This window comes from Niabella yanshanensis (assembly GCF_034424215.1).
In the GTDB taxonomy this organism is placed as follows: Bacteria; Bacteroidota; Bacteroidia; order Chitinophagales; family Chitinophagaceae; genus Niabella; species Niabella yanshanensis.
Window position 1 is genome coordinate 230685 of record NZ_CP139960.1, and the last position, 115343, is coordinate 346027.

At 43.3% G+C, this 115343-nt stretch carries 67 protein-coding genes and 1 pseudogene (1 of these 68 only partly in view); 55 read left to right on the plus strand and 13 right to left on the minus strand.

Annotation, left to right across the window (positions count from 1 at the left end; genetic code table 11):
* Positions 1 to 802 precede the first annotated feature (802 nt).
* The 10 genes from U0035_RS00840 to U0035_RS00885 all read left to right on the plus strand — a co-directional run bounded on the left by U0035_RS00840 (position 803) and on the right by U0035_RS00885 (position 12765).
* Entirely contained in the window at positions 803 to 1639 is an 837-nt protein-coding gene (locus U0035_RS00840) for a hypothetical protein (RefSeq protein WP_114791418.1), read from the plus strand.
* Positions 1640 to 1661: 22 nt separating this feature from the next.
* Positions 1662 to 2051, plus strand: a complete 390-nt coding sequence (locus tag U0035_RS00845) for a hypothetical protein (RefSeq protein ID WP_114791419.1) — start codon at positions 1662 to 1664, stop codon at positions 2049 to 2051.
* Positions 2052 to 2073: 22 nt separating this feature from the next.
* Positions 2074 to 2949, plus strand: coding sequence for a hypothetical protein (locus U0035_RS00850; RefSeq protein WP_114791420.1), 876 nt, complete (start codon positions 2074 to 2076; stop codon positions 2947 to 2949).
* A 5-nt stretch (positions 2950 to 2954) separates the two neighbouring features.
* Complete coding sequence (locus U0035_RS00855; protein WP_114791421.1) at positions 2955 to 3629, plus strand: response regulator transcription factor; 675 nt, start codon at positions 2955 to 2957, stop codon at positions 3627 to 3629.
* A gap of 11 nt (positions 3630 to 3640) precedes the next feature.
* Positions 3641 to 4969 (plus strand): sensor histidine kinase, encoded by a 1329-nt coding sequence (locus U0035_RS00860; protein ID WP_114791422.1) that lies wholly within the window; start codon positions 3641 to 3643, stop codon positions 4967 to 4969.
* A gap of 524 nt (positions 4970 to 5493) precedes the next feature.
* Positions 5494 to 6534, plus strand: a complete 1041-nt coding sequence (locus U0035_RS00865; RefSeq protein ID WP_114791423.1) for a hypothetical protein — start codon at positions 5494 to 5496, stop codon at positions 6532 to 6534.
* A 424-nt stretch (positions 6535 to 6958) separates the two neighbouring features.
* A complete protein-coding gene (locus U0035_RS00870) occupies positions 6959 to 7327 on the plus strand; it encodes a hypothetical protein (protein ID WP_114791424.1) in 369 nt (122 codons plus the stop codon).
* Between the two features lie 125 nt (positions 7328 to 7452).
* Positions 7453 to 9792 (plus strand): TonB-dependent receptor, encoded by a 2340-nt coding sequence (locus U0035_RS00875; protein ID WP_114791425.1) that lies wholly within the window; start codon positions 7453 to 7455, stop codon positions 9790 to 9792.
* The gene (locus tag U0035_RS00880) at positions 9792 to 11207 is read left to right on the plus strand and encodes a YHS domain-containing protein (RefSeq protein ID WP_114791426.1); all 1416 of its coding nucleotides are present in this window, start codon (positions 9792 to 9794) and stop codon (positions 11205 to 11207) included. Before U0035_RS00875 ends, U0035_RS00880 begins: the two co-directional genes overlap by 1 nt.
* A gap of 715 nt (positions 11208 to 11922) precedes the next feature.
* Positions 11923 to 12765 carry a sensor histidine kinase gene (locus U0035_RS00885; protein WP_162817907.1) on the plus strand — a complete coding sequence of 281 codons (843 nt, stop codon included), beginning with the start codon at positions 11923 to 11925 and terminating at the stop codon, positions 12763 to 12765.
* 803 nt (positions 12766 to 13568) lie between these two features.
* Here U0035_RS00885 and U0035_RS00890 read toward each other — a convergent pair.
* The 5 genes from U0035_RS00890 to U0035_RS00910 form a co-directional block, all read right to left on the minus strand.
* On the minus strand, positions 13569 to 15467 hold the full coding sequence (locus U0035_RS00890; RefSeq protein WP_114791428.1) for a heparinase II/III domain-containing protein: 1899 nt from the start codon (positions 15465 to 15467) through the stop codon (positions 13569 to 13571).
* 52 nt (positions 15468 to 15519) lie between these two features.
* The gene (locus U0035_RS00895; RefSeq protein ID WP_162817908.1) at positions 15520 to 17046 is read right to left on the minus strand and encodes a family 43 glycosylhydrolase; all 1527 of its coding nucleotides are present in this window, start codon (positions 17044 to 17046) and stop codon (positions 15520 to 15522) included.
* Between the two features lie 25 nt (positions 17047 to 17071).
* Positions 17072 to 18790 (minus strand): RagB/SusD family nutrient uptake outer membrane protein, encoded by a 1719-nt coding sequence (locus U0035_RS00900; RefSeq protein ID WP_114791430.1) that lies wholly within the window; start codon positions 18788 to 18790, stop codon positions 17072 to 17074.
* Positions 18791 to 18908: 118 nt separating this feature from the next.
* A complete protein-coding gene (locus U0035_RS00905) occupies positions 18909 to 22001 on the minus strand; it encodes a SusC/RagA family TonB-linked outer membrane protein (protein WP_327138713.1) in 3093 nt (1030 codons plus the stop codon).
* 154 nt (positions 22002 to 22155) lie between these two features.
* Positions 22156 to 23742 carry a hypothetical protein gene (locus U0035_RS00910; RefSeq protein ID WP_114791432.1) on the minus strand — a complete coding sequence of 529 codons (1587 nt, stop codon included), beginning with the start codon at positions 23740 to 23742 and terminating at the stop codon, positions 22156 to 22158.
* Between the two features lie 372 nt (positions 23743 to 24114).
* Between U0035_RS00910 and U0035_RS00915 the strand changes: the two genes are divergently transcribed.
* Entirely contained in the window at positions 24115 to 25302 is a 1188-nt protein-coding gene (locus U0035_RS00915; RefSeq protein WP_114791433.1) for a glycoside hydrolase family 88 protein, read from the plus strand.
* Positions 25303 to 25500: 198 nt separating this feature from the next.
* On the plus strand, positions 25501 to 29610 hold the full coding sequence (locus U0035_RS00920) for a two-component regulator propeller domain-containing protein (protein ID WP_114791482.1): 4110 nt from the start codon (positions 25501 to 25503) through the stop codon (positions 29608 to 29610).
* A gap of 408 nt (positions 29611 to 30018) precedes the next feature.
* On the opposite strand, the gene U0035_RS00925 is transcribed toward U0035_RS00920, so the two are convergent.
* Positions 30019 to 31038, minus strand: coding sequence for a LacI family DNA-binding transcriptional regulator (locus U0035_RS00925; protein WP_114791434.1), 1020 nt, complete (start codon positions 31036 to 31038; stop codon positions 30019 to 30021).
* A 182-nt stretch (positions 31039 to 31220) separates the two neighbouring features.
* On the opposite strand from U0035_RS00925, the gene U0035_RS00930 reads away from it, so the two are divergent.
* The 3 genes from U0035_RS00930 (at position 31221) to xylA (ending at position 34600) form a co-directional block, all read left to right on the plus strand.
* Positions 31221 to 32072: a transketolase gene (locus tag U0035_RS00930; RefSeq protein WP_114791435.1), complete on the plus strand. Its 852-nt coding sequence runs from the start codon at positions 31221 to 31223 to the stop codon at positions 32070 to 32072.
* Positions 32073 to 32105: 33 nt separating this feature from the next.
* On the plus strand, positions 32106 to 33059 hold the full coding sequence (locus U0035_RS00935) for a transketolase family protein (protein ID WP_114791436.1): 954 nt from the start codon (positions 32106 to 32108) through the stop codon (positions 33057 to 33059).
* A 212-nt stretch (positions 33060 to 33271) separates the two neighbouring features.
* Entirely contained in the window at positions 33272 to 34600 is a 1329-nt protein-coding gene (gene xylA, locus U0035_RS00940) for a xylose isomerase (protein ID WP_327138714.1), read from the plus strand.
* 106 nt (positions 34601 to 34706) lie between these two features.
* Here xylA and U0035_RS00945 read toward each other — a convergent pair whose 3' ends face one another.
* The 7 genes from U0035_RS00945 to U0035_RS00975 form a co-directional block, all read right to left on the minus strand.
* Complete coding sequence (locus tag U0035_RS00945) at positions 34707 to 36641, minus strand: sialate O-acetylesterase (protein ID WP_114792639.1); 1935 nt, start codon at positions 36639 to 36641, stop codon at positions 34707 to 34709.
* Positions 36642 to 36728: 87 nt separating this feature from the next.
* A complete protein-coding gene (locus U0035_RS00950; protein ID WP_114792640.1) occupies positions 36729 to 37781 on the minus strand; it encodes a glycoside hydrolase family 43 protein in 1053 nt (350 codons plus the stop codon).
* Positions 37782 to 37859: 78 nt separating this feature from the next.
* Entirely contained in the window at positions 37860 to 39311 is a 1452-nt protein-coding gene (locus U0035_RS00955) for an MFS transporter (protein ID WP_114792641.1), read from the minus strand.
* Between the two features lie 57 nt (positions 39312 to 39368).
* Positions 39369 to 40496, minus strand: a complete 1128-nt coding sequence (locus U0035_RS00960) for an endo-1,4-beta-xylanase (protein ID WP_211316525.1) — start codon at positions 40494 to 40496, stop codon at positions 39369 to 39371.
* 20 nt (positions 40497 to 40516) lie between these two features.
* Positions 40517 to 43108: a glycosyl hydrolase 115 family protein gene (locus U0035_RS00965; RefSeq protein WP_114792642.1), complete on the minus strand. Its 2592-nt coding sequence runs from the start codon at positions 43106 to 43108 to the stop codon at positions 40517 to 40519.
* An 85-nt stretch (positions 43109 to 43193) separates the two neighbouring features.
* Positions 43194 to 45410, minus strand: coding sequence for an alpha-glucuronidase family glycosyl hydrolase (locus U0035_RS00970; protein ID WP_114792643.1), 2217 nt, complete (start codon positions 45408 to 45410; stop codon positions 43194 to 43196).
* A 6-nt stretch (positions 45411 to 45416) separates the two neighbouring features.
* Positions 45417 to 46472 (minus strand): LacI family DNA-binding transcriptional regulator, encoded by a 1056-nt coding sequence (locus U0035_RS00975; RefSeq protein WP_114792644.1) that lies wholly within the window; start codon positions 46470 to 46472, stop codon positions 45417 to 45419.
* 326 nt (positions 46473 to 46798) lie between these two features.
* Here U0035_RS00975 and U0035_RS00980 point away from each other — a divergent pair, with 326 nt between their 5' ends.
* From U0035_RS00980 to U0035_RS01175, 40 genes and pseudogenes are all read left to right on the plus strand, one after another.
* The gene (locus U0035_RS00980) at positions 46799 to 49999 is read left to right on the plus strand and encodes a SusC/RagA family TonB-linked outer membrane protein (RefSeq protein ID WP_114792645.1); all 3201 of its coding nucleotides are present in this window, start codon (positions 46799 to 46801) and stop codon (positions 49997 to 49999) included.
* Between the two features lie 11 nt (positions 50000 to 50010).
* Positions 50011 to 51831: a RagB/SusD family nutrient uptake outer membrane protein gene (locus U0035_RS00985; protein ID WP_114792646.1), complete on the plus strand. Its 1821-nt coding sequence runs from the start codon at positions 50011 to 50013 to the stop codon at positions 51829 to 51831.
* A 626-nt stretch (positions 51832 to 52457) separates the two neighbouring features.
* Complete coding sequence (locus tag U0035_RS00990; protein WP_114792647.1) at positions 52458 to 55607, plus strand: SusC/RagA family TonB-linked outer membrane protein; 3150 nt, start codon at positions 52458 to 52460, stop codon at positions 55605 to 55607.
* 12 nt (positions 55608 to 55619) lie between these two features.
* Positions 55620 to 57515 carry a RagB/SusD family nutrient uptake outer membrane protein gene (locus U0035_RS00995; RefSeq protein ID WP_114792648.1) on the plus strand — a complete coding sequence of 632 codons (1896 nt, stop codon included), beginning with the start codon at positions 55620 to 55622 and terminating at the stop codon, positions 57513 to 57515.
* An 8-nt stretch (positions 57516 to 57523) separates the two neighbouring features.
* Complete coding sequence (locus U0035_RS01000; RefSeq protein WP_327138715.1) at positions 57524 to 60391, plus strand: SusC/RagA family TonB-linked outer membrane protein; 2868 nt, start codon at positions 57524 to 57526, stop codon at positions 60389 to 60391.
* 93 nt (positions 60392 to 60484) lie between these two features.
* On the plus strand, positions 60485 to 62272 hold the full coding sequence (locus U0035_RS01005; protein ID WP_114792650.1) for a RagB/SusD family nutrient uptake outer membrane protein: 1788 nt from the start codon (positions 60485 to 60487) through the stop codon (positions 62270 to 62272).
* Between the two features lie 31 nt (positions 62273 to 62303).
* A complete protein-coding gene (locus U0035_RS01010) occupies positions 62304 to 63284 on the plus strand; it encodes a DUF5627 domain-containing protein (protein WP_211316527.1) in 981 nt (326 codons plus the stop codon).
* Positions 63285 to 63296: 12 nt separating this feature from the next.
* A complete protein-coding gene (locus U0035_RS01015) occupies positions 63297 to 64985 on the plus strand; it encodes an endo-1,4-beta-xylanase (protein WP_114792651.1) in 1689 nt (562 codons plus the stop codon).
* Positions 64986 to 65226: 241 nt separating this feature from the next.
* Positions 65227 to 65844, plus strand: a complete 618-nt coding sequence (locus U0035_RS01020; RefSeq protein ID WP_162817987.1) for a hypothetical protein — start codon at positions 65227 to 65229, stop codon at positions 65842 to 65844.
* Between the two features lie 32 nt (positions 65845 to 65876).
* Positions 65877 to 68615, plus strand: a complete 2739-nt coding sequence (locus tag U0035_RS01025) for a TonB-dependent receptor (RefSeq protein ID WP_211316528.1) — start codon at positions 65877 to 65879, stop codon at positions 68613 to 68615.
* A 42-nt stretch (positions 68616 to 68657) separates the two neighbouring features.
* Positions 68658 to 69836: a DUF4249 domain-containing protein gene (locus U0035_RS01030; RefSeq protein WP_114792653.1), complete on the plus strand. Its 1179-nt coding sequence runs from the start codon at positions 68658 to 68660 to the stop codon at positions 69834 to 69836.
* Positions 69837 to 70072: 236 nt separating this feature from the next.
* The gene (locus U0035_RS01035) at positions 70073 to 72226 is read left to right on the plus strand and encodes a hypothetical protein (RefSeq protein ID WP_162817988.1); all 2154 of its coding nucleotides are present in this window, start codon (positions 70073 to 70075) and stop codon (positions 72224 to 72226) included.
* 331 nt (positions 72227 to 72557) lie between these two features.
* A complete protein-coding gene (locus U0035_RS01040) occupies positions 72558 to 74294 on the plus strand; it encodes a glycoside hydrolase (RefSeq protein ID WP_114792655.1) in 1737 nt (578 codons plus the stop codon).
* Positions 74295 to 74321: 27 nt separating this feature from the next.
* Complete coding sequence (locus U0035_RS01045; RefSeq protein WP_114792656.1) at positions 74322 to 75242, plus strand: alpha/beta hydrolase; 921 nt, start codon at positions 74322 to 74324, stop codon at positions 75240 to 75242.
* 47 nt (positions 75243 to 75289) lie between these two features.
* A complete protein-coding gene (locus U0035_RS01050) occupies positions 75290 to 76453 on the plus strand; it encodes an alpha/beta hydrolase-fold protein (protein ID WP_114792657.1) in 1164 nt (387 codons plus the stop codon).
* 15 nt (positions 76454 to 76468) lie between these two features.
* The gene (locus U0035_RS01055) at positions 76469 to 77578 is read left to right on the plus strand and encodes an alpha/beta hydrolase-fold protein (RefSeq protein WP_114792658.1); all 1110 of its coding nucleotides are present in this window, start codon (positions 76469 to 76471) and stop codon (positions 77576 to 77578) included.
* 45 nt (positions 77579 to 77623) lie between these two features.
* A complete protein-coding gene (locus U0035_RS01060) occupies positions 77624 to 78805 on the plus strand; it encodes an alpha/beta hydrolase (RefSeq protein ID WP_245957817.1) in 1182 nt (393 codons plus the stop codon).
* Between the two features lie 71 nt (positions 78806 to 78876).
* Positions 78877 to 79716: a sialate O-acetylesterase gene (locus U0035_RS01065; RefSeq protein ID WP_114792753.1), complete on the plus strand. Its 840-nt coding sequence runs from the start codon at positions 78877 to 78879 to the stop codon at positions 79714 to 79716.
* 15 nt (positions 79717 to 79731) lie between these two features.
* The gene (locus U0035_RS01070; RefSeq protein WP_114792660.1) at positions 79732 to 80979 is read left to right on the plus strand and encodes an SGNH/GDSL hydrolase family protein; all 1248 of its coding nucleotides are present in this window, start codon (positions 79732 to 79734) and stop codon (positions 80977 to 80979) included.
* A 23-nt stretch (positions 80980 to 81002) separates the two neighbouring features.
* Positions 81003 to 82265: a family 8 glycosyl hydrolase gene (locus U0035_RS01075; RefSeq protein ID WP_114792661.1), complete on the plus strand. Its 1263-nt coding sequence runs from the start codon at positions 81003 to 81005 to the stop codon at positions 82263 to 82265.
* Positions 82266 to 82302: 37 nt separating this feature from the next.
* Positions 82303 to 84093, plus strand: coding sequence for a glycoside hydrolase family 43 protein (locus tag U0035_RS01080; RefSeq protein ID WP_211316529.1), 1791 nt, complete (start codon positions 82303 to 82305; stop codon positions 84091 to 84093).
* Positions 84094 to 84206: 113 nt separating this feature from the next.
* A complete protein-coding gene (locus tag U0035_RS01085) occupies positions 84207 to 86147 on the plus strand; it encodes a glycoside hydrolase family 97 protein (RefSeq protein ID WP_114792662.1) in 1941 nt (646 codons plus the stop codon).
* A 37-nt stretch (positions 86148 to 86184) separates the two neighbouring features.
* On the plus strand, positions 86185 to 88656 hold the full coding sequence (locus U0035_RS01090; RefSeq protein ID WP_211316530.1) for a glycoside hydrolase family 95 protein: 2472 nt from the start codon (positions 86185 to 86187) through the stop codon (positions 88654 to 88656).
* 167 nt (positions 88657 to 88823) lie between these two features.
* Positions 88824 to 89825, plus strand: a complete 1002-nt coding sequence (locus tag U0035_RS01095) for a Gfo/Idh/MocA family protein (protein ID WP_114792663.1) — start codon at positions 88824 to 88826, stop codon at positions 89823 to 89825.
* Positions 89826 to 89884: 59 nt separating this feature from the next.
* On the plus strand, positions 89885 to 91603 hold the full coding sequence (locus tag U0035_RS01100) for an IlvD/Edd family dehydratase (protein WP_114792664.1): 1719 nt from the start codon (positions 89885 to 89887) through the stop codon (positions 91601 to 91603).
* A 32-nt stretch (positions 91604 to 91635) separates the two neighbouring features.
* Positions 91636 to 92466: a fumarylacetoacetate hydrolase family protein gene (locus U0035_RS01105; RefSeq protein ID WP_114792665.1), complete on the plus strand. Its 831-nt coding sequence runs from the start codon at positions 91636 to 91638 to the stop codon at positions 92464 to 92466.
* Between the two features lie 15 nt (positions 92467 to 92481).
* Positions 92482 to 93648: an endo-1,4-beta-xylanase gene (locus tag U0035_RS01110; protein ID WP_211316531.1), complete on the plus strand. Its 1167-nt coding sequence runs from the start codon at positions 92482 to 92484 to the stop codon at positions 93646 to 93648.
* A 28-nt stretch (positions 93649 to 93676) separates the two neighbouring features.
* Positions 93677 to 94990, plus strand: a pseudogene (locus U0035_RS01115) (gluconate:H+ symporter).
* 131 nt (positions 94991 to 95121) lie between these two features.
* Entirely contained in the window at positions 95122 to 96504 is a 1383-nt protein-coding gene (locus U0035_RS01120) for an endo-1,4-beta-xylanase (protein ID WP_114792666.1), read from the plus strand.
* A 318-nt stretch (positions 96505 to 96822) separates the two neighbouring features.
* Complete coding sequence (locus tag U0035_RS01125) at positions 96823 to 97776, plus strand: glycoside hydrolase family 43 protein (RefSeq protein WP_114792667.1); 954 nt, start codon at positions 96823 to 96825, stop codon at positions 97774 to 97776.
* 43 nt (positions 97777 to 97819) lie between these two features.
* Positions 97820 to 100255 carry a glycoside hydrolase family 127 protein gene (locus U0035_RS01130; RefSeq protein WP_211316533.1) on the plus strand — a complete coding sequence of 812 codons (2436 nt, stop codon included), beginning with the start codon at positions 97820 to 97822 and terminating at the stop codon, positions 100253 to 100255.
* Between the two features lie 107 nt (positions 100256 to 100362).
* Positions 100363 to 101940 (plus strand): glycoside hydrolase family 43 protein, encoded by a 1578-nt coding sequence (locus tag U0035_RS01135; protein ID WP_114792668.1) that lies wholly within the window; start codon positions 100363 to 100365, stop codon positions 101938 to 101940.
* Between the two features lie 20 nt (positions 101941 to 101960).
* Positions 101961 to 103304, plus strand: coding sequence for a family 43 glycosylhydrolase (locus U0035_RS01140; protein WP_245957818.1), 1344 nt, complete (start codon positions 101961 to 101963; stop codon positions 103302 to 103304).
* A 43-nt stretch (positions 103305 to 103347) separates the two neighbouring features.
* Positions 103348 to 105930 carry a glycosyl hydrolase 115 family protein gene (locus U0035_RS01145; protein WP_114792669.1) on the plus strand — a complete coding sequence of 861 codons (2583 nt, stop codon included), beginning with the start codon at positions 103348 to 103350 and terminating at the stop codon, positions 105928 to 105930.
* Positions 105931 to 105934: 4 nt separating this feature from the next.
* Entirely contained in the window at positions 105935 to 107068 is a 1134-nt protein-coding gene (locus tag U0035_RS01150) for a glycoside hydrolase family 43 protein (RefSeq protein ID WP_162817989.1), read from the plus strand.
* Positions 107069 to 107122: 54 nt separating this feature from the next.
* Positions 107123 to 107614: a hypothetical protein gene (locus U0035_RS01155; RefSeq protein WP_114792671.1), complete on the plus strand. Its 492-nt coding sequence runs from the start codon at positions 107123 to 107125 to the stop codon at positions 107612 to 107614.
* 202 nt (positions 107615 to 107816) lie between these two features.
* Positions 107817 to 110261, plus strand: coding sequence for a glycoside hydrolase family 31 protein (locus U0035_RS01160; RefSeq protein ID WP_114792672.1), 2445 nt, complete (start codon positions 107817 to 107819; stop codon positions 110259 to 110261).
* 43 nt (positions 110262 to 110304) lie between these two features.
* Positions 110305 to 111672 carry a glycoside hydrolase family 43 protein gene (locus tag U0035_RS01165; RefSeq protein WP_114792673.1) on the plus strand — a complete coding sequence of 456 codons (1368 nt, stop codon included), beginning with the start codon at positions 110305 to 110307 and terminating at the stop codon, positions 111670 to 111672.
* Positions 111673 to 111713: 41 nt separating this feature from the next.
* Positions 111714 to 113756: an NPCBM/NEW2 domain-containing protein gene (locus U0035_RS01170; protein ID WP_114792759.1), complete on the plus strand. Its 2043-nt coding sequence runs from the start codon at positions 111714 to 111716 to the stop codon at positions 113754 to 113756.
* 79 nt (positions 113757 to 113835) lie between these two features.
* Positions 113836 to 115343, plus strand: partial view of an NPCBM/NEW2 domain-containing protein gene (locus tag U0035_RS01175; protein WP_114792674.1) — the 5' portion only. It continues 286 nt past the right edge of the window; 1508 of the gene's 1794 nt are visible here — the first part of the coding sequence; its start codon is at positions 113836 to 113838; its stop codon lies beyond the right edge, outside the window.

Below are 115343 nucleotides of genomic sequence, written 5' to 3' on the forward strand. Positions count from 1 at the left end.
TGGAGAGATGCTCCATCATTTGAATTTTGACAAATACCCTGCCAGTAAGACCTAAAAAAAACTAAAGAATGACTGCGTAAGTGTATAAACCGTTTAGACTGACGTCAATTGCCCGCTAAGCAGAAATTAATAACCTCTGCAATACATTGGAGTGCTATTGTTTTAGTAAGCTATTCTCATTTGCCTTTTCATCTTTCTTTTCCGGATGGTATTATTGTTCATTATAAATCCTATTGCACGCAGTGCGTTCGTGATTGGTTAAGCGCTCACAACATGATTGATATTCGTAATAGCAATGAATAAAAAGAAAATTAAGATTTAAGTGTTTTTCATAGGTTAGCAACGCCCGGTTCTTTCCAGGGCTGGTCTTTAATTTATCTGTTTTTAAAAATAGGAACGTTTGTTAAGCTACATACAGTTATTATCAGATTTTACCCATTGGGCTACGTTGCTTCAAAAGGTTTATTAAAGCTTCATTATTATATGCGAATACTTTTTTCATTGCTGTTATGCTGCATGTTAGACATCTTAGAAAGTATAATCATGATTCCGGTGATCAGATAAATAAACAGCAAGCCGGTGTAAAAACTTATCATCGTACGTAAGGCTACATATCCGGTCCCTGTCTGGTTTTTTTCAGCGCTCTGTACTATTCGTTCGTTATTGGCTCCGGCAAGCCATTTTGATTGATCTGCCGCCTTTAGTCATTACGCCTTGTTGTCGTACCATCTGTACATTTTCATGTTCGCTTCATGTTGGGCTGATAGGTTTGTTGAAATTATTCATCCTACAAAAAAAGTTTATGAAAGCAACTATTTTATGTATAGCATTTGGACTGGCATCAACAACGATTTTTGCCCAGCAGGCCGGTGGAAAGGCAATAGCCGGTTCTTCATCAGCCATTAAAACAAAAAAAGCTGATGTTAAAGGTAACGGCAGCGCAAGGGTTGCAATAAGTACCGATGCTCCGGGTAAAACCGTAAATGAAACTAAAGAAGTTACCCAAAAGGCAAACAAGGCAACAGGATCCGGGTCTGTAAACAACCAGGGAAATGAGAATGGCAGCGATAAAAATGTATTATCTGCCGGGAATGATAATAAGGTAATGGTAGAAAGTTCCGAGGGTAAATCTACTATTACAGGAAATGGAGAAGCTACAATAAGTGCTGATCATGTCGAAAAAACAGGAAAGACGATCGCAGAACTTGCCCAAGACACGAAAGATGCGGCTGAAGGGGCTGTAAACGAAGCCGGTAATAAAGCTAAAGTTATAGCAAGCAATACTAATGCTTCTGTCTCGCTTGAAGCCATATCATCATCAGGTGTTGCTGTCAAGAAGGATAATAATGCATTATCTGCTAAGAATAACATCGATGTAACGATGGAAAAGGAAATTAAAGGTGAAAATATAGTGAAGGCCGAACAAAAGCTTGAAAATACAGCCATTGAAGGGCTTCACAAAGCCGAAAAGACTATAAAATCAGGTTCAGCCAATGCGCAGTCACACATAAAAAACACTACAGATCCTGTTTCAAAAAGCGCAGTAGCTGCTAAATCCGGCGTCCAAACAATGCTGAAAAGCAAACCCATAAAAGCTGCGGTTAATACAAAGACAATAACCGGCCTACAAATAAGATAGCCATTTGAACGCTAAAAAAATAATGAAAAAGAAGATCGCGTCTACGCTCTTGATCACCGCATTCTTCACGATCCGTACCCTTACAGGATGGGGCAGCGTACCTACCTCGCTGTCCCATCCTGTTATATCAAAACAGTTTGGGCTGTCATCAGGGGAGTATTGCCTGACGGATACCGTGCCCCCAAAAAAGGCAGAGCAGCAGGCCAAGGATATAAAAGACGAGAGCTTAACACAGAAATCTTCTGCTAAAGGTCCTGTAAATAACGCCATTGTAACTGTGCAAGAGGAAATAAAGACGATAAGGGAAGTCCCAAAATCAAAAAAGAAAATAAAACCGGTAAAGATAGACGTTGTTCCTCTACCGCAAAATATTATAAAACCTAAGATCATCATAAAGAAGATTAAAATATAACCCTTAAAAACTATTCGGGCTTATGAAGCAATTTTATTTATCTCTTATAGCATTCTTTACCTGGGTCATAGGAATGGCACAATCGGGAGGAGACAGCACCCGGCTTCCTTTAACTGACAGCATCCAGGCTAAAAAGTCTACATTTACGATTGGCGCCGTGTACGCCAATGATGCCAGTTATTACGGACAGAGATCCGATGAAAGATTGCCTTATGTTGCCCTTGCCGCGGCATACCACCACCGTTCAGGGTTTTATTTGACTGGGATGGGATACAGGCTGTTGAATGATTCAGCCCGGCTGGCATCAGCGTATAGTCTTGGTGCGGGATTTTCTTTTCCGCTTGGCAAATCATTCACTGCTGATCTCAGCTACGACTATAGCATTTACCCCAAATTTTCTCCTTTCCTTCAGGCCGCCAATCCCCATAGCGTCAATCTCACCATAGCGCGTGAGAGCGTTGTGGACCTGTCTATTTCAGGGGACTATGCGTTCGGCAAGACCAACGACTTTTTCATCACTCCACAAATCAGCAGGGATATCGACCTTTTCAATATCGGGAGAAATGATTTGGTCTCATTCAATCCTTCGCTGGATATGACGGCGGGTACCCAGCACTTTTATGAATACTACCAGGAAGAAAAGGGTATCCGCGACAGCATTCTTGGCATATTGATGCCGCCTGTCCTCGGAGGCTCTCCTTCGGAACAGAACCCAACAATAAAGACAACCAACCGTTTTGAAATTTTATCTTATAACCTTAAACTACCGGTTTCGTATAACCGAAATCACCTGAAGTTGGAAGTTTCGGGACAGTTTTCACTGTTGAGTAAACAGGCACAGAGCCAGCCGGGAAAAGTGAACTCATTTTTTAGTGCAGCATTTTACTATCAATTTTAAATATTATGAGAGCACTGATTGTTGAAGACGAACGTGGCATGGCGTTGGAAATGGAGGACTTTCTCAATAAGTCTGGATACTCTTGCGAGCTGGCCTTTACCGCCAAACAGGCGCGGATAATGATGGAGGATTCGACATTCGATTTTATTTTACTTGATCTTGGATTGCCTGATAAGGATGGACTGGCAGTGCTGGAAGAAGCCAAGCTCAACTGTCCTGAAGCATCGTATATTATCATAACAGCCAGGGGCAAAGTGGAAGACAGGATAAACGGATTGAACCTGGGTGCAGATGATTACTTATCAAAGCCATTTTCGTTGCTCGAATTGCAATCGCGCATGCAGGCCATTACCCGCAGGAAATCAGGCTTGAAAGAATCCCGGATTGAATTAGGCGATTTTACCTTGCTGCTCAATCAGCGTACAGCGAAATGGGGGGAGCAGGAAATAGATCTCTCCAGGAAAGAATTTGATCTTTTAAGTTATATGGCGCTTCATAAAAACCGGCCACTTACCCGCTTTCAATTGAGTGAACATATATGGGGTAATCTTTCAGATGATGACTATGACTCCAATTTTATAGATGTTCACATTAAAAATATCCGTAAAAAAATGAGCAGCTATGGGGAAACAGAATGGCTGCAAACCATACGTGGTGTAGGGTATAAAATTAAATTATAAACTGCCGTTGCGTGAAACTGATTACAAAACTTACGTTGTTTACCACTATTTCAAAGGCAGTAATTGTATTGCTGTTTGTATGGTTGCTACCTTCAATGGTGGAAGGGGTTGCTTCTGACTACACTAATTATCTGTTAAAGCAACAGGAAAAAAAAGTATTTGTTACTATTCAAGAAAATGGGATTGATTATTACCTGGAGGGAGATTCCTCCTATGGCAGCTATACGATGCTGAAGGAAGAATACATTTCGCTGGAACAGAATAATCATTTGACCATGCCAGACACCCTGCTGACATCAAAGCGAATGATAGAAGGAGATACTTTAACCTACCGGCTGCTGGTTCGGAACTTTGAGTACGACGGCAAATCCTATATATTGGAAATCGGGAAAGCGCTCGCATCTATCAACCAATACGATAAGCCCTTACAAAGAATAGCCTTATCGGTGCTATTGATACTGGTCCTATTAACACTAATTACGGATTTAGGATTTACGCATGTAGTGTTACGACCTTTGAAACGTATTATACGCAGTAAGTTGTATTCACCAAAATTTCCGTACAATGAAAAGCTGGAGCCGGTTGCTACATCCACTTCAGATTTTAGCTACCTTGATGAAGCGTTGATCAACCTGATGCACCGGATCACAGCCGACTTTGAAAGAGAGCGGGCATTTACTTCAAACGCCTCTCATGAACTGATGACTCCGATGGGAATCCTCCAGAATAAAATGGAAAACATTATGCTTTCTACGGAGGATCGGGATGTATTAGAAAAGGTATCAGTGATGATGAAAACGCTCGGCAGGTTAAAAAAGATAGTGAATTCCCTGTTGCTGATTTCGCGGATTGAGAACAATCAATATGCCAGGCAGGATACAATTGCGCTTGCTCCGATGATTTCGGAAATGATGAAAGAGTTGGAACCGCTTATGGAGGAAAAAGGAATAAGGTACACTACTTATATTCCTAATGATATCATCGTAAAATCGGCTAGCAAGGATTTGCTTTTTCAACTATTGTATAATCTGCTTACCAATGCCATCCGGTATAACAGAACCGGAGGGAGCATTGAAATTAGCGGCAACTATTCTCCCGAAGAAAAATATGTGATAATAATTAGGGATACAGGAATCGGAATTGAGGCAGGGGAATTACCCTACATATTTGATCGGTTTAAAAAAACATCTTCATCCTGTTCCAGCAGCAATGGGCTTGGCCTTTCTATCGTAAAAAGTATTGCTGATTTTCATGGCATTGAAATAAAAGTTTCATCGGTGAGGCATCACGGAAGCAGCTTCTTTGTTGGCTTCCCTCAGATGATGGTGAACCTGCAGTGACGGGGATCGAAATGACTGAGATTAAAAAAAGTGTGGAAAATACTTCCCCAAATCCGGACCCGATATTTTGGATATTCTAACTTATTTTCTTATTTGTTAAACATTATGTAATCATAAATAGAGGCAGAGTTCAAATAAGTGAGCAAAAGCCTCCGCTGGCAAATTATTATCGCTCTATCCAATCCCTAACTTGCTTCGCTCTTTCCGGCTAATTAAAGGCTTCCGGGATTCAGGTTAAACGAATGGCTCAAAATGCAGACAAGCTTTAAAGTTACCAACATTTACCGATTGGCGCCAAAGAACCGCAGCGAATCTACTGGTTGTTGCACTTCAACCCGTACTGTACAGAATGCATTCGTGATTGGTAAGCTCTTATAAAATAATTGATATCGTAATAGCGATAAATAGAAAGAAATTAAGATTTAAGTGTTTTTTATAGGTTAACAACGGCCGGTTCTTTTTAGAGCTGACCTTTTCAAAAAATGAAAATTATCATTAATTTAGCGTAAACTAAAACAACTGAAATGAACCCTCTAAAAGCCGCCGGTATACTGTTATTGTGCTTACTGCTTTCCCCGTCATTCGGTTTTTCTCAAATCGTTAACAGCAATCAAAACATTGTCGCAGAATTTTATGACGCCAGAATAAATAATATTGAGATTAATGGCGCTAAGGCAGCAGGGCAGGTTCGTTTGGCCAGGCTTCCCTCTTGGCCATACCAGTTTTTAAATTGCAGGGAAGAGAAGATTTCAGCAAAAAAGAATAACGCATTGTTTTTTAGCCTGGGCTTGACAAATACAAACAATGAAATGTTTAACGTAAATAAGTTTAACTTCAAAAGGAACAATGGAGTTTCGACTGGTATTACGTTCCAGCATTCTTTTAGTGAGGTGTATTTGGGCTGTGACTCGGTCAATCAAAACCCACACCATTTGAAGTCTTTTCTTGTATCTTTAGATTACAGATTTGATAAATTTTATGGGTATGATCCAGGATCCCAAAAGGAAACTATTAAAACCCCACATGTAATGGGGTTACGGGCCTCTTATAGTCTTTACTATTTTAATTATCGAAGTAGAGCGAAAGTGAAATATACATTCATCCCAACACTATCCGGAAGATTCAACTTCAAAGATTATAATTCTACAAAACTTTTAAACTATTTGAAGAATGAGAATACCACAAATGATGGTAATGTGGTATTTACAAATAGTACCAAATTTGATGGTAAGTATGGTGTTGTCGATAATAGTATTACCACTGGGAATTTGTCATTATCGCTCCCATTGGTATTCGCAAAATTTTCTGAATCTCTACCATCTTTTGCACCTACTCCGTACATCACCTACACCGTATATGAAGGGGATAAACCAAAAGTTAATGGCGGAATTGCTTTTGGTTTTTTATCTAAAGCACTCGTTGATCCGGAAACTCAAATAACCGATGGTAGTTATTTTAAAAAGTTTGTAGTTTCTTCGAGCGTTTCAGTTGGCGTAGATTGGAACTATCAGAATGGTGCGGGAAGTCGTCCTAATTATTTTGTTGCTGGAAGTATAAAATTGTAGGCATTTTAAACCGGTATTTTTAATCGTTCATTTGTAAACTACCAATTAGTTTTTTTAATATTTTATATATAGCCCTCAAGTAATTGAGGGCTCGACTGAACGCTTTAAGAATAAGGTGTTTCAGATTCCAATAAAGCAGTAATGTATCAAACCGTTGATTATCCAAATGGCTAACATGAACCCAAGACTAAGCCAAAAGAAACTATACCGTAAAAAATGAATACCAATGCTACATGCGGAGTTTGAAAATATGCTTAATTCGAATATAAACCCTTTTATTTGCTGATTGCGTATTTAAGTTGTCAAATAATCTTTTTATTTTGATGTCAGCAATTAACAAAAATGGTTGATAAGAGGACCTTACATTTCAGACTTTGCAGGATGGGGCCATTGATATTAAACTATTACCTACCTTCGCGGCACTTTGCAAAAGATCGTTGCAGCAATATTAATTTTAGCCTTCCTTGGACAAAGCTTCAACCAGTACTGGTATTTTCTTGATTACCTGGTTGAAAAAAAGGAATATATTGCCCGATGCGAAAATAAAGCCCGTCCACAGATGCATTGTAATGGGCAATGCCAACTGATGAAGAAAATAAGGGCGCAACAGGACAAAGAGCAGGGGCGCCCACCTGAGTTAAAGTTGGCTGGCAAATCTGAAATTATTCCACCTGTTAATGAATCGTTGTTGCCGCCTGTTGGTGAGCATTTAGACAGGCAGCCTCTCCCTACCTGCACCATGACCTTACCAAAAGGTCAGCCCTCTTTGCTGTTTCGCCCGCCTGTCATTTGATGATTTTCTTTATTTGTTTTGGCTTGACTTTAGATAGTCAGTGAATTGATCTCTAGAAGCAATATAATAGTCTTATTATATCCTTGTCTTAATAGGTCGCAATCTCTTACATTTTAATCATTTAAATGAAATTTCTTGCACTTTGTGTGGGGATGCTATATATCGGCATGCTGCATGCACAGACGGCTATCCGGGGTAAAATAACCGATCAGCAAACAGGTGAAGCGCTTTCCGGAGCGACAGTAAAAGCAGGAACGCTGGTGACTATGACTTCAGCGGATGGAACTTTTACCATAGAACTTCAACAAGGAGTGGCCTATCTAACGGCTTCTTTTACGGGCTATGAAACAATGCGTGTTCCATTATCGTCCCAACAACCCTATCTTTTAATATCATTGGCAAGCAATAATGTGAATTTAAGCACTGTTTCTGTTACAGGTTATCAAACTAACCGGAAACTTTTAGAAACTGCAGGCTCAATTGGCATCTTAAATGCCGCTTCACTTCAACGCGGCGATAATATGGATATTATGGCTGCATTGAATACCATTCCTGGCGTAAAAATGGAAGCCTATACAGCAGGAAATTACAGGATTTCAATAAGGGGAAGTTTAATTAATAATCCATGGGGAATCAGGAATCTGCGTGTTTACTGGAACGATATACCGTTGTCATCTCCGGATGGTACGGCGCAAAAAAGCATCGACTTCGACCCGGCTATAATTGGCTCTGTAGAGATATTGAAGGGGCCATCAGGAAGTATGTTTGGCGCGGGAAATGGAGGAGTGCTCCTTATCAAAAACTCAAAAGCTGCGATAGGGCAAAATACATTGGAGGCTGGCTATACTGCCGGATCCTATGGGTTTAACCGCCTTGAGACAGCTTACAAAGTTGCGGACAGCAGTTTTAATATATCGGCCAACATCATCCGGCAACGTTATGATGGTTACCGTGAAAATAATTGGGGGAACAAGGATGTTGTAAATATCTTCTCAGAATACAGTCCTGGTAAAAACAGGAAGATCAGTTTTTTTGTTACACATGCCGGGGGTAGTCTGGGTATTGCGGGAGGATTGACCCAGGGCCAGATGGATTTGATGCCCAGACAGGCTGTCATATATAATAAGGAGAACAAAATTTCTGTGAAGAAATACGATGCTACATCGGTTGGCGCTTCGCAGACCTATGAATTCAACGACAGGTTTTTCAATACAACAAGTATATACGGTAATTTTCAAACCTACGATCATCCTTTTGGGTCAGGTATCTATTATAATGGTTATTTGAAGGAAAGCTTATCAGGTTATGGTGCTAGAACAAAGTTCCGGTATGCTGCCGACCTGGGCAATATTAAAAGCCGGTTTAGCGTGGGAGCGGAATACCAGTACCAGCACCAGTTGGGGAATACTTTCGCTGTTATTAATGATGTGCCCCGAACATGGCCCGAACCGGGAGCGTTGCGCCAAAATGATATTGTCGTATCGAAATCGAATTCCTTGTTTGCGCAGGCAGAGCTGGACCTGCCTTTGGGTATATTCTTCACTGCAGGTGCCAGTTTCAACCGTTTATCATACGATATCCTGGATCTTTTTAAAGATTCGATGCATGTAAATTACTCCGGATTATTAAAGTTTCCGGACCGGATTTCTCCCAGGGTTGGACTTGTAAAGAAAATCACTCAAACTGTGGCGGTACATGCCAGTATGAGCTACGGTTACTCTCCGCCGCCTGTGTCTCAAATCAATAACTATGACGGAACACTAAACATCGACATCAAACCGGAGGATGGTCGTAATTATGAGCTCGGACTGAGAGGAGGATTATTTAAAAACCGTTTCAATTTCGATATAAGCGGTTATCAAATGCATCTGAAAAATGCGATCGTTCCGGTAGCAAGACCTAATGGTACCACAGCCTATAGAAATGCAGGCGCCACTAACCAAAAAGGAATAGAGGCGTTACTATCTTATGTGGCTATCAGTAACTCTGAAAAACACTTGTCATTTTTGAAAATTTGGGCAAGTTATAGTTATAATGACTACAGATTTACAGATTATAAAACCCAATCCTTTGATTGGGCGTCTTCCTCGGTAATAACTTTAGATAACTCGGGCAAACAGGTAACAGGTGTGGTGCCGCACAGTTTGTCTGCGGGAGTTGACATGGATACGAATTGGGGTTTCTTTAGTAATCTTGTTTATTATTATTACGAAAAGATCCCGCTAAATGATGCCAATACCTACTTTTCAAATCCTTATTCTTTACTGAATGGAAAGCTTGGATACCGCAGGGCAATCGGACCCCTGGGTTGCGAAATCTTTGCAGGAATAAATAATGCATTTAACGCACAATATTCGTCATTGATACTCTATAATGCAGATGCCAACGGTATCCCGCCGCAGTTTTTTAATCCCTCACCGGGTATTAACTATTATTCAGGTTTAAAACTTAAATATAATTTCTAATGAAGCTGTATATTTTTTTGATTGTTATGGTGTTTCTGTTATCCTGTGGTACTGAAAACAACAAAGGCAATACATCACAACAGGCCCTGTCGATTTCCGACTCTTTAAATCTAGCGGGATGTGTTAGCCTGACAAGTGACGAGAACAACCATCTTGTGATCAGTTGGACTGAAACAGAAACAGAAAGTAAAAAGAAGCATTTTTACATGGCTACTTTTGATGAATTGACCAAAGCTTTTTTAACCAGGGTGTCTATACCGGTTGAGCAGAACGTGGCCTTGCACGAAGAAGGCATGCCGAAAATTGCTATTAAAGGGGATGGTACTATTATTGCTGTTTACGAAACCTCCACGCCCAGTGAGAAAAATAAGTTTGCAGGAGACGTTAGGTATATTGTATCAATGGACAAAGGGAAGACCTGGACGCTTCCCCGGTATCTGCACCAGGATACAGTCGCCGGGAAGAGTCATTCTTTCGCAACGATAACAAGGTTGGGGGATGGGGAAATAGGCGCTTGCTGGCTGGATGCATCCTTAAGTAAAATTAGTAAAGGGAGGCCAGTGAAGTTTGCAAAAACAAGTGCTGCAAATGCCTTTGGGAATGAACAGCTCGTTGATTCGGTTGCCTGTGAATGTTGTCGGATAGCCATTGGAGGTCATCCTGACGGCAGGCTGGCAATAGCTTTTCGGGATATTATTAATGATTCGATACGGGACTTATCTATAATAACTTCAAACGATAACGGAAAAAACTTTAGCGGAGCAATACCATTTAGTAATGATGGATGGGTAATCGATGGTTGTCCTCATAATGGTCCGTCTGTTTCAATAGGCGAAAAAAATATTTATGTTACCTGGTTTACCGGTGGAACTCAGAAAGGAGTGTATTATGGAAAATTAGGGGATCAAATGCAGTTATCATATAAACGGCTGATGAGTGCGCAAGGTAGATTCATACAATTATGCCAGTTGCCGGATGATAGCTCTGTTGTTACTTTCAACGAAGCCCGCGTTGAAGGTGACCTCCATTATAACAGAATCATGTTACATAAAATGACAAAGGGAAAAGCGTATAGCTTTGAAATAGATGGCCGAAGGTCTCTGGCCACTTATCCTGTTGTAAAAGCGCTATCTGCTGATAAAGTTATGGTAGCCTGGAGCCAGGACGATAAGATCTATTACCAGGTAGTAGATGTGAGTGCAATTAAGCAGCCGGTTCCGGATGTTCAGCCAGCTGCAGGCGTTATCCTTTCAAATCCGGCAACTATCAAGACTTCGAATCCAACCGATCCTGTATGTGGAATGACTATCGGAGGCCACGCTTCGCTTACGGCAACATACCAGGCAAAAGTGATGGGCTTTTGCTCAGATATCTGCAGGGATAAATTTATCAAAGATCCGGCTGCCTTTGATTGAATACACCTATTTGGTTGACGAAGGAGAAGGCGCTTAATTCAGATTTCTATAGTTGAACTTGAGGTGATCAAAAAGGGTAATTGGGTTGCTATACAGTTGTCTGTTGCCAATTCAAAACCATTTGCAAGACCTCCATCGAACCAACCAACTGCCCGGAATAAGAGAGATTTTTACAAACAGGTTACCGCACGGCAGCCGGTAACGAGGCATTTCAAACTCCTTCAACTGATGATCAACGAATGGCTATCCAGCTGCCAGGGTCGTGTCCTGGGATTTAATATTTGAGCATTTCCCGTTCCTGGCAAAAAGAACAAGTGAGCTGAGATTATTTTTCGATCAATTTGCTGAATTCATGGAGTGGAACAGGGCGTTCATCGAAAATTGAGTTAAAACAAGCATATTGATGAATACTTTGCATCACATCCGGATGTGGAATGTTACTCTAAGTTCTGGCAAACACCCCGGAAATTCGGCACCGAGGCAGCCTTTAAGCCAGGAGCCCGGTGCAGTCTTTTTAACCATTTAAAGATATAGCGATGAATAGTGTCATTAGAGCGTCGAAAAAGGTGATAAGGAGATTATCCCGGCCATTAAATGATGATCCATAATATAAATATTGATTTACAACTTGTAAAGCCCCACTTAAGCCCAATCTCTAAACTTGAAATCATCTTTAGCTATGATAATACTTAGCCTGATTTCCTCTTTGCTAATTTTGTTGACAGTATATGTTACCAGCCTTCGCCGCAAACTCAAACAGGCGTGTCAAAAGATCCGGTGCCTGGAAACAACGGATCTGGAAAAGGATAAATTTTTTACGGTGATGGCCCACGACCTTAATGGCTTTGTCAACACAGGTCATGCGGCGCTCCAGCTTTATAGGTCAGGGGTTTTACCGGATAAAGATGCAGGGTTTGTTCTTGATAGCATTGAGGAGAAATTTCATACGGCCTCAGTGACACTTCAAAGCCTTTTAAATTGGGGTAAATTACTTTTCAGAGGCGCTTCTATCAGCAAGTGTACCTTTGATATGACTGCTGTAATAAATGCTGAGCTGGACCTGGCAAAGGCAGCTATGAGAACTAAGGATATATACGTGATCAACGAACTTGAGTTCAGGCAATACGTATATGCCGATCCGGAGCAGTGCAAATTCATCATCCGCAATCTTATTAATAACGCGCTGAAGTTCACGCGTAATAATGGTATCATTACAATTGGGATATCTGAAAACGTGCGCCCTGGCTTTGTAGTGATCGCTGTAAAGGATAGTGGTATAGGAATGTCTCCTGGGAAATTAGAGAAAGTTTTTTTTCCTTTTGGAGAAAGTACAGAAGGCACAGCCAGGGAAAAGGGAAACGGCGTCGGACTCATGTTATGCCGTGAATACGCACGGCGGAACGGCGGCGATCTGTGGGCGGAAAGCCAGAATGAAATAGGGACGACTTTTTACTTAGCTGTAAAAAGCCGGACAGATCATTTGACCAATCAGCAGTCCGGTGTTAAAGATCGTACTTGCCATAGCCCCGTTGCGCAATATCATGAGCAGTTTGGTTAGTGTGCTGTACGACTTTCGCTTATTAACCTGGATTAATACAAAATTTGCCTTACTTCGAATAGCTTTAAAACGCCGGGTGCGATTACCAATGATACCGGTTATTGAATCATATTGCCACCCTTAATACAGGATATATATTTAAGATCTTGAAACAGTTTAGCCTTTTATTAAATGAGGGTTCACTATACATGGCTCGTTCAATTGAGGAGGCTCCGGATCCGGTTGTATTGAACAGGAGCTTTTATGCTACCTGAATGCGGGTGCCCGGTTCGCCCCGAAGTTTAATCTCAATCTTTATGCTGATCCATGTTATGGCTATAAAGCCTGAACCCATTAAAGAGTAATAGCTATACATGCCATCATGGTAACCATCCAGAAAATAATTCAACTTCCTTCGCTCCAACTAACTGCCAGCTAATTAAATACACGGGAGCAACGCCCGGAGATAACTATGCGTATCCGCACAGCGGAGGGATATACAGCAGGATGGAAGCAGGACGGAAGAATATTTCCTGATAGAAAACCACTGCCCGATCTGTGCTTCGGCAACAGATCGGCAGGATGATATCACCTATTCTTTCAGAAGGACGGCGCTCCACCTACCGGATAAAGAAGCAAACTTAAGTATGGGGTCAAAGACCAGATAATAACCTTTGGGTTTTATTAATTGGTCTCTCTCTGCTATAACCCGGAAAGGTTACCAGTAGAAAATTAAAACCGGAATCGGGAAGGGGCTATCCCGGCTCGAACTATAAAGTTTCTCAACTTCGAATAACGGATTTTAGCGTTTTACGCTCTTGGCATTATTTATCAGCCATTTTAAGAACAACAGAAAACTTAGCCTTTTTATTTGCCTGGATTTTCGCATCGAACCCCAGCATTATAGTGCCTTTATTAGGTTGGTTATAATTTCCATAATTATAGTTGCCAAACTCGCAACGGTAAGCTTCAGGATTTTCTGAAGGCCTTACTACCAGTTTGAAGGGCTCACTTCCATGAAACGTTAACAGCATTGTTTTACCTTGCTGCGAAAGCCGGATAGTTGTGTCACCTACAATTTCGGCGACTGCAGGGGTAACCATATTCCATCGTATATCTACGGGCGACGCCCCCGCTTCAATAAGGTCGTCTACCTGCAAATAGCGATCTCTTACTATCACGGCCTTTCTGGTGGCAGACCTGACTTCATTATGCAGGTTAAGTACCTGCGTGAGGTCCACAGTAGCCCCCAACTCTTTATCTTTCTCAAAAGTCTCTATGATATTGGCCCGGCCCTTTACGTTATGCCTTTGATTATTGATGCTGATGGTATTGTGATTAAGATTGTTGTACCGGAAGATATCCCAACGTTGGGAACTTTGCTCCATATTCCAGAGGTCTACACCTTTAGACTCAAGCGTGATATAGCTTTGCAAACCAAAATCCATGGCCCATCTCAGTCCGGCCTCGTCATACACAAAACTGCCCTGGTCCATATGGGCATGCCCATCTGCCGCGCTGCCGCCTTTAATGCCGAGATATTTACTTTGGTTATCCTGCCATTGGGTACGCACTATCGTTACGGGTGTGATGCCATGACCTATAAATATCTTTTTAACCGGCTTCAAAGATTTTGACAGGTCCATATTTTTTGAAAAAATCATTGCAAGAGGGAGTATCCGGTCATCATCTGTACCCTGTTGGGTATATCGTCCTTTTTTTATCAGTTCCTTTTCGTTGTAGATTAAGGAAGGATCTTTTAGCTGGTCAGCAAACCAGAACATAGCGGGAGAAGGCGCAATGGCTCTGCCGCAATCATAGTAGTTGTAATAAAAGCCGGACGGTCCCTGGGCAAAAAGCATATAATAGGCAGACTGCATAAAACCGGGTGCCTTTGACAGATTATGATCAGATCCCAGAGCTGTTTGCAATGCGGCTGACAGCATTACCTGGAAACTGGTACCGTAGTTCCAGTAACCCGGTCCTTCGGGATAATTGCCATCAGGAGCAAAGGCCTTTAAAGGCAGCAGGTTGGATTTTAACGATCTTTCAATGATAGCTACTGCTGCTTCTTTTTCCTCATCCAGTATCGCCAATGCCCCATATACAAGGCCAGCATTACAAACCGAGTTCCAGTTGCTATGTGCTTCCAAAAACCAGGCATCCGATTTATAGTAAGAAGCCTTGAATGCTTTTTCCAATATAGCTGCCCGCACGTTTTTTTTAGTGCTTTCTTTCAGCTGATCGTATAACCAGTCATAAGCAATTGCCACTCCCATACACATTTCACCAACATCCAGGAAATGCGAGGGGTTCCAGCTTTCAAATTTGCATAAAGCATTTAATTCGGTCTCCGCCCTCTTCGCATATTTACTCTCTCCTGTCATACGGAAACTATAAGAAAGGTAAAATAAGCGGGTGAGCGCCTTTCTTGAAACGGCCAGCAACCGCTTTCCTTCTTTTTGAAATACCAATGGAGGCTCAGTAATTGATTGGTCTGAAATTTTTAGTATGTAATCATCTACTTTCTTTAATTCAGCACTTTTTCGAATCGATGCTTTTATTTGCTGCTCCTCGCCCTGCTTTAACAATAGCCTTGGATGAGCGGCTATATTTTCATAGTTGAACGCCTGGCCGTTGGCCGAAAGGTACAGCGCAATGCAACTTAACAGCATAAAGCTACATCTGGTTCGAATGTATATTTTATATAATAGAGTAGTCATCAGTTTTTTTGAATTTTAATGGCCTTATAATACAATAAATAATAGAAAGCTGCTAATCAAAAACCGGGGCAAGCGTTCTTAACGATGGAGTGCCGCCGGTGATAAACGGCCAGCCACCGGCATCCCAGTGAAGTTGATCCAGCATCAGTACACGTCCCGAAGCATCAGTGGTTTTAATGCCATGGTAGAGTAACCAGTCACTGCCTTTTTTGTCCTGTACAATCTGTGAACAATGCCCGTTGCCAACAAAAGAAGCATTTTTATTGATGACTAAGGTATAACCATTTGACATCATTGTTTTACCATTTTTATCTACATACGGCCCTGCGAGATTGGCCGAGCGCCCGACTACCAGCTGATAGGTACTGTTCAGGCCTGCACAGCAGGAACCAATGGAAGCAAACATATAGTAATGGTTAGCTTTTTTATAGATGTAAACTCCTTCAAAATAGGTACCGGCTACCTGCTGTTTTGTAGCTCCCGGTTTAATTGAAAGCCCATCGTCGCTCATTTCTATCATATAGATGCCCCTGAAACTTCCCCAGAACAAGTACTTTTTCCCGTTGTCTTCTATGAAATAGGGATCAATAGAATTTTGCACATCAATTTCATTACTTCTAAACAGCTTGCCCTTGTCTGTAAAGGGTCCGCCCGGCTGATCGGCCGTAGCAACACCTATACCACAGGTCCACTCACCGCCCCATACAGACATAGAATAATACAATACATACTTACCGTTGATGTAATGAATGCTAGGCGCCCACAATCCGCCATTGGGTTCGAAATCCGGGCGGGTGGCATCGGTAAAAGCAGTGCCTGCTTGGGTCCATTCGAAAAGATTTTGAGAACGCATTACAGGTATATTGCGGGTATCCTCAGTTGCGTAAAGGTAAAACCATCCGTCAGCAGATCTAATAACTGTCGGATCGGGAAGACTTCTGCTGACGACCGGGTTGCTGTATTGAATATTGATATAGCTGAATGGCACATTGTCCGACGTTTTTTGCCGTACAGCTACCTGGATGTCTCCATCTTTTTGGCCGGCATATTCAGGAACTATTAATTGTATTTTTTGTCCTGTTACAGCTATAACAGTAGCAGCTTTGCCACTAAAGTTTATGGCAACATCAGACTTTTTATCGCCAAATCCTGATCCGGTAATTTCAATAGTATCGCCTGCAGCAGCTTTTACGGGATAAGCTTTAATTTTTGGATGTGGATAGTCAATGGTAAAAAGAAATCGGTTCGATGGCTGATCGCCCAGCTTAACCCTGATTTTTACCAGTTCACTTTCTGCAGGTGCGGGCACTATTACTTTTACCTGGTTATCTGCTGCCGTCACTACGGCAGCGTCCTGATTGTCGAATGAAACGGCCAGCTGACCGGTACTGGTGCCAAAATTATTACCGGTAATAGTGATCGTATCGCCCGGCACGGCAATAGCAGGTTGCACCAGCCGTATTTGCGGTCTTCCGGGTACACCATTGTCAATGCTTTTATCCTTCTTGTCTTTCGAGCAATGACCAAGCGTTACAATAGTTGCAATGCCCAGGAGGCATCGGCTGATATATTTCTTCATTAGGATCATTTTTTAGTGATAAGGTTTACCATCCCGACCGTTGTTTTAAACTCGGATTAATAGCAACTTCCTGCAAAGGATAGGGCAGTAAAAGATGCCTTGCTTTGTTGAATGTCAGGCCCGGGGTTAAATAGGCTTGATGAAACTGGTTCGATGCTGTAAAGGATGGGAAATTTATGATGGAAGCGTTGGTTTCATCAAGCTTTTCTTTGATCAGGTTCCATCGTATCAGATCTTGTTTTCTCAGGCCTTCAAAACAAAGTTCCCTCAAACGTTCATCCACCAGTTCGTTAAAGAAATCTTCATGAGCCAGACTCTCAGTGTAAGGCGTCAGGCCGGCCCGCTCCCTTACTTTGTTCAGGCTGTTCAGTGCTCCGGCGTCAGCGTTCGCTGTACCAAACCTGCCGCCAATACTGGCTTCAGCATGCATCAGCAATATGTCGGCGTATCGCAGAATAGGGAAGTTAGTGCCGGTGTAGTTAGCATCAGTGGCAGAAGAGGTTCCGCTGTTGAGGATGGTATAAGGAGCGCCAGCCTGGGGTGTTTTGCTTTTGAGCTCGGCCAGGTTAGTGGGTTCCCACCGTCTGTACTTGCCAATGCCATATTCCTGGTCTAGTGGACTGTTTAAAATGTATCGCATGGTGAATAAACCGGTTGAAGAACTATAATTGTTCTTATAACCTGCAATGCTCCAATCTCTCCGCCTGTCCTCGGGTGAATATTTAAGATATACCGGGAGGGCTGCATTTACGTTTGCAAATCCCCTGGGGATACCGGGCGTGCCCACAAATTCCACCCCGTTGATATTGCCCATTCTTCCATGCACTGTTATGCCGGATGTTATCAGGTTGCCAAAGGATATCTCAAACAAAGACTCTCTGGTGTCGTATTTTTCCTGTATATATTTAAGAAAATGATTTCGGTAGCTCGCTGTATCAGTTGAAAACGGAACGATACCATGCCAACCGTCATTAATCACGATCTCGCATTGTTCTTTGGCTTTTACAAAATATTGCGCCGGATTGTCAAAAAAGCATTCGGCCTCATTGGCTGATAAATAGGGTTGAAATCCGCCCATCCTCAGGTATAATCGTGCCAGCAATCCGTGAGCCGCCATTTTATTAGGTTCACCTGCAACATACCTGCTTTCTTTGGAATGTGACAGATGGGCTGCTGCAAACAGCCAATCTTTTTCCACCTGTTTGTAAACATCCAGTACCGGTGATGGAGGAAAATTATTATCTTTTTGAGAAGAACTGGGTATGAGACGAAGGGGGACAGGGCCAAACCAATTGGCAAGCGTGAAGTAAGAAAAGCCTCTCATAAAGCGCGCTTTGGCTAAAATGAGATTATATTCTTCTTCTGAAAACAGCTCGGCTTTAAGGTTCTTCTCCAGTTGATTGGCCAGGTGAATGCAACTGTAAAATTGAAGCCAGGTGTTTTTTATTTCATCGCTTGACGAAGTGTATTCATATTTGGCCGCCGCCCAGGTTGCACCCGGATCGTTGGTATACGTCTCGTCAGTACCCGCCTCCAGCATTACATTAAAGCGGTAGCCATACAACGCTTCTTTTGACAGCTGGCTGTATATACCCGATAGTGCCAGGTTTGCCTGGTAGGTAGTGGTATAAAAAGTTTCGTCTGTCCATGAATGTTCAGGCTTTACATCAAGCATTTTATGGCAGCCGCAGGCAACGCATATAAATAAAACCAAGGGCGGCAGAAAAATAGCTGTATGTTTCATTCGTATATCTTTTATTTTTTTAGTGAGGTTGTATGGAATGTTCTCTCATTATTTATGTTGAAAAGTGAAGACGCCATTTCATCAGTAATTTTGTAGCGTCATTTGCGTATAAGTATTGTTAAAAAGTGATGTCAATACCGCCCGAAATTGTTCTGGATTGCGGATACGCCGAATAATCAAGCCTTGGAGTAAGCGCGCCAAACCTGCCTACCGATACATCGGGGTCGTAACCTGTGTAACGGGTCCAGGTATGCAGGTTCTGGGCCGACAAGGTGATCCTGCAGTTTTTAAGGTGAAGCTTTCTGAGCAGGTGAGCGGGTAAGCTATAGCCCAGCACCAGGGTTTTGAGCTTAATATAGGAGCCGTCATCTACATGCCTGGAATCGATGCGATAGCCATAGGGCCGGATCAGGTTAATATCGTCGTACCGCATTCCTTCAATATCGGTATCGGTATTAGTGGGTGTCCATATATCCGTTAATGATTTCAAGCCGTTACGCCCCGCATTATAAATACTGCCAAACTCTGCTTTGTTACCATTAAGGATATCAAAATCGGATGCCCATTGAAAGAGAAACTGAAGATCGAAGGCTTTATACCTGAATGTATTGAAAAACCCACCTATATGTTTGGGATTTGGATTTCCTATTACTGTACGGTCGTCCGAATTGATAATACCATCTCCGTTAAGATCTTTAAACCTGACCATGCCCGGGCGCATATTGGTTTGGTAGGAGGGAATGCCTTCCCTGAGCTGGTAGCTGGTGCCCGATTGGGTAAAATCATCTACCTGGTAAATGCCGTCAAACTGCAAGCCATAGATCATTCCCACAGGTTGTCCTACCTGGGTAATATATTGATACTCGGTTTGTGTGAACTGGAGGTCCCATTGCGGATCTGTAAGTATACGGCTTTGCCCGGTATTTAAATGAATCGTTTTAGTACGGTTAAAAGAAACATTTATACGGGATATCCAGGTAAAATCTTTTTTCCTGACCAGCTGCCCGTCAAATGTAAGTTCCAGCCCCCGGTTGGATACTTCACCGATATTTTGCTGTACAGCGCCGAAGCCCGTGCTCAGTGCCATGTCGGCATTTAGCAAAAGATCTTTGGTGTTTTTTTGATAAACGTCTGCCGTTACATTAAAACGTTTTAAGATTTCAAGATCTAAACCAATATTGGTTTGGGCGGTGGTTTCCCAACGCAGATCGGGTACTGCCATATTGCTTTGATATGCACCGGGGGAGTAGCCCTGGTTTTCTCCCAGTATATACCCGCTTGAAGTACTGATGGCATAAAGATTAAAGGCCGAAAAGTCACCGATACCATTGTTTCCTGTTAAACCCCAGCCTCCGCGCAGCTTTAAATCGGTAATCATATCCGCCTGTTGAAGAAACTTTTCCTCAGATAATTTCCAGGCCAGCGAAAAAGAAGGAAAATAACCCCAGCGGTTCTCATTTCTGAATTTGGACGAACCATCTGTTCTGAAATTAATGGTAGCCAGGTAGCGGTTACCATACGCGTAGTTTAACCTTCCGAAATAAGATAGCAGCGTGTTTTTTGAAGCAAACGACCCTGCAATAGTAGGTGTAGTAGCTATACCCAGATTATGGATTCCGAATTCATCGGTAGGCAGGTTGGTATTTCTTAAAGTAGATGATTTAGAGGTGTTGACCTGTGCTTCCAGGCCGACCAGTGCGGTATAGGCATGTTCGTCTTTCTGATCTTTAAATCTAAGCGTGTTAGATGTGGAAAGAATATTGTTTCTATTGGTGGAAATAGACCCGTTGATTCCCCGGTCTGTGCGTTCTGCATCATAGGTTCCCTGTTTATAAAACATAGTATTTTCCCTGATGTTAGTACGGTAGTTACCCATAAGACTAAGGTCGAATTTGCGCAGGAACTTATAATTAAGCCCCAACGCGCCCGAAAGGATATCATCCGTACGTGTTTGCTCTGTCTGGCGCAAAGAAATCACCGGGTTGACAAGATAAGGGTCATTTGCAGCTAATAGGCTTTCTTCGTCGTCAATGGGCTTAAGGGGTTGAACGGGCCTGAAAGATACCGCATCTCTTATTACACTGGCTCTTGTTAACCCGGCTACCTGGAGACCGTCATAATTAAGGTGGCTGTAGTCCGCCTGGCCGTTTACTTCCAGGTTAGGAGCTATTTTATGCGTAAACTTGATGCGGTTATTTATTTTTCGAAAGGAGGAAGTGATTACGGTACCTTGCTGGTTTAGATAATTTCCGCTATATAACAGTGTAGTGTTTTTATTCCCGGTTCGCAGCGAAATTGTATGGTTATTGGCTAAAGCAGTTTGAAATATTTCGTCCTGCCAGTTGGTGCCCGCAACATTTTTGTAAAGTTCAGGATCTATCCACGAGGCGATAAACTGGTTCACGTTTACACCCGGCACATAACTGTCGTTAGCATAAGCAACGGCTTGCTGATATTTTACATATTCATAAGGTGTCATCACATCCAGCCGGTTAGGAATGGTTTGCAACCAGCCGGACGTAGTAAAATTAATGTCTGTTTTTCCGTCGGTACGCCCGCTGATTGTCGTAATCAGGATAACGCCATTGGCGCCCCTTGAGCCATAAATGGCAGTGGCTGAGGCATCTTTTAGGATGTCAAAACTTTTTATATCGCGGGTATTAATGCTCGAAACATTAAAATCGGGTAGTGGAATGCCATCTACCACGAACAGCGGGGCATTGCTCCCGGTAATTGAATTGCCACCCCTGATCACTATATTGAGATCGTCGCCGGGCGTTCCGTCGTTTGATGTAACGTCTACACCGGCAATACGACCAGCCAGGGCCTGATCAAAATTAGCAGTAGGAGCATCTGTAAGTTCTTTTGGGTTTACAGAACCTACGGCTCCGGTTAGGTCCTTCTTCTTTACGGCATCGTACCCTATAATCACCACCTCGTCCAGGTCGCCGCCGGCGGCCTTTAATGCAACATTAATTACCGACTCATTTTTTATTGCCTTTTCTGCCACTTCGAATCCGGTGTGAGAAAACAAAAGCACCTGACTGGTGTTAATATTGTCAATCATATAATGACCGTCATGGTCAGTTACAGTCCCTCTTACAGTACCTTTGATGGTTACATTTACGCCAGGGACAGGTTTGCCTTCGGTATCTGAAACTTTACCGCTTATATTTTTTTGAGCAATGGCCGGAACTGTAACCATTATCATGAAAAAAAGGATTAATTGAATTTGTTTCATGCTTTTAATTTGATCTTAATAATCTTGAGATGTTTTGATATAGCACAGCTTTCGGGAATGGTCCGCTAGCCTGGCCCGTATGGTAGAGTTAAATAAGGGCTGATACTGTCCTGTGTTATCAGTTCTACGGCTCTACTGCCCTGTAATTAAAATCAGACAGGAAGTAAATACCGCCTCTTCCCGGAGCTGCGGTATTATTTCTCAGTTCGCCTTCAAAATAAGATGCTACTTTAAAAGCAACCGTAAATGTTGGAGACAGCTGGTTGGTTGAGATATTATAAGTGCATTTCACCCATTTACCATAAAAAGTTCCCAGGGCCGGCCTTTTTTTATGGTCCGGATCGGCTCCTTTCTGGTCGCCGGGATAAGGGGTACCGGTGAATTGCGGTCCCCAGGGGGCGCCGGTCGAAACAGAGCTGCTATTTACTCCTTCAGATCGTTGACATACGATATCATCATTTACGCGGGTCCAGGTGCCATTGAGCCAGTTACCCTCGGCATCCTGTATGCTACCGCCGGCGTAATCAGTAGAAATATAGACCTCGAGATCCGTAGGAGTACGTCCATCGGACATATAAGTCTGGAAGGCCGGCATATAATAATAATTAAATGATAATTGATAGCCATATTGAAATGGCGTTAAATCCTGGGGAGTGGTAACCATCCAGGATGTTGTTGGCCTGGTTACATTCGATGAATTGTGGGTTTGTGTTTCCAGTACAGTTTGAGTAGTGTTTTCCTTAGGTCTTTCGTTTGGAGCCACCAGCGCTCTGCCATTACTATTGTCTACTTCTCCCCACATATCGTCACCGTTACCAGCCTGTATCACCTGTACTGAAAAGCCTTCGCCTCCGGTGGGGAAGGACCCGGTGGTTTTTAGTGTAGGGTAAAAGAAATAAATAGTTTCAACCGGCATTATTTCCGGTTTGTCGGTAATGATAGTGGTAATCTTATTTTCAAATAAAACCGCCTCACCGCTTATATTGCTTACCACTTTTATAGAGGGCCTTAATGTATCATATTTTGAATAGGCGTACCCCGGTGCAATGGATATGGAACCTGTTTTGTTGTCTATCCTTAGCTTGTCAGCCCCGGTTGCAAGCTCAAACGAAACGTCGGGGTTGGCATTAGGCATAATGGGTGCAGTGGTTTTACTGCTGCTATTACCATATACCAGATTTTGGTTTTTGGGCGAATATACAAGGGTGGCTGGTAACAAGGGCGCAACATGCAAATGAAAGCCCTTGTCAAAAACAGTCGCATATTCCATTCCGTTATGCTGGGTAGATACTTTAATTATAAAGTAATAATCTCCTGCGGTGAATTTATGTCCTGTTGCAATGGTGATAACGCCGTTGGATGCCGAATTAACTACCGGGATGGCTTTAATAGAAGTGCCATTTTCGTCCGTCAATCCTTCGCTGATGTTAACACTGCTATGTATACTTTCGCCGATACTAACATATTCTAAAAAAGATGCATCTAATAAATTTCCGGCGCTGTCTTTAACTCCTTCAATTTCAAAAACTGGCAACAAGCCTCCCGTTTCAATAGTGGGGGCAAATGTCACTACGGCCTTTCCTTCACGGGCATCGGCAATTTGTATATACCTTAAATTGGCCGGAGCTTTAATTGCCTGGGGTCCGGCAGACTTTCGGCATGACAGCAACATTAGCAGACAAAACAGCAGTAAAAGGTTGTTTCTTTCCATATATCAATCGTTTAAAAAATCGAAGCCGTAAAATGTTTTGGACTCTTACAGGCATTATGCGGAGCAAATATATACATCCATCCATCGGTCAGGCATGGGGTAAGTGTCCGAAAAGAGGGGGTTTTTGATCATTGGGCGCAAATAGATGCAAAAAAAACGATTAGCCGGCTTTTCAGCTCCGGACTTCGTCATTTTACACCCCCCTTTCAGGCATTTAGTCCACCCTGCTGCAGTGGTAAATAATATAACTTGCCGGGCAAACAGAGGGACAAATTGCTGATACGATACTTGCTGTATTCCTGCTTACTTTTTTTATAATCCCGTATGAAACATATTGTAATAATTAATATTCGATTGACAACTATAAATACTATGCAAAAAATCAAGAAGACTATCCATTTTATTTTGATTGCTATGCTGATGATGGCAGGTGGATGTCAACCAGCAGGTGTAAGCGAAATACGCTTAAAAGAGGCTGAAAAACAATTACGCGGTTTGCGGGATGCGGCTGCAACGGTCAATAAAAACCCGAGAACCACTGAAAAAGGCGAGATTCGCTGGATAACTTCTTCATATGACTGGACAGAGGGCTTCTGGCCGGGGACCTGCTGGATGCTTTTTGAAGACACAAAGGATCCCAGGTGGAAAGAAGCAGCCATCCGTGCCCAGGAGCTGTTTAAGGCACATAAGGATCTCACAACTGATCATGATCTGGGTTTTATCTTTAATAATTCTTATGGTAAAGCTTTCCGGGTTACGGAAGAAGAAGCTTATAAAGAGGTTTTGATGGATGCTGCACATGCCCTGGCTACCCGCTTTAACAGTAATGTAGGTTGTATACAGAGCTGGGACGTAGACGGAGGCTGGCAGAGTGAAAGAGGTTGGAAATTCCCGGTCATTATCGACAATTTAATGAATCTCGAAATGTTGTTTGAAGCATCGGTTATAAGTGGGGATGACCGGTATAAAAGTATAGCTGTTACACACGCCAATACGACAATGCGAAATCATTACCGGCCCGATGGTAGTTCCTACCACGTAGTGGATTACAACCCCGTGAGTGGCGAAATTAACGCAAGAGTAACAGCACAGGGCTTTGCTGATGAAAGCGCGTGGGCAAGAGGTCAGGCCTGGGGATTGTATGCCTATACCATGTGCTATCGCTACACCAGTGACAGGAAGTACCTTGATTTTGCGGAGAAAATAGCACATTTTATTCTTAACCATCCTAACTACCCCAAGGATGGGATTCCTTACTGGGACTTTAATGCTCCTGATATACCTAACGAAAAAAGAGACGCTTCGGCAGCTGCTATCATCGCTTCGGCCCTGGTGGAATTGAGCAGCTATACAGGCAACAAATATCTGAAAGATGCGCAGCATATAATGAATGGTTTATCGTCCGACTCGTTTCGTGCCCTGCACGGACAGAATCATAATTTTTTGCTGATGCATAGCGTGGGTAGCATTCCTCACGGGAATGAAATTGATGTGCCTTTAAATTACGCCGATTACTATTATATTGAGGCACTGATACGGCTAAAAAGCAAAGGCCTGTAATCATAAATATAATTATTCACCGACAGGTGCAAAATTCAAGGGTTATTATGTATGTTGTGGCCACTTCAAAAAAACAGTGTTGGGCTCCTAATAGCTGTTGTTTATTTTTGAATATTTTTTTTGAGATGCCTGCCAGGCTTTAAGCCGTTGTTCTTAAAGAACGCGATGAACCGGGGCGATACAAGTTCAAGAGTAGTAATGAGGCTTCAATTTATCTTTATTCTTTTGTTTTTTTGCTGCTTCATATCAACGGCACAACAGGGCGAGGCTTTGCCGGGAGATCTGAAGTTTAAGCATTTTACATCAGCCAACGGGTTATCCCAACGATCTGTTATGGCGATTGTACAGGATAAAACAGGGTATTTATGGTTTGGAACAAGAGACGGACTGAATAAGTTTGATGGTCAGAAGTTTATTGTATACCGGCATATGGCAACAGATGATGCCAGCCTGAGTAACAATAATGTGCATTCTATTTATGAAGATGATTATGGCAACTTATGGATAGGTACACAAGCAGGGCTTAACCGGTACAATCCACGCACTGATAACTTTACAAGGTTCCGGCTCCCTAAGCAAGGACGGGGTGGTCCTGACGCTATTGTTCGGAGTATAATACAGGTTAATCGAGACTTGCTATGGGCGGCCACGGATGATGGTATTATACAGATTCATATCAAAAGCAACCGGGTAGAACAGATCATCAAGCCTGACGGTTCCAATGATCTCAGCAATAAAAGCACGCGTTATTTTTTGAAAACAAAGGATGGCGCTGTATGGATCTGCAATACTCAATTTATCGATGTTTATAACCTGGCTAAAAAAACATTCAGTCGTATACCCTACCCGCGTAAGAGCAGTAACAATATTCATTTCAATGACCTCCCCACTTTATATATCGATAGAAAAAATACCATATGGTTAGGATACGAGCAGGGGTTGGCTGTTTATAACCCTCAAACCGGAAGCTTTAGCGATTTCGAATTCAATAGCAAAATAGCTGTATCGTCAGCTGTTCGCAGTATTTGTGAAGATCTTACCGGCAATTTGTGGATCGGCAGCTACGCCGGTCTGTACATCCTGGATGCCGCACATAGTAAGATCAGTCATATTGTTCACGATGAAAACAACGCCACCAGTCTTAGCCAAAATTCCATCTATAAGATCATCCGTGATTCCAGGGGCGATATGTGGCTCGGAACCTGGGCCGATGGACTTAATTATTATAATAAAGATATCGGAACCTTCAAAAGCATTTCTTTTGGTAATGCACCTAATAAGCTTAACTATAAAGTTGTAAGCGGAATAGCAGAAGACCTGCAGGGGAATTTGTGGATAGGCACAGAAGGCGGAGGACTGAATGTGTATGATAAAAATTCGCTGCGGTTCAGCTATTTCAAACATGAGCCTGATAACCCTCACAGTCTGGCTGCCAATAATGTGAAGTCAGTTATTGCTGCCGGCAACGGCCATATCTGGCTGGGTATGCATGATGGGGGAGTTAATGTACTTGACCCGTCTCAACAACCATTCCGGTTTAAAAAAATTGACTTTAGCGCTCCCGGTGCCATTCCCCTGAAAGGATATAAGGTTTTGACTTTATTGGAGGACAGGAACGAAAATATATGGATTGGCACTTTAACCGGAGGCCTGTGTTTTTATAATACCAGGAAGCAGGAGTTAACCAAAACAGATAATGATATCCGAACCGTTATGAGCATAGCCCAAACGGCAGATCCCGAGGTGCTGGCCATTGGCGGAGATAACGGGCTTGAAACGATCAACATCCGTACAAAAAAAAGAGTAAAAATACCCCTGGAGCAGATTGTTAAGCGCAATACACCATTATATGTAAACTGCGTTTTTATTGATGCTTTTAATATATACTGGATAGGTACAGAAGGTAATGGTGTTTTCATGTATGATCCCGAAAAAAATGAAGCAAAGGTTTATGGTACGGGCGAAGGACTTCCCAACGATATTGTATACGGTATATTAGCCGACGAAACGGGCAATATCTGGGTAAGCACTAATAATGGTATCAGTCGCCTCGAAATTTCCTCCGGAAAGATCAAAAACTTCAGCCAGCAGGACGGGCTTCAGGGCAATGAGTTTAATTATGGCTCTTTCTTCAGGTCACGCAGCGGGGAACTTTATTTTGGAGGGATTAACGGGCTCACGTATTTTAATCCTGCCGCAATTAAAAAAAATAATTTTGTGCCTGTGATTGATATTGCTAACCTCGAAGTAAACAATATGCCCTACCTGCGAATAACGGATGCGATTCCGGAAGTTAGCCTTCGTTACAATCAGAATAATTTCAGTATTGAATTCACTGCCCTGAATTACATGTATCCTGAAAAAAGCGAATTTGCTTACAAGCTGGAAGGCATGGATCGGGACTGGATATATGTAAAAAATGAAAGAAGGGCAGTGTATACCAATATTCCCGCGGGCCATTACATTTTTAAAGTAAAAGGCGCTAACAGCGATGGGATATGGAACGAGGAAGGAGATGAGCTTGCAATAAAAGTACAACCTGCACCATGGCAAACCTGGTGGGCTTATGCTATATATACAGCAATTCTTTTAGCCGTTGCTTTATACATCAGGAAGTTAATTGTGTTACGCGTGAGGGAGAAAAGAGAAACGGAACGCATCGAACAAAGGAACCGGATGAAATTGAGTCTCTTTAGCGATATTTCGCATGATTTCCGTACACCGCTGACACTTATTGTCGGACCTTTGAAAGAGATGTTGGATAAGAACGAAGGTGATGCGCACATTAAGCAGCAGCATGCTATCATGTACAGAAATGCCGGCATGCTCCTGCAATTGATCAATGAAGTACTTGATTTTACAAAAATGGAATCAAACGCACAGAAGCTGGAAGCATCGCAGGCTAATCTGGTTCATTTTATGCAAGACATCAAAATGTCATTCGATGCGCTTGCGGCTACCAGAAATATAGGCTTTGACCTAATTGTTGAAAACGATATTCCCGGGATTTGGTTTGATCAGGTTTTAATAAGAAAGGTTCTTTTTAACCTGCTGGCAAATGCTTTCAAATTTACAAATGCCGGCAAAAGCATTACTATTAAGATTAGCTCCACCGGCAACCAGCAGGCAGCTTTTAAAAACTATGTAGCTATCGACGTGATTAACTTTGGTAATGTTCTGTCTGCTGATCAGATGGCAAGGATATTCGACCCGTTTTATCAATTAGATCATAAAAACAAATACCAGGGATCGGGACTTGGATTATCGTTAGTAAAAAAACTGGTTGAACTTCATAAAGGTGCGGTTACCGTTAAAAGCTCTGCCGAGCAGGGCACTTGCTTCACGGTATTTTTGAGGCAGGGGTATCAACACTTCTCAAAAAATGAGCGAGCCGGCAGGCTAAATTACAGCCTGGACGACCTAATGGTGGATGCAATTGCCGGGGATTATAAGGCACTGAATGATGAACCGGGCATACGAACGGAAGGCGCTATTGCAGTTCAGGACCGGCCCCTATTATTGATTGTGGAAGATAATGCCGATGTGCTGCAATTCATTCGACAAATATTTATTGACTCCTGCAATGTTTTAACTGCCGGCAATGGCGACGAAGCACTTTTGCTGGCAGCAAAATACCCGGTTGATCTTATAATAAGTGATGTTGAAATGCCGGTGATGAATGGGTTCGAGTTATGTAATGCCATTAAAGGTAATTTAATCACCAGCCATATTTTTGTCATTTTGCTCACGGCCAAAACTTCACCTGATCACCAGCAAAAAGGATATTCGATTGGTGCAGATAGCTATATTACCAAACCTTTCGATGCCAATATATTACGTATACATGTGGCCAACCTTTTAAAAACACGGGCCAACCTGGCTCTTAAATTTAAAAAAGACGCCATTTTAGAGCCTGGGAAATTAAATCTTAGCTCCCCTGATGAAATTTTCCTGGAGAAAGCTATTGCTTTGGTTGAAGAAAATATAGAGAACCCGGAGTTTAATGCCAATATGTTCGTAGCCAAAATGTATATGAGCAGAACCGTGCTATATACCAAGCTGAAGGCATTAACCGGGCAAAATATATCTACGTTCATTCGTACCGTCCGGTTGAAAAAAGCAGCGCAATTTATACTGTACTCTAATAAAACCATTTCCCAGATTGCTTTTGATGCAGGCTTCAATGATTTAAAATATTTTCGTGAAAGCTTTAAGGAGCTGTTCAATCTAACTCCGTCTGAATACAAAAAGCAAAAATCGCCTGACAGGTCAGCTAGTGATGAGAATAAACCGAATACAGAGTCTTAGAATATTTTTAAATATATAATCGTGCCGGTGTAGGATTATAATTTTTAAGACCCGACCGGGCAAAATATGCTGAGGCAAATAGGCCTGGAATAAGCATTATTTCGATAAATTTTTAGATAAATGCCTTTGGGTATTTGTTGTTAATATCTATTCATTGGTACCGGCCCCATATATCTTGAGCAAAAACTACAATGGGGTGAATGCATCGGGCGGCAAACGGTTATAGCCATCGTTTTTAAAATAAAACAGGCCAAAGAGTAAAAATTCCCTGGCCTTGCGATTGCGTAAAAGCGATTGAAATTTTTGCAATCAACGATTGAAAAGCAAAAATACAAAAATATGCAATCGATTGTATTTTTATTTTGTTTTTATTGTTATTTTGAATGATTAACCGGCATACATTGGAAGTTAAATAGATCTTATTGAGGACCGCCTGATAATAAGCTCAGAACGGATGATTATCCTGAGTGTTTTTTTAGTGTCTGGATATAGAAGTTGCTGAATCAGATTTTGGGCAGCGATTAAGCCGATGTCATACCCTGAATAGCTTACGGTAGATAGCTTCGGTTCTACTATTTCAGCGACGGGGTCATTGTTGAACCCAACGAAAGCGATGTCTTCCGGTATTCTTATACCAGCACTTTTCAGGGCAATCATGCAGGCTACAGCGCCGTTATCGTTAGCTGCAACTATACCGTCAGGACGCTTTTTCATAGCTATTATTTGTTCAGCTGCGTTTAGCCCCGACTGATGATCTAATGTATTGAAAAGAAGATTTCTGTCGGTAACTTTCTTTCCGTACTTCAACATCGCCTGCTTAAATCCTTCATATCGCTCCTTGTAGATGTGGAAGTTTGTATTTGCCGTCATATGTACCAGGTACTGGCATCCCTGTAAAATAAGGTGTTCTGTAGCTTTAAATGAAGCCGATACATTATCAATGGTAATTGCTGGATATTCGTAACTATCCGGAACACGGTCAAAAAAGATGACCGGTATATCCTTATCAAAAAAGTTTTTGAAGTGGTTTACGTCGGGGCTGTTAAAGCAAAGCGATACAATAAGGCCATCTACCCTGTTCTGGAACATCGTCTTTACATTGATAATCTCTTTACTGTGCAGTTCGTCAGATTGTGTTATGATTATATTATAACCATGTTGATTTGCAATCTTCTCAATTCCCGATATGGCTGAAGACATAAAATGACTTGCCAAACGGGGAAGTATGACGCCGATGATATGTGTTTTATTAGACCGCAGGCTCCTGGCAAACGGGTTACCCTGGTATCCCATTGCATCGGCAGCTTCAGCAACTTTTTTTATTGTTCTGGAATTGACCCGTGGGTCGTTTTTCAGCGCCCGGCTTACAGTAGCGGGAGACAGGCCGAGCAGGTCTGCAATATCGTAAATCGTAATTGCCTTGTTCATGCAAGTAAAGTAAAAAAAATGTCGCCGGCAATATAGGGCTCAATCGGAAGAATAGAAAGATTTCTTAGCAAAATAAATGCAACCGATTTCATTTTTGATTATTTATACATATTTTTGTCCGTAGCAATACTGCTTTAGTCAAATCCTGGTCGGATCTATTAAATTTTTTAACCAATTTTCAAATGAGTAGAGAACTTTCAATTGCCGGGTTAGAAGATCTGGCAACCCAGGTAAGGCGTGATATTGTACGCATGGTTCATGGCTGTCAGTCTGGCCATCCGGGCGGATCGCTGGGGTGCACAGACTTTTTGGTAGCCCTTTATTTTAAAATAATGAATCACGATACATCTTTCAGTATGGAGGGCGTAAATGAAGATTTATTCTTTCTGTCCAACGGGCATATATCGCCGCTATTATACGCAGTGCTCGCCCGTAGCGGTTATTTTGATCCTGCAGAGCTCAGCACATTCAGAAAGATTAATTCAAGGTTGCAGGGACATCCCACTACGCATGAAGGATTGCCTGGTATACGAATGTCGTCCGGTTCATTAGGTCAGGGTCTTTCAGTGGCCATAGGAGCTGCGATTACAAAAAAAAGAAGAAATGAAACCAGCCTGGTTTTTTCATTACATGGGGATGGTGAGCTGCAGGAGGGCCAGATCTGGGAGGCGGCTCTTTTTGCTCCTGCCAAAAAGATAGATAACCTGGTGGTTACCATTGATGTGAACGGACAGCAAATAGATGGTTCTACCAACGATGTATTGTCGCTGGGCGATTTAAGGGCCAAATGGATGGCCTTTGGATGGGAGGTAATTGAGCTGGAGGGAAATAATATGAAGGAAATAGTAGAAGCACTAACCTTTGCAAAGAGCAGGACTTTCAGGGGTAAGCCTATTGTTATTTTAATGCATACAAATATGGGACATGGCGTAAGCTTTATGACGGGGTCACATAAATGGCATGGCATTGCGCCCAACGATGAGCAGCTTAACATGGCGCTGTCTGAACTTTCCTCAACCCTGTCAGACTATTAAGATCCTACTACCCAATAATTTAAATAGCTTATAATGACTAAATATACATTTACAGAAAAGAAAGATACCCGGTCTGGTTTTGGCGCCGGTTTAGTGGAAGCAGCTAGAAGAAATGATAAAGTGGTGGCGCTTTGTGCCGACCTGATTGGTTCTCTTAAAATGGAGGCCTTTATTAAAGAATTCCCCGGAAGATTTACACAGGTGGGAATTGCAGAAGCCAATATGATGGGTATTGCAGCCGGTATGTCTATTGGAGGTGAAATACCTTTTACCGGAACCTTTGCCAATTTTTCCACAGGCAGGGTTTATGACCAGATCAGGCAAAGTATTGCCTACAGTGGGAAGAATGTAAAAATATGCGCTTCACACGCCGGGCTCACATTGGGAGAAGACGGTGCTACGCACCAGATCCTCGAAGATATAGGCATGATGAAAATGTTACCCGGAATGACTGTGATTAATCCTTGTGATTATAATCAGACGAAGGCTGCAACAATAGCTATTGCTGATTTTCAAGGGCCTGTTTACCTTAGGTTTGGCCGCCCGGTAGTACCGATCTTCACAGGGGAAGATCAGGTTTTTGAAATAGGTAAAGCGTGGATGGTAAACGAAGGGGCAGATGTAAGCATATTTGCTACCGGGCATTTGGTTTGGGAAGCCATACAAGCCGCTGAACAACTAGAGGAAATGGGTATTAAAGCCGAGGTGGTGAACATCCATACTATCAAACCTTTGGATGAATTGGCGGTTCTTAAATCTGTTGCTAAAACCAGGTGCGTGGTTAGTGCGGAAGAGCACAACAGGATTGGCGGTTTGGGAGATAGCATTGCTCAATTACTGATCAAACAGGATCCTGTTCCACAGGAGTTTGTAGCTACCGACGATACTTTTGGAGAAAGCGGCAAACCTGCGGAGCTGATGGAAAAATATGGCCTCAATGCTGCCAGTATTGTAAAGGCCGCTCAAAGAGCGATGCAGCGTAAATAATAGTTGATAAAATAGGAGAATTGAATAGATTAAGGTCTAAGCCCTTTAATCTATTTTTTAAAACTTTTCGGTCTGTGCATCTTTATTACGGCTAAAGGCAAATTTGTGCAACAGGGAAGTAAAGTTAACTTATGGAGATAGGAACGGCCTGGCCTTTTTGATAAAACGATTTTGCTATTCAATATTTAGAACTTAAAATATAAATTTCAATTATGAGCGTATTATTAGGCGATCAGGAGTACTTTAAAGGTATTCCCCAAATACAATATGAGGGTCTGGAAAGCGATAACCCATTAGCTTTCCGGTGGTATGACGCCAACAGGGTAGTGGCGGGAAAAACATTAAAAGAGCATTTTCGTTTTGCCTGTGCCTACTGGCATTCGTTCTGCAATGATGGTAACGATCCTTTTGGCCCGGGAACCCATGTGTTTGGATGGAACAGCAAAGCTGATGCGGTAGCAAGGGCGAAAGACAAGATGGATGCTGCTTTTGAGTTTATCACTAAAATGAACCTGCCGTTTTATTGTTTTCATGATATAGACCTGGTGGATTATGGAACGGATGTAAACGAGAATGATAAAAGATTACAGGCTGTAGTAGATTATGCCAAACAGAAGCAGGCCGATAGTGGTGTAAAATTATTATGGGGTACTGCCAACGTATTCTCTAATCCGCGTTATATGAACGGGGCTTCTACCAATCCTGATTTTCAGGTTTTGTCGCATGCAGCTGCCCAGGTAAAAGCGGCCATTGATGCCACTATAGAACTGGGTGGGGACGGTTATGTTTTCTGGGGTGGAAGAGAAGGCTATATGACCTTGCTCAATACCGATATGAAAAGGGAGAAGGAGCATTTTGCGCGTTTCCTGCATACAGCCAAAGATTATGCACGTAAAAATGGTTTTAAAGGAACTTTCCTGATCGAGCCGAAACCCATGGAGCCTACCAAGCACCAGTACGATTATGATTGCGAAACCGTAATCGGCTTCTTGCGCCAGTGGGACTTATTAGGCGATTTTAAGATCAATATAGAAGTAAATCATGCCACCCTTGCAGGACATACGTTCCAGCACGAGCTGCAGGTGTCAGCTGATGCAGGTGTATTGGGATCTTTGGATGCCAACCGGGGGGATTACCAGAATGGCTGGGATACCGATCAGTTTCCCAACAATTTAAATGAATTAACGGAAGCGATGTTGATCTTCCTGGAAGCAGGCGGTTTGCAGGGTGGCGGAATTAATTTTGATGCGAAGATCCGTCGCGCGTCAACGGATCCTGCTGATTTGTTCTATGCGCATATTGGCGGTATGGATACATTTGCCAGGGCCTTGATCACGGCCGATAAGATCCTGTCCAATTCTGATTACCGTAAATTAAAGCAGGAGCGTTATGCTTCCTTTGATGGGGGTAAAGGAAAGGCTTTCGAGCAGGGTCAATTAACATTAGAAGATCTTCGTGCTTACGCTATTGAAACGGGTGAGCCTGCTGTAACAAGTGGCAAACAGGAGTACCTGGAGAATATTATTAACCGGTTTATATAGTTTTTTTAGTCCATAGTCCATGGATAATAGACCATGGGCTATGGACTTCATAATAGAACACCAACCACGTGGTGCAAACGTGGCTATATTGTCAACCTGGGCATGTTTAGTCTGCATCCGTTCTAAACGGAGCAGCAGGCAGTCCCTCCTTATTAAATAGGTTAGGGTTTACAGGGTTATCGGCCCAGGCATAACGAACATATTTGGGGTCGGTAATTTCTTCTGACGAAACTATAATACGATTTCCATCGATAACTGCTTTCGCCCAAACAAATTTCTTATCGGCTCCTGCAATGGCAAATTCTGAAACGGGTTCTCCATCATGGGTAATAAGCCCGCCACCTGTATTAGAGAAGGTAAGCATTATTTTATTGCCGTCCTTTACGGATGATTGCAGGGTCGGTCCAGTATATACAATATCTTTTTTATAAGCCATCTTTTCTGCTGCCAGCGCCAGTCTTTCCCCCACTTCTTTTTTACGATCAGGATGAATATCGTTCCACTCTCCCAAATCAATAGTTACTGCCATGGCAGTATTGGGAACTGTTAATGATCTCGCCTGAGCTTCGCGAAACATCGCCCAACCCGATTCTCCCGGCACATAACTGTAATCCATAAAACCGGGTAGCTGCACAAACAGGAAAGGAGCGTCCGGTAGTTGCCATTGATTACGCCAGTCTTTAATCATTGCAGGTTGTATTTGGGCATACTCTTGCGGTTTGCCTGTATTACTTTCTCCCTGGTACCACGCGAACCCTTTAACAGAGAAAGGGATGACAGGCGCCAACATTGCGTTGAAGATAGCGGCAGGCTGGCTGTTGGCAACAATGCTTCCGCCACTGCCACCCCTGCCACGAAGGGGTGTGAAAACCTGGCCTACCTTATATTTCCAGTAACCGGTTAGTTCAACGGTATCGTTACCTGCTATTAACTGGTAAGGTTTATCTGGTACGAAACCTCCTTTGCCGCCGTTATTAGTTACCCGAACTACCAGAACATTTTTTCCCTCCCTGAGCAAGCCACCGGCAACAGGATAACGTCGTTGGGGGTACATATAGGATGTGGCGCCTATTCTGACCCCATTCAGGTAGCATTCGTCTGCGTCAACAATTCTACCTAAAAACATTTTTGCAGGCTTGCCGGTCATAGAAGCAGGTATGTCCAGTTCCTTGCGAAACCATATTATACCATCCAGGTTTTTAACACCCTGGTCTTCCCAATATCCGGGGACAGCCATGTTGCGCCAACCTTTGGGCTGATAGGATAGATCGTACCATTTTTCGTCCTGCCCTTTATCTGTCGGCCGTTTAGCCAACAAGCCTCCGTTATTGTTACCCGGCTTTCTTCGTAAATTATTTAGATAGACCGTATCCTTATTTTTGGTTATGATGCTAAGCTGTCCGGGAAAATTAGCAAAGCCTTTTTCACTGGTCCATGCCTCAATAGGAGTGCCACCCCAGGTAGCATTAATAATTCCAACAGGTACATTGTGAGACGCGGCGATCTTCTCAGCAAAGAAATAAGCTACTGCAGAGAAATCCATAACATTGGCAGGGTTAACATCCTTCCAGGAACCACCCGGTAAATCTGCCTGGGGTTGCACCATACTGGTTACGTTAGGTATTTTAAATTGCCTGATATTGGGATTGCCGGCCGTCAAAATTTCATTAGCGTAAATAATATCATGTTGGCGCATCATATGCTCCATATTCGATTGTCCTGAAAATAGCCATACTTCGCCCACCAGGATATGATTCAGTATAATTTTATTTTTGCCGGATATTTCCATCCTGTAAGGTCCTCCCGAGGGGGTAGATGCCAGCTGTATAGTCCACTTTCCTGAATGATCGGTAGTTGCCCGGTAGGTTTTATGATTGAATCGAACGGTAACTTTTTCCCGGGTTGATGCCCATCCCCAAATGTTTATCTTCGTATTACGCTGTAAAACCATGCTATCCCTGATGATGCGGGGAAGCTTCACCTGGGATAGGATTGGGACAGATATCAATAAGAATAAGCCGCCTAACAAAAATCTAAACATCTAACTGTTATTTGAATAAGTTTTTCAAACCCCGGCACCCCGGGCAGGTAAAATAGTGCCACCAAAGAAATTACCGATTACCTGTTTCTATACCAAAATTTTTAAATCCTGGTAAGGATCTAAGGTTTTGATGTAACCATTTTCGTCGTGTTCAATTTTGGCAACTTTAATGCTGCGCAAATGGGTAACTCCCTTGCTTAAACTGCTGTCGTGATAGAAGAGATACCACTCGCTTTTATATTCGGCAATTGAATGATGGGAAGTCCATCCTACTACGGGATTTAATATCCGTCCTGCATAGGTGAACGGTCCGTAGGGATTGTCGCCAATGGCATAACAAATGTAATGGGTATCACCAGTAGAGTAGGAGAAGTAATATTTCCCCTGGTATTTGTGTAGCCAGGATGCCTCGAAAAAACGCCGGTCATTATCGCCCTGCAATAAGGGGTTGCCGGCCTCATCCACTATTAGAACATCCTTAGCGGGCTCTGCAAATTCGAGCAGATCATCTGTAAGCCGGGCCACTTTGGCGCATAACGCAGGCTCGTTATGAGCAGGCAAATGTGCAAACGGGCTTTCGGGTTCTGCATCATTAAAGCTGCCGGTACGCCAGCGCTGTAGCTGTCCGCCCCAGATGCCGCCAAAATACATATAGTAGTTTCCATCATCGTCCTTATATACTGCGGGATCAATCGAAAAGCTATCTTTAATAGCCTGGGGCTTTGGTATAAAAGGGCCTGTTGGCGTGTCGGAAATAGCTACGCCTATTTTAAAAATGCGGTCATATCCTTTTGCCGGAAAGAACAGGTAATACCTGCCATCTTTTTCCTGGGCGTCGGGCGCCCACATTTGCTTTTCAGCCCAGGGCACATCATTGACATGAAGGGCAACCCCGTTGTCTACGGCATCGGCATCAGGATGATCCATCGATATCACATGGTAATCTTCCATGGCAAAGTGGCTTCCCAGGTCATCAAAAGCATCTCCCGCATTTACATCATGTGAAGGGTAAATATAGATCTTCCCGTTAAATACATGAGCAGAGGGATCGGCTGTATAAATATGAGAAACCAAAGGACTTGAAACAGCTTTCCTATTGAGTTCGTCAAAGTTGATATGTTGTATACTTTCTTCAGGCATAGTGATGAGTAATGAGTGATGAGTAGTGAATGGTGAATAGTTAATAGGGAATAGAGAGATCTTAAGCTATAACAGATGTCAGGGAATATTTCTTTTGGCTTTCAGGTCGGTCTCTATCTGAATTTCCATTTTTTTGTTGATGGAGTAAAAAAGCAATAAGCCGCAGGCCAGCAAAAATGGGACAGCAGGAAATACGCTTACCAGCATTTTAGCACCGGTTGCAACGGTTTCAGGTTGCGTTACTACCTGTGTTGCATCGCTGGATATATAGCCATAACGGCCGATTATAGAAGCTACCAAAGCGCTGCCTACACTTAAGCCAACTTTTAAGCCAACCATCATAGCCGAGAAAATAATAGCCGTAGCCCTGCGGTTATTTTTCCATTCAGAATAGTCGGCAACATCGGCAATCATAGCCCATAAAAGAGGGGTGCTGATGCCATAAAAAAAGCCATGCAGTATTTGTGATAAAAACATAATGCCCACTGATTGTGGCGGATAAAACACAAATAGCAGCACAAACAAGGTAGAAATGAATAGGGATATAAGAAATACATCTCGCTTACCATATTGGTCGGCCAGCTTTTTTGAAAATGTAATACCAATGATCATCATGATAATACCTCCGGCATTGAAAAGACCAAAGCCTGCTGATTTTGGATCTTCTCCGAAGAAATTCATACCTATTGAACTAAAGAAGCCGGTAACAGGAGCTATAAAGCGCTTCAGGCTATCTCCATCCACATAGTTATTGAAATAATATACATAAGAGCCGCCCTTCATAGCCAGGGTGATAAATATAAATGTAGTAACAAGCAGCATAATAACCCATGGGCGGTTTCCTGCCAGGTCTTTCAGGTCGCTTTTCAACGTTGACTCCTGTTCGGCGGTAGGTATCACCCGTTCTTTAGTGGTGAAAAAAGTGATCAGCAGCATTATTGTTCCAATAATCGCCAGCCAGGTCATTACCGCTTCGATTCCGGCCGCTTTATCCCCTTGCCCAACTGACAGAATAATAGGGAGCATAAAAACCTGTACAAAAAACTGTGCAAACATTACGGCAACAAAACGATAAGCAGAAAGACTGTTCCTGTCTTTCATATCACCTGTGATGACACCACTTAAGGCTGCGTAAGGCAGGTTGTTGGCGGCATATAAAAGTAATAGCAGGGAGTAGGTTACCGCTGCATACATCATCTTCCCTTTGTAAGAGAAGTCAGGGGTGCTAAAAGCCAGCAGGGCACAAATGCCAAGCGGGATAGCCGTAAATAAAATCCATGGACGGAATTTGCCCCATTTGGAACGTGTTCTGTCCGCAACAGCACCTATTAAAGGATTGAAGCCAAAGCCGGCTATTAAACCTACTACCAGCGTGATGAGCGATGCATCCTCAGGCCTAAGTCCGTATATGTCTGTATAAAAGAAAGCAAGGTAAGTTACTAAAGTCTGGAAGACAAGATTTGCTGCCAAATCTCCCAAACTATAGCCTATCTTCTCTATTACCGACAACTTCGCAGCATCCGATCTCATAAGATTAAAATTTGAATGTTGATAATGAAAGTCAGATTATATCAGTTCTTTAATGGATTACTTTTTGCCTTTAAGTGCAATCACACTATAAAAAGCCGGTTTGGGCATGCCCTGGCGATCGAATAACAACGGGTAGTTGGTACGTCCTCTTATCGGCCAGCCATTTAACCAGCTTTGTCCGTCATGTACTCCCCACATGGTAACACGGGAAATCTGATCGCGATACTTTAGAAACAGCTTAAACAGGTTTTCGTAGTCGTCAGCTAATTGCTTTTGTATGGAATCAGGTAATCCGTTTACATAAGGATTGGATTTTTCATCGGATTGCATACGCTGGCTGACTTCAGCCCCCGAGAAATTTCTTGGCAATACTTCTATGTCCAGTTCGGTAAAAGCTACTTTTACACCCAGCGCTGCATATTGCTGAATGCTTTCTTCTATTTCTTTAAAAGGCACTCTCCCCACATGCCAGTGCCCCTGTATACCTACGCCGTCGATTTTCACACCGGCAGCCTTCACTTTTTTGATGATTTCTATACAGCCCGCCCGTTTTTTAGGCTGTTCATTATTGTAATCGTTATAGTAAAGATCACTATGAGGATCTGCTGCTGCAGTGAGGCGAAATGCATCAACAATATAGTTGTCCCCCAATTTATTAAGATAGGGGGATTTCCGCAAAGTTCCGTCTTCATTTAAGGCTTCATTAACCACATCCCAGGATTGTACTTTACCTGCATATCGGCTGGCTACTGTTTTGATATGATCGTTAAAAAACTTTCTGAGCGAGTCGGCACTTTGTATACGACGTGTGAAGGCAGGCATCTGGCTGTGCCAGATAAGTGTGTGTGCGTTAATGGCAATATTGTTTTTCCTGCCATATTCGATCAGTGCATCAGCCTGGTTAAAATTATATTCTCCCCACGAAGGACGTAATTCTTCAGCCTTCATGAGATTTTCGGGTGTAGCTGCATTGAACTGTTCGGGGACCAGCCTGGCAGCTATCGGGTCGCGCTCCTGTACCTGCGGCCAGCTTAACGCCGTACCTATTAAAAAATCTTTCCTGAAAATTTCTTTCAAAGAGGGAATACTACTGCCTGTTGCATTTTTTGAAGAACTGCAACTGCCTGACATTAAAACAGCGCACGCACCTGCGACTACATATGCGGCTGATTTTCTAAAATACATGCTCATTTTTTTTATTAAAGTTATTTTTTAAGGAGCGTTTCCTGGGGACCTAAATAGCTAGGTTTAAGGCCTCCCATGTTCATAATTATCTTTTGAATGACCACGCCCGGATCCTGCGTATAAATGCGGATGATTTGCTTGCCGGGGTTGGCTAATCTGTGTTTTGTAATTTTCGTGTTGATATTGTTAGTGACCCATTGTGACCAGGCTCTTGAATCAACCGCTTCAGGGTTGATGGATACAGGCTGGGGCGTATCGTCATTTACCTGTATCGCATATTGTAGTCCCGTTTTAGTATTTTTAAAGTTAAGCGAGGGTGAAAGTAAAACCTGAACCTCAACATCATCTTTACCCGAAGTGTAAACTTCATACTCCAGATAGGGGGCTTGGGTAATCCCGGTTAAATTGGCCTTTGAAAGGTCCGGAAATAATGTAACAGCATCGCCTTCCCTGGCAATACCAGCAATAGGTTTCCATTTTGAATTTCCTATATCCTTTTTACGCGTGTAATGGGCGGCATTGATGGCAACATAACCGTCTTTCTCATAAAACAAATTGCCTTTAGCTGTTGCCGGAATAAGGGAAACGGAAGTCTTGGATGCCTGTGTGAAAGATGCTGGCTCTGCCGAAACCGGGTTTTCCACATAGCTTACCTGTGGCATTTTTTGCACGCGTGGTTCCGACCAGGAAGTATATCCAATTCGCTTCTGAGCCATCATATGGTTCCATTTGCCGTCATTTAACTGGTGATATTCCGCATTAATTAATGAATCCTGAATATACAGCTCCTTTACCTCGTTGGCATACCGGTTGGCGAGTGAATTGTTTTGTTTTGCATAATACTGGTTCCATGCCAGGGCAATGTACATGTTTTGCAGATTACCATAAGCTTTTACGGGATGCAAGACCAATTCATAGAATGCATCTTTATGCGTAGCCGGCATTTTTTCATTCAGCGCCTGGGCTTCTTTCAGCAGGCTATTCCACTCGTTGGCGATCCGGTTGGCCTCATCATAATTTTCGATACTATAGGTTTTGGCTTCTAACAGCTCCGGCTTTCTTCTGGATGCATATACGGCATATTTCTTCATGATCTTGCCAATTTGTGTTGCCCAGGTATTGCCAAATTGTTTACCCGCCCACTGTGTGTAATAGTTGTCAATATTGCCGGCATTCCATTTTTTAACATCCCATGCAAATTCTAAAAAGAAGGAGGTAGGCAACTCCATTGGCTTCAGGTCTCCCACATTTACGATCCAGATTTTGTCTACACCATGATCATAAGCGAGGTTCATTTGTTCCCATACTCTGGCAATATTATTGGTATTGAGCCAGCGGTAACTTCTGGGCCCTCCTACATAATCGAAGTGGTAATATATGCCATATCCTCCGCTTCTTTTAGCTGCATTAACTGCAGGCAACCGCCGTATATTTCCCCAATTATCGTCGCACAATAACAAGGTTACATCGTCGGGTACTTTCATACCCATATCGTAGTATTCCTGAACTTCTTTATAAAGCGCCCACATTTGCGGTGTTTCCTTCGCAGGCTTACCGCTTACTTTTTCAATAATGTTTCTCTGGTCCTTTATAATGCCTTCCAGTTGTTCGTAGTTGGCTTTCATGCTACCCATATCATGCATGGCCTCGTCGCCGTCGCCTCTCATGCCGATGGTTACCATATTGTCAAAGTATTGATTACGCCGGAAACCATCTTCCCAGAATCTCTGCAAGCCCTCTTTATTAGTATGATAGTTCCATGCAGCATTACCATATTCTTTTCTGTGGCTGCCCCATTCCTTTTGGGCTCTCATCATGGGCTCGTGATGGGAGGTACCCATTACAATACCATATTCGTCGGCAAGCCTTGGATTTTCCTTATCATCTTCATTAAAAGCTTTTCCCCACATGGCCGGCCATAAATAATTTCCTTTTAAGCGTAGTATCAGCTCAAAAAGGTGCTCATACATTTTGCTGTTAATCCCTCCAAATTTTTCTCTTGCCCATCCGCCAAAAGCTGGTTCTTCATCGTTAATAAAAATGCCGCGATACTTTACCGAAGGAGATGGGTAATGGTATAAGCCATTGATGAAATATGCGGCCGGTTTCTTTTTTACAGGCACATCTGCCCACCAGTACCAGGGAGACACCCCCAGTTGCTCCGAAAGTTCAAATATGCCATAAGCTGTTCCTCTCCGGTCGCTTCCAACTATAACCAGCGCGCTTTCCACGCCGGCAACGGGCTTAATCACTGTTTGTAAGCTGAACGCCTCCCATTGGCCCCGTATGTTACCGATATTAATTTTCTTTTTGTTAGCCAGGTTTTTAATGGTTGCTGAACCCGGGAGTGATCCTATTATAATAACCCGTTTTTCAGATAATGAGCTAATAATGTCAGGTTTTTGACCGGTGATAGCCTCAATATCTTTTTGCAGCAATGCCGCTGCTTTATGCACCAATTTGTCATCGGCCGGATCCACATATATGGAAGTGGCTTTTGAAGTGCTGACAACAGGAAAGCCGGCTCCGTTATTCTTTTCGGAGATAAAATGCTGTGCCTTTATTACAAGGCATAAAATAATTGCAATGATCGTTAAAAAACTTCTTTTCATGTTTTATTTTTTCCTCTATTGAAGCGGTGTCAAAGCAGTATGTATTTGTAGTTTTTTTGAATGATTCAATGGCTTTAGCTGTTTTTTATAAATTTCCACCGATGCCGGGCGCTAAAGGAAATTTTAATGATTGGTAATAGCTGAGATCTTTATAGGGTTCCTCAAAGCCAGGTGGAAAGGGCATTTTAGAAAAAGTCTGGAAGTAGAGCAGGCAAGCATTGCGCCACCATACAGCTTCCTGTTCCTGTATACCTAACAGCATCCTGACATGTTGAAATCTTTCCTTATCTACCAGATTATCCAAGCCATCCCATGTTTGTTGCATCCATCTAACAGTATCCACGCCTGATTGGTACCGGTAGCATAGCTCATTCCAAAGTGTGCTCCCGGTATTGATCTTATAATTCCAGGGAACATGGTGAAACCATAACAGGTACCGGTAATCACAGGTATTCATATCGCTCCATTGTTGCCGTACCTCAGGCGCATACTGGGCCAGGGCATCGCTTCCTGTTTTGGTCCGGTCGAAACCGATTCCAACCGAATCCGCTTTATGATAATAAACGGGGTTCCAGTCCGCCCGACCTGCGTTTTTCACCCATGGAGCCGGCCCGTAATGGTGGCTGGTCCCCATGATATGATTAAGTCCGAGAGGTGTCATGTAATTTATAACCGCTTCTCTCGAAGCTGACATGATCCTTTTCACCGGGTTGATAAAAGCGTCGTTGTTATTGAATGTTTGCCGGATCCATTCTTCTGCTATTGTTTCTGGAGATAAGTCATAATTCCAGGCTAATCTTCCGAACGCATACCAGTTAGCTTGTCCGAAAAGATGGCCGGTCCAGTTTCTGTCATTACCTATATTGGCTACACCCGCAATACCGCTTACGGTATGCCCGTCAATGGTTCCGTCAATAACTCTTGCAACTGTTGATCCTTTACCTTTTGAGTAAGTATCAGCATCAAGGCATTCTTTGAACATCGGAGCAAGGTAAGCCAGGGTGGTGGACTGGCCTACATATTCCTGAGTGATCTGAAATTCCATCATCAGCGGCGTTTGAGGCATAGCACCAAAAAGAGGTGAAAAAGGTTCTCTTGGCTGAAAATCAATCGGCCCGTTTTTTACCTGCAGCAGCACATTCTTTTTAAATTGGCCGTCGAGTGGTTTAAATTCGGCATAAGCCTGTTTGAAGCGATCGCCGGAGGCAATGGTTTGTGTATGCTCACCCCCGGATCCTTCTGTAAAATGTTCGCCCTCTTTCTGAACACGCACGTCATATACGAAAGCACGCCACATGACGATGCCTCCGTATGGCTCCAATGCTCCGGCAAACATGTTGGCCCCGTCAGCATGTGTTTTACCATAACCCTGGGGACCGGGCTGACCTTCAGAATTGGCTTTTACCAGGAAGCCGCCGAAATCGGGGATCAGGCTGTAGATTTCCCGGCATTTATTTTTCCACCAGTTAATTACTTCTTGGTTCAACGGATCGGCCGTTTTTATCCCCCCCAGTTCAATAGGTGCACTGAATTTTGCGGTCAGGTATACTTTGATCCCGTAGGGTCTGAATGCATCTGCCAGGGCTTTTACCTTTACAAGATACTCCTGAGTGAGCACCTGCGAGTTAGCGTTAACATTAGTAAGCACGGTGCCGTTGATACCAATAGAGGCATTGGCCCGGGCATAGTCAATATAGCGTTGGTCGATATAGCCGGGCAGTGTATGCCAGTTCCATATAGAAATTCCGGCGTAACCTCTTTCCACGCTACGGTTCAGGTTATCCCAGTGGTTAAGAACCCTGTTCTTAATTTTGGGAACGTTGATGATGGATAAATTATTGATGGGCTGATGGGTCTGGATTAACCTGATGAAAGCAAATACACCATACAGTACGCCTATATCTTTGTTGGCGGCGATAACAGTGGTGGTCATATTGTTGATCCTGCGGCTCTGTATGACAAAACCTTCGTCCCCCAGGCTGAAATTACCGGAAGAGAGCATTGTTTTTATTTCGGCGGAGCTTTCGGGTGTCCCCAGCAAAATAGCATTGTGGGCAGCAATATTCAATGGAGATATTTTTTTATCCAGCATACGCTCCAACGCCAGGCGGAGCTCACTTTCAGCGATCTTCAATGTAGCCGACTGACTTTTAACTACTATGCCGGAAATGGCCTCATTATATTGCCTGACTAACCGGGGGGCACTCACTTTTTGATATTCCAGCCATAGTTTATAGCCATCATTACCTTTTACGATAATGCATGAAAAAAGAACAAAAAGAATAAAAATGATTTTCTTCATAAATATTTATACGGCTGTAGAGGATTTAGCTTTTTGATCTGTTTTTTGCGAGGATTGGCGTACTACTAATTTAGAGCTGATGATCACTGTATTAATTTGGTTGATATTGCTGATTCCTTTCAAATGGTTGATGATAGACCTGGCTGCAACTTCACCCATCTCGATACCGGGGTAATTGATCGTGGTGAGGGTAGGGGCTATTAAGTGGGATATAGCGTCATTATTGAATCCTACCACTGCAATGTCTTTGGGTACTTTTATCTTATACTCTGTAAGCATTTTCATAAAAGCGGCAGCAACAAAATCGTTGGTAATAAAAGCGCCGTCCGGTAACGGCTTTGTTTTAATCAGCTGCTTTGCCGAATGAATACCCGCATTTTCGCTCAGGTCATTGATGATCACCAGCCGCTCATCCAGTTGTATATGGTGGTCGAATAATGCATCTTTATAGCCCCGATACCTGTCAGCGTAAACATTCCTGGTAAGACTGGATGTGACGTGGGCAATTCTTTTACATCCCTGGTCAATAAGATGTTTGGTGGCCTCGTAGCCACATTTATAGTTGTCAATTATGACCACCGTATAATCATTATTTTTCTCCACCCTGTCAAAGAAGATGATAGGAATACCCCTGTCGGTAAATTGTTTGAAATGATCGAGGTTTTTTGTTTCGAATGCAAGAGATGCAATGAGGCCATCAACTCGTTTGTGAAAAAGGTTCCGGGCATTTGCAACTTCTTTATCATAACTCTCTGATGAATGTGCTATAATAAGATCGTATCCTTCCCGGGCTGTTATTCTTTCTACGCCCGAAAGCACAGCGTTAATAAAATTACTCTTGAGCTCGTGAATCATGAAACCGATTGTTTTGGTTTCTTTGGTACGGAGGTTGCGGGCGAACAGATTCGTTTGATAACCCAGCTCCGTAGCCAGGTCGGTAATTTTTTTTCTGGTTTTTTTATGTACCGCCGGATCGTCCTTTAAGGCACGGCTTACGGTTGCTACAGAGACATTTAGCTCTTTGGCAAGGTCATACATGGTAATATCTTTACCCTTATACATATGGCAATAAATATGTGATGAAGTAAAGATATTGAAAAAATAATTGCAATCGGTTGCTTTATTTGTTTTTTATATCTTAATTTAGATATCGAATTGTACTTCTCAAACAAAATTTGTTTTGAAAATACGGATGGAACTGGGCTGAAATAGCTGATAAATCTGGTATTTACGTATAATCTGTGCTTGTTTATAAAGAATTACTATTGGGTATAATCGTCTGAATGCTTGCTGTATTGATGTAAATGAACCTGTACAAATACCCCGGTTTTCTTCAATTTGATATCTAATAATGCAATCGATTTATTTCACCTTTAAACACTATAACTATGCAAAGCTTGCTATTAAAAGTTACTTCGGTTTTTTTGCGGTGTACCGGGAGACACCATAAACCCCATAAGGTTCCGGCGATCTTGTTTTTATCACTCGTATGTTCAGTTACTTATGCCCAAACCATTCGGGTAACCGGCCGGGTGGTGAATGAAACAGGCGGCTCTATAGTAAATGCCTCTGTTACTGCAAAAGGCACAACCGCCGGCACTACCACTGCCGAAAACGGGCGATTTGAGTTATCAGTGGCTGCCAATGCTACATTGGTCGTTTCATCAGTAGGCTACCGGACCGCTGAAATTGCAGTGAATAACCAGACCGAACTAGCAGTTACTTTGACTGCGGAAACAGCAAATCTGGACAATGTAGTTGTTATAGGATATGGATCGGCCCGCAAAAAGGATGTAACGGGCGCCATAGTATCTGTATCCGGCGAAACGCTCAGAGAGGTTCCTGCGCCCAATATGCTTAACCAGCTAAAAGGCCGTGCTGCCGGCGTTTCTATCGTTAATAACGGATCGACGCCTGGCTCACAGGGCCAGATCCGCATCAGGGGAAATCGCTCTCTTACTACCAGCTCAGGGCAGGCGGATGCGCTGGATGGACCCCTGGTAGTAGTGGATGGTATTCCGTTTGGCGGGTTGAACGATATCAACCCCGATGATATTGCTAATATGGAAATTTTGAAAGACGCTTCTGCTACCGCAATTTTTGGCTCCAGGGGTGCCGGAGGTGTCATATTAATTACCACCAAGCGGGGGAGAACAGGTAAGCCGGTGCTTAGCTATGACGGTTACTATGGCATAACAAAAATTATGAGTAAGTACGACGTAATGAACGGACCGGAGTATGCTCAGTTTAAAGCCGATGCGGCAAAATATAACAGAACCAATCCGGGAACATCAGGGTATTTGCTGACCCAGAAAGAACAGGCCGCACTGGACGCAGGAATATCTACCGATTGGCAGGATCTGATTTACAAAACCGGTTTCATGACGAATCATCAACTGGGCTTGCAGGGTGGAATAGAAAATACCCAGTATTCGTTAGGATTAGGATATTTTAACGAAACAGGCATCATTCCCAACCAGGACTTCCAGCGATTCAATATAAGGGCAACCATAGATCAAAAATTAGGAAAACATGTGAAAATTGGTTTGAATACACTTAACACCTTATCCTATCAGAACAACCCTGGAGGTGGCGGTGTTCCGGGTGGCCTGGTGAGATTAACGCCTCTGGCCCCGGTTTATAACAATGACGGTTCCCTGAACATCAATCCTGCTGATGGCTCTATCGATGCCGCCCAGGTGAACCCCATGACCATTATAACGAAGGAGGATGCTATCCTGGCCCGTACCAGAACACTGAGAACCTTTAATAGCCTGTATGCTGAAGTTAATATCCTTCCGGGCCTGAAGTACCGGTTTAATGCAGGGCTTAATTTTAGCCAGACGAATTACAACGGGTATTCCGGACCGCTTACTTATTTTAATGTAGCAACAATACAGTCGTCCTCAACTGCCGAAATATCCAATACAGAATACTGGGACGTTAATTTTCAAAACCTGATCTATTATGATAAGGTGATCGCCTCAAAGCACCGGATCAATTTTACAGGTCTTTATGAGGTGACAAAAAATCACTCCCTGGGCAGCAGGTTTACGGTAACCGGTGTTCCCGCCGATTATATTAAGACCTCGAATTTTTCACTGGCCGCAGGGCAGCCATTGGCTAATTCCGATTTCGGTAATTCGTTTGTTGAAACGGGACTTCTGTCTTATATGGGTCGGTTGAACTATGGATTTGATGACCGTTATCTTTTAACCTTGACGCTGAGAAGAGATGGCTCCTCTACATTGTCTCCGGGCAATAAGTGGTTTAATTATCCTGCTATTGGCCTGGGATGGAATATTATGGAGGAAGGATTTATGGAAGGAGCAAAAAAAGTGTCTAACCTGAAACTGAGAGGAGGCTGGGGTATTTCCGGTAACAGGAATGTGGGCGCTTATGCAACGCTGGGCGCATTGACGGCAGGTTATTACAACTTCGGAACAGGAACTGCAGGGCAGCAACTGGGGTATACCGTTACAGCGCTTCCCGCTCCTAATCTGGGTTGGCAGTCCACCGCTCAATTTGATATAGGACTTGAATTTGGTCTTTTCGATAACCGCGTCAGTGGTTCAGTAGACTATTATCATCAAAAAACAAAAGACATACTGCTGTCGGTTCCTTTGCCACCCAGTAACGGAGCCGGCTCTACATTAAAGAACCTGGGAAAAACGGAAGGTAAGGGCGTAGAAGCTTCGGTAAGCTTAGATATATTTAGAAGAGAACATGGTTTTAACTGGAGCACCGATTTAATTTATTTCTTCAACAGGGAAAAAATCGTTGAATTAACCACCCCCCAGGAGAAAGAGAATATAGCTGCTGGTTGGTTTGTTGGCCATCCGCTGACAGTGATCTATGATTATAAAAAGACAGGTATATGGCAATTAGGCGATGTAGATAACGGAAGTCTTGCCAGGCAAACCAGCCCGGTACAGTTTCCGGGGCAGATAAGAGTTGAGGATGTGGACGGCAATGGTATTATTGATCCGAAAGACAGGCAGATCCTGGGTAATTTCCAGCCAAAGTGGGAAGGCGGGATCACGAACCGGTTTAGCTATGGCAATTTCGATGCATCTGTTATCATGTACGCGAGGATGGGCATGAAAGTGCTGGTGCCCTATCTTACCGGTAACTCTACCGGTTCGGGCGGTTACGCATTTTTCAACCAAAGCCGGGTGAACCAGGTAAAGGTAGACTACTGGACTGACGATAACCCCACTAATGCCTTTCCTGCACCGGATGCAGGCAGCGCCGTGCAATGGTTTGGCTCAACATTAGGATATTATGACGGTTCATTTATTAAATGCCGTGGTATCAATGTAGGTTATAGTTTTTCTAATAGTCTTGTTAAAAAAATAGGGATCAATAGTGCAAGGGTTTATTTGAATGCTACCAATCCCTTTATCATTTATTCGCCATTGGTAAGATCGGGGCTGGCTATAGATCCGGAAGGAAACGGGTATGCAGGAACCGGTACATTGAATCCGCAGGGTGCCGGTGAACGCGGAACGCCCGAACGGCAAATCGCGGTGAACCTCAACAATCCTCCGGTACGGCAATTTACCCTCGGAGTTAATCTTAAATTTTAAATCTACTACAAATGAAAACGAAATATACCATCATCATTTTATTGGGAGTTTATTGGGTATTTACGGCAGGATGTAAGAAAGTACTGGAAGAGAATCCCGAGTCGATAGTAGTTCCGGGTTACTTTAATAGTCCGGCGGGGGTACTGGGCGGTATCGCCGGTGTTTACAATGATATTCGCTCGCAATGGGGAACCGAAGGGTTTACGAACGAAATGCAGGCCGGAACGGATGAGTTCATCCGGGGTGAAAGCGCAGGCGGAGCAACAGTATTTGATTATAATGGCTTAAATGGCAGCAACTTTGGGGCTGCCTGGGCTATTGCATTTCAGGATATTAATACTATTAATGGTGTTTTACAGTATGCTGAAACAGTTTCACTGAATGAAGATCTCCGGAAACATTATATAGCCCAGGCTAAGTTTTTGCGTGCGTTCTGGTACTTCTATCTGGTACAAACTTTTGGCGACGTACCCCTACATACGGAGTTTATTACAGAGCCTTCCCAGGCAGCATCGCGACAGCCTGTAGCACAGGTATATGAACTGATTCTGAAAGATCTTACTGAAGCGGCAGCTGATTTACCGAATAAGCCAACTGCGCCTTTTTTAGGTAAAGCTGCAACCAAACCGGTAGCTCAGTTCTTATTGGCAAAAGCCTATCTGACAAGGGGATGGCTAACCAACAACCAGGCAGATTTTACACAGGCTTCCACTATTTGTGACAACATTATTGCTGCAAAAGCTGATCATGGGCTTGATTTGTGGGAGGATTTTGGTGATGCTTTTGTACCTGCCAACGACTATGGCAAGGAAACCATGTTTGTCAGTGATCATGTGCTCGACCCCAAGTATGGTTATTATATTGTAGGAGCCGGTGCCAGTGGCGGAGCCGCACAAAATTTGTCTCCCTGGTTCACCAACTGGAATTATCCTAATAACAGCGGTATTAATTCATACGCAAATACGTCCAATGGCAGATTGGTGAATAATGGAACATCAGGAATGATCAGAGACTCCTACTATGGGCGTCCCTATGTAAGAATGCGTCCTAACAGCGCTATATGGACGAGCGGCGCCAATTCGGGTAAAAATTACTTTTTAGATCAGGCTTTTGTACGCAGGGATGTGGATTCCCGTTATAGCAACAGCTTTTACTCTGTATATATATCGAATACCGCGATTACCAACAATGCCAGTGCTGCTAACAATGCCCGGGGTATTACTTATACGACACAGCCTGGCGTTGATACAGCTGTTTGGCTGCCGGATTTCGACGTGCCCGGGGCTCCGCAGTTTGTGGGTTCCAGGCCATTCAAGGGGATCGTGGTGCCGCCAAAATTCTGGCACACAGGTATTTTTCCTGCTCTTAAAAAATTCATGGATCCAAGCCGGGGAGCTAATTTCAATGACCCGTCTACAAGGCCCTGTGTTTTATACAGGTTTTCCGATGTGTACCTGACAGGAGCTGAAGCCTATTTTAAAGCAGGCAACACGCTTAAAGCAGCTGAGCTGATTAATGTGGTTCGCAAAAGAGCCGCTTTCCGCAAGTCTAATAGTGCGTCTCAGAATACTGCTGCTGCCAATGCCATGACGATTTCGGCAACCGACGTAACATTGGATTTTATACTGGACGAAAGAAGCCGCGAGTTCTTCGGAGAGTGGCAGCGTTGGCATGACCTGGTGCGCACCCGCTCGCTGGTAAGACGGGTACAGGCCTGGAACCCCGAGGCGGCTCCTTATATCAAGGACTTTCACCAGTTAAGACCCATACCCCAGGCCCAGATAGACCGTGTTACCGAGGGGCCTCCCTTCCCCCAGAATCCTAATTACTAGTGATACTGATATAAAGCCGCCCTGCCCGGGCGGCTTTTTTTTGCCCACCCATAGCCGGATTATGCAAACGATTTAAAGCATTATTGAAAAAAGGGCTCAAGGTTCGCCTTCTGAATGGCATCAACAAGCTGTAAAATATTAATTCTTGCAGTAAAATGCAATCGGTTTTATGTAATAGCTGTTAAAACGATTTTGCATATTTTAATCATAAGTTACTTTTAATCAATTTTATATGAATGTATGGTTGAAGAATATTTTTTAAATAATAAAAAACAATAAAAAAAATTACAATCGATTGTATTTTTTGTTAAAATGTCTTAACTTAGCGGTATAATTGTTTTAATGACATTTATAGTAACGGTTGTTTTAGCTAAATATGGCTGCTTATCGAATGCGAAAGATGGTATCCTCGTATTACTGCCTTAATACTAAAATCAATAGTTGTTGTTCATTAGATTTTTGAATTCTAACGGGCTTTGGGCTCATCGTATAAATCCTTAATGATAAATCATGATTAAGTACAAAACTTTAAATGACAGGGTGATTTGGGAGGTATTTTCACCCGTGTAATTCTATTGCTAAAGTATTGCCATTGATAAAACGAATGTTTCAAACATAAATATGATATGAAAAAATACAGTTCCAGTTGGTTTCAAATCAAAAATGATTTAACCTCTGTTTATTTCCAGAAAAGACTTCTTATAACTGCTCTTGTGATATTATTAAATACTGTGTTTGCGCTCGCTCAAACCAGTATAAAAGTTACAGGTAAAGTTCTTGATCAGAAAGGGGAACCTATGATTGGGGCAAGCATTACGCAACAGGGCGGTAGTATATCCACTTCAAGCGACAAGAACGGTTCATTTACGCTTAATGTAAAAAATACCGATTCTGATTTAATTGTTACGTCGGTAGGTTATACAACAAAAAATGTATCCATTAAAAATACTCAAACAAATATTGTGGTTAGGCTGGAGTTGAATGACCCTCAGGCTTTAGAGGATATTGTGGTAGTTGGATATGGTAAACAAAAAAAGGAAAGTGTTCTGGGCGCTGTTTCTCAAATTACCAGTGAGGTTTTGGAACGAGCGGGAGGTGTTACTAATTTAGGTATGGCCCTTACGGGTACATTGCCTGGCTTGGTAACCACAGCGTCTTCAGGTATGCCAGGTGAAGAGTCACCCCAAATAGTAATACGTGGGCAAACCTCCTGGAATAGCAGCGCTCCTTTGGTACTAATAGATGGGATAGAGCGTGATATGAATGCAATTGATATTTCTTCAGTTGAAAGCATCAGCGTTTTAAAAGATGCTTCCGCTACAGCTGTATTTGGTGTAAAGGGTGCAAACGGAGTTATATTAATCACTACGAAACAAGGTAAGGCAGGGAAAGCCAATATTCGCATCAGGTCGAATATGACCATGAAGGTTGCCTCAAAATTGCCGGAGAAATTTGATTCTTACGACGCTTTGCTTATACGCAATCAGGTTATCAGAAATGAACTGCTCTATAATGCTAATGCCTGGGGTGGATACAAGCCTCTGGAAATAATCGACAAATACAGAAACCCGTTAAATACAGACGAATGGGACAAATATCCTAATGTAGACTGGGTGAAGGAGCTGTTCAAAAGCCATGCAATGGCATACAATACCAGTGCTAATGTTTCAGGGGGCACCAATTTTGTTACCTACTTTGCCGGTGTTGATTTTGTAACGGAAGGTGATTTGTTTAAAGTAGTTGGCAATAACCGGGGATACCAGGCAGGATATAGTTATAACCGTATCAATGCACGTAGTAATCTGGATTTTAATCTTACAAAAACTACTAAATTAACCACTCGTTTGTTTGGTTCTAACGGGGCACGTAAGTTCCCCCGGACAGCTTCCGATCCTTGGCGTTCAGCCTATCGCACATCACCTGATGCCATGCGACCCATATATTCTAACGGTATTTGGGGCTATTACGATCCGCGCAATTTCGATGTACCTAATACTGTATATGAACTATCAACTTCGGGTACCAGTAAAACGACATCCAACCAGCTCACCACAGATTTTGTGCTGCAGCAGGATTTAAAAATGCTTACGAATGGTCTTTCTCTAAGGCTTAACTATTCGGTGGACAACACCTTTCAGGAAACCAACAGAGGAGTGGATGATGCAAATAATCCGGCCCAGCGTATTTGGTATAATCCTGATACGGACGTTTTCGAAGTTATCCTTCAAACAAAACCTGTAGACGGATGGGAATTGCCTTTGAATAAAGTAACATGGGCTCTTAATGAAGGAAGTGTCAATTCAGGCGCTACCTACAGGCGTTTGAACTATGCAGCTCAATTAAATTATGCGCGTAAGTTTGGCAAACATGATGTAACCGGTACCGGTGTTTTCATGAGGGAAAGGTTCGTTACCGGTAGCGCATGGAATACTTTTAGGGAAGACTGGGTGTTCCGTGCCACCTACGGATACGATAACCGCTATTTGTTAGATGCCAATGGTGCATACAATGGTTCAGAAAAATTCGGACCTGGTTACCGGTTTGACTTTTTCCCTTCGGTTGCACTTGGCTGGAATATCAGCAACGAAAAATTTATGAAGAGTGCGACCTTCATCAATTTTTTGAAGCTTAGAGGTTCCTGGGGTTTGATTGGTGATGACAGGGCTGGGGAAAGGTGGCTTTATCAAAGTATAATTAATTCGGGAGGTAATGCATTAATGGGCACTCCTCCCGCTAATACACCGTACTCATTCTTTTCATATGGCAGATTTGGAAATCCAGATATGGCCTGGGAGAATGCTGAAAAAAGAAACATAGGTCTGGAATATAGCGTTTGGAACAGAAAAATATCAGGTAGTGTGGATTTTTTCAATGAGGATAGAACGGATATTATTAATACCACCCCTCTTGTGCCTTCTTACTTCGGAGCTTCTCTGCCTCCACTCAATTGGGGTAGGGTAAAATCCAGCGGATATGAATTCGAACTTAGGTTTAACCACAGCTTTGTAAATGGAATCAGGGTATGGGCTAATACCAATTATACCCATGCTATGAACAAGGTTATTATTCGAAATGATACTGAGTTAGAACCAACTTATCAAAAAGACGCCGGGTATCCAATAGGCCAGGTAAGGTCACATTTAGATTACGGATACTTACGAAGTTGGGATGATATTTATGGAAGCACTGCGAAACTCAGTCCCTCTACGCAGAATAAACTGCCCGGAGATTTTAATATTATCGATTATAATGCTGATGGCATTATTGATGATAACGATGTGGTTCCTTATGGATATACAGGTACGCCTCAGAACACTTACAATGCTACGATAGGTGCTGAGTGGAAAGGGCTTAGCTTCTTTGTGCAGTTTTATGGTGTTAACAATGTTACCCGCTATGTAGAGTTCCCTTCTTTGCATAACGCGTCTAACATAGTTTATGTAGAAGGTGATTACTGGAACAAAAACACAGGAGCCGGGACACCACTGCCCCGCTGGTCAGTTCTGGGCTCAACAGGGGGAAATGGTACGCGTTACCAGTACGATGGTTCTTACATACGATTGAAGAATGCTGAGCTGGGTTATACTTTTAGCGGAAACGTTATAAATAAAATGGGTATGAGGTCCTGCAAGCTATTTTTAAACGGGAACAATTTGCTTCTATGGACGAAAATGCCTGACGACCGGGAATCCAATTTTGCTACCGGGGGCAACTCAAGTAACGGTGCTTACCCTACTATGAGGCGTTTTAACCTGGGTATTGATATAAATTTTTAAAAGTACTGGAATATGAAAAAAGAATTCAGAAAAATAGTATTGTCGTTTTTGATATTTGCAGCGCTGGTTTGGGCACTAACCTCCTGCGAAAAGTATCTCGACCGTCCGGGACCAGCAGTAATACCGGAAGAGGAAATGTTTAAAAATTTCCGAAACTTTCAGGGCTTTGTTGAGGAACTCTACAACTGTATTCCAAACATGTCAAGCCATGACTATCACAATAGCTGGAACTACGGCGAGGATGAATACTGGGAGTATGGAATTACTTACCCTTTTGCTTTTAAAATAGACCAGGGTGATTATTGGGCTTGGACCTACGAAGGTACGGGATGGTTTTTACCCGACAGGGGTGGTGCCGGAAGTCAAAACCGTAACGATAAGAAAAAATTATGGGGACACTCCTGGTATGGCATCCGCAAAATAAATTCAGGTTTGGTTAACCTCGACAAACTGGTAGGGGCTACAACAGAAGAGAAAAACCTTTTAGCGGGCCAACTCTACTTCTTCAGGGGATGGTTTCATTTCATGCTCATGCAGTACTGGGGAGGTTTGCCTTACATTTCTACCGAGTTGCCTATTAATGAACCTCCAAGACTACCACGTCTGAGTTACCAGGCTACGGCAGATAGCGTAGCAAAGGATTTTGAGAGAGCCGCCGATCTGCTGCCTGTAAATTGGGATGAAACTACCGTAGGCAAGCAAACATTGGGCAACAACAATATCCGTATTAACAAAGTGATGGCATTAGCCTACCTGGGTAAGAACCTGCTTTGGGCGGGTAGCCCTCTGATGAACAGGGAATCTGGTGGAGGCGCCACCTATAGCACCGACTATTGCAAACGGGCTTCAGACGCTTTTGCTCAGGCTTTGCAGATTGTTGAGTCCACAGGACGGTATAAACTGGCAGAGTTTTCTCAGTACAGAGAATTATTTTATACCTGGAGGCAAAGCAGCAAAGTGCCAGGTTTACAGGAGGCCATCTTTTATGAGAACCTTACTGCTAACAATGTAGGCTCTTTCCGCTGGAATCAGGTAAATGACTATAGACCCAATGCTATCAATAATTCAGGCGTAAAGGTATATCCAACCGCCAATTACGTTAGTTACTATGGTATGGCTAACGGAATGCCGATAAAAGATCCCGCAGTAGCCGATCCCGAGTCGGGTTATGATCCTACGCATCCGTGGAGAAATAGAGATCCGCGCTTTTATAACGATATCATTTACGACGGAGTACAATGTGTTAAAAATGCTTCTGCTGTAGGGAATAATTTGAAACGCCAGTACGCCAGCCTGTACACCGGCGGTTATTATAGAACAGACAGTAAACCCAAGGAAGCGATAACCGGATTTTTGAACAAAAAATTCACCGATCAATATATGAATGATTGGGATGGTTATAAAGATGATAACTCTTTGGTATTAAGTTTTATGCGCCTGGCTGATGTGTATTTGATGTATGCCGAAGCTACAGCCAACGGGTATGGTAGCCCTCAAAGCAGCGCTCCGGGTTACAGTCTCTCTGCTGTAGAAGCAATAAATAAAATACGTTTGAGAGCGGGGGTTGGAGAAGTAAATGCCAAATTTTTAGGCTCCACATCTGAGTTTATGAATGAGCTGAGACGTGAAAGAGCGGTAGAATTGGCTTTTGAAGGACATCGGTTTGTTGATCTCAGAAGATGGTTGCTGCTAACGCAACGCCCTTACACATATAAAAAACGGGTGGAATTCGACCGTGTAACGCCTGAGAATCAAATTTATGCCGATCCTAAAAACGCAGAAGTGAGGAATTACCGGGAGACGGTAATTATTGAAAGACAGTTACAGGACAGACACTACTGGTTTCCGTTCACGAGAGACGATGTGAATCAGTATGAAGATTTTAAACAAAATCCAGGTTGGAATTAAAAAAAGAAATGATGAAAAATAACATAAAACTGTATTGTCTTTTTTTCACGGCTTGGCTTGCGGGAGCATCAAATGCAAACGCGCAGGATTTGGAAATACTCGACAGTACAAAATTGAGGCAGGAAGACAGTCTTGTTAACGTAGCTTTTGGAAAGGTAGCCCCAAAAGATCTGTTGGGAGGCGTATCCTCCGTAAATATTTCTAAGTTGCTGGAAAAAAGCTATGGAACCTATAGTTTGGAAAACCTGCAAAGTTTTGTTGGAGGCTACACCGGAAGCGTGTGGGGGCAGAATGCCTTGGTAATTATAGACGGTGTGCCTCGCAGGGCGGAGGATGTGCGGATGGTGGAAGTGGAATCTGTATCTGTGCTTAAAGGAGCAAGTGCAGTTGCATTATATGGTAGTAATGCTGCTAAAGGTGTAATATTAATTACCACCAGGCGTGGTGAGCAACGACCCCTTACAATTGATGTACGTGCCAATACAGGTGTTAACGTACCTAAAAGATATGCAGAGTATTTGAATGCCGCAGAATACATGACTTTGTATAACGAAGCTTCAAGAAATGATGGGGTAACACAGATATATTCTCCAGAACTGATCTATAATACAGCGTCAGGTTCGAATCCTTACCGGTATCCCGATTTGAAATTTTTCACTTCTGATTATCTGAAAAAGGGGTTTTCGAGGTCAGATATTACTACTGAAATTCATGGCGGTAACGAGCGCACCCGCTACTACAGCAACATTGGTCTTTCTCATAACGGCAGCATTTTGAATTATGGCGATGCCAGGAACAACAATGATGTAGTCTTGAACATAAGAGGTAACGTAGATATGACATTAACCAAATGGCTTTCTGCATATACCAATGCAGTGGCAGGCCTTAGCAATAACTACACGGCACGTGGCGATTTTTGGGGGGCAGCCGCGTCTATGTGGCCCAACAGGATGTCTCCTTTTATTCCTATTGATCAGTTAGATCCAACTAATCCTGATTTACAAACCATAGTACAAAACAGTAAGCATATTATTGATGGAAAGTACCTTTTAGGTGGTATTTCTACCAATACTACCAATGCTTTTTCCGATATGCTTCGGGCTGGTTATATCAAGTATAGAAATAGAACCTTTATGTTTGACGTGGGCACAAAAGCGGATTTGGGGTCGTTAATGAAGGGGTTAAGTTTCCAGGCTAGTTATAATATGGATTATACTTATCTCTATAACGAAGCGTACAGGCTCGATTACGCCACTTTTGCGCCTACATGGTCTGATATCGACGGCCAGCCTGCCATGATTACCGGACTCAGCCAATTTGGACTGGACGGGAACCAGACGAATGAATACATTGGTGAAAATACGTATACAGCAACTATGTCTGCCAGAGGGCAGTTTGACTATCAACGCTCTTTTGCCGGCGGACATAATGTTATGGGTAAGTTACTTGCGTGGGGGTACCAGGCACGTGTGGCAAGAGATGAAGGGCATGAGGGTAGTGTGTATCACCCAACCAGAAACACGAATTTGGGTTTCCAGGCAGCCTATAATTTCAAGCAGAAATATTATTTCGATTTTTCTGCCGCCGCAGTTCATTCTGCCAAGCTGCCTCCGGGAAAAAGAGATGCGATTTCGCCAACAGTTACCCTGGGATGGCGTGTGAGTGATGAAAACTTTTTTAAAAATGATGTGGTGACGAATCTGAAGCTATTTGCATCCTACGGTTCTTTGAAACAAGATATAGATATTAGCGATTATTATTTGTACCAGGGATATTTTAATCCCAAAGGTTGGTATGGAGATTGGCCGGTAGGTGCAGGAACCTGGCGTACGATTATAAGCCGCGGTAGCAATTTCGACCTCACTTACATTGAGAGAAAGGAGTTTAGAGCAGGTTTTGAAGCTTCATTTTTCGGTAATGTTGTCAATTTAGAAGCCAACTATTTCCAGCAAAATACCAACGGCCTGCTGAGTCAAACATCTTCTTTATTTCCCTCCTATTTCTCCGGCGGGAACAGCTTTTCCCTGCTTCCCTGGGTAAACTACAATAATGAGCAACGTAAGGGGCTTGATTTTTCGGTAAATATGAACAAGAAGTTTGGAGAAGTTAGCACTTCCTTGGGATTGGCCGGTATGTTCTTTAATTCAGAAGTATTGAAAAGAGACGAGGTATACAACAACGATTATTTGTATCGTGCAGGAAGACCTCTCGACGCTTCTTTTGCGCTGATTGCAGAAGGTATTTTCCAGAACCAGGAAGAGATCGACAATCATGCGAGACAAACTTTCAGTGCCTACAAGCCAGGAGATATTAAATATAAAGATGTAAACGGCGATGGTATAATAGATAACAACGATCAGGTGCAACTGGGGAAAGCCGGTTGGGGTGCCAATCCTTTTACTTTTGGTGTAAACCTTACAGTTAATTGGAAACGATTTACATTGTTTGCACTGGGATCGGGTAATACAGGCGCCGTCGCATATAAAAGCGGAAGTTATTTTTGGGTAAATGGTGCAACCAAATATTCTGATGTTGTATTAGGCCGTACAATTATCGATAAAAACGCAAATGGTAGTTGGGAAGTTGTAAAGCAAGGGTCCTACCCGGCGCTGACAACAACGGGCAACAGCAATAATTTTAGAAATTCAACTTATTGGATGTATAAAACAGATCGCTTCAATCTTACCCGTGTGCAGCTTACCTACGATTTAGATCAGAGATTGTTTAAAAACTCATCATTTCTGCATGCTTTGAAAATATACGTTCAGGGTGATAACCTCCTGGTTTTGGCTAAGGAGCGTGCATTGATGGAAACCAATTTTGGCGGCGGGCCACAGTATAGGTTCTATAACCTGGGAGTTAAAGCAACTTTTTAATAGGTAAAATAAATGGAAATGGAGTAAAATGAACCTTTTTCTTTTCATAATGAACGGAATTGTGTGAATTTTCAAACAATAAAAATTTAACAGATGAAATCTAAAATATTAATAGCCGGCTTTATCGCGTTTTCGGCTTTGACAGGCTGTGAGAAATTGCTTGATCCCGATACTGAAAACCTCCCCGGAATTGAGGCTATGTATCAGGATACCGAGTATGCAAGAGGGCTGATTTTAAGTGCTTACCTCGCTGTTCCGGGCTACTATGATAATAGTGAATACGCAACAGACGATGCCGTTACGAACGATCGAAATAACAACTTTTTACAGTTGGCTACCGGCTCTTGGACTTCCGCCAACAATCCGTTCAATGTATGGAACAGTGCATATAGCTCCATCGAGTACCTGAATCTGTTTTTGCAGAACTCGCAGAAAGTTACCTGGTCTATATTGGATCCTGTTCTTTCTGAGTTTTATAACATGAAATTCAGGGGTGAGGCTTATGGTCTGCGTGCGATGTATATGTATTATTTGCTGAGAAATCACGGTGGATATACAGCTGATGGGCAACTGGCGGGAGTACCTATTTTAACGGAATTTGTAGATGCTAATTCTAGTTTTAACACGCCGCGTTCCAGCTTCGAAGATTGTATAGCTCAAATTTATAAGGACTTGGACAGCGCCGAAGCTTATTTACCCGTCGAGTATGGAGCGATAGCTGCCGGAGGTACTATTCCGGCACGTTTCAGTGCTATACTTGACAAGGCGCCCGAAAGTAAGCGTAGAGAGATATATAATTATGTGATGGGAGATAGGCAAAGATCTTTATTTAATGGACTTATTTCCAGGTCTTTCAGAGCCAGGACTGCGCTTTTAGCGGCTAGTCCAGCGTTTTTAAACGGTGCAAGTAATAGCTGGCATACAGCAGCCGATGCAGCAGCCGTAATCATAGATCATAAGGGTGGAGTGGGTTCGCTACCTGCTACCGGGGGTACCTATTATGCTAATGATGCGGAATTAAGTAGTGTATCGAACGGGGTGCTCCCTCCGGAGTATATTTGGAGTAAAAATCTACAAACGAATACTAGCGATCAGGAGGCCCTGTACTTTCCTCCTTCTCTCTTTGGGTCTGGTAGAATGAATCCTACCCAAAACCTGGTAGACGCCTTTCCTATGCTTAATGGCTATCCCATTGATAATAGCAGTAGCGGCTACGATGCCGGTAGTCCCTATACCAATAGGGATCCTCGTTTAGCAAGATATATTGTTTATGACGGAAGTGCCATGGGGATCAACAATACCGTTATTCGCACAGGTAGTGGCTCAGGAACCGATGATGGTTTATTGCGTCGCGAAACGTCTACCCGCACAGGCTATTATATGAAGAAGAGATTACGAATGGATGTCAATCCGAATCCTGCATCTACAGTAGGTAAAAACCACCTGGAGCCTCGTATTCGCTATACAGAAATGTATCTTAACTATGCTGAGGCGGCGAACGAAGCCTGGGGGCCAACAGGAACAAGTAGTCACGCTTATTCTGCTTACGACGTCATTAAAGCCATTCGCAGGAGAGCAGGGATAGGACTTCAAAATGGAGACGCTTATCTGGAGGAATGTGCGTCTGATAAAAATAAGATGCGCGAATTGATCCGAAATGAGCGTCGTATTGAATTAAGCTTTGAAAGCTTCCGGTTTTGGGATTTGCGTCGCTGGAAATTAAATCTAAACCAGACGGCTCGTGGGTTAGATGTAGACGGTTCTTCGTTTACTCCCATTGAGGTGGAACGCAGAAGCTATCAGGATTACATGTACTATGGACCGTTACCTCTTTCAGAAGTACTTAAATATAGCAATCTGAAACAAAATGCCGGCTGGTAGTTTTTTGCTTAAAACTTTTAAAAAACAGAAGATGAAAACAAAAAGAATATATCTGTACATGATGGCAACCATGGCTACATTAGTACTTGCATGTAATAAAAATGCTGATACCGACTGGCCGGACTTTGATTATACATCTGTGTATTTTTCTTATCAGGCGGTTGGTCGCACGATTACGTTTGGTAAAGAGGAACTCATTGATAATGCTTTAGACAACGAACGTAAGGTGGAAATTAAAGCAGCTCTGGGTGGCACCCGCGACAACAAAGCAAACGTATCTATAGGTTATGCGGTAGATGAGTCGCTTTTACAAAATAAGTATTTCGACGATGCTTACGGTGGCGGAAAAATGGTATTGCTGCCCTCAACGCATTACAATTTCCTTTCTGACCAAATGAAGATTCCCGCTGGAAGTATTTTAAACGGAGTTCAGGTTCAGTTCACCGATGCTTTTTTTGCAGACCCTGACGCTATAAAAAGCCATTACGTGATACCGTTGAAAATGGTTTCAGTTCAGAATGCAGACTCAATTTTGTCGAATAAAAACTATGTACTGTATGGGGTGAAGTTTGTGAACAAATGGCATGGAAACTACTTGCGCCGCGGAAAGGACAATGTTACCTATGCTGATGCAAGTACTGCTACAGTGGTACGACATGCACAGTATCGCAAAGATGATGAGTTGAGAAAGCTCTCAACGGTTTCCCTTCAGGCAATTAATTTCCCGATAACTTATAAAGACAAAACGGGAACCAATGTGCAGTGTACCTTACGCCTTACGTTCGATAATTCTGGCAATTGTACTGTTACTTCTGCAACCGCAGGTGTTACCGCAAGCGGATCGGGTTCTTTTAAAGAAAATGGCGAAACGATGGATGGCAAACAGAAGGATGGACTGTATCTTAATTATCAGGTGTCAGCGCCCGGCATCAACAGTGTTACAACGCTCGACACGCTTATTATCCGGGATCGTGCGGTGTCAGCTGAATTCCAACCTGCAGTTACAAAATAAAAAAGTATTGAAATGAGAAAAATAATTACCAATTACTCCGGAGCAGCTTTTTCAGCAATAATGCTTTTCATAGCAGCAGGATGTGCAAAATTCTCCGACCGGGAATTTGCAGTGGATAAGCCCGAGAGCATACTTAATCAGGAAGCAATTAACTCTTTGCCTAGCTTAAAATCTTTAATTAATAAAACCGCAAGCCCTAATTTCAGGTTGGGAACAGTGGTTCCGGCAAATACCTATCAAACGGGTGGGAGTGCTATTTTTAAAATAGCGGATAGAAATTTTGATGAAGTAGTTTTGGAAACAGAGATGAAGCATGGCTCTATCGTTCAGGCTAACGGATCTCTAAATATTTCGGGTGTAAAACAATTTGTTGATTTTGCGGCGAAAAATAATGTCAATGTTTATGGCCAGGCACTTACGCATCACCTTAATCAAAACGCCACTTATCTCAACGAAAAGCTTAAGGGCGTTAGTGGCACTACGAAGATAAATTTTGATAATGATGCCACTGGTCAGGTTTACGGAATGACAGGCAATAGTTCTGCCGAAGTAACTGCAGATCCCGATGGCGTAACACCTGGTAAAGTACTTAGGGTTGGGACTACTGCTTTAAATACCAATCAGTCTTTTGTCAAAATTCCTGTCACATTACCTGCTGGTATTAAATTGAGGCATTGTGCTTCTGTAACACTTGATATTTATATAATAAATGGCATTTTCGGGCAAGGTATGCGTTTGGGGCTGGTCAATAACACTGATTTAAGTCGCAATGCAACTTATAATAGTCCTGCTGGATTTGGTGCTTCGGCTAATTCGTGGCTTCGCGGTAAAGTAATTATGCCTATTGCAAATCTAAACCTTACCGAGGCAGAAAAAGAGTTATCAACTTTTACAATTTACACAGGATCGGCTACAGGAGCGGGGCTATATTATATTGATAATGTGATTTTTTCCTGGAATGCTGAAAAAACAGCCGAGGAAAAAAATACCATTGTTTCCGGAGAATTGAACCGTTTCATCTCGGGTATTGTAGACTCTACTAAATCAGTAGTGAAAGCATGGGATGTGGTAAAAGATCCAATCGATGATAATAATCCTACCCAATTAAAAACCGGAATTGGAAAATCGCAGGGGGCTAATGAGTTTTATTGGCAGGATTATATGGGTACAAACTACGCTGTAAAAGCCTTCCAATATGCGAGGCAGCATATTAATAGCGGAGATAAACTATTTATTAGTGATAATGGTCTCGAAAGTAACCTGGCTAAATGCAGTGGATTGATCAACTATGTTCAGAATATAGAAAGCCAGGGAGCGGTTGTGGATGGTATTTCAACTCAGATGCATATCAGCATTACAACGGATAAAAGTAATATTGCCCAACACTTTAGTCTTTTAGCAGCAACTCAGAAGCTGATTAGAATTTCTGAATTATATGTTAGCCTTAACGGTACTACCACTTCGTCTGCAACTGCTGCACAGCTACAGGCCCAGGCCGAGATGTACAAGTATGTTATCGAAAAGTACTTTGAATTGGTACCGGCTGCGCAACGCTATGGCATCACATTCTGGAGTCCTCAGGACAGACCTTCAGGTGCCGCATGGTTAGCTAATCAGCCATTAGGTATTTGGAATGGACAATGGGTAAGGAAAATTGCTTATAAAGCAGTAGTTGAAGCGCTGCAGGCAAAGGCTAAATAAACGATCGTTATCTAGCATTAAACAGTACTTACTACTTTTAACTTGTTTGGAAACCTCCACCCTCTGTAGCTGGGGCGGTGGAGGTTTCTATTAAAACCTATCTGCTAAAAATTATCACCAAATGGGGAAGCGAGTTATACGTGCATTATTTTTTTTGCTGCCACTATTTTCTAAAGGTCAGTCCTTCCTTAATGATCAGTTGTCCCCAAGCATCGTGCCGCATAAAGTTGAAAAAGCATACTTGAGTTATATCAGGGATGGTGCAGCTTTTTTCAACGGCCCTGTATATACCGAGTACGGGCATTTATATGCCGAAGGAACTCCGTATTTCAGGAATGCAAATATCACCGAAGGAAAAGTTGTATTTGACGGCCTCTTGCATGAGGGAAGGTTTTTGATTTTTGATGTATTACAGCAGAAGCTGGTAACAAAAACACTTTCGGGTGGTGAGCTCTTTGAAGTGTCAATTCCATCAGTTACCGCATTTGAAATTGGGGACGTCCGTTTTGTTAAACTGAACATTTCGGCCAAGTCGGATATGTTACCTGGCTTTTATGAAGTACTGTTTAAAGGTTCAAAAATTCAGCTACTCTGCAAGCAGCAAAAGGAGTTAGTTGAGGAGATGATAGGAACAAGTTTAAAAAAGTCTTTGCTGGACAAAGAAAAATATTACGTTCAATATAATGGAGATTACTATGCCATTACTAACCGGAGGAGTTTGTATAAGGCTTTTCCTGCTGCTCGGGATGAATTGAAGAAAGTAGCTCGTAGCAGCAATCTGAATTTTAAAACAGATCTGCGTACTGCTCTGATCGAAACCGTAAAGCATCTCAACGATTCATCAATTTCTCAATTATAATTTTGAAAACTAGAATTAGGCAAATTCTTACGATGCTTGTTTTTCTGTTGGCTTGTAGAAGCATTGTAGCTCAGCATCCCCCTCATTACCCTGCTATTAGCGGCGCATTCAAACAAATGAAGTTAGCGCAGTTTTTCTTCGAAATAGAAAAACAAAGTGGTTATAAATTTTTTTTTGACCAAAAAAATCTGGATACTACTTTAGTCAATATTGAAGTGCAATCTATGTCACTAGACGTATTGCTTAACAAAGTTTTTTCTGATACTGATTTGAGATTCGCTATAGATTCCGATAAGAATGTTTTTATAACAAAAGGTTTTTTAGTGCAAACCCATTTACCCGTATCTTTCTATGATGAGCGATCGGAAGTCTCATCCACCCTGATCAAAACGGATAAGATACCGGGTGCCGTTGCCAACTCAAAACTAACGAATGATAAAGTTCATATTATAGGGGTGGGGGCACCGGGGCAGAATCCAGGGATGTTCACATTAACGGGCTATGTGCGCCACGAACAAAATGGAGCGCCTGTTAGCGGAGCCTCTTTGTTTGTAGAAAATAGCTCTATTAATGCAATAGCTGATTATCAGGGCTTCTTCTCAATAATACTTCCTTCCGGTAATAATGTACTAAGTATTCAAAGCATCGGAATGGAGGATGTACGTTTGAACTTGAACATGATGGGAGATGGGAGATTGATCGTTCCTATGCAAACCAAAATAATGAGCCTCAAGAATGTTGTGGTATCAGCACAAAAGATGAATAACTTAAGAGTAGCTCAATTAGGTGTTCAGAAGTTAGATATTAAAACTATTAAACAGGTACCTACCGTTTTTGGTGAGGCTGATATTTTGCGCGTGTTATTAACCACGCCCGGTGTTAAAACGGTTGGAGAGGCGAGCACAGGATTGAATGTGAGAGGCGGTTCAACTGATCAAAATCTCATCTTGTTTAACGAGGCAAATATTTACAACCCCTCTCATTTCTTTGGAATGTTTTCTGCGTTCAATCCTGAGGTAGTAAAAGATGTAGAGTTATTTAAGGGCAGTATTCCGGCAAGACATGGTGGTAGGTTGGCGTCGGTAGTTAATATCAACAGCAGATCCGGGAATAAGAAAAAATTTGAAGGCGCTGCAGGGATTGGATTACTCACCAGTCGATTGGAAATTGAAGGACCTGTGGTAAAAGACAAATCATCCTTTATTATTGCAGGACGGACTACTTATGCAGATTGGTTATTAAAGCAATTGCCGGAAGAGTACAAAAATAGCAAGGCCTCATTTTACGATTTGAATTTAGTTTTTGATCACGAGTTCAATGAGAAGAATAGCGTTCACATAACAGGATATTTGAGCAAAGACCGCTTTAATTTAAATAGCGACACTTTTTACCATTACAAAAACCAGAACATTTCAATAAAATGGAAACATACATTTAATAGTCGCCTGCATTCTTTCTTAACCATTGGTAGAGATGGTTACGATTATAGTATTGAAAGCGATTTGAATCCGGTTAATGGTTACCAGCTTAATTTTGATATTGGCCAGACTTATCTCCGCAATCATTATAACTACATGCTTAACAGTAAGCATAATCTTGAGTTCGGTTTGAATTCGAACTATCATAAATTACATTCCGGAAATTATAGGCCAATAGGTTCGCAGTCTTTAGTTAAACCAGTTACAATACCGGCAGAGCAGGCCCTTGAAACCGCATTGTATATAAGCGAGAATTATAAGATTACTCCTAAACTTAGCCTGGATGCGGGTTTGCGTTACTCAATTTACGCGTACTTGGGTCCCTACTCAGTTAATAATTATCCCGAAGGGGTACCCAAACAGGTTGACAATATTTTGGGGACAACAAAGTATGGAGATAATAAGGTAATCAATACCTACCAGGGACCAGAATTCCGAATTGGTCTGCGCCAGCTTATTACACCATCATTTTCATTTAAAGCCGGTTATAACAATTTAAGGCAGTATATACATATGTTGTCGAACACAACTGCGATGGCACCAACCGACATCTGGAAATTAAGTGATCCTAATATAAATCCACAATCGGGAGATCAGTTTTCACTGGGCCTGTATAAAAATTTAAAATCAAATACTATAGAAATATCATTGGAAGGATATTACAAACGCATTAAAGATTATCTCGATTTTAAAAGTGGTGCCGTGCTAGTACTTAACCCTCACATCGAAACTGATGTTTTAAAAACAAGGGGAAAAGCCTATGGTTTAGAATTACTTTTGAAAAAGTCTACCGGCAAGTTGAATGGTTGGGTTAGTTATACCTACAGCCGCATACTATTGAAGGCAGACGACCCGGATGCAGGTGAAATTATCAATAATGGCGCTTTTTATCCAGCAAATTATGATAAACCTCACGATGTGACATTTATTGGTAATTACCAGATCTCTCATAGATTCAGTATTTCTCTCAATACCAATTATAGTACAGGAAGGCCCATTACATTACCGATAGGTCGCTTCTATTATGATGGAGGAGTCAGAACTTTGTATGCCGATCGTAATGCCTATAGAATTCCGGATTACTTTAGAACCGACTTTTCTATGAACATCGAGGGAAATCACAAAGTTCATCAAAAAACACACAATTCCTGGACGATTGGTGTTTATAATTTAACCGGAAGAAAGAACCCCTTCTCGGTATATTATGTTTCTCAGGGAGGTGCAATAAATGGCTATAAGCTGTCTATTTTTGGAAGTGCGATCCCCTTCGTAAATTTTAATATTAGGTTTTAACAGTACTTTTCTTACACCAAGTGCATAACAAAATCATATGCGATGAGTAGAATGAAAATGATATGGGTGATGATATTTATTTCAGTAGTATTAATCTGCTGTAGGGAAAAATATTTTGCTGATTACGAAATGCCGGCATCAGGCTTTCTGGTGGTTAACGGATTCATAAACGGAGGCGGAGAGCCAACGGAAATCAGGCTATCGAGGTCGAATAAACTTACTGAAACTCCCGCTGAAGTGATGGAGACTGGGGCAACAGTTTTGATTGAAAGTGATGCGGATGACCGATATCCATTGATAGAAACGTCCCCCGGCGTTTACTCTTATGGGGCATTGGATGTAAATCCCTCTCGAAAATATCGTTTGTTTATTAAAGCCAGGGGAAAAGAATATATTTCAGAGTTCTCCGGTAAATTATCTACTCCAGATATTGACAGTGTTTCCTGGAAACAAAATAATAACGGTGTTCAGTTTTATATTCATTCACATGATGAATCTAACAACACCCGATATTATCAGTGGAAATTTGAAGAGACCTGGGAAATTAATTCACCATTTTTAAGTGCACTTGAGTATAACTATGATTCTAATAACAAGCTAATCGGCGTAAAGTATAAGTTTGACAATAGGATGGCAGACACTACGATGCAAAGATGCTGGGCAAAAAACAGCTCTCAGGTTTTGATTGTAGGATCTACCGAAAAGCTTAGCAATGATGTTATTTACCTGCCGCTCTATTTTGTGGGAGCCGAATCTGAAAAAATGAGCGTTGCTTACAGCATTCTTACAAAGCAGTATGCCCTTAGCCAACGGGCGTACAATTTCATTTTAACCATGAAGAAAAATACGGAACAACTGGGGTCTGTATTCGATCCGCAACCGTCTCAGCTAACAGGTAATATAAAATGTATTACAAATCCTTCCGAAGTTGTAATAGGATTTGTTGAAGTAGTTGAGCAGAAGACAAAACGTATTTTTATCAACAGGAGGCAACTGAATAACTGGAATTACACAAATACCTGTCAGACAACGGTGATAGATAATAAGCCCGATAGTATTGCGAAATATGCCGGCGGCGGCTTGGTTCCTTCCGTGGTGTACTCTGAAGATATGATTACAGGCGAAATTATAGCCTTTAATGCTGCCCCTGGTCCTTGTGTGGATTGTAAATTACGGGGGGCTACAAACGTGAAACCTGAATTCTGGCCTCAACAATTTTAGTTTAGCTGAAACCATTGACAATGTTTTTGACTGTTAAAAAAAATCTTTTACTTCTTGGTTGCCTGTGGTACTTCTGCATTACACCAGGTAATGCGCAAACCAATTTCAGTACGCTTGAGCTGAATTTAAAGAAGTATACGCAGGATAACGTTGTTGAACGCTTATTTGTACATACGGATAAAGACTATTATCAAACCGGCGAGATTATATGGTTGAAAGTATACGATGTAGACGAGTTGAACAGACCTCTGGATTTTAGTAAGGTCGTTTATGCGGAGTTGCTGGATAAGGATAACAAGCCTGTACAACAAGTGAAAATTGCGATGAGTAATGCAATGGGGACAGGATATATTAATTTGCCGCAGATTATTGCCTCCGGTAACTTTTTATTAAGAGCTTACACCAGGTGGATGCAAAATTCAGGGCCAGTTTCCTTTTTCGAAAAACAGATTACTATTATAAACATGAACAACCTGCCCCGGTTAGCTAATGCTGACAGTGTGGCGAACAAACCATCCCTGGCATTTTTCCCCGAGGGAGGCCATATAGTTGCAGGGGTTCTGAATAACGTTGCCTACAAGTTGCTTTCATATACTGGAAGCATGGATTTTATCGGGTATCTTACTGATGGGAAGGATACTGTGGCCAAATTGTTGCCGAATAAAGATGGGCTGGGAAAGTTTACGTTTACTCCTGCGCAAGGTCGATCCTATACGGTACATGCTGGTTCCAACAGTGAACAACACAGGACCTTCAAGCTGCCTCCAATTCATGACAAAGGCACGGCTATTCAGCTTTCCGATGAAAACGACAAGTTTATTTTGAAAGGCGAAAATAATACTGCTGATCGGTTGTATCATTTACTTGTTCACTCAAGGGGCCATCTGACTTTTGGTGCAGATATCACTGTAAACCAGGGGAAATTTGGTTTCACTTTTAACAAATCGGAACTATCTGATGGTGTATCTGTCATAACCCTGTTTGACGAAAAGTTGACCCCCGTATGTGAACGTATCATTTTTAAGCATCCTGAGGTAAAGTTAGAGCTGGAATTAAAAACCAATCAACCAACTTTCGGTAAGCGCGAACTTGTAGAAGTGTCAATGGAAGCTAAAGATAATGGACTCCTTAATGATGCGGCTGCACTGTCGATGTCTGTTTTTAAACTTGATTCGTTACAAAGTGTACCCAAACAAAATATATATAATTATTTGTGGCTGGGGTCGGAGCTCAAAGGGTACATTCCGGATATAGACCAATATTTTTCTGGTGGGAAAAATAGTGCAACAAACGACGTAGAATTATTATTGTTAACGCATGGTTGGCGCCGATTTGACTGGGATAAGGTTATTAGCAATAATTTCGAGCCGGAATACCTGCCTGAATTACGTGGGCATATTTTGACCGCCACAGTCATAGATAGTATGAGTGGGAGCCCGGTAAGCGGCGCAAAAACTTTTATTTCCGCTCCTTCATTTATAACTATTTTTAAGCCGGCTTTGTCCGATTCTTTAGGAAGAATAAAGGCAGAATTCGCTAATTTTTACGGTAACCAGTCTGTGGTAGCCAAATCTAAAACGAATGGTACCACCATCAAAATTAACAATCCTTTCGCGGATGTTTTCGCCGACAGTTTTCTTCCGCATTTACAGCGACCGGTTAATTATCCTAATACTATATTGAAGCAGAGTATAAATGCACAGGTACAAAGTGTTTATTATAATGATAGTTTGTATCAGTTTTATCTCCCTCCTTTTGCTGACTCGAGTGCTTTTTTTGGAAAGGCTGATTTCAACTATCAATTAGACAACTACACGCGCTTTAGAACGGTTGAAGAAGTATTGCGAGAATATGTTTCTTTAGTAAACGTGAGGCGTAGACGGGATGAGGTTTCGCTTCAGGTGATCAATCCTGAACAAAAACAGATGCTTGCCAACCCACCATTGAACTTATTGGATGGTGTTCCTGTGTCGGATTTTTCTAAATTTTTTGAAGTTGATCCATTAACAATTAGAAGTCTGGATCTAGTCGCTAAACGATATGTTCTCGGGAGTGAGGTGTTCGACGCAATTCTGAGTTGGAAGAGCTATGACCCTGTGGTGGCTAAACATCCTGTGGAATCGGGAGAGACTAAGGTAGATTATGAGGGGCTTCTGTTGCATAGAAAATTTTATTCACCAATATACAGCACCCTAAGCCATTCGGAAGCCAACCTTCCCGACTTTAGGAATCTGCTTCAGTGGCAGCCAGATATAAATTTAAAGGGTGGAGTAAGCTCAAAAGTTGCTTTCTACACTTCAGATCTAAAGGGACGATATGCGATTATTGTGCAGGGGATTTCTTCTAAAGGATTGCCTGTAATTAAAACTGGTCATTTCGAAGTTAAGTAACATAAAATGTGTGACGTATCCGACTTCCTGTAATCTCAATGAAAACGATTGTATTTTGTCACTTTTGCACCGGCGCCGGCATTTGCAAATTGTAAAATCAAAAAGCAGGGCTGACCTGCAAAACCCTTACTGATATTAGAAATTGAGGTTATATACTCGTTTAAACGAACCAAAAAAAATAATGCAATCGATATCATTTTTTATCAATTGATTTCTTTATTTTAGCATTATAATTGTCTTTTTGATAATTATATTTTGATGGATATTGCTGCCGGAGTGTTGTTGGTTCATCCGAATCGTGGATCAGGTAAAAGCTCCTTAAAATTTCTTTATGAAGAAGTATGAAAAAAGAAAAAAGCCAAAGTCTGCTTCCAGCGCATTGTTTGCTCCGGCTATATTGATGGCTTTTTTCAGCATAGTAACAATCCTTTCTTGCACTAAAGAAACTTCACGGGTAGAGGATAAGACTGCGGAAAAGTCTTATGCGTCCTTTGTTACGAATGCGGCTAACGCAAAGGCAGATCAGGACAGTATCAGCATTGGCATTCGTTGGTCGGGCACCAGCTGGGCTATTACAACCGGGGCGGATGGTTTTATTACAGGTTTTTCCCGTAATAGCGGAGGTTCCGGGGCCGATCAGGCAATAGCCGGTAACCTCTACGTGCGTTTAAAGCCCCATTTGGGTGAACAGCCTCGTCAGCAGGAAATTGTCATCAAGGATATGGCTACCGGCAAGGAAGAAAAAATGATATTGACGCAGTTGCCCCTTTCCGCAAGTGATAAGATCACCATCAATCCATCGGTAAAGTTTCAGAAGGTTACAGGGTTCGGCGGAATGATCAATCCGACCTGGACGGGTAACACGCAATTATCTCTTCAGGACATCGACAAATTATACGGGCCGGATGGCCTGGGTTTAAATATCGGACGGTTGATGCTGTATCCGAACGTATCCGGCTGGAGCAGGGAGGTTGCTGTTGCCAAAAGAGTCCGGCAACACGGGGCGATTTTGTTTGCCTCCCCCTGGACGCCGCCCACACAGTTAAAATCTTCCAATACCAACGGCAATCAAAACGGAGAATACCTGTTGCCGCAGAACTACGCTGCTTTTGCAGCGCACATAAAATCTTACGTTGATTTTTATAAAGCGGAAGGAATAGAAATAGAGGCCGTCTCTGTTCAGAACGAACCGGACTATAAAGTTTCCTATGACGGGTGCTCTTACAGCCCCGAGCAAATGCGTGATTTTGTGAAAGGGCATGGGCGTTCGGTCGGCGCCAAATTAATGTCCAGCGAAACCGTTCAGTTCCGAAAAGACTATACGGATCTTTTACTCAACGATCCCCAGGCATCGAATAATTTTGATATCGTTGCCACACATTTGTATGGCTTTAATTTCAGAACCATGGTATCTAACTATCCACTTGCCAGACAGCATAATAAAGAAGTATGGGTAACAGAACATTTGTTTAATGAGGAGTATGATAAAGCACCGGCTAACAGCGAATCCAAAAACTGGCCCTTTGCCTGGAAATACGACTGGGAGTGGCTTCCTTCCCTGAAAACCACACTGGCCGAAGAGTTGCATGATTGCATGAATAATAATTTCAATGCTTATGTGTACTGGTATCTTAAAAGATATTATGGATTCCTGGGTGAGGATAAAGATGCGAATAACCCCGCCGGCTGGTATATGGCTTCCAATGGAGAGATCACGAAACGCGGTTATATCATAGCTCATTACGCGAAATATGCAACCGGGCGCACCAGGATAGAAGCAAGTTCCGGCGTCAATATAGCGTCGGCACAATACGCCACAGGTCAGCCCAGCTTTCTGGTGACCGCATACGAAGGTACCAACGATATAACCCTGGTGCTGATCAATAGAAGCACATCTGCGAAGATTATCGATATTGTTGTACCGGCTGCCATTAACACCGTTACAGCGGTTGAAACAACATCCTTAAAAAATATGGCTTCGCTGGAAAATAATCTCAGCAGTGACAAAAAATCTGTGAGGGTGCGTATTTCTCCGGAAAGCATTGCCTCATTCAAATTATCTCTTTAACAGATTAACATTTTAAAAAATAATATAATGAAAAAAATATTCATTTCTATATGTCTGGCTGCTGTGGCAACCTGTTCATTCGCTCAGAATGCGGTGCAGCCCGCTGCTCCGGGATTCGACGTGGTGCGTCCGTCAGTAGCTAAGGGCAAAGTTGAAACCATTACTTACCCGTCCAAAACAGTAGGTGTTGACAGAAAGGTAACCATTTATACCCCTCCTGGTTTTTCAAAAGAAAAGAGGTACCCGGTATTGTACCTGCTGCATGGGATTGGGGGCGATGAGTTGGAGTGGCTGAACGGAGGTACTCCACAAGTGATATTGGATAATCTGATCGCTGACGGAAAAACAGTGCCCATGATCGTGGTAATGCCCAACGGCAGAGCTATGAAAGATGACCGGGCCGGCGGCAACATGATGGAGCCGGCAAAAGTGCAGGCATTTGCTACGTTTGAAAGGGACCTGATTGATGATCTGATACCCTTCATCGAAAAGAATTATCCTGCTATAGCAAACAGGGAAAGCCGTGCTATCGCTGGTTTATCTATGGGCGGTGGCCAGTCGCTGAACTTCGGCTTAGGCAACCTCGATCAGTTCGCTTGGGTGGGCGGTTTTTCTTCGGCCCCTAACACAAAACCTGCGGCTGAATTGTTACCAGATCCTGAAAAGGCAAAAAAACAATTGAAACTGTTATTTATTTCCTGTGGCGCCAGCGATGGTTTGCTGGGCTTCAGCAAGCGTACACACGATTACTTTGAAGAAAAAGGTGTGCCTCATATTTACTTTATTGAGCCCGGTAACCACGATTTCAAGCACTGGAAGAACGGCCTGTATATGTATGCCCAATTATTATTTAAACCGGTTAACCCTGCCAGTTTCGCGGAATACAGGAAAATGTCCGTAGAACCGGCTGTTAATACCAACAATTTTGGCGGCAGACCGCAGCAATAGGAGTACGAACAATTATTATAAGCTGTTTTCGTAATAAGAGAATCGCGATGAAAAATATTAGACTGATAGCATTAGGGTGCCTGGCTATGACTTATGGGGGAGCTTGCTTTTCTCAGATGATAACGGAAGATTTCAAGCCCTCTGAAACGACACAGAGCGGCCGGAAATACCCGCAGGTAAACAGCGAAGGACGTGTTCGTGCCGGTGTTCTGGCACCTGCAGCTCAATCGGTACAACTGGATATTGGAGGGAAGAAGTACGATTTAAAAAGAAACGCAGATGGTTTCTGGACCGGCGATTCTGGGCCCCAGGATGAAGGGTTTCACTATTACCAGTTAAGCATCGACGGCGCATCAGTGCCCGATCCGGGTAGCCTCTATTTTTATGGTGCCAGTCGTTGGGGCAGTGCGATAGAGGTACCGGCACAGGACAGGGCTTTTTATGAGCTCAGGCAGGTACCCCACGGGCAACTCAGGGAACAGCTTTACTTTTCAAAACTTACCAATACATGGCGCCGTTGCTTCATCTATACGCCTGCCGGATACGATAATAATACTGCCCAAAGGTATCCGGTATTATACCTCCAGCATGGCAGCGGAGAGAATGAGACAGGTTGGCCGGTTCAGGGAAAAGCCAACCTCATCCTCGACAACCTGATAGCTGGAAAGAAGGCAGTACCGATGATTGTTGTAATGGATAATGGCTACGCAACACTATCGGGCGATAACAAGCCGTTTAACCCAACTCCCACAGGGCCCTTTCCCTTTGAGCAGGTATTGATTAATGAGGTGATCCCAATGATCGATAAGGATTACAGGACATTGGCTGATAGAAGCCACCGGGCTATGGCGGGGTTATCAATGGGCGCTAATCAAGCCATGCAGATTGTTATGAAAAATCTGGATCAATTCAGCTATTTGGGCGCTTTCAGCGGCACCGCTAATTATCCTAAATCGGATCCGATTGACGTACCCACCTTCATGAACGGAGCGTTTAAAGATGCGCCATCATTGAACAGGCAATTGAAGTTGCTTTGGTTAGGTGCCGGAACCAAGGAGCCGGCGCCATTTCCGGCTTCGATCGGCGCTTTCAGAAATATGCTGGATCAGACCGGCGTGAGATATCAATATTATGTATCAGAAGGAACCGCGCATGAATGGTTAACCTGGCGCCGGTGCCTCAATCAGTTTGCATCATTGCTTTTTAAATAAATAAAACAGGCCATTATGAATAAGAAAATGACATCCCTGCTTTTAGCAGCCACTTTTTCCAGTGGCTTGTTAATGGCTCAGTCAATAACAGAGGATTTTAAGCCCTCCCGCTTTAATCAACCCGGACAGGCCTACCCTCAGGTAAATTCGCAGGGCTATGCACGTTTCAGGGTACACGCTCCAGCAGCCGACAGTGTTAAAGTGAGTTTAGGATTAGGTGGAAGGGGGGGCACTGTGTTGACAAAAGGCACTGACGGATTTTTTAGCGGAACTACCGAAGGCCCCATGGATGAAGGGTTTCACTATTATAATCTTACCGTAAATGGTGGCAGGTTTAATGATCCCGGAGCATTGAACTTTTTTGGATCAACACGCTGGGAGAGTGGAATTGAAATACCGGCTCATGACCAGGATTTTTACGCTTTGAAAGATGTGCCACATGGTCAGGTTTCGCAAATTCTTTTTCCTTCGAAAAGCACGCAAACATCCCGCCGGGCTTATGTTTATACACCCCCGGGTTACAGCAAAGATCTGAACAGCCGTTATCCTGTTTTATACCTGCAGCACGGCTGGGGAGAAGATGAAACTGCCTGGACGAACCAGGGCCTGGCTCATCTGATCATGGATAACCTGATCGCAGAGGGAAAAATAAAGCCCTTTATCATTGTGATGACCTATGGTATGACCAATGAAATTAAATGGGGCCGGATCAGGGATTTTAAAATCGATTCATTTGAGACGGTATTGGTGAAAGAGTTGATCCCATATATAGATGCCCATTTCCGTACGAAGGCCGACCAGCCCCACAGGGCGATGGCGGGCTTATCTATGGGAGGCATGGAAACCAAAATGGTTACCCTGGCTAACCCCAATGTATTTTCTCACTACGCCTTATTGAGCGGTGGAACCTATGCGCCTGCTGATATAAAAGATAAATCAAAAGTAAAATTGATCTTTTTAAGTTGCGGCAGTAAAGAGAACCCTGAAGGAGTGAAGAAGGCTGCGGATGAATTGAAGGCAGCAGGCTTCAATAGTGTTTCCTATGTATCTCCCAATACTGCCCACGAATTTCAAACATGGCGTAGAAGCTTAAAGGAACTGGCGCCCCTGTTGTTTACAAAATAACATCAGCAGACTACGATTGTCTTATATAAATATAAAAACCCACAAGTGAGTAATAAATATTTTCCACTTTTAATGGTAGCCGCATTGGCAGGTAGTGTTGTGAATGCGCAATCCGATATTGATGATTTTAAAGTGTCATCAACCACACAACAGGGCAAGCAGTTTCCTAAAGTGAATAGCCAGGGCGCCGTTCGCGTTAGCATTGCGGCTCCGCAGGCCAACCTGGTGCAGCTGGATATCGGCGGTAAGAAATACGACCTTAAAAAAGACACGGCAGGAATATGGACCGGAGAATCGGCTCCACAGGATGTTGGGTTTCACTACTATCAACTAAATGTAGATGGGGCTTCGGTTCCTGACCCCGGAAGCTTTTACTATTACGGAGCCAGTCGCTGGGGGAGTGGCATCGAAATACCTGCTGCCGATTCGGCTTTCTTTGCACTCAAGAATGTGCCGCACGGCGATCTCCGTAAAAGCTATTACTTCTCGAAATCGTCTAACCGTATGCGCCCGGTTTATATTTATACGCCCCCGGGATATGAAAAAGAAACGGCAAAAAAATACCCCGTGTTATACCTGCAGCATGGCATGGGAGAGAACGAAACGGGATGGGGCGGCCAGGGCTATGCAGGATTAATTATGGATAACCTGATAGCCGAAGGCAAGGCCAACCCATTTATTATTGTAATGGAAAACAGCAGCGTAAATCTGGGCGGAATGCGTCGCCCGGCTGCTCCGGCACAGGGCCAGACGCCGCCTGCGCAGGGCGCACCGGCTAACGCACGCACTCCGGGTGGTGGAATGAATTTTGCCGCTGAATTTGAGAAGGTTTTGTTCAACGACCTGATACCGTATATAGAAGCTAATTATAGAGTTATAGCCAGTCCTGAAAACCGTGCAATGGCCGGCCTTTCGATGGGTGGCATGCAAACGCGTTCACTGGTGATGGCCAACCCTGAAAAGTTTGCTTATGTTGGCATGTTCAGCAGCGGCACTTTCGTGCCATCCGAAATCTCAGATATCAATGCATTTAAAAAGAACGGGAAGCTGGTGTTTATGAGTTTCGGCGGCAAAGAGGCCGGTGCGGCCCGTATTCCGGCAGCAGCCGAAGCGTGGAATAAAATAGGTATCAAAGGTGTCTCTTATGTATCGCCCGAAACTGGCCATGAGTGGCATTCCTGGAGAAGAAGTTTGTATGAATTCGCTCCGTTATTATTTAAAAAGTAGGGTTGAACCCTAATGGATGGCTATACCTGCTGTGCTCATGTATTAAAACAAGTGATAAAAATCAACACGAAATGAAATGGATATTTATTTTAAAAACGTGCCTGATCGTAAATAGTCTTATTGCCCAGGATAAAAACTTTCATATCTATTTATGCCTCGGACAATCGAATATGGAAGGGCATGCCAGGCCACAAGCCGGGGACAGCGCCGGCGTTAGCGAAAGGTTCAAGGTATTAGCTGCTGTAGATTGCGATAATCGGGGCAGGCAACAGGGTAATTGGTATACGGCTTTACCGCCGCTGGCACGTTGCAACACCGGGCTCACGCCGGCTGATTACTTTGGAAGAACGATGCTGGAGCATTTACCCAAAAATGTTACCGTAGGCGTCATTAATGTTTCTGTTGGGGGCTGTAAGATAGAGTTGTTCGATAAGAACAATTTTAAGTCGTATGTGGACGGTTCACCCGATTGGCTAAAGAATACCGTGAAAGCTTACAATGGCGATCCTTATCAACGGCTGGTAGATATTGCGCGCATCGCCCAGAAGTCGGGAGTTATTAAAGGGATTTTATTACACCAGGGCGAGTCCAATACCGGCGACACGCTGTGGACCAGGAAGGTAAAAGATGTTTATGATAATCTGTTAAAGGATCTGGATCTTAAAGCCAATTCAGTGCCTCTGCTGGCTGGTCATTTGGTATCTGAGGATCAGAATGGGGCCTGTGCCAGTATGAACAAGATCATCTCTACTTTGCCACAGGTTATACCTAACGCTCATGTTATTTCTTCTGTAGGCTGTGAGGGTGTTAGAGACAGGCTGCATTTCAGCGCTGCCGGATATCGAAAGCTGGGCAGGCGATACGCTGCTACCATGCTGGCATTAATGGGCAAAAAAATTACAGTTGAATAAATTACCGGTTATTAAATGATTGAACGTACAAGGAAAATATTAATCGCTGTTGTAATGTTGATGGTAGGCGGCCTGTTGGGCTCATGTGGCAGCAGCCGTCAACACCATACACGTAAAAACGTAGACACGGGCAAATGGGTAGGCACCTGGGCAACAGCTCCTCAATTGGTAGAACCCAATAATATGCCCCCTGAGCCAGGACTTGCACATAATACCATCAGGCAGATCGTACGGGTTTCTATGGGCGGGGAAAAGCTACGGCTTCGTTTTTCTAATGCTTTTAGTAAAGAACCGGTTACTATGAAAACGGTTGCTGTAGCTGTTGCAAAAGAAGGAAGTTTGATTGATCCATCCACGCAGCAGATTCTTAAATTTAATGGAGCCGAAGCGGTAACAATGCCCCCTTCCGGTGAAGGGTATTCAGATCCGTTGGACTTTACCCTTGCCCCCGGATCAACACTGGCGATCACGATTTATTTTGGCGACACATCGCCTGGCACCACGGGCCATCCTGGTTCAAGAACCACTTCTTATCTACTTGCCGGTAACCAAATTGGGTCTGCTGATTTTGCAGGCGCTGTTGCAACCGATCACTGGTATGTGATCAATAGTATAGAAGTGATGGCCGGAGCGGGAGCATTTGCAATAGCGGCTTTGGGAAATTCGATAACGGATGGGCGGGGTTCGGGAACGAACAAACAAAACCGGTGGACGGATATTTTGTCGCAGCAGCTATTAACTAATAAAGATACAAAAAATATCGGCGTGCTGAACCTGGGCATTGGTGGTAACTGTGTGCTGCGCGGGGGATTAGGGCCTACGGCGCTCAACCGGTTCGACAGGGATATACTCTCGCAAAGTAGCGTAAAGTGGTTGTTGATATTAGAAGGTATTAATGATATTGGCGGCATCAGAAACACGGAGAGCGCTCCCAGAGTAGCAAGGGAGCTGATTGAGGCCTACAGCCTGATGGCAGACAAAGCCCATGCGAGGGGAATAAAAGTGTATGGCTGTACTATTTTGCCGTTCGGGGAGTCTTTCTACGATACGCCTTTCCGCCAGCAGGCGCGGGATACTGTCAATGAGTGGATCCGGACTACGGATAAATTTGATGCAGTAATCGATTTTGATAAGATCATGCGCAATGCTGGCGATATCAAAAAAATAAATCCTGATTTGCACGATGGCGATATGTTACATCCCAACCAGGCCGGGTATAAAAAAATGGGTGAGGCAATTGATCTGAATTTATTTACCAAATAGATAAACCGCGCATCATTTTTAATATGAAAAAAGTTTTTAACATCTTACTATGGACTGCCCTCGGGTCACCGGTTATGCTGTGGTCACAAACCGGCAACAAGCCTGCAAAAGATGCAGCTATTGTAACCGGCAAATACCGCAATCTTTTTAAAGAAGCAGGCTACCGGCAAAAAGATATTGATGCCAAAGTAGCGAAAGCTTACAGCGATCTTTTCGAAAGTCCCAAAGGTATTTATTTTGAAGTGGAAGACTCTCTGGCGTATGTATCAGATGTAAAGAACCGGGATGCCCGCACCGAAGGTTTGTCTTACGGAATGATGGTGGCAGTTCAACTCAATAAAAAAGAAGTATTTGACAAGATATGGAGATGGTCAAAAAAGTATTCCCAGCACCAGGACGGACCGCGTAAAGGCTATTTTGCCTGGAGCATCAATCCGAAAACGAATAAGCCTAATTCCCCCGGCTCTGCTTCAGATGGTGAATTTTATTTTATTACCGCCTTATTGTTTGCATCTAATAAATGGGGAAATAATACAGGTATCGACTATTATAAAGAAGCCCGTTTCGTCTTAGATGAAATGTGGAAAAAAGATGGAACCGGTAACATCTATAACCTGATCAATACCGAACATAAACAGATCAGTTTTGTTCCGGAGGGTAATAACTATAATTGGACAGATCCGTCGTATCACCTGCCTGCCTTCTATGAAGTGTGGGCGCAGTATGCAAAAGATGGTCATGAAGCATTTTATAAAGCCTGCGCCGATACATCACGCGCTTTCTTTAAACGTACTACTCATCCGGTAACCGCGTTGAATCCCGATTATGCAGAGTTTAGCGGGGCGCCTCATTCTACAAGATGGATGCCTGCGGCATTTCGATATGATTCGTGGAGGGTACCTATGAATATTGCAATGGATTATGTTTGGTATGGCAAAGACCGGGCGTGGCAGCGTGGCTACGCACAGCGGTTTCAGCATTTTCTAAGATCAAAGGGCATCAATAGTTTCGACGACCAGTTTGAGTTAGACGGTAGCCGGCCTGAATTTATTTTGCAGGCAGGCCCTGTAAAGAAACTACGACACTCCATAGGGCTGATCGCTACAGCCGCATCAGCTTCATTGATGAACCCTGACAAAAACAGTCTCGATTTCGTTCATAAATTATGGAATGCGAAGCTGGAGCCTTTCGATGATGGCTACTACGACGCCTATTATGACGGGTTGCTCTATTTGTTTTGCCTCATGCATTTAAGCGGCAAATACCAGATCATTCATGCAAAATAATATCTGGTAAATTTTTTAAAGTATTAAATAACGTATTATGATAAAGTTTGGTTTTTCTCAATTACTATCGGCGGCAATGGCGGTTCTGCTGATGGTTTCTTTTGACGCAACGGCGCAAAAGAAGAAAAAGGCATCCACCGTAGCAGCGGGTACGAATGTGCCTGTTTTTACCCGGTTCTCTTATACCGGGAATGACGAAGTGTATGCCAACAATCCTTTAAAGGAAGATGAATTCTATAATCCGATTCTACAGGGGTGCTATCCCGATCCCAGCATTGTTAGAAGAGGAGATGATTATTTCCTGGTAGCCTCTTCGTTTTCTATGTTTCCCGGTGTTCCTATTTTTCATTCAACTGATTTGGTAAACTGGAAGCAGATCGGCCACGTACTGGACAGGCCCTCTCAGTTAAAGGTAGAAAAATCGGGTATCTCAGCTGGTATTTATGCACCTTCTATAAAGTATAATAAGAATAACGAAACCTTTTACATGATAACCACCCAGATTGCAAGTGGTATCGGCAATATGGTTGTTAAAACCAAAGATCCTTTTAAAGGATGGGGCGAAGTTAAGAAGCTAAACTTCCCGGGTATAGATCCTTCTATATTTTTTGATGACGACGGCAAAGCATATGTGGTTCATAATGATGAGCATGCAGACCGCTCGAAGATCTTATATAACGGGCATAGAATTATTCGCCAATGGGAGTACGATCTGGAGAAAGATGAGGTGATCCCTGGTACTGATGTGGTATTGGTAGATGGTGGTGTGGATCTATCACAAAAACCTATTTGGATTGAGGCACCTCACATGTATAAAAAGAACGGTAAATACTACCTGATGTGTGCCGAAGGGGGTACGGGAGATAACCATAGTGAGGTTATTTTTATCAGTGATAGTCCTAAAGGACCTTTTAAGCCGGCATTAAATAACCCTATTCTTACACAAAGATATTTCCCGGCTGACCGGAAAGATAAGATCGACTGGGCCGGACATGCGGATATGGTTGAAGGGAAAGATGGAAAGCATTATGCGGTATTTTTAGGTATTCGCCCTAATGCTAAAAACCGGGTAAACACGGGCAGGGAAACATTTATTATCCCCGTTGACTGGTCGGGTACTTTCCCCGTTTATGAAAATGGATTAGTTCCATTGAAACCCAAATTAAAACTGCCTCAGGGCGTAACCAACCAAACCGGTACCAACGGTTTTTTTCCTTCGGGTAATTTTACCTTCACCGATAACTTTACTGCAGCTAACCTCGATTACAGGTGGATCGCGATGAGAGGCCCCCGTGAAGAATTTATTACTACGTCTCCTAAGGGTGGCATAACTATTAAACCCTTTGAGGCAAATATCAAAGCGGTAGCACCGGTTTCGGCGTTATTTCACCGGCAACAGCATTCCAGTTTTGAGGCGGCGGTGACCATGAACTATGTACCTAAATCGGAGAAAGACTTAGCAGGTATTGTTTGCTACCAGGGCGAGGCATTTAACTATGTATTCGGAGTTACAAAAAAGGATAACGACTATTACCTGTTACTCGCCAAAAATGCGAGGGAAAGACAGGCAGGTCCTCCACGGCCGGGTAGTGTTGTACCTTCCACGATCATAGCCAGCACTAAAATTGATGTAAAGAAACCGATTCAGTTAAAGATAGCTGCATCCCGGCAGGATGAGTACACTTTTAGCTATTCCACAAACGGCACTAATTTCCAGACTGTAGGCGACGCCGTATCAGGCGATATTCTCTCTACCAATGTAGCAGGTGGTTTTACCGGCGCCCTAATTGGTTTATATGCCACATCGGGTAATGATATTTTACCGTAGCCACTATCAAAGAAGCAGCGCGCCTGAAAATGGCGGACACGCTATCTTCTGATACAATTACTGAATCAAAATTGATGAACCGCTTTTTAGTATCTAATTATAAAGATCAATAAATGAAATTTTCAATCTTATTCGCTGCGTTGAGTGTGCTTTTGGCAGCAAGTAGCAGGGCTCAGGATGCCATAGTAGTAAGCCCTGATAAACAGTTAAGCGTAAAGGTATCCGTAAATAATGGCAGGGCTGAGTATGCTGTAAGCTACAAAGGGAAAGTGATGCTGGAGAACTCGCCGCTGGGATTTAGAACCAACGAAGGCGATTTTGCAACAGGTGTTAAATACCTAAGTAAAGAGGAGGGTGTGGTGAACAAGAGTTATACTCAGGATCGTATTAAAAGGTCGGAAATACAGTATCAGTCCAACAAACTCACCTATTCAGTTGAAAACGCCAAGCAGCAAAAAGTAAATATCGTTTTCCAGGTGAGCAATAATGATATCGCCTTCAGGTACGAGTTGCCGGTTTGGAAAGACCGCCAGAGCTGTGTAATAGAATTGGAAACTACGGGCTACAAGTTCCCTGCGCAAACGACTACTTTTCTTTCTGCTATGATGGGGTCTATGACCGGGTTTGCGCGTACAGCGCCCAGTTATGAGAGTGGATACGAGGCAGACGGGCCGTTGGGGAAACCCACACGCAATAACGACGGGTATGTGTTTCCGGGCTTGTTTCGTATTGGGTCAGATGGTTGGGTGTTACTCTCAGAAACAGGTGTGAGCAGTTTGTATTGTGCTGCTCATTTGAGCGATGGTACTAAAGACGGTTTATATAGCATTCTCTATCCTAATATAAAACAAAATAATGGTTTTGGCAGCACGGGTGCAGCAATAAGTTTGCCAGGCGTAACGCCCTGGAGAACGATTACCGTAGGCAGTAACCTGAAACCTATCGTAGAAACTACGATTCCTTACGATTTGGTCGACCCCCTGTATGAACCCTCTCAGCCATATAAAATGGGTAAGTCAACCTGGAGCTGGATTGTTTGGCAGGATGCCAGTATGAACTATGATGACCAGGTAAAATACATAGACCTGGCTGCTTCGCTTGGCTATGAGTATATTTTGATGGATGCTTTCTGGGATGCCAATATCGGCAAAGAGCGTATGAAGGAACTGATAAAATATGCCAACTCGAAAAAGGTAGATGTTTTTCTATGGTACAACTCTAACGGATCTTTCAATGATGCACCTCAAGGGCCTAAAAACAAAATGAATACCTCTATTGCCCGCAAGCACGAAATGAAATGGTTAAAAGAAGCAGGAGTGAAAGGTTTGAAAGTAGACTTTCTGGGTGGCGACAAGCAGGAAACCATGCGCCTTTATGAAGATATATTATCAGACGCCAACGATTACGGGCTGATGATCATTTTCCATGGCGCTACCTTGCCTCGTGGCTGGGAAAGAATGTATCCTAATTTTGTAGGAGCAGAAGCAGTAGTAGCTTCTGAAATGCTGATCTTTTCACAGGGTGTGCGCGAAGCAGAAGCTTATAATGCCTCCTTACATCCTTTTATACGTAACACGGTTGCCAGCATGGAGTTTGGAGGTAGCTTACTGAACAAGTACCTGGTAAAGAGCAATGAAGGACGTAATAAGCGCTTAACTACCGATGCTTTTCAGCTGGCAACAGCGGTACTGTTCCAGAACCCGGTTCAGATGTTTGGCTTAACACCCAATAATCTTACGGATGTGCCGGCCTTTGAAATAGATTTCATGAAAACAGTTCCCACTACCTGGAATGAAACCCTGTATATAGACGGATACCCGGGTAAGTATGCCGTTATTGCAAGAAGAAACAATAGTCAATGGTATGTAGCCGGCGTAAACGGGCAAAAAGAGCCGGTTAAAATAAAAATTCAATTACCCATGTTTGCGGGAAAAAAAGTGAGCATGTATAACGACGATAAGGAAAAAGTAACTTTTTTAAAAGAGGTAACGGTGAAGAAAAACGGCGAGCTGGAAGTTGAAATGCAGTCTGGCGGAGGCTTTGTGATAAAGTAACATCAAAGAAAGACGTTTAATTACTAAACAGATTATTATGATTCGGGCTACAATCAATTCATTATTTGAAAGGTGTATCAACTATAAAAGCAGTCGCTTTATGATGGCATGGCTGCTGGTTGGTTTCTTTTTGATGAACAACGACGCTAAAGGACAGGATCTGAAGCTTTGGTACAATGAACCAGCCAAGGCATGGGTAGAAGCGCTGCCCTTAGGCAACTCGCGCCTGGGTGCAATGGTGTACGGAATTCCGCAAAGGGAGGAGCTTCAACTGAATGAGGAGACTATTTGGGGGGGAGGGCCTTACCGCAACGATAATCCCAATGCGCTGCAGGCGTTACCGGAAGCGCAGAAGCTGGTTTTTGAAGGTAGAACAAAAGAAGCGGACAAGCTGGTGAATCAAAATTTCTTTACTAAAATGCATGGCATGCCCTTTCAGACTGCGGGAAGTGTGATACTAAAGTTTCCGGGACATGAAACAAATAGTGCTTACTATCGTGAACTGGACATTGACCGTGCCGTGGCCTTAACGCGCTACAATGTTGACGGTGTAACCTATACGCGTGAAACCTTTTCGTCTTTCGTAGATAATGTAATCATCATGCGTATTACAGCCAGCAAAAAAGGAGCGGTGAATTTTGACCTTAGCTATACCAAACCGGCACCGTTTAAGGTGTCTGCTAAAAACAATGTGTTGGTAATGGAAGGTAAGGGGGCTAGCCACGAGGGGATTGACGCCAAAATAATATACCAAATGCATTCGGCTGTGAAAACCAATGATGGTAAAGTGTCTTTTACCGATAGCACCCTTTCCGTGTATGGTGCTACTGTAGCTACTTTATATATTTCTATTGGTACCAATTTTATCGATTATAAAACGGTTGGAGCTGATTATGAGAAAAAAGCTGCCGCTTGGCTTTCGGCAGCGATGACCAAAGACTATGCATCGGCTATTAAAAACCATGCTGCATTTTATGCGAAACAGTTTAACCGTTTTAAGTTAGACCTCGGTAAAAATGTGGAGGCATCAAAATTGCCTACCACGCAACGGATCATTAATTATCGTACTACACAGGATCCGTCATTGGTGACACTGCTGGCACAATTCGGCCGTTACCTGTTGATATCTTCTTCACAACCAGGTGGGCAGGCGGCTAACCTGCAAGGTATCTGGTGCAATGCTATGTATCCGCCCTGGGATAGCAAATACACGATCAATATCAATGCAGAGATGAATTACTGGCCGGCAGAGGTTACCAATTTATCGGAAAACCACCAGCCTTTTATACAAATGGTAAAAGAGCTCAGCCAGAGTGGCCGTGAAACAGCTCAGGTAATGTATGGCGCTGATGGATGGACGGCACATCACAATACCGATATCTGGCGGGTGACAGGCCCCATTGATTTTGCTGCCGCAGGCATGTGGCCAACGGGTGGCGCCTGGGTAAGCCAGCATTTATGGGAACACTATTTATACACGGGTGATAAAAAATACCTGGCTGATGTATATCCTGCTATGAAAGGCTCAGCTGATTTTTTCCTCAGCGCTTTAGTCAAACATCCCGCAAATGGATGGATGGTAGTGTCTCCCTCAGTTTCACCTGAGCAGGGTCCGCTTTCGGCAGGAACTACGATGGATAATCAACTGGTGTTTGATATTTTAACAAGAACCGCGGAGGCCAACAAAATTTTGGGCGGCGATGCGGCTTACCGTGCTAAGCTTTTAAATATGGTAAAAAAACTGCCGCCTATGCAAATCGGTAAGCACACGCAATTGCAGGAATGGCTGGAAGATAAAGATGATCCTAAAAACGAACACCGTCATGTATCTCATTTATATGGATTATATCCCGGCGATCAGGTGTCTCCTTACACACATCCGAAATTATTTGAAGCTGCCCGTAACTCACTGGTATATCGCGGCGACAAAGCTACCGGCTGGTCCATAGGCTGGAAGGTCAATCTCTGGGCGCGTTTGCTCGACGGTAATCATGCTTATACGATCGTTAATAATATGCTTACACTGGCAGGCGGTAATAACGGGGATGGAAGAACTTATCCGAATATGTTCACTGCCCATCCGCCATTCCAGATTGATGGTAATTTTGGGTTAACAGCCGGCGTTGCAGAAATGATCCTGCAAAGCCATGATGGCGCGGTACATCTTTTACCGGCAATACCCGATATCTGGAAGGATGGTTCAGTATCCGGTATTGTAGCCCGTGGCGGATTTGAAATTTCTATGACATGGAAAAAAGGGGAGGTGACCGAGATTTCGGTAGTATCGAAATTAGGAGGCAACCTTCGCCTGCGTGCTTACAATGGGCTGAAAGCCGCTAATTTGAAACCGGCTAAAGGCGCCAATCCTAATACATTTTTTACTAAGCCGGCGATAGCAGATCCATCGGTTTCCGATCAGGCATCTTTTAAGGGAGCCGGCCTTAAAACAGTGTATGAATATGATTTAGCTACCAAAGCTGGCGGCAGGTATGTCATCTTCAAGAAATAAAAAGAGGTGTATTTAAATAAAGTTAACCTGGTTTTTGTACAATCAGCTTGATAGGGCAGCGTATCCAATTTCAACCAGGCGGCAATTTATCTGGCTAATGGTGCTGCCGGTTTAAGCCTCCCGCTTTCACCGGCAACTGATTAAATACATTTTCTATTCAAAATAATATGCAAAGAAAAAATGGTAAACTGGGTATCGCTCTGGTCGGTCTTGGCGGATATGCAACAGGCCAGTTGGCCCCTGCATTACTGCATACAAATGATTGCTATCTGGCGGCCATTGTCACCGGCACGCCCTCGAAAATCCCGGTATGGCAGGATCAGTATCATATCTCCGATAAAAATATTTATGACTATTCGAACTTCGATCGTATTAAAGACAACAAGGATGTAGATATTGTATATGTTGTTTTGCCGAATAATATGCATGCCGAATTTACCATCCGGGCCGCTCAGGCGGGTAAGCATGTCATTTGTGAAAAGCCAATGGCCATTACAGTGTCGGATTGCGACAGGATGATTGAAGCCTGTAAAAAAGCTAATGTTTCATTAAGTATTGGATATCGACTGCATTTTGAACCATATAATAAGGAAATGATGCGATGCGGGAGGGAAAAGTTATACGGCGCAATTCAGCAACTATCCGGTGGATTTGGGTTCAAGGCTGGTCCCAATCAATGGCGTCTTACTCAGAAATATGCGGGTGGCGGACCATTGATGGACCTGGGGATTTATGTGGTACAGGCCCTGTGTTACACCGCTGGTATGCTCCCCGTATCGGTTGCGGCGCAGGAGGGCACAAAAACAGATCCGGAACGGTTTAAAGAGGTAGAGCAATCCCTGACCTGGCAATTTGAATTTCCTGGCGGGTTGATCGGCAAAGGGGAAAGTAGTTATGAGGATCATTTCAATTATATCCGCGCAGAAGCCGACAAAGGTGTTTTTGAATTGACTTCCGCCTACAACTACAACGGGCAAAGGGGAAATACCCCCGCCGGCAATATGAGCTTTGCTCAGGTAAACCAGCAGATCCTGCAAATGGACGCTTTCGCCCGGTCTGTAAAAAACAGACAGGCTTCGATAGTGCCGGGCGGAATGGGACGCAGGGATGTAATTTACCTGCAGGCTATTTATGAAGCAATGCGATCAGGAAAAAAAATAAGAATCTGATTATCTTTAGTGGGCAGATGTTGCTTGTAATGGATCTATTTGTATATAAGGGTTGAAATATGAAAAAGAAATTACGCAGTCACGACTGGTTTGGACGAAAAGACAAAGACGGTATTATTTATCGCAGCTGGATGAAAAATCAGGGCATGCCCACTGATATGTTCGACGGCCGGCCTGTAATTGGTATTTGTAATACGTTTAGCGAACTGACACCCTGTAATGCTCATTTCCGTGATCATGCGGAGGCTGTTAAAAAAGGAGTACTCGAAGCTGGTGGTTTCCCTGTGGAATTTCCTGTTATGAGTTTGGGTGAAACCCTGCTCAAGCCTACTGCCATGCTGTTCCGTAATCTGGCCAGTATGGACGCGGAAGAAAGCATCCGTGGTAATCCTATAGATGGAGTAGTGTTGTTGACGGGCTGCGATAAAACAACACCGTCTACAGTTATGGGCGCTGCCAGTGTAGGACTGCCCACGATTGTGGTGCCGGGTGGCCCGATGCTGAATGGACGGTATAAAGGTCAAACGATCGGTAGTGGCACCCATGTATGGAAGTTTGACGAAGACATGAAAACCGGTAAGATGACGCAGGAGGACTGCGAGTATGCCGAAAGTTGTATGAGCAGGAGCATAGGGCATTGTATGACCATGGGCACTGCTTCAACTATGGCGGTGATGGTAGAAGCGCTCGGACTTACTTTAAGCGGTGCAGCTGCTATACCGGCAGCGGACAGCAGAAAGAAAATAATGGCTCAGCTAAGCGGAAGAAGAATTGTAGAAATGGTGAGGGATGATCTTACCATTGATAAAATACTAACCCGGGAAGCTTTTGAAAATGCTATTAAGGTCAATGCCGCCGTTGGAGGATCGTCTAACTTCCTGATACATCTGGTTGCTATAGCTGGGCGTATAGGCGTACCACTGAACCTGGATGACTTTGATACATTAGGTAGTAAAATTCCGCTATTATTAAATTTGATGCCTTCGGGTACTTACCTGATGGAAGACTTTTACTATGCCGGCGGGTTACCTGTTATTTTAAATGAATTAAGAGATCTGCTTCATCAAAATGTAGTGACCGTTACCGGCAAAAATCATCATGAGAATATCCGCGGTGCTACAGAAAATTATAATACTAATGTTATAGCCAGTTACGGGCAGCCGCTGATACATGAAGCCGGCTGCGTAATCGTAAAAGGTAACCTGGCAGAAAATGGTGCGGTGATCAAACCCTCAGCTGCTACTCCCGCCCTGATGCAACATACCGGCCGTGCTGTAGTATTTGAAAGCATAGAAGATTATCATGCCCGTATAGATGACCCGGATCTGGATATTGATGAAACCTGTGTAATGGTACTAAAATATGTGGGACCTGTTGGGTACCCTGGTATGCCGGAGGTAGGAAATATGGCCTTGCCTAAAAAGATCCTGCAAAAAGGTGTAAGGGATATGATACGTATCAGCGATGGTCGTATGAGTGGTACAGCTTATGGTACGGCGGTCTTACATGTTTCTCCCGAAAGTGCAATTGGCGGTACGCTGGCGCTGGTACAGGATGGCGATCAGATAGAGCTAAACGTAGCCGAAAGAAAGCTGCACCTGCATGTTAGTGATGACGAACTGGCTAAGCGCAAAGAAGCGTGGATAAAACCGGTTCCGGCCGCTGACAGGGGGTATGTAAGCCTGTATGTAAATCATGTAATGGGCGCGGATAAAGGGGCGGACTTAGATTTCTTACTGGGTAGCTCGGGCAGTGCAGTAACAAGAGATTCTCATTGATCTGTTCATCATCTAAAACAATTTATCATAAAATGAAGCTATACAGAACCAGCAGAGGTCCGGTTGTCGAAAAAAACAATGCTTTTTATTTACTGGCAGAAGATTGGTTATCTCTTGTTAACAACGACTCGGTGATAGCGCACATTAATACACTTATTGCTTCAGTACCCGGCTCCGGTTCAGCATTGCTAGCCGATGTACTCGCGCCGATAACGCCTAAGCAGGAGTTGTGGGCCTGCGGCGTTACGTATCTGCGAAGTAAGGTGGGCAGACAGGAGGAAAGTAAGGACAGCGGCGGCAGCGATTTTTATGCAAAGGTTTACGAGGCAGAGCGTCCTGAAGTGTTTTTTAAAGCCACTTATCACCGTATTGCCGGTGATCAGGGAAAAGTACGGATCCGCAAAGATTCCGAATGGGACGTACCCGAACCGGAACTGACTTTGGTCGTTGCTTCTTCAGGAAAAATCATAGGTTACACTATCGGCAATGATATGAGTAGCCGGAGCATCGAAGGTGAAAATCCATTGTACCTGCCACAGGCAAAAACATATGATGGCTGCGCGGCTTTAGGACCATGTATATACCTTACCAATGAAATACTACCTGCTGATCTTACGATCCGGCTGTGCATTATACGGGATAACGCTGTTGTTTTTGACGAAATGATTGCCATCGGCCAAATGAAACGTAAGATAGATGAATTGGTGTCGTTTGTTTACAAAGAATGTTCCTTTCCCGCCGGTTGCCTCATTATGACGGGAACAGGTATTGTACCACCTAACAGCTTTACTTTACAGGAGGGTGATGAAATTAGGATATCCATCAGAGAGATCGGTACATTAACGAATTGGGTATCCGGATGATATAAACTAAATAATATGAGTCGAAACAGATATCCTTATTTTTTTTTGATGGTTGTTGTGCTGCTGATTGCTTACCGTAATCCTGTCAGCGGGCAACAAAACGCTGTTAACCGAATGCACCTGAAGGATGCATACAAAAATGCGTTTCTGATCGGTGTAGCGGTCAATGATGGTATCGTAGCAGGCGCTGATAAAGCGCTGCAGGATATAACTGTCCGGCATTTCAATAGTATTACCTTAGAAAATTCGATGAAAGCTGCTTTGGTCAATCCGGCACCCGGCGTTTTTAGTTTCAAAGCAGCTGATGCATTTGTTGATTTTGGTAAAAAGCATCAGATGTTTATTGTAGGCCATACGCTGGTATGGCATAACCAATGTCCCGACTGGTTTTTTACGAACGCAGCCGGAAAACCAAATACAAAAACCGAACAACTTCAACGCCTGCGGGATCATATAAAAACAGTGGCAGGGCGCTATGCCGGTAAGGTGCACGCATGGGACGTGGTGAACGAAGTAATCGGAGAAGATGGAAAATATCGCGCCACCAATTGGGTAAACGCTGTAGGTAACGGTGATACATTGGTAAAATACGCTTTCAAATATGCCAGCGAGTTTGCACCCGGCACCGAGCTGTATTATAACGACTTTAATGCCTGGCGTCCCGCCAAGAGAGACGGTATCATACGGATGGTTAAAATGCTGCAGCAGGAAGGCATACGTATTGATGGAGTAGGGATGCAGTCGCATTGGGGTTTAAATTACCCCAGGAATCAATATATCGAAGCAGCCATTGATAGCTATGCCGCTACGGGTATAAAGGTGATGATAACAGAGCTGGATATTGATGTGCTTCCCCTCACCCAAGAGGGACAGATCATTGGCCAGGGAATGGCCGATAAACAATTTCAACTGGAAGAATTTGAAGCCTTTCTCGATCCTTACCCGAAAGCGCTACCTGATAGCGTTCAGCAATTATTAACAGCCCGGTATAAGGAGGTATTTGAAATTTTCCACAGGAAAAGAGATAAGATTTCGCGTGTTACGCTTTGGGGCATACATGATGCCATGAGCTGGAAAAATGATTACCCCATACCCGGCCGTACCAACTACCCTTTGTTGTGGAACAGGGATAAACAGGCTAAGCCAGCGATTGATGCTATTTTAAAAGTCACGGGGCAGTAGAGATAATTACGCCACTAACGATTTGTACATGGAAATACTGGTCATCATTTTAGCTATAGCGCTGCAGGTTTTCTTAACTGTAAAAAAGGTCAGCCCTTTTATTTCGCTTTTAGCAGTTGCTGTTTTCGCCGGCTTTCTGTTAGGCATGCCGGCGCCACAGGTGCTGAAATCTATAGAGACCGGCGTAGGAAGTACACTCGGTGGATTAGCGCTTATTCTTTGCCTGGGAGCTGTATTGGGCAAAATACTGGAGGCAAGCGGCGCTGCTGAAAAGATTGCGGTCACATTAATACAACAATTCGGAGAAAAGAACATTCAATGGGCAGTATTGTTAACGGGTTTTTTGATCGGAATACCGCTCTACTATAATGCCGGGTTTGTGATTTTGGTTCCACTGATCTTCATGCTGACAAAAAAAACAGGATTACCTCTTTTGTATATCGCCATACCCATGGCAGCTTCGCTCAGCACCACTCATTGCTTTTTACCTCCTCATCCCGGCCCCGTGGTATTAGTGAATGCGTTCAATGCCAATATCGGGCAGGTATTGGTTTACGGCGTCGTCATAGCCATACCGGCCGTTATCATAGCAGGCCCATTGCTTGGAAAAGCCATTCAGCGTTTCAGTCCTACCGAAGTTAAAGCTCAGGAAGCTGTGGTGGCAACGTCACAGAGCGTATTGCCGGGAGTTTTCAGCAGCTTTTTTATAGCGCTGCTACCGGTTTTATTAATTACGGTCTCCCTGGTGGCGCAAACTTTTTTACCGGACAGTATTTTAAAGCAGGCATTGCTTTTTGTTGGCGACTCTACCATTGCGTTGTTTATTTCTGTTTTAATGGCCATGTACTTTCTGGGAATTCGCAAAAATCATTCGATGCCTTCCATTATGAAATGGCTTCAGGAGGGTATTACAGGTATTGCCATGATCATGCTGATTATTACGGCGGGCGGTGTTTTTAAACAGGTATTGCAGGATAGTGGCACCGGGGCTTTTATAGCTTCCTTTAGCAGCAAATGGCAGCTGCCCCCTTTAATATTCGGATGGTTGGTGACGGCTTTATTGCGGGTAACTATTGGATCTGCAACGGTAGCGGCGATCACGGCGGCAGGTATTGTAGCACCCCTGGCAGGACCGGGAATGACATCTCCGGAACTAATGGTGCTGGCTGTGGGAAGCGGCAGCGTATTTGGCTCGCATATCAACGATTCGGGCTTCTGGATGTTCAAATAGTTCTTTGGACTATCCTTAAAACAAACATTTTTTTCCTGGACCGTAATGGAAACATCGATTTCCCTGCTTGGTCTTGTTGGTGTACTCTTGCTTCACCTTTTTATCTCCTGATGTACAATTCCAGTGTTTTGAGAATAGGAGATATCTCGCTATAATAAAATAAAAGTCAAAAATACTTTTATTGTCTGTTCTTGTTGTTTTTTATAGTAAGTTACTAATAAATCATTTCAAAAAAAATAATCATGAGTCTAAAATTACATCCGCTTTTAGCCGGTTTACGTGGCCGGGTGGCGAAGCCATGTTTAGCCGCCATGTTGCTGCTCACCCATCCGGTAATGGCCCAAAACTATCCACCATCCTGTGTAGTAACGATGCCCTACAGTAATGCTTATTTTCAGGCAGGTACAGATGTATTGATAAAAGTGTATGCAACGGATTTAGGAAAAACAGCTCATAACGGAACGGTACAGTTTGTAGCATTTTATAATGGTGATCAATTATTGGGCAAGGTCAACCGGCATGAAGATTATACCTATACTTTTTTATGGGCAAAAGTACCTGCAGGCAATTACACTATAAAAGCCCGGGCCACTAACAGCAACGGTGTATCATTTACTTCGGCAGGGGTAGTAATAACCGTCGGCACTAATAAGGTTGTACCTGCCGGAATGAGCGCCGGCAGGGGTAAATACCTGGCAAATATTTTTCAAAGTAAGGAGGAATCCGGATATGAAAAATATTGGAATGGTGTTACCGCTGAAAACGCCTGTAAATGGGGCACCATAGAACCGGTTCGGGGCAAATATAAATGGGAGGACGCCGACAGGGCTTACGGGTATGCGGTAGCACGCAATATGGTATTTCGATACCATGCCGGTGTTTGGGCCAGTCAGTATCCCCAGTGGCTGCTTACCCTTTCGAAAGAAGAAGCCCGTGCGGAAATAGTTAAATACCTGAAGGCCATCGCTGAAAGATTTCCCCTGGCCGATCAGATTGACCTGTTGAATGAGCAGCTGTTTCAACACCAGAAAGACAACCAGAAATTTCGGGAATTACTGGGAGGACCCGGCACTACTGAAACGGATTTCGCGTGGCAGATATGGCTATTTGAAGAGGGTAGGAAGGTATTTAAAAATACCAAACTGGTGCTCAATGATTATGGACTGGAAGGCGATCATAAGGCGATTACTGCGCAATTGGAATTGTTCAAAGCTTTGCGTGATAGGGGCCTGGTAGACGGCTTTGGAACACAGGCTCATGCCTTCAATGTAGATAAGCCGGCAGCTGATACTATTAAAGCGTCTCTCAATATGATGGCTAAAGCAGGGCTACCGATCTACGTAACAGAACTCGATATGAATGGAGGTATCAGGGGGCGGCAGGCCAATGATTCCCTGCAGCTCATCAGCTATAAAAAAGTGATACCCGTCTTTTGGGAACATCCCGCTGTAGCCGGCATTACCCTATGGGGGTACGTCGCAGGCACTACCTGGATGTCCGGCACAGGAATTATGAGTAAAGACGGTGTGCCTAATCCTTCTTTGCTGTGGCTGCAAAACTACATCAAGGCCGCGGAAGCAGTGGGCTACCCATTAAGCACTATTATAAACGGAAGACCCCGATAAGAGTACTGATCATTTCCCCGGAAGAATAATTTTCAAATCAATGAAATCGATTGTATTTTTTCTTATCTTAGCTTAATAATTGTAAAAATGACAACTATTATTATTGATAGTCGTCACTTGCGGTTGCTGTAGTTGCTTTCCGGTGATGTAGGGTTTATTTTTTAAAAGATAGCCTGGGCTTAATGTAGTAAATATTGAAGAAATATGTATTTGGATTGACCTAACTGATAACGCTGATGCAACGGTGTCTGTTAGGATCATGCAGATAAATATGCCCGGGAACAAGGTGAGTTGTTAATGATCGTATAAACGAATAAAATGCACAAAAAAATATTGCTTGTCTTATTGGGGTGGCTGCAAATAATGCATATAAAGGCACAGAATCCTGTTATCAGGCATATATTTACCGCTGACCCCGCACCGTTGGTGTATCACAATACGGTATACTTATATGCGGGTAGGGATACTGCTACAGTTGACGCGAAAACCTACGAGATGCCCAGCTGGCATGTTTTTTCTTCCAGGAATATGGTTGATTGGAAAGATCACGGTCCTGTTCTAAAACCAACGGATTTTTCCTGGGCTTCCCGTGCTGCCAATGCTGCACATTGTATCGAAAGAAATGGTAAATTCTATTGGTATATTTCTGTGATGCATAAGAATACTGAAGTTAGTAAAGGCGGTGTTGCAATTGGTGTGGCTGTATCCGACAACCCTACAGGCCCTTTTAAAGATGCTATTGGCAAAGCTCTTATCACGAACGAGATGACTACAGATATGAAGCATTCCTGGGATGACCTCGACCCTGCTGCTTTTATCGATGACGATGGGCAGGCTTATTTATTCTGGGGTAATGGAAGCTGCAAATGGGCCAGGCTGAAAGAAAATATGATTGAACTGGACGGGCCTGTCCATACCTTTAAACCAGATCATTTTACGGAAGCACCCTGGGTGTATAAACGTAATGATCTATATTATTTACTTTATGCAGCCAACTTCCCGGAGAGTATCGATTATGCTACCGCCACTGATATAAAAGGTCCGTGGAAGTACAGGGGCCGTGTACAGGATCCGGTGACCAACAGCACTACTACTCATCCGGGTGTAATAGATTTTAAAGGCAAATCTTATTTCTTTTATCATGACGGATCAATGCCTACAGGTAGTAGCTACCGGCGTTCTATCAAGGTTGATTACCTGCGTTACAACAGTGATGGAACCATCAGGAAAATTGTAGAAACAGCAAAAGGAGTTCGTAAAGTGAACCAGTAGAAGAATCTATATATGGCGAGTGTGTCGCCCCAAAAATAATAATATGAAGCAATTAAGATTATCGGGAGTTATAAGAAAAACGAATAAGATAGCTGCTAAGGTGGGGGTGCTTACCGGCATATATGTTATAATGTCTTATAGTAGTGTAGCACAGGACAAGCTGTATGGAAATGCTTTTTCATTAAATGATGTTAAAGTAACCGGCGGTATTTTAAAACATGCTCAGGACCTTAACATAGAAGTGTTGTTAAAGTATGATGTCGATCGTTTGTTGGCAGGATATAGAAAAGAAGCCGGGCTTCCCGCGAAATCAAAGATCTATCCTAACTGGGAAGGCCTGGATGGTCATGTTGGAGGTCATTATTTAACGGCATTGGCTATGAATTATGCATCCACCGGTAATCAGGAGTGTAAGAGGCGGATGGATTATATGATCGCTGAATTAAAAGCCTGTATGAATGCTAATGGTAAATTAAACCCCGATTGGGCCGTGGGTTATATAGGCGCCGTTCCGGGCGGGACAGCATTATGGCCTAAAATTAAAGCTGGTGATATTGCTCCAATCTGGAAATATTGGGTTCCCTGGTACAATGTTCATAAAATGTATGCGGGGTTAAGAGACGCCTGGATGTACGGAGGAAGTGCTGAAGCGCGAAACCTGTTCCTGTCTTTTTGCGATTGGGCGGTTAACATTACCGGTGGTCTGTCAGACGCACAAATGGAAAGCATGCTGGGTAGTGAGCATGGGGGTATGAATGAAGTGTTAGCTGATGCATACCAAATGACTCATGATGACAGGTATCTCAAAGCCGCAAAGAGATTTTCACACAGGGAATTTTTGGAACCCTTGTCAAAAGGAATAGACAACCTGGATAACAAACATGCCAATACACAGGTGCCCAAAGCAGTGGGGTTTGAGCGGGTGGGAGAATTATCCAACGATACGCAATACAAGCGTGCCGGAGCGTTCTTTTGGGAAACGGTAACCGGCAACCGGTCCCTGGCTTTCGGCGGCAACAGCCGCAGGGAATTTTTTCCCAGTGTTCCTTTTTACCGGGAGTATATAAGCGATGTGGAGGGTCCCGAAAGTTGCAATACTTATAATATGCTGAAGCTTTCCCAAGGGCTTTTCAGGCTGAGTCCTGACGCAAAATATATGGACTTTTACGAACGTGCATTGTACAACCATATCCTTTCTACCCAGCATCCGCAACATGGGGGATATGTGTATTTTACTCCCGCACGTCCGCGTCATTACAGGGTTTACTCAGCGCCTAATGAAGCCATGTGGTGTTGTGTAGGTAGTGGCATGGAAAATCATGGTAAGTATGGTGAACAGATATATACGCATGGAAGAGATTCTTTGTTTCTCAATTTATTTATTGCATCGGAGTTAAACTGGAAGCAAAAAGCAATGAAGTTAAAGCAGGAAACCTTATTTCCCGATGAAGCCAGAACAAAGCTTTCAGTGGTAAGTGGCGCTGGTAAATTTACTTTAATGGTGCGCTATCCGTCGTGGGTAAAAGAGGGTGCTTTAAAAATTTTAGTTAACGGGAAACAGATTACCTATCAACAAAAGCCGTCTTCTTATATAGCCATTAACCGGCAGTGGAAAAAGGGAGATGTGGTGTTGATTGATTTGCCCATGCATACTACCGTAGAACAAATGCCGAATGTGCCGGAATATATAGCTATCATGCATGGTCCGCTTTTATTAGGTGCCAAAACCGGAATTGAAAACATCAGGGGTTTGATTGCTGACGATGGGCGATGGAGCCATATTGCCCATGGCGAAAAATTACCGGTAAACCAGGCGCCCGTTATTGTTTCAGGACGGGTAGAGGATATTTCCCAAAAGCTGGTTCCGGTAAAGGGAAAACCGTTGCAATTTACATTTGCCCGCAACTTAAATGTGGTTAATAATGCTGATTTGGTGTTAGAGCCTTTCTTCCGCATACACGATTCGCGTTATATGATGTACTGGATGGCTTTAACCCCGGTACAGTATAACAATTATATGGATTCGATTGCTCATGCTGAAAAAGAAAAGCTGGAGCTGGAGAAAAGAACGGTAGACTTCGTCGCGCCCGGTGAGCAGCAACCCGAGGTAGATCACCAGATGCAAAGTGAGCGGTCTCGAAAAGGGAATGCGCACAACCAGGCTTTCCGAGAAGCTTCAGGCGGTGGGTATTTTAGTTACAGCCTGGCTACCAATAAGCATACCGACCTGGCCTTAAGGGTTCGTTACTGGGGTTCCGAAGGTGGAAACAAGAGTTTTGATATTTATATCGACGATCAAAAACTGATCACTGAAAATCTTAACAATAAGTGGAACCGCTTTAACATGGTGGATGTTGAATACGCGATACCGGCCAATATGCTGGCAGGAAAAGATTATGTGAGAGTTAAGTTTCAAGCCTCAGGACCCAACACCGCCGGTCCCGTTTACTATTTAAGATTGGTGAAACCTAAAAAATAGGGATAGTAAACATGACAAGCGCCCGGATAAAAAGGCCAAAATAGATGATGACGCGCGACAGCGTATTTTACTAAAAAAATAAAACACTGAGATTTTAATTTACAGGAATGAAGAAAAACATACTTTTTTGCTGGCTGGCTTCCTTTTCTTTAATGGCGGGTCTTCATGCCCAGCAAAATCAGAAAGCGCAAAATCCCATCATCTTTGCTGATGTACCGGATATCTCAATTACTCGGGTAGGAAAGAATTATTACATGAGCAGCACCACCATGCACATGAGTCCGGGTGTGCCTATTATGAAATCTACTGATTTGGTAAACTGGAAGCTCATAGGTTATTGTTATGATACGCTCAACAAAGCAGGTGTGGATGCTATGAACCTGGACAATAGCAAAAGTACTTATGGTCGTGGTTCCTGGGCGAGTAGCATTCGGTATCATAAAGGCACTTATTATGTTTCTACATTTGCGCAGACTACTGGTAAAACCTATATCTACACGACAAAAGATATTGAAAAAGGACCATGGAAGGCAATAGAATTTAAACCCATGATGCACGACCATTCATTGGTTTTTGATGACGATGGCAAAGTATATATGTTGTACGGCGGCGGTAAATTACGGTTGGTGGAATTAAAAGATGATCTTACCGGCGTTAAAGAAGGTACTGACCGCATAGTAATTGAGAATGCTACATTACCGACCACCCCTGAAGGAACCCGCGGAGGGCTGCCGGCAGAAGGCTCACAGGTATTTAAAGTAAATGGCAAATTTTACCTGTTCAATATTTCATGGCCTCCCGGTGGGCAGCGTTCGGTTATTATTCATCGTGCCAATACAATTACCGGACCATGGGAAGGTAGAATAGGCTTACAGGACAAAGGCGTAGCGCAAGGTGGTTTAATTGATACCCCTGATGGTCGCTGGTTTGCCTACCTTTTCCGGGATTATGGAGCAGTAGGCCGCATTCCTTACCTGGTTCCTGTAAAATGGGTGGATGGATGGCCGGTGATTGGAGATGAAAATGGTAAAGTACCTATGACCCTTGATCTTCCGGAAAGTAAAGGTTTAATTCCGGGCATAGTGGCTTCTGATGAGTTCACGCGTAAAAAAGGTGAACAGGTTTTACCGCTTGTATGGCAATGGAATCATAACCCGGTAAATGAATTGTGGTCAGTAACAGCCAGAAAAGGTTATTTGCGGCTAACTACCGGACGTATCGATACCAGCTTGCTGCTGGCACGCAATACGCTTACGCAACGTACAGTAGGGCCCACTTCTTTGGGAGCTACTTCGATAGATGTGTCTCATATGAAGGATGGCGATTTTGCGGGGATCACCCTGCTTCAAAGAAATTATGGAGTATTAGGTGTAAAAATAGAGGGAGACAAAAGGTCACTGATAATGATCAACGCCAGCGATAATAAGCCGGTGGTAGCGGCAACCGTTCCCCTCAACCAGCATGTTGTTCACCTGAAAGCCACCTGTGATTTCACCGATAAAAAGGATGTAGCTGATTTCTTTTACAGCTTAGATGGCAAAACATGGGTTCCTATCGGTACACAGTTGAAAATGGCCTATACTATTCCACACTTTATGGGATATAGATATGGCCTGTTTAACTATGCCACGAAAGTTACCGGTGGGTATGCGGATTTTGATTATTTCCGCATTGAGAACAAATAACCAAGTCCAATTACTCTATCATGATGAGAACGCTTACCATAGGAGCAGTTGTCGCAATGGCATTATCAACAGCCACCATTACAGCTTCTGCACAAAACCCCTTCATCACCAATCAATTCACGGCCGACCCGTCGGCAAAAGTTTTTGGTGACAGGGTATATGTATTTCCTTCTCATGACATTCCTGCGCCTGATGGTAGAAACCTCCGTAAAGACTGGTTTTGCATGGAAGACTACCATGTGTTTTCTTCGGAGAACCTGGTTGACTGGGCCGATCACGGCGTGATTGTTACGCAAAATAAGGTGCCCTGGGTAAAACCTGACAGTTATGCCATGTGGGCGCCCGACGCCATTGAACGCAACGGTAAATACTATTTCTATTTTCCAGCCACTCCCAAAGATTCAACCATTGGCCGCGGTTTCACTATCGGCGTAGCGGTAGCAAACAAGCCCGAAGGGCCATATATACCGGAAGAAAGACCTATTAAAGGAGTTCGCGGAATTGACCCCGGTGTTTTTATTGATAAAAAAGACGGACAAGCCTACCTGTACTGGTCACAGGGGAATCTATACGGCGCCAAATTGAAAGCCAATATGCTGGAGCTCGACTCCGAAGTATTCACCTTAAAAGATTTTCCCAAAGAAGGTCTGAAAGAAGGACCTTACGTATTTGAACGGAACGGTATTTACTATATGACCTATCCGCATGTAGAAAACAAAATTGAAAGACTGGAATATGCCATAAGTGATAATCCTTTAGGACCTTTTCAGTTTAAAGGGGTGATAATGGATGAATCTCCAACCGGTTGCTGGACCAATCATCAATCCATCATTCAGTTCAAAGATCAGTGGTACCTTTTTTATCACCATAACGACTTGTCTCCAAAGTTTGATAAAAACCGGTCTATAAGGGTAGATAGTTTATTTTTTAATGCAGATGGAACGATACAAAAAGTAACACCAACACTCAGGGGAGTAGGATTAACCAATGCTTTCAGGGAAATACAGATAGACCGTTACAGTCATATAGGCGGCGCATCTATTGATTTTATAGATACTTCGAAAAGGTTTGATGGCTGGAAAACAACCTTTGCCAAAGCCGGCGACTGGGTGCGGTACAATAGTGTTGATTTTGGCAATAAAAAAGCGGGATCCGTTACTGTTCGCGTGAAATCGGAAGCCGGCGCCTTGTTGCAGGTAAGTACCAAAGAGAATATAATAATTGCAGAAGGAGCAGTAGCCCCAAAAAGCGGATGGAACGATGTGATAATTCCTGTAAAAAGCATGCCGAAAGGAGTAAGCGATTTAATAGTTACACTAAAAACAGGAAAAGGTGTAGATGTGGATTGGATCAGGTTCAACTGAGCAGTGCTCAGACAATAAGTAAAATTGAATAACAATAAAGCTTATGTTGAGATTTAAAAAGAGCAGGTATGTAGTCACATGCGTAGCAGCCTGTTTGCTTTTTATTAACGCGGTTACAGCTCAGCAAACCAGCGGCATAACTTCTGATATCATCACCGAGAAAAGTGAAGAGGCCGGTGCTTTTCCTGTGGTAAATAACAGCAAAGCGGCGGCTCCTATCAGGTACGATGCAGCCGAGCTAAAACCTGTCATTCGCGCCATTGGCGATTTGCAGGCCGATATTGAAAGAGTTACCGGTGCTAAACCTTTGGCATCTGCAACTGCTTCATCAGCCAGCTATGAAATTGTTATTGGTACACTGGGAGTAAGTAAACTTATTAACGATTTAGAAAAATCGAAAAAACTGAACACCAAAGACCTGAAAGGGAAATGGGAGAGTTTTGTTATTACTGTTGTTGATAATCCTAAAACCAATCAGAAACAGCTGGTAATTGCCGGTAGCGACAAAAGAGGAACTATTTTCGGTATTTACGAATTGTCCAAACAACTGGGTGTGTCGCCCTGGTACTGGTGGAACGATGTGCCGGTAAAGAAGCGGGGCAGTGCTTACGTGCTGCCGGGTTATTATGCTTCAGGAGAGCCTAAGGTTAAATACAGGGGAATATTTATTAACGATGAAGAACCTGCATTTGGCGGTTGGGCTCGGGGTAAATTTGGCGGCATCAACAGCAAAATGTATGCACACATGTTTGAATTGCTGCTGCGTTTACGATCCAATTATTTATGGCCTGCCATGTGGGGTAAAGCCTTTAATGAAGACGATCCGTTAAACCCAAAGGTTGCTGATGAATACGGGATTGTAATGGGATCGTCTCACCACGAACCCATGATGAGAGCTCAAAAAGAGTGGGGCACTAACCGGAAAAAATACGGTAATGCCGAGTGGAACTATCATACCAATAAAGAAGGGTTGCTAAAGTTTTGGGAAGATGGACTTACCCGTAATAAGGATTACGATAACCTGGTGACCATGGGCATGCGTGGCGATGGTGACGAGCCTATGAAGGACTTAGGTAGTGCAGAAGCTAACTTTAAACTGCTGGAAACGATCATGCAGGATCAGCGGAAAATTATTGAAAAAGTAACTAAAATGCCGGCTAAAGCAACACCCCAGCTGTGGGCATTATATAGCGAAGTACTGGAGTATTATGACCAGGGAATGAAAGTTCCTGATGATATGATTATCCTGCTTTGCGATGATAACTGGGGTAATGTGCGTCGCCTGCCCGATTTAAACGGTAAGAGGCATCCGGGCGGGTATGGTATGTATTATCATGTAGATTTACATGGTGCGCCAAGGGCTTACCAGTGGTTGAACATGACCCAGATCCCTCATATGTGGGAGCAGCTGCAGCTTACGTACAGCTATGGCGTAGACCAGATATGGATATTAAATGTAGGTGATTTGAAACCCAACGAATACCCGGTGGATTTCTTCCTCAACATGGCCTGGAACCCAACGTCTTTCAATCAAAACAACCTGGATCAATATGCGAGGAAATTCGCTGAAGAACATTTTGGTAAAGAGCAGGCCAAAGAAGCTGCCGAAATTTTAAGTATGTATTGTAAGTACAATGCCCGTATTACTGCCGAAATGCTCGACCATCGAACCTATAATTTACAGAGTGGAGAGTTTGAGCAGGTGAAAGACGCCTACCTGGCATTGGAAACAAGGGCATTGCGCCAGTACATGGCTTTGGATGCGGCCTACCAGGATACCTATAAACAAATTATTTTGCACCCGGTAAGAGCTATGGCTAATTTATACGACATGTATTACGCGGTAGCAATGAACACTAAGCTCTCGGCAGAAAAAGACCTCCGGGCTAACTACTGGGCAGATTATGCCGACTCCTGCTTTGCCCGGGATGCCGCTTACAGCAGGGATTATAACCTTAATATTTCAGGTGGTAAATGGAACCATATGATGGATCAGACCCATATCGGTTACCGTTCGTGGGATGAGCCGAGGGGCGGCAATATGAAACCCAAGGTTACCCGTATAACTGCTGAAGAAGTCAAAACGGGCGGTTATGTCTTTAGCGAAAGACATGGGGTGGTTACCATGGAAGCGGAGCACTATTTTAATACAAAAGCCAATGCCAATACCCAATGGACTATCGTACCTGATTTAGGCAGAACCCTTTCAGCCGTTGCTTTGATGCCTTACACCTATAACACAGAGGGGGCTGCCATCAGTTATAAATTCAAACTCGACAGAAGTCCTGAAACAGTTAAGTTAAGAATGTTCTTCGATTGTACATTGCCTTTTAAAACAGGCGGGCATAAAGTTGCCGCCTCCATCACCGGAGGCAAGGAAGAAGTATGGAATATCAACGTGGATCTGAACTGGGCCAATAATTATTCTAAAATGTACCCGGCAGGCGCAGCCCGGATGATAGAAACAATAACTACGCTCCAATTGCCGAAGGCCGCAGATGACCTTCATACATTAACGATCCGTCCGCTGGACCCGGGAGTAGTGATTTATAAGATTGTAATAGATAATGGCGGATACGAGCCCACCCATCTTAAAATGCCGGAAAGCCCCTACAAACGATGGTAATTTGATGATACAACGTAATTTTATATTAATAGTTTTAGGTTTATTCCTTAAGGTTACAGCGTGGGGGCAGGAGCTGCATTCTGCAGGCGACGGTTTACGCGAGTTCAGGTATACCAACCCGATTACCAGGGATTCAACTATTTCTATGCGGGATCACTTTATTATTAAGGTAGATAGTCTTTGGTATTGTGTTGGTACTTCTAACCCGGTTTGGGAAGGGTTTAATCCGGGCGTTCGCATGCTGGTTTCTAAGGATCTCGTCAGTTGGAAACAACATTCATGGTTGATTGATGCCAGCAAATTGCCCGACGATTGTCCTTACAAAGGAAGATTCTGGGCACCTGAAATACACTTTATTCAAAATAAATACTGGCTTACGATTAATAGTGGTAGAGTAACCAAAGAAGATCCGAAGGGAATGGATACGCACCGTGTGTGGCTTTTCTCGTCGGACAAAGTTACCGGGCCTTTCGTACTGGTTAATAAAAAACCATTAACATCACAATACCATAACGATGCTACTTTATTTGAAGACGAAGATGGACAAACTTATTTTTATTGCAGTGGCAACGGAATGTGGCAGGCCAGAATAGATCTGCCTTCGGGTAAGCTCACCACAACTGTCGAAAAATTTCTGGATAAAAGACAACCAGGCTGGCCCGAATGGATGCAGGGAGGTATTGAGGGCCCCTTTGTTATTAAAAGGGAAGGAATGTACTTTATGTTTTTCTCGACCTGGACAAGAGGCTATGAAGTGGCGTTGTTGAAATCGAAAGGCCCTTTAGGCCCCTGGGAACTGGTTTCGCAGGAACCTATTTTTGGAACCAGGAAAAATGGATACCGCCCGGAGTTAGCCAGGGCAGGAGGTTACGATCACCTGCAATTTACAGACACGCAAGACCCTTACCAGGAAACCGGTCATAACGCGATGTTTATCGGACCAGATGGCAATCTATGGAGCTCCTGTCACTACTTTATGTATGAAAAAAGACCTTATCCATACAGCCAGACTTTTGAAGATTGGGAAAAGACACCGCAGATGGGGTATGAGCCGGTATATTATGAAAATGGCCGGTTTCATATAAAAGGACCCACCTGGACGGAGCAGGTGATCCGATATCTGCCTTTATCGAAATAGAAGAGATAGCCTTTCAGAAACTTGTCATTTTTTTTTAACAATAAATCTAAAAGTATGAAACAAACATTTACACGCATCATTTTTGTAGCCATGGTTACTTTGGCTACCTCCACTTTGTTTGCGCAACGCGCTGCACTTTCGGGCGAGTGGAAACTGGATGAGAAAAAAAGTGAGCTAGGCGAGTTTGCCAGGGCTGCCACTTCTGTAAAGGCAGAACAGAAAGAAGATGCAATTACTATTACAAGAGTAACACCCGGATTTAACGGTGGAGATCCGATGACTAACACCGTTACCTTAACTTTCGACGGTAAAGTAGTAGAGTCTGAAGGCTTTCGCGGTTCTAAAAGAAAATCAACGGCTAAATGGTCAGATGATGGTAAAACACTGGTAGTTAGCAGCACCATGAGCTTTGAGCGCGATGGACAAACTTCAGAGTTTAAATCTACAGAAACCTGGAGTATTACTAAGGACGGACAGCTATCAGTAGTTACACAATCCAACTCACCAAGAGGAGAGAGCACTGTTAAGGCTGTTTACACTAAATAATAATCTCTGGTCTACCCCGGAAGGCGCGAAGGACCTACCGGGGTATATTAAAGCATCCATATTGTAGATAAGTCGTTGTGGCTAGCAAACGATATAAATACTTCGTAACAGTTTTATAAATGTCATTTATACAAATATTTTCAACTATTGGTTGCTCTGCCATCTTCGCCGTAATAATATAACCTATCATAAAATTATTGAAATGAATAAAATGTTTGTGCTGTTTCTCGGTATCATATGGTCAACTTTTACGGATTGTTCGGCGCAGGAGTGGCAAAAGACTGATTGGGGAATAACGACAACAGTTGCCGGAAATGTTATTGACGTTCAATTTTATACACCCTCCATTGTAAGGATCGTAAAGTATCCGGAGGGCAAGCGGTTCGATAAAAACAGCTTGTCTGTTGTAGGTAGTCCTGTAAAAGCGTCATTGAGCGCAAAAGAAACGGGTAAACGGCTTTCCGTTAAAAGCGATAAAATAAACCTGGTTCTCGATCTGGAGTCGGGCAATATTACGTACCGTGACAACAAAGATCAATTGTTATTAACGGAGGCAGGCAGTGGCTTTGTACCTTTCGATGATATAGGCAATGCCACTTACAAGGTAAAACAATCCTTCACTTTAGACAAGGAAGAAGCTATATATGGTTTAGGCATTTTGCAGAACGGAAAAATGTCGCAACGTAACCAGGAAGTAATGATGATTCAAAATAATACCTGGGACTTTGTCACCTTTTTCCAGTCGGTAAAAGGCTATGGCATTTATTGGGATAATTATTCACCCACCAAATTTACAGACAATGCGGGGGGTACTTCTTTCGAATCAGAAGTAGGAGACGGTGTTGATTATTATTTTATTTATGGTGGCAATGCTGATAGAGTGGTGGCGGGTATGCGCAGCCTCACCGGGCAGGTGCCTATGTTCCCGCTTTGGACCTATGGGTTCTGGCAGAGTAAGGAGCGCTACAAAACGCAAAATGAAATTGTTGGCGTAGTTAAAAAATACAGGGAACTCGGCGTGCCGTTGGACGGCATTATACAGGACTGGCAGTATTGGGGAAACAATTATCAATGGAATGCCATGGATTTTATTAGTCCGGATTATCCGGACGCTAAAAAAATGGTGAAAGATATACATGACCTCAACGCGCATCTTTCCGTTTCTATATGGTCTTCTTTCGGGCCTATGACGAAACCTTACCGCGAGATGGATAAGAAGGGCATGCTATTCAACTTTAAAACCTGGCCCGAATCGGGGAGGGAAATATGGCCACCGGATACCAGCTATCCGTCAGGTGTAAGGGTTTATGATGCCTATAATCCTGAGGCAAGGGATATTTACTGGAAATATTTAAACAAGGGCGTTTTTAGTCTGGGTGTAGACGCGTGGTGGATGGACTCCAGCGAACCGGATCATCTAAGTCAAAAGCCCGGGGATATGAATACTAAAACTTACCTGGGCTCCTTCCGAAAGGTACGTAATGCCTATCCTTTAATGGCTGTGGGCGGTGTATATGACAACCAGCGCAAAGTAACTTCAGACAAGCGGGTATTCATTCTTACCCGTTCGGCATTTGCTGGTCAGCAGCGTTATGGGGCCAGTGTGTGGTCGGGCGATGTAAATTCTTCCTGGGAGTCTTTAAGGAACCAGGTTCCTGCCGGGTTGAATTTTACGCTTACAGGTAATCCCAATTTTAACTCCGATATAGGCGGTTTTTTTGCCGGGACCTATAACCGAAGCTGGAATGACGGGTCCGGCTCTAAGAACCCCCAATTCCAGGAACTCTATGTGCGTTGGCTGCAATACGCCGCATTTACACCTATGATGCGCTCTCATGGAACCGATGTGCCCCGGGAAATTTACAATTTTGGCAAAAAGGGTGAAGCGGTGTACGATGCGATCGAATCTTTTGTGAAGCTGAGGTATAGCCTGCTGCCATACATTTATTCCACGTCCTGGGATGTAACAAATAATCAGTCCAGTTTTATGCGTGCATTGGTAATGGATTTTTCTGCCGACAAAAGAGTCTGGAATATCAACAACCAGTATCTCTTTGGTAAATCTATTTTGGTAGCGCCCGTGTTACATGCCCAGTACACTCCCGAAAAAGCAGTAAGGTCCAATGAACAGACCGGTTGGGATCAGGCCGAAGCGCAGAGCAAAGACGGACCTCGTGCCAGCAGCTTTACCGGAACGCATAGGGTAAAAGTGTACCTGCCGCAGGGGACGCATTGGTATGACTACTGGACCAATGAAAAACAGACAGGCGGAAAGGATATTGAGAAAGAAATAACCCTCGCCACCATACCTCTGTATGTGAAAGCCGGCAGCATACTTCCCGCAGGGCCTGACGTGCAATTCGCTGAGGAAAAAAAATGGGATCATTTAACGATTAGGATATACCCCGGAGCCGACGGTGTTTTCACGCTATACGAAGACGAATTTGATAATTATAACTATGAGAAAGGCATGTATAGCGAAATAGGTTTCAAATGGAATGACGGGTCTCGTACGCTGGTTATTGATACACGTAAGGGGAACTTTAATGGCATGTTACTGAACAGAAATTTTAATATAGTATTACCTGACGGCAAACAGAAAACGGTGACTTATTCGGGCAAAAAAGTAAGTGTTTCTTTAAAATAGATAATAGCGCATATAGCAGATCATCTAAACAGAAAATAAAAAAATGAAATTTTTAGTCACAACTTTACTTTTAGGCTTTTGCCATTCAGTAATAGCGCAAAATCCTATTGTTCAAACAAAATACACCGCAGATCCGGCGCCCATGGTATATAATGATACGGTTTATTTATATACCAGTCATGATGAAGATGATGCTTTTGGATTTAAAATGAAAGACTGGTTGTTGTATACATCAACAGATATGGTAAACTGGACTGATCACGGTGTGGTAGCGTCATTAAAGGACTTTAAATGGGTAAACACAGATAACGGGGCGTGGGCACCGCAATGTGTGGCGCGCAATGGCAAATTTTATCTCTATTGCCCTATGCCTAATGGTATGGGCATGGGCGTACTGGTAGCCGATAGTCCTTACGGTCCTTTTAAGGATCCTATTGGCAAGCCATTGGTAAAAAATTCAGGCGAAGATATTGATCCGACTGTTTTGATCGATGACGATGGCCAGGCATACCTTTATTGGGGGAACCCGAATCTTTGGTATGTGAAACTGAATGAAGATATGATTTCGCTTGCGGGACCGGTTACCAAAGATTCATCTATGGCAAAAGTGAAAGGTTCACCAGATCCGTTTCATTACCAGGAAGGTCCCTGGGTCTGGAAGAGAAATGGGATTTACTATATGGCGTACGCATCTACCTGCTGCCCGGAAGGAATCGGCTATGCAACGGCAAAATCACCTGTCGGTCCCTGGAAGTACGGCGGCATGATCATGGATGGCGACCAACGATCCAGCGGCAATCACCCGGGCATTATAGATTATAAAGGTAAGTCTTACGTTTTCGGATTTAATCATCTCCTTAGAATGAAAACCATGAGCAAACATCACGAACGTCGCTCAGTAAGCGTTAAGGAGCTCAAATATAACCCGGATGGAAGCATTCAAAAGCTTCCTTTCTGGACGTCGGAGGGCGTTAAACGCGTGGGAACTATTAACCCATATAACAAAGTCCAGGCCGAAACTATTGCCTACAGTGAGGGACTCAAAACGGAAATGGTCACCGAGTGGGAACGTTATCAACCTTATAACAGGGGACGGGTAATAGCGGATCGCGTCATTGTTACATCCATCAATAATGGTGACTATATTAAGGTGCAGGGGGTAAATTTCTCAAAGGGAATCAAATCTCTTGATGTTTCGGTGGCGGCACTTTATGGAGGTAAGATAGAGGTACGTACCGGCACTATAAACGGCCCTCTATTGGGGGTGGTAAACATTACAGGTTCGGGTGAAGGTGACGTATGGAAAACTGTTACAACGCCCATGAAATCTGTGAAAGGAATACAGGACCTGTATTTTGTTTTTAAGGGAAATAATGACCTGTTCTACTTCGACTGGTGGCAGTTTCATTAATAGTACGATTGGTAATGATATTAAAATGAATGATGATGATGATGACAAAGTTTTTTGAAAAGCGATGGCTATTGATGTTATTAGTCATGCTGGCAGCGATTACCGGTAACAAGGTTAATGCACAAAATAAGGTGTGGCTCGATCAGTTGGATTTAAGCGTGGCTACACAAGGCCATGGTAAACCAGGCGTTAACAAATCTGTAGATGGGAGGCCGCTCACCATCGCCGGTAAAGTATTTGAAAGAGGTTTTGGAACGCATGCAGAAAGCTCTTTGCTTATAAAGCTTGATAAAAAGGTGTCTAAGTTTTCGGCCCTGGTAGGTTTAGATGATGAAATGAAAGGACAAAGACCCGCTGTCGAATTTGAGATATATGCTGATGATAAGAAAATATGGTCGAGTGGTGTCATGCATTTGGGCGATGCCGCCAAACCGGTTTCTGTTTCTTTATCGGGCGTTGATAAACTGGAATTAGTGGTAACAGATGGAGGCAATGGGCCTTATTATGATCATGCCAATTGGGTGGATGCTGTATTTGAAACGGATGGCGTAACAACATTGGCCACCTTCAATCCGGTTGCATCTGAACCGTATATTCTTACGCCGGAATCACCTGTTTCGCCGCGTATCAATGCGGCTACCGTATTTGGTGTACGTCCGGGATCTCCTTTCCTGTTTAGAATTCCGGCTACCGGTGAAAGGCCGATGGTTTTTTCGGCGGCCAATCTTCCCCGGGGATTGCAGCTGGATACTAAAACCGGTATCATTACCGGCCGAATTTCCCAAAAGGGAACGTACAACGTGGTACTGGGGGCAAAAAATGCAAAAGGTAAAATAACTAAGAAGCTTCGCATTGAGTGCGGAGATAAGATTGCATTAACGCCAACAATGGGTTGGAACAGTTGGAATTGTTTCGGACACGAGGTTTCTGCTGATAAAGTAAAACGGGCAGCCGATGCTTTGGTTAAATCAGGATTGATCAACCATGGCTGGAATTACATCAACATCGATGATTCCTGGCAATTTAACAGGGACGGAAAAGATCCGTCTTTCCAAGGTGAAATGCGCGATGAAAATGGCTATATCCTTACCAATTCCAAATTTCCGGATATGAAAGGACTAACGGATTATTTTCATAGTCTTGGTTTAAAAGCCGGTATCTATTCATCACCCGGCCCCTGGACCTGCGGCGGTTGTGCAGGAAGTTATGGTTATGAAAAGCAGGATGCCGAAAGCTATGCAAAATGGGGATTCGATTATCTGAAATACGACTGGTGCAGTTACGGAGGCGTGTTGAATGGCTTGCCCGAGAATGATCCGGGAAAAGTTGCTTCACTTAATTTTCAGGGTGGGCGAGATTTGGATAAAGGTGTGAAACCATTTAAACTAATGGGCGATTTATTAAAAAAACAGCCTAGAGATATTGTGTACAATCTTTGTCAATACGGGATGGGTGATGTATGGAAATGGGGAAATGACGCCGGAGCGCAATCCTGGCGTACCACCAACGATATTACCGATAGCTGGTCAAGCGTGAGGGGTATTGCGCTTGCCCAGGATAAAGCAGCGCCATGGACAAAGCCTGGTAACTGGAACGATCCGGATATGTTGGTGGTAGGCGTTGTAGGCTGGGGGAATGCACACCCCAGCCGTCTGAAGCCCGATGAGCAGTACCTGCATATCAGTTTATGGAGTATTTTCTCCGCACCATTGCTTATAGGCTGCGATTTGGAAAAACTAGATGCGTTTACCTTAAATCTTCTGACAAACGATGAAGTGATCGCTGTAAACCAGGATGCGCTGGGGCAACAGGGCACCTGCCTTCAAACCATCGGTGACCTCCGTATTTATGTAAAGCAACTGGAGGATGGGAGCAAGGCTGTAGCCTTCGCAAACTTTGGAAGAGATAAAGTAAATATTTCATACAAGGATTTCGACAAATTGGGCATCAAAGGAAAACAAACCGTTCGTGATTTGTGGAGACAAAAAGATATAACCAGGTTAGATGTCGGCAAGGATGCGATATCTCTGGAAGTTCCCGTACATGGTGTATTGTATAACAAGTTTCGCGCTGCCGGTAAGTAAAACTTACGCCGGCTTTACATTGCCTCCTTTCTGGAGTAACATATACGAATTTTAAAAGCACTACAAAATCGGCTATTACATGAAAATAAGAAGAATATCATTGTTTGCACTAAGTGTGTTATTTACATTAACCGGTTTAAAAGCACAGGAAAAAACCGGTTTCCTTAATTGGGCGCCAAGTCCTCCGCTGGGCTGGAATAGCTGGGATATTTTTGGTACCACGGTAACCGAACAGCAGATCAAAGACCAGGCGGATGCGATGGCCATACACCTGCTTCCCAGCGGGTATCAATACCTGACCGTAGATATACAGTGGTATGAGCCTGAAGCAAAAGGGCACTACTATAATCCCAAAGCAATCCTCACCATGGATGAATATGGTCGCCTAACTCCCGGCTTAAAAAAATTTCCTTCGGCAGCCGGTGGAAAGGGTTTCAAGCCATTAGCTGATTATGTTCATTCAAAGGGACTGAAATTCGGCATCCACATTATGAGGGGCATTCCCCGCCAGGCGGTGGAAAAGAATACACCTGTTTTAGGTACTGCTGTGAAAGCGCAGGATATTGCATTGAAAAGTTCAATTTGTCCCTGGAACCCCGATATGTACGGGGTAGATGCCACTAAACCCGAAGGAAAGGCTTACTACAATTCTATTATACAAATGTATGCTGATTGGGGGGTGGATTATATTAAGGTAGATGATATCTCCAGACCATATAATAATGTACAAAAGGCAGAAATAGAAGCTATCCGGAATGCCATTGATAAAACCGGACGACCTATTCTGCTGAGTCTATCCCCCGGTGCAACACCGGTTACCGCTGGTGATCATGTAAAAGCACATGCCAACCTTTGGCGCATTACCGATGACTTTTGGGATCGATGGGGCTTACTGTATGCCATGTTTGAAAGGCTAGACGCCTGGACACCTCATCGCGGACCCGGGCATTTTCCTGATGCAGATATGCTGCCGATAGGAGTGATCGATTTTAACAGACCCACTAATTTCACCCGGGATGAGCAATATACCTTAATGAGCCTGTGGGCCATTGGAAAATCGCCACTCATTTTTGGCGGCGATATGACCAAACTGGATGCCTTTACAAAAGAAATGCTGACCAATTCCGAAATGCTCAAAGTAAACCAGGAAAGCATAAACAACCGGCAGGTATCCAGAGATAAAAATCTGGTAGTTTGGACGGCCGACGTGCCCGGAAGTAAGGATAAGTATATAGCGCTGTTTAACGCGCAAAACAAAGGAGATAATATCGATTTTAATAACGCCGATTATGCAAGCCCGGTAATTGCGGGAAACGGCAGTTTACAAAAAGTGGAAGTGTCGGTAAAGAACGGTAAAAAACTCGTGCTGTTTGTCAAAGACGGGGGTAATGGTTTTGACTGGGATCATGTGGCCTGGGTAGACCCGGTATTGACCGGTCCTAAAGGAACACTGAAACTTACTGATATGAAGTGGATCAGTGCATCCGCCGGCTGGGGCGAGGCCCGTGTGAATCGTACTTGTGACGGGCAGCCGCTTCTTATCAATAACCAGCCTGCGAATGGCATAGGCACGCACGCAGAATCTGT

Bases quoted from the DNA above. Each gene is read 5' to 3' on its own strand.
- U0035_RS00840 (WP_114791418.1), top strand. From the start codon at position 803: ATGAAAGCAACTATTTTATGTATAGCATTTGGACTGGCATCAACAACG.
- U0035_RS00845 (WP_114791419.1), top strand. From the start codon at position 1,662: ATGAAAAAGAAGATCGCGTCTACGCTCTTGATCACCGCATTCTTCACG.
- U0035_RS00850 (WP_114791420.1), top strand. From the start codon at position 2,074: ATGAAGCAATTTTATTTATCTCTTATAGCATTCTTTACCTGGGTCATA.
- U0035_RS00855 (WP_114791421.1), top strand. From the start codon at position 2,955: ATGAGAGCACTGATTGTTGAAGACGAACGTGGCATGGCGTTGGAAATG.
- U0035_RS00865 (WP_114791423.1), top strand. From the start codon at position 5,494: ATGAACCCTCTAAAAGCCGCCGGTATACTGTTATTGTGCTTACTGCTT.
- U0035_RS00875 (WP_114791425.1), top strand. From the start codon at position 7,453: ATGAAATTTCTTGCACTTTGTGTGGGGATGCTATATATCGGCATGCTG.
- U0035_RS00880 (WP_114791426.1), top strand. From the start codon at position 9,792: ATGAAGCTGTATATTTTTTTGATTGTTATGGTGTTTCTGTTATCCTGT.
- U0035_RS00890 (WP_114791428.1), bottom strand. From the start codon at position 15,467: ATGACTACTCTATTATATAAAATATACATTCGAACCAGATGTAGCTTT.
- U0035_RS00895 (WP_162817908.1), bottom strand. From the start codon at position 17,046: ATGAAGAAATATATCAGCCGATGCCTCCTGGGCATTGCAACTATTGTA.
- U0035_RS00900 (WP_114791430.1), bottom strand. From the start codon at position 18,790: ATGAAACATACAGCTATTTTTCTGCCGCCCTTGGTTTTATTTATATGC.
- U0035_RS00905 (WP_327138713.1), bottom strand. From the start codon at position 22,001: ATGATAATGGTTACAGTTCCGGCCATTGCTCAAAAAAATATAAGCGGT.
- U0035_RS00910 (WP_114791432.1), bottom strand. From the start codon at position 23,742: ATGGAAAGAAACAACCTTTTACTGCTGTTTTGTCTGCTAATGTTGCTG.
- U0035_RS00915 (WP_114791433.1), top strand. From the start codon at position 24,115: ATGCAAAAAATCAAGAAGACTATCCATTTTATTTTGATTGCTATGCTG.
- U0035_RS00920 (WP_114791482.1), top strand. From the start codon at position 25,501: ATGAGGCTTCAATTTATCTTTATTCTTTTGTTTTTTTGCTGCTTCATA.
- U0035_RS00925 (WP_114791434.1), bottom strand. From the start codon at position 31,038: ATGAACAAGGCAATTACGATTTACGATATTGCAGACCTGCTCGGCCTG.
- U0035_RS00930 (WP_114791435.1), top strand. From the start codon at position 31,221: ATGAGTAGAGAACTTTCAATTGCCGGGTTAGAAGATCTGGCAACCCAG.
- U0035_RS00935 (WP_114791436.1), top strand. From the start codon at position 32,106: ATGACTAAATATACATTTACAGAAAAGAAAGATACCCGGTCTGGTTTT.
- xylA (WP_327138714.1), top strand. From the start codon at position 33,272: ATGAGCGTATTATTAGGCGATCAGGAGTACTTTAAAGGTATTCCCCAA.
- U0035_RS00945 (WP_114792639.1), bottom strand. From the start codon at position 36,641: ATGTTTAGATTTTTGTTAGGCGGCTTATTCTTATTGATATCTGTCCCA.
- U0035_RS00950 (WP_114792640.1), bottom strand. From the start codon at position 37,781: ATGCCTGAAGAAAGTATACAACATATCAACTTTGACGAACTCAATAGG.
- U0035_RS00955 (WP_114792641.1), bottom strand. From the start codon at position 39,311: ATGAGATCGGATGCTGCGAAGTTGTCGGTAATAGAGAAGATAGGCTAT.
- U0035_RS00960 (WP_211316525.1), bottom strand. From the start codon at position 40,496: ATGTATTTTAGAAAATCAGCCGCATATGTAGTCGCAGGTGCGTGCGCT.
- U0035_RS00965 (WP_114792642.1), bottom strand. From the start codon at position 43,108: ATGAAAAGAAGTTTTTTAACGATCATTGCAATTATTTTATGCCTTGTA.
- U0035_RS00970 (WP_114792643.1), bottom strand. From the start codon at position 45,410: ATGAAGAAAATCATTTTTATTCTTTTTGTTCTTTTTTCATGCATTATC.
- U0035_RS00975 (WP_114792644.1), bottom strand. From the start codon at position 46,472: ATGTATAAGGGTAAAGATATTACCATGTATGACCTTGCCAAAGAGCTA.
- U0035_RS00980 (WP_114792645.1), top strand. From the start codon at position 46,799: ATGCAAAGCTTGCTATTAAAAGTTACTTCGGTTTTTTTGCGGTGTACC.
- U0035_RS00985 (WP_114792646.1), top strand. From the start codon at position 50,011: ATGAAAACGAAATATACCATCATCATTTTATTGGGAGTTTATTGGGTA.
- U0035_RS00990 (WP_114792647.1), top strand. From the start codon at position 52,458: ATGAAAAAATACAGTTCCAGTTGGTTTCAAATCAAAAATGATTTAACC.
- U0035_RS00995 (WP_114792648.1), top strand. From the start codon at position 55,620: ATGAAAAAAGAATTCAGAAAAATAGTATTGTCGTTTTTGATATTTGCA.
- U0035_RS01000 (WP_327138715.1), top strand. From the start codon at position 57,524: ATGATGAAAAATAACATAAAACTGTATTGTCTTTTTTTCACGGCTTGG.
- U0035_RS01005 (WP_114792650.1), top strand. From the start codon at position 60,485: ATGAAATCTAAAATATTAATAGCCGGCTTTATCGCGTTTTCGGCTTTG.
- U0035_RS01010 (WP_211316527.1), top strand. From the start codon at position 62,304: ATGAAAACAAAAAGAATATATCTGTACATGATGGCAACCATGGCTACA.
- U0035_RS01015 (WP_114792651.1), top strand. From the start codon at position 63,297: ATGAGAAAAATAATTACCAATTACTCCGGAGCAGCTTTTTCAGCAATA.
- U0035_RS01025 (WP_211316528.1), top strand. From the start codon at position 65,877: ATGCTTGTTTTTCTGTTGGCTTGTAGAAGCATTGTAGCTCAGCATCCC.
- U0035_RS01030 (WP_114792653.1), top strand. From the start codon at position 68,658: ATGAGTAGAATGAAAATGATATGGGTGATGATATTTATTTCAGTAGTA.
- U0035_RS01040 (WP_114792655.1), top strand. From the start codon at position 72,558: ATGAAGAAGTATGAAAAAAGAAAAAAGCCAAAGTCTGCTTCCAGCGCA.
- U0035_RS01045 (WP_114792656.1), top strand. From the start codon at position 74,322: ATGAAAAAAATATTCATTTCTATATGTCTGGCTGCTGTGGCAACCTGT.
- U0035_RS01050 (WP_114792657.1), top strand. From the start codon at position 75,290: ATGAAAAATATTAGACTGATAGCATTAGGGTGCCTGGCTATGACTTAT.
- U0035_RS01055 (WP_114792658.1), top strand. From the start codon at position 76,469: ATGAATAAGAAAATGACATCCCTGCTTTTAGCAGCCACTTTTTCCAGT.
- U0035_RS01065 (WP_114792753.1), top strand. From the start codon at position 78,877: ATGAAATGGATATTTATTTTAAAAACGTGCCTGATCGTAAATAGTCTT.
- U0035_RS01070 (WP_114792660.1), top strand. From the start codon at position 79,732: ATGATTGAACGTACAAGGAAAATATTAATCGCTGTTGTAATGTTGATG.
- U0035_RS01075 (WP_114792661.1), top strand. From the start codon at position 81,003: ATGAAAAAAGTTTTTAACATCTTACTATGGACTGCCCTCGGGTCACCG.
- U0035_RS01080 (WP_211316529.1), top strand. From the start codon at position 82,303: ATGATAAAGTTTGGTTTTTCTCAATTACTATCGGCGGCAATGGCGGTT.
- U0035_RS01085 (WP_114792662.1), top strand. From the start codon at position 84,207: ATGAAATTTTCAATCTTATTCGCTGCGTTGAGTGTGCTTTTGGCAGCA.
- U0035_RS01090 (WP_211316530.1), top strand. From the start codon at position 86,185: ATGATTCGGGCTACAATCAATTCATTATTTGAAAGGTGTATCAACTAT.
- U0035_RS01095 (WP_114792663.1), top strand. From the start codon at position 88,824: ATGCAAAGAAAAAATGGTAAACTGGGTATCGCTCTGGTCGGTCTTGGC.
- U0035_RS01100 (WP_114792664.1), top strand. From the start codon at position 89,885: ATGAAAAAGAAATTACGCAGTCACGACTGGTTTGGACGAAAAGACAAA.
- U0035_RS01105 (WP_114792665.1), top strand. From the start codon at position 91,636: ATGAAGCTATACAGAACCAGCAGAGGTCCGGTTGTCGAAAAAAACAAT.
- U0035_RS01110 (WP_211316531.1), top strand. From the start codon at position 92,482: ATGAGTCGAAACAGATATCCTTATTTTTTTTTGATGGTTGTTGTGCTG.
- U0035_RS01120 (WP_114792666.1), top strand. From the start codon at position 95,122: ATGAGTCTAAAATTACATCCGCTTTTAGCCGGTTTACGTGGCCGGGTG.
- U0035_RS01125 (WP_114792667.1), top strand. From the start codon at position 96,823: ATGCACAAAAAAATATTGCTTGTCTTATTGGGGTGGCTGCAAATAATG.
- U0035_RS01130 (WP_211316533.1), top strand. From the start codon at position 97,820: ATGAAGCAATTAAGATTATCGGGAGTTATAAGAAAAACGAATAAGATA.
- U0035_RS01135 (WP_114792668.1), top strand. From the start codon at position 100,363: ATGAAGAAAAACATACTTTTTTGCTGGCTGGCTTCCTTTTCTTTAATG.
- U0035_RS01140 (WP_245957818.1), top strand. From the start codon at position 101,961: ATGATGAGAACGCTTACCATAGGAGCAGTTGTCGCAATGGCATTATCA.
- U0035_RS01145 (WP_114792669.1), top strand. From the start codon at position 103,348: ATGTTGAGATTTAAAAAGAGCAGGTATGTAGTCACATGCGTAGCAGCC.
- U0035_RS01150 (WP_162817989.1), top strand. From the start codon at position 105,935: ATGATACAACGTAATTTTATATTAATAGTTTTAGGTTTATTCCTTAAG.
- U0035_RS01155 (WP_114792671.1), top strand. From the start codon at position 107,123: ATGAAACAAACATTTACACGCATCATTTTTGTAGCCATGGTTACTTTG.
- U0035_RS01160 (WP_114792672.1), top strand. From the start codon at position 107,817: ATGAATAAAATGTTTGTGCTGTTTCTCGGTATCATATGGTCAACTTTT.
- U0035_RS01165 (WP_114792673.1), top strand. From the start codon at position 110,305: ATGAAATTTTTAGTCACAACTTTACTTTTAGGCTTTTGCCATTCAGTA.
- U0035_RS01170 (WP_114792759.1), top strand. From the start codon at position 111,714: ATGACAAAGTTTTTTGAAAAGCGATGGCTATTGATGTTATTAGTCATG.